Source organism: Pseudoalteromonas sp. SR41-8, assembly GCF_014163915.1.
Classification (GTDB): Bacteria; Pseudomonadota; Gammaproteobacteria; order Enterobacterales; family Alteromonadaceae; genus Pseudoalteromonas; species Pseudoalteromonas rhizosphaerae.
In genome coordinates this window covers 1-115,343 of sequence record NZ_JACJEE010000011.1, presented here as the reverse complement: position 1 = coordinate 115,343, position 115,343 = coordinate 1, and the positions used below count along the sequence as shown (strand labels likewise).

Genomic DNA, 115,343 nt, shown 5'->3' with positions numbered 1-115,343 from the left:
GCCCGCTGAGCAGCAACGCGCACTGGTCAAACAGAATATGGAAAACACCGGTATTGCAACTCTTGAAACCGGAATGGCATGGTGGTGGCCAAACTGGCGGATAAAACGCGTTTATGGCTCAGTGAAAGGACTTGAGCACTTTGACAGGATCCAACAATCAGGTAAAGGTGTACTGTTACTCGTGCCACACATTCTTCATCTTGAAATGACAAGCCGCATTATGGGGCTCAATCACCAAGGTATTGGCTTCTATCGTCCACATAACAACCCGCTAATGGAATTTTTTATGACTCGTGGCCGCTTACGTTCCAATGAGTATTTAATTGGCAAGCGCGATGTCAAAGGGTTACTAAAAGCACTTAAGGCTAAAAAGGTTTGTTACTATTTACCAGATCAGGACTACGGTCGTAAACGTTGTGAATTTGCACCATTTTTTGCAGTCAAAGATACAGCAAGTACCACTGGTACATTACTTTTTGCAGCCAGCAAAAATTGCGAAACAGTTAGTTTAACCAGCCGTCGCGATGAACATGGCAAGTATCATTTAGAAATACTGCCAACACTAGATAATTTTCCAAGTGGTGATGATCATGCTGATGTAACACGCGTCAACCAACGTATCGAGCAAGCTGTAAGCGTTGCACCAACGCAATATATGTGGCTTCATAGACGTTTTAAAACACGCCCTGATATTGATGCACCTTCTTATTACAAGTGACAACAGCATTGTAATATGCTTTTATTAGTAAATACAAATACAAGAGTATGAGCCATGTGGTTTTGGGTTAAGCATTTATCATTAGCTGCTATTTTAATTGCCGCAGCAATTTATTTTTTATTAGGCCATGGTCCAGTCATGGACATGAAAGATACCAAAAATGCGGCTGCGCAAGGTTTATCACGTTTTTATTCATCATTACGCAACCAAGTAAATAAAAGCAATGAACGCGATAAATACGTACTTAAATTAGCTAATCCGGATATAAATATAGATGCGGCGCTGACCGAGCGCGCTAAAGTTGTTGAACCATCCTCACCAAATTGGACTGGTGAATTAATGCCGAGACGCTTTGAAAATGGCTCGACTTTAAAAAAAGTGTTAACTGATTACGCACGCGATGAAGATATCGTTCTGTATTGGTATTTAAGTAAAGACTATGTGATCAAAGAACACTTTAGAGTGGATAGCAATTTTAATTCAACACTTTATCAAGTTGGCCGGGCGATCAATGATGACTTTGAAAACGAAGTTTATACCTTCTTTTGTTTTAAACAGCGAGCAGCCGTGATAACCGAGCTGCCCTCTGAATATGTGCGCGAAAACTGTAAGCGCCTAAGAAGTTAAGCCCTTAACTCAAATATCTGCTGCCATGCTTGTGTAACAAATGCGATGTCTTTCGCAAATTCAGCTTTTGTTACACAACGTCCCTGCTGATCTAGGCTCAACACATGATAACGCGAGCGATAATCAATATAGGCTGTAATAAGCCCTTGCTTGATCTCATCACTAATACAACCAAGCCTTGCTGCATCGGTTAAAATCCTTACGTTGTCTGAGTAAGTAGTTAGTTGCTCCAAGCTATAAGCGTTATCAAGCACTAAATATTGAGTCAGAAACTCAATATCAGCAATGCCGCCAGTATCTTGTTTTAAATCAAACTCAATATCGTTGCCTTTCGCTAAATGTGTGCGCATTTTTTCACGCATGATGATCACATCTTCTTTAAGCTTTTGCGGGTCGCGCTGCTGGCACAAAATGCCTAAGCGAATTTGCGCAAAGCGCTGCTGTAATTCGGGTTGCCCAAAAATCATCCGAGAACGCACTAGCGCTTGATGTTCCCATGTCCAAGCTTGCGTTTGCTGATAGTGGTTAAAGCTCTCAAGATTGATTGCCATTAACCCTGAGGCACCTTCTGGGCGTAACCGCGTATCTAGTTCATATAAAATGCCCGACGCCGTACGAGTATTAAATAAATGCATTAGTCGCTGTGCTAATTTTAAATAAAACTGCCGTGAATCAATCGCTTTAGTGCCATTAGTTTGCTCTGAGCCATCACTATTATGTACAAAGACTAAATCGAGATCAGAATCATAACCCACTTCAAAACCACCGGTTTTACCATAAGCTATTACGGCAAAGCCCTTGTGCTCTTCATCAGTATTGGGCGGAATACCAAAACGCTGCGCCATTTGCTGCCAAGCAAGGTTCACCGCTTGCTCAACTATCGCTTCGGCTAATGCTGTTAAATGATCGCTTACTTTCATTACATCTAACACACCGGTTGCATCAGCGGCAGCAATACGTAGTTGATGGGTTTGTTTAAACTGACGCAGTGCTTCCATTTGCTGTTCTAAGTCTGCGCTATCAATTCGTAAAAAATACTGTCGTATTTCGTCTTTATATGCAGTCAGTGGTGTAGGCTTATACAGCACCGCAGGATCGATAAGCTCATCAAGTAAAATCGGGTAACGCGAAATATGCTCACCAATCCATTTACTATGGCAACACAACGAAACAAGCTGTTTTAACGCGCCTTGGTTTTCAAACAGCAACTCTAAATAGGCTGTTCGTGAAATAACCTTGCTTAATACTTGGCAGATCATACTAAATACGTCACCACTTGCTTGACTGTCTGATAGTTGCTTTAGCATTAATGGCATGAGTTTATCGAGAATATCACGGCCACGATGACCAATTTTAGTTTTCGTTAAGCGGGCTTTAAAATCTTCTAATGGTATTTGCCATGCATCATTTGGGTCGGTTAAAACACTAATATCGGTGTGTTCCCAAGCACTTATAAAAGCACTTTCGCAAGGATCAACAGGCTCACTTTCATAACCAATAACTTGTTCAAATTCACTGTGTATGCCAGCCATAATATCATTTATTTGCGCTAAAGATGCGCTGAAGTCACTCTGCTCTAACAGGTAATTTAATCGTTGTTGGCTCAAGGCATCATCTGGCAATGTTTGCGTTTGTTGATCTGCAAAAATCTGTAAATATTGCTCAACTCGCCTTAAAAACAAATAATTGTGGCGTAATAATTTTGCTTCATCTGCGCCAATAACTTGAATATTTACTAATTCAGCTAACGCTTTTTGTAATGATTGTGTTTGTAAATTGGCTTCACGCCCACCTCGTACCATTTGCAATGCTTGCACCACAAACTCGACCTCACGAATTCCACCAGCGCCTAGTTTTATATTGTTGGTTAAGCGCTTACGGCGTACTTCTTGAGCTATCATTTGCTTCATTTTACGCAGCGATTCAATCACTGAAAAATCGATATAGCGACGATACACAAAAGGCTTTAATAACTGATAAAATTCATCACAATAGCCCGTTTGAGGGCCAATTAAACGTCCTTTGAGCATGGCATAGCGTTCCCACTCACGGCCTTGATCTTGGTAGTAATCTTCCATGGCATTAAAACTCATCACCAAGGGGCCACTTTCACCAAAAGGTCGCAGCCGCATATCGACCCTAAATACTTGTCCATCAACCGTTGTTTGATTAAGTGCGGCAATCAGCTTTTGTGCCACTTTAGTGTAAAACACTTGCGCTTCTAAAGAGCGCCGCCCACCTTGAGTTTTTACACTACGTGGATAAGAAAAAATTAAATCGATATCTGACGAATAGTTAAGTTCTTGGCCACCTAACTTACCCATTCCTAATACCAACATCGCCAGAGGCTGTTGTTGCTCATCGAATGGTTGCCCATTAATCTGAGCAACCTGAGCAAATGCCCAGTTATTGGCACTATCAATTAGCTGATCGGCTAAAGCCGAGATATAGCCAATACTATCGGCTATATCATTGCTGTAACATAAATCTAAACACGCTACTTTTAGCCAATAGCGTTCCCGGTAACGGCGTAAAATTTTATGGCACTGCGCTTCATCAACCTCGGTAAGATTTAAGTCTTGAAATGGGTTAGGACTATCTCGCAAACTCATTTGAGTATCACTGAGCAACATCTCAATTAACTGCGGCTGAGATTGCAGGCAACGCCAGGCGAAGTCACTCAAACCTAACAAATTAATAATTAATTCATTAGCAGGAAGCTCTGGATATAGCTGAAAAAAACGTTCGCTGCCTAAGCCATGCAGTGCTGTTGGGAGTTGTTCGCCTGGTGTCATCAAATACTCTCTTTTATATCAGTCGTAACCGTACTAGAATAGTTAACATAATAATAACCACCCTAGGTTCTCAATGTCATATTTATCTTTATCTAACACTAGTTTACTCGCGATTGCTATCTGTTTTATGGTTATTTGTTTAGCTGTTATTTGTTTGCGGGTAGTGAGTCAACTCAAGGCTAAACAAGCATTAAAAGAAGAACTTGCTCAACATGACAATTTTGCTCTAGGAATTAGTTTTGCGTCAGAAATTAGTGTAGTGATCGCGACTGTAGCATTTTTATTTGATGAAATTAGTATCAGTGCAGCCCAATCAAACCCGCTTAAGATGATTGTACTGATAGTTCTGTTGTTTACTTTTATTAAAGTAGGCCACTTGATCCACCGCAAGTGGATCTTGCACCGCTTTAATGAAGAAGCCGCCATACTAAAACAAAATGTCTGTGCCGCTTTGGTAGATTCAGGCATGTTGATCGCTAACTGTATTATTACATTAGGGCTATACAGCTGGTCTCATACCCAAGGGTTTAGCAGCTTACTAATTGCCTTTGTCAGCTTCTTTTTACTGCAAACTATTTTTGCCTTAGACAGTAAATTCCGTGAATATCGCTTTGCTCGCGCCAATCAAGGGGCGTCATTACAAAGTAACTTTAATTTAGAAAACACCTCTATTGGCATTCGTTATGCCGGTAAATCCATTGGCCTTGCATTAGCTATCTATGCGGGTCTTGCCAGTGCCACTTTTCACAGTGGTAAAATGGTTGAGAATTTATTCACATTAGCTTTACATTGCGGAACTATGTGGTTATTACTGTATCTATTAACGACTATAATCAAGTTCATCTCTCTGCCAAACATTGATACTGAGCTTGAAATTGATCATCAGGATAATATTGGAATAGCTTGCATTGAATTTGCTGTTTTCAGCGCTATAGGCTATTTACTAATAAGTATGTTTTCAATTTAATATTGAAAATGACGTAATACGTGGGGCCTTATGCCGTTTGAAGTAAATAACTATCTACTGATCGATAACGACAGTGAATTCAGCCGGCAATTCACTGAACATTATTTTGCTCAGCCACACGGCACCAGTCCAAGTACCCTTGTTGTTGCTGGTGCAAATACCCGTCACTTGGTTAAATTAATGTTTGATCAGTTGATCAAAGATTATTGCTACTGCGACTTTAGTAATGAAATTAGCGTGTCAGAACTGGCGAGTTATTTACATGAACACCATGATATTGCCGGTGTACTATACAATCAAACGGATTATTTATTAGCTGATGATAAACAACGATTTATATTCAATTCTTTACATTCTGTACGGTTTTTAATTAAAGAGATTGATGATGGATACCTGTTTGAACCAGTCACAGACTTAGCACAAAACAATCACTTATCATGTCAAACCGAAATAGCCGAAACACCGCAAAATTTAGACGCATTATGTGAAAAGCTTAATAATTAGTTAAAATAAAACTTAACTAATTATCACTGACTCACAATAAGTATTTGCACCGAAGAGATGACTTACATACCATAACGATATTAGCTATTTTTGTTGAAGGTCATCATGAGAGTTCCTCATATTTATCAAGCAAGTCCTATTGTAATTGCCACTGCACTTCAGTTAGAAGATGATGCAGCAGGCCACATAGGTCGCGTATTACGGATGAAAGTCGGTGAGCATATCTCGTTGTTTAATGGCCAAGGCGGCGAATATCTTTGCGAACTCATTGAAGTAGGAAAAAAATCAGTCGTTGCAATGCCGCTTGAATTTAATGAAAAAGATGTTGAATCACCGCTGAGCATTCACCTAGGCCAAGGGATTTCTCGCGGTGACAAAATGGACTTTACCATTCAAAAGTCTGTTGAATTAGGGATCACTGAAATCACCCCTATTTTCAGTCAACGTTGTGGCGTTAAATTAAGCGCCGAGCGACTTGCAAAAAAACACCAGCAATGGCAAAAAATAGCGATTGCTGCAGCAGAGCAATCTGGTCGTAACCGAATCACCACGATTCATCCACCGATAGACATCAGCCAATGGCTTGCACAAAGCAGTGATGAAATTAAGCTTACCCTACACCCTCGTGCAGAGCACAGTATTAAAACAATCGAAGTACCTAGCGCTGGCGTGCGGTTTTTAGTTGGTCCTGAAGGTGGCTTCACTGATGATGAAATTGCCCAGACCAAACAACAAAATTTTGTTGATATCCGTATCGGTCCACGCGTGCTGCGCACTGAAACTGCCGCTTTGACAGTCTTAAGTGCACTACAGCTACAATTTGGCGATTTAGCTAATTGAAATTAGTAAAACCACCCTCATATCAATAGCAACAGATTCAGTAAGGCAACGAACATGGCAATTAAGTTAGGTATAATTTCAGATCCGATCAGCGGATTCAACATCAAAAAAGACACCGGTTTTGCAATGATGATGCAAGCCCAAAGCCGTGGCTATGAAATTTACTACATGGAAATGAATGATCTTTCATTGCGTAAAGGCAAAGCGTATGCCACAGCCGCAAAAGCAACCGTGTTCGACGATACAAACCATTGGTATGAGCTGGAAGAAAAAGCCAGTATCGCACTTGCTGATTTAGATGTTATTTTAATGCGTAAAGATCCACCGTTTGATACTGAGTACATTTACGCAACCTATATTTTAGAACGCGCTGAACTTGAAGGCACGCTTATTATTAATAAGCCACAAAGCCTGCGTGATGCGAACGAAAAGTTATTCACCGCATGGTTTAGTGAGCATACACCTGACACTTTAGTAACCCGTTGTAAGCACCAGATCCGCGCATTTTTGGCTGAACATAAAGACATCATTCTAAAACCTTTAGATGGTATGGGTGGCGCCTCTATTTTCCGTCTGACTGAAAATGATGCCAACATTGGGGTTATTTGCGAAACACTCACCGAACACGGTAGCCGTTTTGCCATGGCACAAAACTATATCCCAGAGATCAAACAAGGTGATAAACGCGTATTGGTGGTCGATGGCGAAGTGATCCCATATTGCCTAGCCCGCATTCCACAAAATGGTGAAACACGTGGTAATTTAGCTGTTGGCGGTCGTGGTGAAGCACGCCCAATCAGTGATTCAGATCGTAGAATTGCCGAAGCCGTTGCACCAACATTAAAAGCTAAAGGGCTTATTTTTGTAGGTCTTGATATCATTGGTGATAAGCTAACAGAAATTAATGTTACAGCACCTACTTGCGTAAAAGAAATCGAAGCTGCCTATGATATTTCAATTACTGGGCGCTTATTTGATGCCATAGAAAGAAAACTGAGCCATACTTAAATTTACTAACAATAAAGGGGTATCGTTATGCAATCATTAGAAAATCATTTTTTAATCGCAATGCCATCAATGCAAGACCCTTTTTTTAAACGTGCTGTCGCGTATATTTGTGAGCACAATGAAGACGGGGCTATGGGGCTGGTGATCAACCAGCCGATCAATATTACAGTCGGCGACTTGCTCGACAAAATAGAGATTGATAACGACAAATCCACCCACGCAGCAAGTGTTGCAGTATTTGCTGGAGGACCTGTAAAAACCGATCGTGGTTTTGTACTGCATTCTCCAAAAGCAGGTTATAGCGCAAGCCAAGAACTTAGCAGCGAAATCATGATAACCACATCCAAAGATGTGTTGGCAAGTTTAACCACAGCCCAAGCACCAGAACAGTTTATTATTACACTGGGCTATGCGGGTTGGGAGCAAGGCCAGCTCGAACAAGAGCTACTCGAAAATTCATGGCTAATTATAAAAGCCGATCCTGAGATTATTTTTAACACACCGATAGAGCAACGCTGGGAAAAAGCAGTCGCGACGCTCGGTTTTGATATTAGCCAACTAAGTTCGGAAGCTGGCCACGCATAAGCGTGGTCAACCACAATTTTAAAGCACAGAGATAGCATGACTAAAAAACAACTAAAGCCCAAAGGTGAACGCACCGTGATGGGCTTTGATTTTGGCACCACCAGCATTGGTGTTGCTATCGGCCAAGAACTAACAGGAACCGCATCGAGCCTAAGCGCTATCAAAGCCAAAGATGGTATTCCAAATTGGGATTTTATTAAAAAGCATGTCGATGAGTGGCAACCTGATTTACTGGTGGTTGGATTACCGCTTAATATGGATGGCACAAATCAAGAAGTCACCTTTAAAGCTAAAAAGTTTGCCAACCGCTTACATAATCACTATGGACTGCCTGTAGAGACCCAAGACGAACGTTTAACCACAGCAGATGCAAAAGCACGATTATTTGAGCAAGGCGGTTACCGTAGCTTAGGTAAAGGAAATGTGGATAATATGTCGGCTGTTATTATTTTGGAAAGCTTCTTTGAACAAGCTTACGGGTAAGCGGTAGGTTTATAATAAGCTGCTCACTCAGTTCAGGAATAAATCCAGCTTGGCGATAGGCTTTTTCTATCGCACCTTGTTCTCGTAATATCTTTAAGCCTTTTTGCAACGCTTTAAAAGCCTGAGCGCCATCAGGATGGCGTTTTGATATTACAAAATGACGACTATCATCTAATAATATCAGCACATTAGGTACCGCTTGCAAAACAATATCTTCAAGTACATATTGGTTACCCATCTGTGGCATCAGTGGCATTAACATAAAATCAATCCATTGCATCGATACCATACGCACTTGACTGAGCCATTCATCCTCTGCAACTAGATCTTTTAATGGTAATTGCGATAAAGTTTTCCAATCTGTACGCCAACGCGGCGTAGACACACTAGTTAGTTGATTAAAATCTGACAGGTGCTGCAGCTGAAATACTTTTTTATTGTTTGGAGAAGTAAAAATCCCCGCAAAATACTCGCCTTTACGGATCAGCTCATCGCTGATATACACTTTATCTGCTAGTGATTTGGCATCTTCATACCAATAACTATCAAAGCTGATCAGTAGCTCACCTTTTTCTAACAGTTTGGTATTACGAAAATTAATTTTACCAATTTGATAACTGAAAGTTTTATTAAAGCCCCCCAAGTACAAGGCTTGTTGGGCAATGATCATATCAACTACATCGCGACGTATAAATCGACCACTAAAATCAGTAATATCCTGCGGTGCTCTACCGGCTAAAAAATGTGTGTAATCATAATGCACGTCATCTCGGATAAAAATAGCAATCGATTGATCTGTCGCCATCGCAAAAAATGAGTTACTAACAACATAAAAACTAACTGTTACAAGTAACCATTTTATGCGTTTTTTCATACTACTGACCTTTAGGTTCTAACCCGTCAATTGTTACTCCCTGTAAAAAACCAGCCCCTTGCTGTTCATTATTTCGAAGCTTAATCATCAAACGTAAATCGTTAGGTGAGTCAGCGTGATGCAAAGCATCTGCATAGTTGATACGTTGCTGTTTATAGAGCTCAAATAACGCTTGATCAAAGGTTTGCATACCCATATCTTTCGCTTTAGCCATGGCTTCTTTAATGCCGCCAATGTCGCCTTTTTTGATAAGCTCGCCGATAATCGGGGTATTCAATAAAATTTCGATAGCAGCTACTCGACCATTGCCATCGGCTGTAGGCACTAGTTGTTGTGCTATGATAGCTCGTAAGTTTAAGGATAGATCATATTTTAGCTTATCGTGCTTTTCTTTAGGCACTAAATGCATAATACGGTCAATTGCTTGGTTAGCGTTATTGGCATGTAATGTAGCAACACATAAATGACCGGTTTCAGCAAAACTAAGTGCGTATTCCATGGTCTCTTGCGAACGTATTTCACCAATTAAAATGACATCGGGGGCTTGGCGTAATGAGCTTTTTAACGCCGCCTCAAAACTTTCCGTATCTAAGCCAACTTCACGCTGAGTAATAATACTTTTGCGATGTTCATGGACAAACTCAATAGGGTCTTCAATGGTCAAGATATGCCCACGTTGATTACGATTACGGTAACCTAATAATGCAGCCAACGACGTTGATTTACCGGTGCCAGTACCACCAACAAACAGCACTAAACCACGTTTAGCCATGATCACATCAGTCAATGTCGACGGTAGACCAAGCTCAGCAACATCAGGAATTTGCGTAACAATACGGCGAATAACCATACCCGCGCAATCTCGTTGCCAAAATGCCGAGATCCTAAAGCGCCCTTCATCGGTAGCTATGGCAAAGTTGCACTCTTTAGTATTATGAAACTCTGCTTTTTGTTTTTCACTCATCGCTGATTCAACTAATTGCAGCGACTCTTCGTCTGATATTTTTTCGTCGCCAAGTGCAATTAGCTCGCCATTAATCTTTGCGCTGACTGGCAATTGGCTCGATACGAATAAATCCGAACCTTGCTTTTCAATCATCAAATGTAAAAAGTAATCAAGAGAATGTGTCATTACTGCTCCTTACTCGGGCCTAGCCGCCGAAATTATTTTTATCTTGTGCTTTAGCACGCGCTTCAGCATTGGTAACAACACCGTGATTCACTAAATTGATTAAACACTGATCCATGGTTTGCATACCATGCGATGCGCCAGTTTGAATCGACGAATACATTTGCGCAATTTTATCTTCGCGGATAAGGTTACGGATCGCAGGCACTGCAATCATGATTTCATGTGCTGCGACTCGCCCGCCACCAATTTTTTTCAACAAGGTTTGTGAAATAACTGCGCGCAATGACTCCGAAAGCATTGAGCGGATCATACTTTTTTCTTCACCAGGAAACACATCGATAATACGGTCAATGGTTTTCGGGGCTGACGTAGTATGCAATGTACCAAATACTAAATGGCCGGTTTCAGCAGCAGTCATGGCAAGGCGAATAGTTTCTAAATCACGTAGCTCACCAACCAAAATTACGTCTGGATCTTCACGTAAAGCACTGCGCAATGCATTAGAAAAACTATGCGTATCGCGATGCACTTCACGTTGATTAATCAACGACAGTTTATTGTCGTGCACAAACTCGATGGGATCTTCGATGGTTAAAATATGATGATGCTTGTGTTGATTTATATGATCCACCATCGCAGCCAATGTGGTCGATTTACCAGAGCCTGTAGGTCCTGTTACCAACACTAAACCACGCGGCGTATCTGAGATTGTTTTAAATATATCTGGCGCACCTAAATCATCAAGCGTCAGCACTTCACTGGGAATGGTACGAAATACAGCTGCGGGGCCTCGATTTGAGTTGAAGGCATTAACACGAAAACGTGCTAAGTTTGGCACTTCAAACGAAAAATCCACTTCAAGGTTTTGTTCATAGTCCTTGCGTTGATTATCGTTCATAATATCGTAAACTAGGCTGTTAACATCTTTGTTTTCCAGCGCTGGTATATTAATACGTCGCACATCACCATCAACACGGATCATTGGCGCAACCCCTGATGATAAGTGTAAATCTGATGCTTTGTGCTGCACACTAAAGGCCAACAATTCGGTAATATCCATTTATGACTCCACAACTAACTGATAATTATATGGTTACAATAGCAGAACGACTTAAGTCCGCCTATGCTAGAATTGCCTTAGCGGCAAAAAAATATCATCGTAATGAGCACGATGTCTGCTTGTTGGCAGTATCAAAAACCAAACCTGCTGATTTCATTCTAGCGGCTTATCAACAAGGTCACCGAGAATTTGGTGAATCATACGTTCAAGAAGCTGTTGATAAAATAACCCAATTAGCAAATTATAGCGATATTGTTTGGCATTTCATTGGCCCTATTCAATCAAATAAAACCGCCCTTGTTGCCAGCCACTTTGATTGGGTGCAAAGTATTGAACGTGAAAAAATAGCGCAACGTTTAAACGATCAAAGGCCCGCAGATAAAGCCCCTTTAAAAGTACTGATCCAAGTAAATATCAGCTTAGAGGACTCAAAATCAGGCTGCCACCCCGATAAACTTGCAAGCCTCGCTGAATTTATTCACCATTGCCCGCATTTAGAATTGCGTGGTGTCATGGCAATCCCAGCAAAAACTGACGATCCACAGCAACAAATACAATATTTTGAGCAATTACGTGCTTGCTTTGATAGACTTAAAGCCCAATATCCTCAAATAGACACCCTGTCGATGGGGATGAGTGGTGATGTCGAAGCTGCGATTGCAGCAGGCTCAACCATGGTACGCATCGGCACGGATATTTTTGGCCAACGAAGCTAAGGTGATAACTAAGATATGTCAGATAAAACAATTGCATTCATAGGCACAGGTAATATGAGCTACGCCATTATTGGCGGCATGGTAAAAAAAGGATTTGCTGCATCGAGTATTATTGCAACAAATCGTAACCAAGAAAAACTCGCTAAGGTAGCAGCGGATTTCGGGGTTAAAACCACCGCAGATAATAACCAAGCACTGCGCGATGCCGATGTTATTGTGTTGTCTGTAAAGCCGCAAATGATGGGTGATTTATGTCAATCATTTCAAGATTCGGGTATCGACTTTAGCGATAAGCTATTTATTTCTGTCGCCGCAGGCTTAACGGTTAAGCGGTTACGTGAAATGCTCGGACAAGACGTTAAGATGGTACGTTGTATGCCAAATACCCCGTCTTTATTAGGGCGCGGTGTATCAGGTTTATTTGGTGCTGGCGAAACCGAGCAAGAACACACTTTTGTGCAACAAGTATTTGAATGTACAGGTATTGCGGTATGGGTTGAGCAAGAGTCACAAATTAACGATGTTATTGCTGTTACGGGGTCATCACCGGCTTACTTTTTCTTATTTATGGAAGCCATAGAAGAAAAAGCCAAAGCACTTGGCTTTAGCGGTGAAGACGCACGTCGCTTAGTACAGCAAACAGCATTAGGTGCAGCTGAAATGGCACTATCTCAGCCTGAGATTAGTATTTCACAATTGCGTGCTAATGTGACATCAAAAGGTGGCACCACGCATGCAGCCGTTGAACATTTAAAAGCACACGGTCTGACTAACACTGTCGCCGATGCAATGGATGCCTGTATTGCTCGCGCAGAGCAAATGGAACAAGAACTTTAAAAGCACTTTGCTGCTTTTAGCCCTATTTATGTTTAAGGTTTTTAATTAAGGTACGTTATGAACGCCATGCAATTTTTAATAAGCACACTATTCGATCTATTTTTAATGGTCGTATTAATGCGCTTTTGGCTACAAGCCGCCAAGGCTGATTTTTACAATCCGTTGAGTCAGTTTGTGGTCAAAGCTACTTCATTTGCTGTTAATCCACTGCGTAAAATTATTCCAGGGTTAGGTGGTCTAGACTTAGCTTCGTTATTACTGGCGTTCATTGTCGCTGCTGCAAAAACTACTGCGCTGATATTTTTAGTAGGCGCGACATGGGAAGTTGGATTTGTACTGTTAGATGCGCTAGAAACGGTGATTAAAGAAGGCTTAAACTTGTTGTTTTGGGTATTAGTTATTCGCGCGTTATTAAGCTGGGTAAGCCAAGGCAACAATCCAGTAGAAGCGGTATTTCAGCAGCTAACTGAACCAATGTTAAGACCTATTCGTAAAGTGTTACCGCCACTGGGCGGCTTAGATCTATCAATTTTAGTGTTGATTATCGCGCTGCAATTTGCCCAGTTTCTGTTTATGGATTTAGTCGGCTAACCTTATCATTAACACAGAGGCCTACTAGGCCTCTTTTTTTAAGAGTCATTTATGAAAAAGCTCGCAAGTATTTTATTTTTTGCACTGGCAGGCATTACCTTTAGTGCTCACAGTGAACAAATGCAAGGCGCACAATACAAAGAACTCGGTCCATGGCAAGTACATTACATTGCATTTCCGTCAACCTTTATTCAACCACAAATAGCTAAAACCTATGGCCTAGAACGTAGTGGTTATAAGGGCATTGTAAATATTTCAATCCTTAAAAAAGATACCGATGCCACAGCGCAAACCGCCATTCTTAAAGGCACTGCTAAAAACCTACTTGGTAATAAGCAAACCTTAGATTTCAAAGAAGTCATCGAAGGCGATGCAATTTATTACCTCGCGCAAGTTGATTTTACTAACGAAGAAATTCTGCGCTTTGAAATTGAAATACAACAAGGTAATCAATTTCAAAAGCTGCAGTTCCAGCAAAAATTTTACGTAGATTAATTCATGAAAAAAACTTTAGTGTTAGCCACTGGCAATCCGGGTAAGGTCAACGAATTGGCGCAAATGCTAAACCCGCTTGAAATAAACGTTGTGCCACAAAGCGATTTTAATGTGCCAGAAGTAGCAGAAACAGGCACCACCTTTGTTGAAAACGCTATTATCAAAGCTCGCCATGCTGCAAAAATAACTGGGCTACCAGCTATTGCTGACGACTCAGGATTGGAGGTTGATGGCCTTAACGGCGCCCCTGGCGTTTACTCAGCTCGCTATGCCGGTGAAGGCGCTAGCGATCAAGATAATATTGATAAATTATTAAGCGAACTTGCTGACAACCCAAACCGCAGTGCGCGCTTTTGGTGTGTGCTGGTATTAATGCGTCATGCTGATGACCCTACCCCACTGATTTGCAGTGCGAGCTGGGAAGGTCAAATTACCTTAGCCCAAAACGGCCAAGGTGGTTTTGGTTACGACCCTATTTTTTATGTGCCAGAACTTGAATGCACCAGTGCGCAACTGACTAAACAGCAAAAAAATGCAGTTAGCCATCGTGGTCAGGCGTTACAACGTTTATTGTCTGAGCTTAAGCTCAAAGGCGGCCTGTGAATTTACCACCATTAAGTTTATATGTGCACGTCCCTTGGTGTGTGCAAAAGTGCCCGTATTGTGATTTTAATAGTCACGGTCAAAAAGGTGAGCTCCCTGAAAAGGAATATGTGCAGCATTTAATTGATGATTTAAAAACCGATCTGCACTTAGTGCAAGGACGTAAAATTCATTCAATCTTTATCGGTGGTGGCACGCCTAGCTTATTAACCGGTGAGGCCTACGTTAATTTATTAACGGCGGTGGATTCATTAATTGGCCTAAGTGAAAACTGCGAGATCACCTTAGAAGCCAACCCCGGTACGGTTGAAACAGGCCGCTTTAAAGACTATGTGGCAGCTGGCATTAATCGTATTTCGATTGGTGTGCAAAGCATGCAAGACGACAAGCTCAAAGCGTTGGGGCGTATTCACGGTGCCGATGAAGCCATATATGCCGCAGAGCAAGCTCATGAAGCAGGTTTAAATAGCTTTAATCTTGATTTAATGCATGGCTTACCGGGGCAATCTGTTGCTGATGCGCTGAGCGACTTGAAAAAAGTCATCGCCCTTAATCCGCCACATATTTCGTGGTATCAGTTAACGATTGAGGCCAATACCCAATTTGCATCTAAACCGCCAACGTTACCGGCCGATGACACCTTATGGGATATTCAAGAGCAAGGCCAAGCCTTACTTACTGAGGCAGGTTATCAGCAATATGAAATTTCCGGCTATGCAAAACCTGGCTACCAATGTCAACACAACCTAAATTATTGGCGCTTTGGCGATTATTTAGGCATTGGTTGTGGTGCCCATGGTAAGGTAACCGATGCTAAAACAGGCATCATTACCCGCACTGAGAAAGTAAAACATCCTCGCGGTTATATGGATTTAGCTAAGCCCTATTTATTTAAACAGTGGCCAGTTGAACAGCACGACTTACCGTTTGAATTCTTTATGAATCGCTTACGGTTATTTGAAGCCTGCCCAATTAGTGACTTTACAGCCTTAACTCAGTTACCGCTGCAAAGCCAAGCTGATGCGCTGCAACAAGCCATTGCCAAGGGTTTGCTTAAGCAAACGGATAGTCACTGGCAGGTAAGCCAAAAAGGTCATCGTTTTTTAAATGACCTGCTAGAATTGTTTGTGTAATAACGACCCAAACTTTACTAACAAATACACACTAATAATAATTAATAACCTTCAATGGTTTCTAACAACAAAAGGGAAAACATGCGTAAACTAACCTTTATCGCCGCCGCAGTGAGTATTGCACTGCTAGGTGGTTGCCAGCAAACACCAGAGCAACAAAGCACGCCAACTGTACAAGCACAACCTGTACAAAGCGAAATAGACAAAGCGAATGCGTTCTTCGAAGATACTTTTAACCGTGATGTGATGAGCAGCCCTGTTTATCAAACATACATGGGTATCAAACAAGACTACGACAAATGGGATGACGGTAGCGAAGCGCGCGTACTGAAAGATCATCAACAAACAAAAGATGATTTAGTGGTATTAAACGCTATTAACCGCGAACTCCTAGATGACACCACAAAAGTTAGTTATGACCTTAAAAAGCAAGACCTTGAAAACAGCATTGCTGATTTTAAATGGCGCTATCATAACTACCCAGTGAACCAAATGTTTGGTACTCACTCGATGATCCCGGCCTTTTTAATCAACCAACACCAGATTTCTGATGTTACCGATGCCAAAGCCTATATCTCGCGTTTAAATGGCGTAACCACGGTTATTGATCAACTGATCACCGATTTAGAAGTACGTGCTGATAAAGGCATTATCGCTCCTAAATTTGTATTCCCACATGTGATTGATTCAAGCAAAAATATCATTCACGGTGCGCCATTTGAACAAGGTGATGATTCCACCTTACTTGCCGACTTTAAACGTAAAGTTGCGAAGCTTGAAATTGCTCAAGCTGATAAAGACGCGTTAATCAGCGATGCTGAGAAAGCCCTTAAAGCGGCTGTAAAACCTTCTTACTCTAAGTTAATTAATTATTTAGCACAGCTTGAAAAACGTGCTGATGATCGTGATGGTGCTTGGAAATTTCCTGATGGCGAAGCGTTTTACAACAACGCATTAGCGCGCACTACTACTACTGATTTAACGGCTAAAGAAATCCACACCATCGGTTTAGCTGAAGTATCTCGTATTCATGACGAAATGCGCCAAATCAAAGAAAAAGTTGGCTTTAAAGGCGATTTAAAAGCCTTTATGCAGTTTATGAAAACCGATAAGCAATTTTACTTACCTAATACTGAAGCAGGTAAGCAGCAATACCTTGACGAAGCCACGGCACTTATTAACACCATGAAATCACGCTTAGATGAGCTATTCATTGTTAAGCCTAAAGCCGACATGATTGTTAAGCGTGTTGAAGCATTCCGTGAAAAAGCGGCTGGTAAAGCATTCTACCAACAGCCTGCACCAGATGGTTCACGCCCGGGTGTTTACTACGCTAACCTTTACGACATGGAAGCAATGCCAACGTATCAAATGGAAGCGCTGGCTTATCACGAGGGTATTCCAGGTCACCACATGCAAATTGCAATTTCGCAAGAGCTTGAAGGCGTGCCTAAGTTCCGTAAATTCGGTGGCTACACAGCCTATATCGAAGGTTGGGGCTTGTACTCAGAGTTATTACCAAAAGAAATGGGCATGTATGCAGACCCTTATTCTGACTTTGGCCGTCTATCGATGGAACTATGGCGTGCATGTCGCTTAGTGGTTGATACTGGTATCCACGAAATGAAGTGGACTCGCCAACAGGGTATTGATTACTACGTAAATAACACGCCAAACGCGACGTCTGACGGCGTTAAAATGGTTGAACGTCACATTGTAATGCCTTCGCAAGCAACTGCTTACAAAGTAGGTATGCTGAAGATTTTAGAACTTCGTGAAGCTGCCAAGGTTAAACTAGGCGATAAGTTTGATATTCGCCAATTCCACGATGTAGTACTTAAAAATGGCGCAGTGCCACTAAACGTACTTGAAAACTTTGTTGATGAATGGGTTGCAAGCAAACTAGCAGCTTAAGCATCCTTACTTTATAACATATACAAAGGCCGTATCTACGGCCTTTTTTATTGCCTGAAAGATAGATAAACACTTGACCAACAAGTGCTTTACGCTAGGATAAAGCAATTGATATACACGTAACGTATAGGATTAACAATGGATACATGTATCAGTCAACTAAATCAACAGATGCAGCAGCATCAGTTGCAAGCCATTGTTGATAGCTTTGCCAGTTTATCTTCAATACAACAAGCCATGCAGTTACAGCACTTATATAGCAGTGCGCAACGCATGAGTGTAAAATATACTTATCTGCAAAATATCGCCACACGCATATTAACTCAACACTCTCTACCAACAGCCATCATCAGTCAGCTAAATAATACCGAACAATTAAGTTTTTTTACCCCTGGTCTCAAGTTCAATCATGGTTTTACACAACAAAACCAACAGCAGCAAAATGTATTGCACCGCTTATTTAGCGAGTGTAGTGAGGCTAATTTACCGTTTAATTATGTACGTTCACTGATGCTATTTGAAAGTAACGAAAACTTGCTGCAAGCATTAGCGCAAGTTAATGATATCGGGCTGACCCCAGTTGCTAGTTACATTGCAAACAACCCAGCTCAACACAGCTTACCAAAGCATGAATTTTCGGCCTTGCTGGCATTAATGGAAGTTGAGTTTAAACAAAATCAGGGCAATATAAACACTACCGCATTCTTAAAAGCCTTACTCACGTTATCTCAAACAAGCCCAGAAAAGCCACTCAGTGACTATAAAATACTGCTCAGTGGCGCTTACTTACGCTGTAAAACAGAACAAGTTGAGCGCTACCTTGTACAACATAAATAATATTAATCAGATAAATAATATTCAACGCTGGTTACAACTCGCACTTTTTTGATCTGCGGAGTGTTTGAATCTCGGTCGATTATACTAAACTGCCCTTGTCTTGCGGTGCGAATTTTACCTAGTTTTGACTGTGAGTCCTTGGCAAATTTTAATGCCACTTCGCGAGCTTTTTCGGTGGCTTCTTGCACCATTGCTGGTTTTATATCGTTTAGCCCAGAGAACAAATATTCAATGCGGGTTTCATAGTTATCTTGCACAATCGCAATACCTTGTTTGGCTAGCTGGCCCACCTTAGTTAAGGCGTTTTGCACTTTATCAGGCTGCTGCGAATACACGGTAATATTTGCGCGGGCAATATAGCGAAACTGTTGATTATCAGCGCCATATTCGCGCGCTTGTTTATCAACAATTGATTGCCTACCTTGGCTGATCTCTTGTTCATCAAAGCCATGCAGTTTTAAAAAAGCGATCACTGCGGCATTTTTCTGCTCAACTCGTTCAACTAACTTTTCGAGGTTATTGTCCGCATCACTAAATTGTACCGGCCAGATCACTGTATCAGCAGTTACTTCACGCTCTGCTAATCCTTTAACCTCAACCGTGCGTTCCATATTTTTTACATCAAGCGCTGCTGATTTTAAAATCCATCCGCAGCCAAGTATAGCGACACTCAATACAGCTGCGCCAAGCAACTGGTAATATCCATTTGGCTTATTCATTTAGGTTCCTTTGATAATTATCAATGTTAAGTTGGTTTGATGCTCGAAAAATCAACTTAAACAGGTTACATTGAGCATATACCCAAACCACCTCAAGATGCGAGCGTCGTTAGCAAAAAGATTCTATTGCATCGTCGTGCTAAAAAACAAATAACCCGCAAGGAAAGACCATGAGTGTAAAACGCATTAGTCAGTTTTTCAATCCGACTTCGGTTGCCGTGATTGGTGCATCGAATAACGTTTCCCGAGCAGGATTTGTAGTAATGCGCAACTTATTACAAGGCGGATTTAACGGCCCTATCATGCCAGTAAGCCCGACTAATAGCGCCGTACATGGCGTGTTGGCCTACCCGTCTATTGCGGCGCTACCGAAAATACCGGACCTTGCGGTTATTTGTACGAACAAACACACTCTACTTAATATCATTGCAGAGCTTGGAGAGTTTGGCTGTAAAAATGCGATTGTGATCGCAGCCGGACTCAATCATGAACAAAAAACAGCACTGCAAGAAGCCGCTAAACAAGCCAAAGTATCGTTACTTGGCCCTAATTGTTTGGGTTTGTTGATCCCTCATATTGGCCTCAATGCGAGTTTTTCTCACACTATCGCAAGCCCTGGTAAATTAGCGTTTATTTCACAGTCCGCAGCTGTGTGCTCCACTATTTTAGATTGGGCAAAACATAAAGAAATTGGCTTTTCATACTTTGTCTCTGTGGGAGATTGTTTAGATATCGACTTTGCTGAACTACTCGACTTTTTAGGTCGCGATGCAAAAACGAAGGCTATTTTGCTGTACATCGATAACATTGAGAATATCCGCAGCTTTATTTCAGCTGCTCGTGCCGCTGCGTTTAGTAAACCGGTGATCGCCATTAAAACCGGTAAAACAGCGGCTGGAGCACTTGCTGCCGAAATTCACACTGGCGGCAAGCAAAGTTCAGATGCGGTGTATGACGCCCTCTTCCAACGCGCAGGTATGTTACGGGTAAATGATTTAACTGAACTGTTTGCTGCTACACAAACACTGGCCATGCATCCTAAATTATTAAAGGTGGAACAACTCACCATTTTAACCAATGGCGGCGGCCCCGGCGTAATGGCCGTTGATAGCTTATTACAAAGTTCTGGTAAGCTGACACAATTAAGTGAAGAAACCCGTGCGGCGCTCAATAAAGTGATCCCACAATCGGATATGACCTCTAATCCGGTGGACATTTTTGGTGACTCAGTTCCGGCACGCTACCAACAAGCACTGGAAATTTTATTGCATGCTAAGGAAGTAAAAAATCTACTGATCATTCACACGCCATCGGCCCTTGCGCCAAGTGAAGACTATGCATTAATTATCGCTGAAACGTTGAATAAACTACCGAAAATGGCGCGTCCTTATGTGATCACAAATTTTATGGGCGAAGATGCCGCCTATGCCGCCCGTCGTGTATGTAGCAACTACGGCATTCCTACTTATCGCACCCCAGAGGGCGCAGTTCGTGCCTTTATGCACTTAGTAAGTTATCGCCGTAATCAAAAACATTTAACCCAAACTCCAGAGTCAAACACAGATGACGCTAAAATCAATAAACACGCAGCAAAAGCGCTCGTGAATGAGTTTTTAGCAGAGCAGCAAAGCTATCTATCCACCCATCAAGCCAGCCAAATACTCGCTCACTATGGCGTTGAATGTATTCAAACCGAGGTCGCATACACGCCGACAGAAGCAAAAGAGCAAGCCATAGAGCTAGGCTTTCCTGTGGCACTGAAACTGATCAGCCCTAGCATTCCATCTAAATCAGAAGTCGGTGGTGTAGTACTTAATCTCAATGACGCACAAGAAGTTGAGCAAACCGCTTTTGCAATGTTATTAAGAATAAGAAACACCTACCCTGATGCGATTATTGAAGGTTTTTCGCTACAAAAAATGGCTCCCAGAGCGGGGGCCAATGAACTACGCATTGCCGTAAAAACTGAGTCTAATTTTGGTCCTGTAATACTTCTAGGAGAAGCCGGCACAGGTCTAGAGTTTGCTCAAGCAGCGGTTGCTTTACCACCTTTGAATATGAACTTAGCAAAATATTTAATTGCTGCGGCGCATGATAAAGGCGTGCTTAAAGATCGCATTTTGCCTGAGAAAGTTGATAAGTATCGCCTGTGTGCATTGCTTACGCGAATTTCACAACTGGTAATTGATCAACCCGATATAACTTCGCTTGAGTTAAATCCTATTTTAGCCAGTAATGGCCAGTTTTTGGTGCTTGATGCCACCATGACCCTGAGTCACTACCAAGTACAATCACATCGTAAACGCTTATCTATTCGCCCTTACCCAATTGAGCTGGTTAAACAAGTGACGCTTAAAAATAATACCCTTGCGACACTCAGACCAATAAAGCCAGAAGATGAACAAGCGCACCAAGAGTTTGATCAATCTCTCAGCAAAGAAGATCGCTACAAGCGCTTTTTTGGTGAGCTGCCGCAATTTAACCACGATCAACTCGCTAAAATGACGCAAATTGACTACGATCGTGAAATGGCGTTTATTATCACTCAAGACAACGCCACGCTTGGCGTCTCTCGGGTGTTAATGGACCCAGATAAAGTGCATGCCGAATTTGCTATAGTAGTACGCTCAAACTGCCAAGGCCTTGGCTTAGGTGGCTTATTAATGCGCGCCGCTATTGAGTATTGTCAAAGCCAAGGCGTACAATTTATTGAGGGTATCACCCTGCCGGAAAATACCGGAATGATTGAATTAGCCCGAAAACTAGGCTTTAAGATCAGCCGCGACTTTGAAGAAGGCAGTATAAACATGGTACTGAAGTTATAAGGGACTATAGTTGAAAGTAACGAGCTGGAAACACTGGCCTAATATCGACTTAAATGCTGACTTACTAGCAAAGTCAGTTATTAGATACCAAGATATTCATGATCATTGCTTTATAAAACTGAGCTGTAATAGTAATAGTGTATGTAGCGCATTTGGCATTAAACGGCACTTCAAACATAACCCATTAGGAACAGTTGAAAAAAACAGCTACCCCCATAGTTTATCAGCTTTGTTAGATGATAAAAAAAGCCCTAAAGAATTAAACGATTGTCCGCAACTACTCATAAATATTGAAGCACATAAACGTGTTAGCGAGCACTTTAGCAATGAGAACAAACTGTGTTTTGCAACGGTTTACTCTCCGCTTTATCATTTAAATTCAATGCTTGCGGGTACATTAACTGCAGCCGAGTTAGAGCGCGCACCTTACAAAAAGATGTTATCTTTATTAAGTGATATAACAGCACAATATATTGAAGCTTTACTATTAATTAAAAATGTTAGAATTTACTACTGCAGCTTTCATGCTTGTGGTGCATTTTGCAGTTATCAGCAATTTAAAACACTTGTAGCGCCTTATGATGAACAATGCATAGCGCAGTTAACACATCAAAACCACCTTCTTCACTATCATTGCAGTTCTTCCATTTATTTTGATTACCTAGATAGTAACAGGTTCTCTTTACTATCAATTGATGACTGCCACGATGTGGTATCTATAAAAGCTTTGCTCACTAGCTTCCCTGATATTACATTTGTAGGGCTATTGGATAAATTATTATTACCGCGCCCACTTAAAACGGAAGAAATTGAACAATTTTTATTATACTGCCGCCGCAACTTAGACCTTAATAGAGTCATTATTGCCCCAAGCTGCACTCTACCTGTAAGCATTAAAAACAATACATTATTAATAACATGTTCTATTGTGAAAGAACTGTGATTTTTATTTATATCTACGGAAAATAATCAATTGAGCATAATACATACAGAGTTAATAAAAGGCATTGAGTTATACCAAAAAAACCAATACCAATTAGCGCAGGCAAAATTTAAATATGTACTGAGCAAAGACCACTCATCTTTGATTGCACATCGTTATTTGACCGAAATAGCACTGATAGAGGGCACAGCAAAAAATCACATAGCGCCATTAATAGCTTGCATGGCAGCACACCCAGCTTCAAGTGAGCTTAGTTATACCTTAGGTATGTGCTACCAACAAGCACGTGAGCTTCCCTTAGCGGTTGCACAATATCGCCATGCATTAGAGATGTTTTTAGACACTCCACCCATCCATAGCTACAAACAACAACCAAAAGTTGAATTCGATACCAAAATACATGAGGCCTTGCTATGGAAAACCCTTGCCCTTTTACGCCAAGAAAACATTAAATCCTTTGCCACAGCAGGTAGCTTATTGGGCATCATACGCGAAGGTGCAATTCTCCCTTTTGATAAAGATATTGATATTGGAGTTGATTGGGGGCAAATGGAGCAGGCTATTACACTTTTAAAAAGCCAAGGCTGGCATGAACATATGCGCTCTTATGACTTAATTAACCCACGATGCTTTGCTCACCCAGATGGAGTGACCTTGGACATTTGTGGCTTTGGTGTTGATACCGCCAACCAACAAACTATTTGTGGGCTTTGGATGAGTGATATTCCCTTTGAGTGGAATAGAATTACACAATATCCAACCTTAAATTTAGTAGAAAAAACAACTCCCTTTGGCAACGTATGGCATCTAGCACAACCTGAACTGATATTAAGTGCGCTTTATGGAGATTGGCAAACACCCGACCCTCTTTTTGATACTATTTTATGCGCAAAAAATATTCGCTCATTCTCGTTATTAACACAGTGCTTTGTGTATTCAAGGCTTTATAAGTTATGCTTAATGAGTGAATGGGGGAAATTAAAACACATATTAAACCAACTTACTTTTTTTGATAATAACGACGAATTAATAAAAAAATTAACCGATAAAGCCGAAAGTATGCCTACATGACTCTAAACTCACAAATACATAGCTTAAATTCAGATAATAAAAGCAGTCATAATACGCGCTGTTTGGCTCTTGGTGTATTTGACTTATTTCATATTGGTCATTTAAATTATTTAAAATTTGCTAAAGCACAAGGAAGCGAACTGTTTGTTGCGGTTGCGTCAGATGACTTATGCTTTGAAAATAAAAATACGTTTCCGATCATTAATCAGCATGAAAGAATGGCGATTATAAGCGCACTGGCGATCGTGGATCACGTTGCCTTAGTGCCAAGTCCAATAGTAAAGACTCAGAGCACTTGTAAATGGATACAAGCATGGGGAGTAAATAAGGTGGTTGTTGGCGGGCAATGGCAAAATAGTGAGCGCTGGAATGAAGCCGCTGATGCATTACAAGCGTACGATATTGATGTCATGTTTGCACCACAAACACCTAATATTTCGAGCTCGGGTATTAAGAAAAAAATAATCACATCTTATTCCGATAGTTTGTAATGCACGTTTTAATTCTACATTACAAGTTTTTACCGCTTATATGCACACTCAATACGACAATGTACAATCTGACATAACCATATTTATAGCCTTTGAATAGTCGCTATAAGCTAAACTCTAAACCAGTATTATTTTTAAAAGAACACGGATTTAATTTGAATAATTTACGTAAACGCACAGCGCTATTTTTTGAAGGTAATGGGGAGTACCGTAAGACTGGTCATTACATCGATATATTTCTAATATCGCTGATAATGATTAATGTGATTGCAATTGTGCTTGAATCCGTGGTCAGTTTGGCTCAGCAATATAAGTATGAATTTTTAATACTTGAGCTTGTCTCGGTTAGTATTTTTGCCATCGAGTATTTACTTCGCCTTTGGTCATGCGTAGAACGTGCCGAGTACAAAAGTCTAGACTGTGGTAATTTTCAACGCCGTTTAAAATATTTACTCTCTCCTTTAGCCTTAATTGATCTCATGGCAATCCTGCCCACGCTCTTAATGATGTTTATCACCTTTGATTTACGTTTTTTAAGAGTGCTCAGACTCCTACGTGTTTTTAAGCTCACTCGTTACTCACGAGCAATGCAGCTACTTTTACAATCATTTCGTGATGAAAGCAGTTCGCTTTTGGCCGCATTCTTTATAATGGCAGTGGTGCTAATTTTAGCTTCCTGCGGAATTTATTTAATTGAACACGATATACAACCGGATAAATTTGGCTCCATTCCTGCGGCAATGTGGTGGGCAATGGCAACGCTGACCACTGTAGGTTATGGTGACGTTGTGCCAGTAACACCGCTAGGGCGTTTTTTTGGCGGCGTGATCACGTTACTGAGTATGGGAATGGTAGCAATACCCACCGGCTTATTAGCTTCGAGTTTCTCTGAACAGCTACGTAAGCGTAGGATCATGTTTAGTGATGCGGTGCATGAATGTCTGCATGATGGCGAGCTAGATGGCAAACTAGATGATGCGCAACTGGAGCATCTAGAGAATTTGCGCTGTAAGCTTGGTTTAAGTAAGCAAGAAGCAAACAAAGCAATTAAGTCTCAACTTAGTGCACGCACTAAAAACCTTTATTGTCGTCACTGCGGTGAACGCCAAGACTAGATATAGCTTCTAGTTAAAATTTCAACTGTTTAGGGCATCAACACCGCGATTGGTTTAATTGTAGTGTTGAATCTCAAAAACGTTATGACTCAGCAAATAAAACCCAAGCTATAAAAAAGAAGAAAGCAAAGAAGACCATACCTTTTATATAGCCAGTATTTCGAACTTTAAGCCAAAATTCTCTTTGAGTTTTTTGCTCCGTATGACTGAGCAAATAATCACAATGCGGGCACCTGTTTCCTAAGTACATAATCAAATTACAATTAGGACATCTCGCTGATGGCTTAAATTCGGACATATCCATAATAGTAGGCTTCTCAGGCTTCATAACTTCCTTGATTCATAATAGTTATTTTTTTGCTAAAACAAGTTAAGCTTAAAAATTCAAAAAAGTAACCATTTATAAACTCGGCACTGATATTTTCACCATTTAATAAAACTCTAGCTAGCATTAGTCTTCATTCAACAACGACTGCCAGTCTTTATTTAATAATGCGCTTACATCATCACCTGGGATTGGTTTACTGAATAAATAGCCCTGAAATAAATTACAGCCTAAGTTGCGCAAAAAGGTAAGCTGCTGCTTAGTTTCAACGCCTTCTGCGACGCATTCTTTACCTAAGCTTTTCGCCAATGCAAGCGTTGACTGAATAATCGCTTCATCGTCACTATCTATACCAATATCAGTTACAAAACTGCGATCAATTTTCAGTACATCGATCGGAAAGCGCTTTAAATAAGTGAGTGAAGCATAACCTGTACCAAAGTCATCCATATATAAGCGACAACCTAGTTGCTTCAACTTTGACATGCTATTTAACGCTTGCGGTGAATCATGCATCAGCACTGATTCTGTAATTTCAAACACCACAGAGCTGGCTGATACATCAGCATTAATTAGCGCACTGCGAATTTCATCAACTAAATTTTTATACTCAAAATCCAGTGCAGACAGGTTAATAGACACATACAAGTCAGGCTTTTGTAACTGCCACTGTTTAAGTTCAATCAACGCTCTAGCTAAGGTTTGCAACATAATTTTTGTGATCAAACCTATACTCTCAGCAGCAAGCGCAAACTCTTGCGTTTCATAGCTGTTATTTTCTGGCCAACGCAGCAATACTTCCAGCCCTTCGGCCTGATGAGTTTTAGCATTAACAATCACTTGGTAATGATTACAAAACGCATGATTTTGGTAGGCTTGAGTTAATTGTGATTCTAAATGCAGAGAGCGTTGTACATGCTGATTCATTTCTTGTTTATAAAATTGATAACAACCTTCCAAGCTCTTTTTCGAATGATACAGTGCAATATCAGCCGCTTTAATTAAACTTTTAGCACTGAGTGCATCATCAGGCGAAATCGCCACGCCAATACTTAAACTGACACTAATCGCTTGGTTGTTAATAATGATGTTGTCATTCAAGCTGGCCATCAACTTAACGCACAGTAAAACAACCTCTTCGATTTGTTGAATGCCCTCGACTAACAACATAAATTCATCACCGCTAAAACGGGCAACACTATCTTTGGCCTGTACACGCGATTTGATCCGCAATGCCACCGCCTTTATTATCTCATCGGCAGCTTCATGCCCTAGCGAGTCATTAAAATACTTAAAACGTTTGATATTAATATTGAGTAACGCTACTTTTGAATTTTGGCCTTTTGCCTGTTCAAGTGCGTGTTCAACCCGGTCATTAAATAAAGTACGATTTGGTAACCCCGTTAAACTGTCGTAATTTGCTAATAAAAACAATTCATTTTCAGCTAACTTTTGCGCATTAATATCAGTGAGGATAACCACATAGCTTTCTAAGCGTTGTTCAGTATCTGCCACAGCACTGACTTTAATTAATACATGGCGAGATTCACCATTAGCTAAATAAACGGTATCTTCTGCAGAAAAATGTTCACCAGCTTGCAATTCCTTCATTACACGTAAATAGTTAACCCTTACAACACGACTTAACCCTAAGTGTAATGAGCAGCTAGAACGATAATCAACAGGAAAGTTAAATGCGCTCTGCAGTGCTTTGTTGGTAGCTAAAATACGTAAACTTTTATCCAGAATAAAGACCCAATCGCGGGTTTGCTCAAATGCTGCGCCAAATAAACGGGCATGTTCTTCAAACACTAATTCACGAGTCATATTAGTATAAGTGCCGGCCACTTTCTCGGGTGTACTTCCTTGCCAAGCAACCACTTTGCCAAAGTCTTTATACCAGCGCCAATAGCCTAATTTATGGCGTAAACGATAGGTGCAGTTAAAATAGCCTTTCTCGGTGGATAAAAATTCTAACCATTCGATACGAAAATGTTGTTTATCTTTAGGATGTATTTTTGCTAAATAATCATCCAAATTAACCGATTCAACATCATAACCCAGCTCATTTTTAAGTCGTGGTTGATAAATGATTGGACTTGAAGATTGCCAATCCCAAACCCCTGAACGACTGCCCTCTAATGCTAACTTTAAGCGCGCTTCACTTTCTTGGCTTTCTCTATGGGCTGCTAATAATAATTGCTGAATTCGATTACGACGCATAATCCAAGCCGCAACTAATCCAAAAAACACCAGTGCGTAAAGCACTATAAACTGAGGCGCGCGCCATAGCGGGTATTTTACCACAATGTCCAATACTGCCGGTTGTGTGTAGTCGCCAGTAAGCGGATCTTTAGCCCAAATTTTTAGTTGGTATTTGCCGGGGTTAAGTTTTGGAAATAGCACTCGGTTATTATTACGGGTATAAGACTTTTGCCCATCAGAGAGTTGATACTCATAAATAATACGTTCTTGGTAGTTAAATGCCATTGCCGAAAAAGCCACTTCAAGACCTATATCGTCGTGCTCTAAGGTGATTGTTTTTATTGGTTGCTTAAGATCCGTAGATAATTCACGAGACATCAAATCAATGCTGGTTATATTTACATGATCAATTAAACCATGCCTAGGTTGATTATCATTTGGGTAAAAATAACTAAATCCCTTTAACGTACCATAGACTATTTGGCCGGTTTTTAAACGCGTAAATGCACCACTATTAAACTCGGTAGAGACCAGTCCTTCTGATGTCGTAAATTGCTGAAAATGTTTGTTTTCTGGATTTAATCGCCAGATCCCTTTATGACTACTCATCCAGATCATTCCAGCATCATCTAACACCATATCGTACAATAAGGTGCCGAGCTTATTTTTATCTAAATCTATGGTATACAACAGCTTGTAATTCGATGCATCAAGACCAATTAAGCCAAAATTCGATAACGTGATCCACAGCACATTATTATTATCAACAATATAAGACATTACATTAACGGCTACATTTTCGTGTTGCTGTGGCACGGTATAGATTTTTGTTAAAGCAAATGAGTTTGGATCAACCTGATAAAGCACCCCTGCATTATAAAATAACGGGGAGTCAGGTTTGGTAGATAAAGGCGGTAAGAAACCATAAGCTAAAAACGGTTCAAACTTTTCAAATTCACCACCTAAAGGAGTGATCTTTTGGCTGTCGATATTATAAACAAACATGCCATGATCAGAATGAACATAAAATAATTCACCATTTGGCATCAATACTGAGCCATGTATCCACCCTGTGATCAGGTGTTGCTGGCTTGGGTCGGCTGTTGTTGCAGGAAAAATTTCATAGCTATGCGGATCAAAACTAAAAATCCCGCGATTAGTACGCAGCCACAATTTATCTTTATAAGGAGAAATAGCGTAGATATTAAATTCAGTGGTAAACAAATCAGCTTGATAATCTTTTAAAAACACTTGCCCTTGATTAGTTTTTAAATCAACCGCAGTTAAACCATTATGAGTTGCTAGCCAGAGTTTATCTTCATACTCGGTTATGCCCCAAATAGAAGGGTGCGATAAACCATCACCGGAGAGCATGCTGGCATTAACATTTTCAAAATGATAATTATCATAAGGTAAATAAAATGCCCCATCACTTTTAGTAGCTGTCCACATAGCGCCGTTACTATCTTTGACAATATCGATAACACTTGGATCTGCCAGTGAGTATTTACTTTCTTTTACTCTATTATTTTTAGTCAGCTCACCGCTATTCAAATCGAGACTAAATAAACCTTTATCGGTGCCTAAATCAAGCACCCCATGGTCATTTATTATTTTCCAAATATTAAGATCGTTCAATATGGTTTTATTTTTAAAAGGCACATCTGGGCGCTCAAACATACTCGGTAAATCACTAATATCAACTTGATATAAACCACGTACGGCCCCCACTAACAGTTGCTCATTTTCGCCTATTGCAAACGACTTTATATAATTTTGATACACATGGTCTGGCTCGGTGCTTAAATGCTCTAATTTTCGGTATTGCCCAGTTGCTATATGATAGACATATGCGCCAGTACTGGCGGCAATGAAGATATAACCTTTGTAATGTAATAAATCGCGGATCACGGTATTACGAGTGCGCTCTGGTAATTCAAAAATAGTCTCAATTTGGCCCGTCGCTAAATCAAGGCGAGCAAAGTCCCAACCACGGCCAATCCATAATGACTTATTATCGGTGGCAACCATACTAAATACAGACTGACTTAAGACTTGTTCTTCACTGGTGGGTTTTGATAAAAATTGTTGATAACTATCGGTACTTGGATCATAGCGAAACAGCCCTGCAACTAACGATGCAATCCAAATATAACCATCCGGGTCTTGATATATAAGGTCAATAATTGCTTCATCTAATTCCCCGTTTGGCCCTGCAATATGTACTACCTGATAGCCATCGTAACGATTTAAGCCTCCTTCAGTCGCCAACCAAAGATAGCCGCTTTTATCTATCAACATGGTATTGACATAGCTTTGTGATAAACCTTCACTTGGCGATAAGCGTTTTACCTGCGCCATAGTAGCTTGGCTAGCAACAACAAAGGCGGCTAACAAAAAGAACACACTAGCCTTAAACCATTGACCCATCTAAATTTCCACGTGGTTGTTTTAACAAATTATTTTTACTAGCACTGCATAGCTACGATATTTCGTTGCTGATAGACAGTAAAGAGTGTATCTAAAGGTGGTGGCAATGTTAACACAAAGTTAAAGCCAATTGATTGATAAAAATCAGCTAAATAGTTATAAGCAAATGTATAAACGAGTGAATTTTGATTAGACAAGGTATGAATTAGTAGTTTTTTTGCAATTCCTTGACCGCGCCAAGCAGGTGCAACCAGCAAGGTAGACAAAAACAAATAATCACTGCGATTTTGAATTCTGCATGCCGCGACAATAACTAAGTCATTATAAACAACCCACACTTGATCTTGTCTGGTTGCCCGACCTCGGGCTTTATATTGATCGTAAAACTTATTCACTAAAGGGGTTTTAATTGGCTCTAGGCATTCAAAACGCAATGCCGTCATTAACTTTGCATCGTCGCTAAATATTGTTCAAATTGCTGCTTCAAAAACATCTGCTCTGCCACTGGCCGACTATGAATTGTATTGTATATTTGCTCACGAGTACTCTTACCACGCTTTATTTGATAAGCCCAAAACGATGCCTCGTAATCCAATTGAATTTGATATTTTTGTTCACGAGGTAGTAAGCATAAGTTAAACGACATAAATTACCAGTTATTACTAATCATATTAATGCCCAGAGTATAACAAACATTTGCCTAAAAGAGTCACGGCTAAACTTGCGCTTTTTAGCTTTTAAACGTAGATTGGTGGCGTTTTTAGTCCTAATATGGAAACGCTGTGATTAAGTGCTTTTTTTATCTCATATTGCTCTGTTATTCACTAACGCCACTGAGCACTATAGCGAACACGCAACATATGCTGTTTAATCGCCCAGCCGATACCCCACAGGCTCGCTATGTGATTGAGCTGATGACCCTTGCATATAAGGAACTTGGCTATGATGTACATATTATTGACTTTAATCACCAAAGCGCTTTATCTGCAGCGAACAATGGCACGCTTGATGGCCAATTAGGGCGAGTGGCCAGTATCAGTCAACAATATCAAAACTTGCATCCGGTTAACTTTGCGCTATTTGAGTTTAACCTTGTGCTATTAAAAAACTGCCAACAATGTACATTTGAGCAGCTAGACAATATCGCCATTCAAGTTGGTTATCCTGCAGCGCAGAGTTACCTTAACGAACACCCTTTTATTGGTGACATTATTAAGGTGAAAAGCGTCACTGCTCAACTTAATTTACTCACTCAAGGTAAAGTACAAGGTGTGATTTTACTCGACTTTTTATTGTCTACTAAACACCCTCAGTTTAATGTTAAGCAATTTCAAACTGAAATACTGGCACCAATAAAAAGCTATCACTTTTTGCATTCACGCCATAGCGCATTAATTCCTAAGCTTGAAAAAGAACTGCATAAACTCAATGAAAATGGCACAGTTCGTTTACTCAGGGCTAAACATAATCTTGATTAAAAACCAAAATCCCCCTGCTCCGATGGTGCTGACTTAGCGATAAGTGCTTGGCGCTTTTGCAAGTAACGTTTATAACGCTGTTGACACAAACTAATGACTTGCTTTTTTTCTACGTTTGAAAATGAATTCCAACCAAAGCGCTCCTCCCGACTTCGATAGCAGCCTTTGCAATAGCCTCGGTTATTTACCTCGCAAATGCCTTTGCAAGGACTTGGAATTTCAAAAATTTCAATTTGTTGCATAACAAACATCGGCCAATAAACACAACTTTAGTATAGCCCGTTTTTTAAACGAAAAAAAACCGTAACTTAATTACGGTTTTTTTGAAGATGTTTTACATTAGTTATTGGCCGCTTTCGCTACTATTAAACTCAACCTTACGATGAAATGGCTTAGCGTACATAGCTAACACCAGAGGTTTTAATTCATCTGGAACACGCGCCATACGCATCTCAAATGCCTGAGCATCGGCTTTATTAATCACCGCCTGTTTACAGCCACCAGCGATATAATTTCCTGGGTGTAAAAAGAACGAATCAATAATTTGCTCATCGATGGTTTTTGCCAGCTGCTCTGGTGATTCACACCCGTCTTCAATTGGTTGCCCAAATGCTAAATGAACATGCCCTTTGGCGGTACTAAAACCTTCAACAATACTGGCAATATCTTCACCCGCTGACTTTACATATTTACCATGATGCTGCTTATGATAAAGCTCTCTGGCTTTAGCTGTTGCACAAGGTTCATATTGATATGAAATTGATACTGGTACAATTTTTAGCTCACGTACATACTCAGCAAACTCTTTCTTTTGCTTACGACCATTAAGCTGCAACATTTTAAGTAGCGCAGGATCTGTTTGATCAAAGCCATCTTTAGCGCGGCCTTCTTTTTGTGCAATCCAAATTGAATCACCACCAGCAAGCGAATCGTAAATATAAGCTGAAAGCTGCGATAGTGCTCTAAGCATTTCTTTTGGCGCTTTAACTGAGCGCTTAACAATAAAGCTTTTATTTAAACGCATCAGTTCGGTGATATAAGGGATTTGCAGTAAGTTATCACCGATGGCGATACGGACTGTCTTCATTTTGTGACTGAATAAGCCCCAATTAATTAAAGCAGGATCAAGTACGATATCGCGATGATTTGAGATAAACAAATACGCTTGCTTTGGATCGAGTTGATCCAAACCAGAAAAGGTCACCTCAGTTGTGGTGCGTTTTACCAGCTGTGCTAAATACTTAGCAACGATTTGTTGAACTTGCTCAACACTGTTGATAGCGCCCCACTTTTTACGTAACTGATACTTTACCAATGTTCTAGATAAAAAGGGTACGGCTGATAAAAAACGCGGTAAGTTATATTTTGCAACTACATCAATAAACGCATTATCATCAATCAAGCGTGCAACCGAAGCGGCTACTTCATCATCATTGTAAGGTCTTATATCTGCGTACTTGTCCACTGGTTCACTCATTACTGCATCTTTAAAGTTAAAAAAACGGTGCGCTCGTGCGCACCGTTTATATTCTATAGGCGATTATAACTCAGACAACCTAAAATGCGAACTAAGTCATTAATTTGGTCCATTGTTTATATTTTATAACAGCTAAAAATCTTTTTAATAACATTCAATTATGCAATGCTCTTACCAGTGCTGCGGTATTTACTAAACGCTCCTTTAAGAACTAAACGCGCCATTAACAGTGCTAAAATAGTACCACAGAGAAGGGTTAACCAATGTGGTAGCACTTGATGTTCATCACCTAATAATGGTGTAACAACAAAGCCAAATTCAGCCACTAAATAATCGGTTAAAAAACCAAATATCAAAGCGACACCTATTACACCAACTAAATAAGCAACCACTGCACGCTTACCAAGCTCATTGGCAACCACGCCAAGCGTCGCGACATTAGTGGCAGGACCTGCCAACATAAAGACTAAAACAGCGCCAGGTGCTACGCCACTTAATAACAAACCAGCTGCAATCGGCGTTGATGCGGTCGCACAAATATACATGGGAATACTAATCACGATCACCACCAGCATAGCCAAAATACCACTGCCCCATTGGGTTAAAAATGATTCTGGTACATAAGTTTGCACTAAGGCTGCAAAGAACAAACCAATCATTAACCACTTCATAGTGTCTGATAGCAATTTGTTACAGCTAAAACTCACTGCCTGTTTCATCTTTTGCCATTGGCTGGCTGGTGCTGCACTTGATGTATCGCAACAACTTGCCTTCTCTTCAACCGCTGCTGGTTTCGTTGAACAGCAACTAACCTTCTCTTCGACCACTGCTGATTTCGTTGAGCAACAACTTATCTTCTCTTCAACCGCTGCTGGTTTCGTTAAACAACAACTAACCTTCTCTTCGACCGCTGCTGGTTTCGTTGAACAGCAACTAACCTTCTCTTCGACCACTGCTGATTTCGTTGAGCAACAACTTATTGTCGTTGCTCGCTTTTGCTCATTATTAACTTCACTGGTGTGATCTGTAGTTTGCGTTTTTTCAGCATCACGCCCCACTAAGACACCAGCGACAATAGCACTGCAAATCGCCGCTATTGGACGAATTATAGCCATAAAAGGACCTAGTAACACATACGATACCGACACCGAATCAACCCCTGTTTCTGGCGTCGATACTAAAAACGCAGTGGTAGCACTTTTTGAAGCGCCTGCACGTCTTAAACCAATTGCAGCAGGTATTACACCGCACGAACATAATGGCATTGGTGCGCCAATTAAAGCAGCTTTAACAGTCGTCCAAAAACCTTCTTTTCCCAAGTGTTTATTTAAGAAATCAGCCGGTAAGTACACATTTAATAACCCAGCTATTAATAAACCGAGCATTAACCAAGGTGCAGATAATAAAAATAACTGCCAAAAATTATTGATTAAGTCCATCAATGTCCTCCAAAGTGGTTAATATCGAACAGTTATCTGCGGGCTCTTTGCCTCCGCAGCACTTATCAGCTAACACGGATAATGATTGATGAAAACGTGTTAATTCAGCAATACGCTCTGCGACTAAGTCACGCTTTTGTATTGTTAAGTTTTTAACTTCATGGCAAGAATGCTGATGTTTTTTAAATTTAATTTGTAATAGTTCTTTGATCTCAGCCAAGCTAAAGCCAACATTTTTAGCGCGCAAAATAAACATCATTTGCTTAAGATCGGTTTGGCTATAATCTCGATAACCTGCTTGCGTTCGCGCTGAAGGCGTTAACAAAGCATGCTTTTCATAGTACCTTAGGGTATCTGTAGAGACACCTAATTGACTGGCAAATTCGCCTATTTTCATCACCGTCTCCAATTAACATATTATCAACTGATGCTGAGTATAAACCTTAGAGTACACACCAAGGTCAAGCATTTATAAATTTTTATTATAAGGAAAGCTCATGAATATTACTCTTCTCGATACTGCTACGCTTGCAGGCACATCCCTTGAACCTTTTCAAAAACTTGGCAACTTCACTAGTTATTCACTAACCAGTCCAGCACAAGTATTAGCGCATAGTGCAGGCGCTGATGTCTTGATCACCAATAAAGTGGTACTTAATCGCGAAACACTGGCAAAACTCCCTGAATTAAAGCTCATATGTGTAGCCGCAACTGGCACTAACAATGTTGATTTAGTCGCCGCTAAAGAGTTTGGCATTGCCGTTACCAATGTGGCCGGGTATTCAACACCTTCGGTTGTACAACATACCTTTGCACTGTTCACCAATTTACTGGGTAATACTCACCGCTACATTGCTGATTGCCAACAAGGGTTATGGCAACAAAGCGAGATGTTCTGCCGCCTTGATTACCGTTTTAATGATATAGGAGGTAAAACTCTGGCAATTATCGGTTATGGTTCGCTTGGTAAAGCTGTTGCGGATGTTGCACGTGCTTTTGGTGCCAATGTAATTATCAGTGAGCGTAAAAACCAAGTAACTAGAGAGGGCCGAACAGAATTTTACCAAGCAATAAAAACAGCTGATGTTATTAGTGTACACTGCCCTTTAACCGATGAAAGTCGTGATCTGATTGGTGCTGCTGAACTTGCTATGATGAAACCCAATGCCATTTTAATTAACACCGCGCGCGGTGGTATCGTTAATGAAGCTGATTTAGCCAACGCACTGAGCAATAACCAAATTGCAGGAGCGGGATTTGACGTATTAAGTAAAGAACCAGCTGCGAAGGATAATCCATTGGCCGCTTATCGTGGTGATAATTTAATACTGACTCCACATATTGCATGGGCCAGTGAAGAGTCAATCATTCGCTTAGTAAAGCAAGTCAGCTTAAATATTAGCGCATTTAGCCAAGGTGAAAGTTTAAATAGACTGGTCTAATCAACTAACTTTTAGTTAGTCACGCTATAAAAGGTGGTTAAATATAATTCACCACCTTACAAAAAAATCTAATTCATTGATTTTAAATAACATAAAATATTGGCTAGTTCTTTGCTAGCTAATAGATAAATTAAAATCAATATTTAGTATCCAGGATAAAATAATGAAAAAAGTACTTTTAATTGCCGCGCTTGCAGCCCCTCTTCTTACTGGTTGTGTAATTGCAGTATCCGATGGTGAAGCACAAACACACTGGGCTGGTAATAGTTCAAGCTGGGAAGAACATCATCAATTTAATCGTGAAAGCATCTCAGGGCTCACTTTAGATACCAGCTATCAAAATGTATTAAATAAATTAAAAACTCCCGACTTTACAGAATTATTAAAAAAAGACGGTGATGTATACCAAGTACTATTTTATGCCACCCACAGTATTCACTCTGACGGAAAAATGACAAAAGATGAATGTACTCCACTGGTCTTTAAAAACGAGAAACTGATTGGTGTGGGTGATAGTATTTATAATTCACTTAGCGCCATTTAGACACAAAACTAAAGCAGTAAAGAGTGGAGCATATTCACTCTTTATTTGCTGTAGTAACTGACTTTACTAACTTGCGTCAATAACTCGAGCGATAATTTTATCGCGGCCACTATCTTTAGCTTGATATAAACCTAAATCGGCTTCTTCAAGTAATATATGCTCAGAATAAACTTGACCAAACTCAGTTGTAGCAACCCCAATACTTATCGTAATGTGAGCGGCATTGAGTGATGCTTTATGCGGGATAGCTAGCGTATTAACAGCATCTCTGAGTTTATTAGCAAATTTTAATGCCTCGTGTTGGTTGGTATCGGGTAACACTGCGGCAAATTCTTCTCCACCGTAGCGCGCAACAAAGTCAGTGCCACGCTCACACGCTGCAACTAATGCATGTGCAACACGTTTAAGGCAGTCATCCCCGGCACGGTGACCGTAACAATCGTTATAACGCTTAAAATGGTCTATATCTATTAATAGCACCGATAACGGTGTACCAGCTCGACGGCTGCGACGCCATTCTCGCGATAAGCTTTCATCTAAATAACGCCGATTAGGTATTTCTGTCAGCCCATCAATTGAGGCGAGCATTTCTAACAAATCATTTTTTTGCTTGATCAATAATTGATTACGCACTCGTGCACGTACTATTGCGGGACTAAATGGCTTAGCAATATAGTCCATTGCGCCTAATTCAAACCCTTTCGCTTCATCATCATGGCTTGTATTAGCTGAAATAAAGATGACTGGAATAGCGTGCGTAGTTGAATTTTCTTTTAACTGAATTAACACCTCATAGCCATTAATGCCGGGCATTACTATATCGAGGATAATTAAGTCAACCGCCGTTGATTTAACAAATGTAAGGGCTTTTTCACCACTTTCAACTAAAAATATTTCGTGATCATTCGCTAATGTTTTTTCCAACACTAATCGATTTAATGGGTCGTCATCAACGATCAGTATTTTGGCTTTCTTCAACATTTACTGAGCCTTGTATTTGAATGTATCTATTTACTTGTACTAATTCGAACTCTAACTGACTCAGGGATATTTGCCCTACGTCTGGTGTCTTACGTAGTCTACTTTCTAACTGCTGAGCGGTAGCACTTAGGCGATTAAAGCCAAGGTTTCCTGACACACCTTTAATACTATGCACTAATCGTTCCAACGCTTTTGTTTGCATCGGCACTTTTAATTGCTGCAGATGGCTTACACACAACTTAGCAAGTTTACCCAACATTACCTGTAGTAAATCATTATGGCCCGAGAATTGTTCTAATGCAAAAGAATGATTATAAAAAACAGCGCCGGTAATTCTCAGCTCATTTATCGCCGCTAATAACGTCGCTGCAACTACTGGTTTTGTTAAATGTTTATTCATACCTACGGCAAGTGAGCGTTGCTCGTCAGCTGCTTCACAATGCGCAGTTAGCGCAAAAATAGGTAATTGCTGTTGATCATAACGTTGTCGCAATAAAGCGGTTGCTTGTAACCCATCGACTTCTGGCATTTGAATATCCATTAAGATCAGATCAGGCATGACTTGTGCAACCAAATCTATCCCTGCCATCGCCGAAGTTGCTGTCATTACATTAATATGTGCTTGACTTAAAATATTACTAATAATATCTAAATTAAGCTGATTATCATCAATAACTAACACTAGTAAGCCCGCAACGTTGAGTTTACTCTCTGCCGTTGTCAGATTTACATCAGGGCGTTTAGATATCGGCTCAACTTGCTGTATTCGTTGTACTAATGCAGAACTTTTCACGCTGCACATTTGCATACCTTTAAGAGTAGGCAGCGGAGTATTTGGAGCATTTTTAACAACATAAAGCTGCGTGTTATTACTCATCAATGCTGTTTTTATATTGTCTCGCGTTATTACTCTCGGTAGATCAACGTCATTAATGATGATCCGCTGATAATCTGCTAATACAGCGTGGTCTGTTAATTCAGCTAACTCAAAAAATTCTAGCTGTTTTAATGGCGCTAATGCGGTAGGTAAATTAATTCCCCGCTCAGAATGAATCACTAAAGTATTGTGCCAGACGATAGGATCGATTTGAGCGGCAACATTAAAGGTTATAGTAAAGAAAAACTCACTGCCTTGGCCTTTATTGCTGACAACTTTAATTTCAGCTCCCATTAATGCCACTTCGTGTTTGACTATAGCAAGCCCTAAACCAACGCCTTGGTGGGTACGAGTGAGTGATTCGTCGCCTTGCGTAAATGCGTCAAATAATCGACTCTGATCAGCTTTATCAATACCGATCCCGGTGTCGATCACTTTAAAACACAGGGTTTGTTGTGTTGGCGTCAATTCAACGGCTGTTATTTTCAAAGTGATACTGCCATGTTCAGTAAATTTCACGGCATTGGTTAGTAAATTACCGAGCACTTGCTGTAAGCGAATGTAATCGCCGACTAACTGCGGAGCAATTAGCGGATCAATATCGATATTAAAAGCCAACTCTTTTTGCTGGCAGAGCCCTATTAATACACTCTCGCAGCTGTCAACAAGTGCAACTACAGCAAAATCAACTAAATCTAATTGCACTTGGTTATTTTCGATTCGCGCAAAATCAAGCATTCGATTAAGCATGGTTAATAAACTTTGCGCAGCATTTTTTGCTTGAACTGCATGCTGTTGCTGCTGCGCTGTTAAGCCTTGCTGAGTTACCATATCAATAAGGCCTGTCACAGCATGCAGTGGCGTGCGTATTTCATGGCTTAAGTTAGCAATAAATCGGCTTTTGGCCTCGGTTGCCCGCTCGGCATCTTGTTTGGCCTGAGTCAATGCACTGACATCTTGAATATGAATAACATAATAGTAAGGTGCTTGTTGCTCATCCCATACTAAAGAGACACTCAGCTGCCACCAGCAATTTAGCTCTTCTTGTCCTAAAGTAAGATGGTAAACTTTCTTTTTCTCACTCAGCAATAAAGCTAAAAGCGTTGCTATTTCTTGCCACTGTTGCCGTGGAAATAAATCCACTAATAATAAATCCTGCTCAGTTTTATCAATCTTAAAAATCTTTCGCGCAGTTCGATTAAGTTGTAATACGGTCTGTTCAAGTGAAAGTAAAATCACCCCATTAGCTGCATACTCTATGGCGCTGCGAAACTTAGACTCTGACGCTTTTAATGCCAAAAGAGCTTGTTGTTGGGCGGTTATATCCCGGCCAATTCCCATTGAACCTAGTAACTGATTTTGATCGTTATAAAATGGCGCGATGGTTAATTGAAAGGTTTGTAGCTGGGTTTCAAGTCGTTGCTCAGCTTTCATTTTGGTTGTTAAAACTTGTTGCTCTAATTCACTGATCTGGCCATTATCATCACTAATATCACATAACTGCTGACCAACTAACTGCCCTTGCTCAATACCTATGTATTGTTCATAAGCACGATTACATCCTAAGAATGAGCCATCAATGTTTTTAAAATAAATAAGATCTGGCACACTATTGAGCATAGTATTCAATAATGCTAAATGGCGTTCTTTAGCCTCATAACTGCGTGCGAGTTCACGGGTCTTTATTTTTACTTGATCATCAAGTTCACTATTTGCCTGCTGCAATGAGTTTACCAACTGCTGATTTTTGTTAAGTACCCACTTGATTCGGCTAAACCACGGCTGCCAGTTTGCTGGTATATGATAATTTGAATAATCTTTATAATGCTCCTCATTTTGCTCAAGATACGCCATTAAATATGTCATGGGTTTCACAAAAATACGCTGGCTTAACCATAACAAGGTACTGAACATCATCACTAAAAACATACTCAAAAAAGTAAGTTCAATTAATACATCAGTTACAATCGGTGAGGCTAATTCATCATGTGATGCAAAATAACCCGCATAAATTGGTAGCTGCTTTTGCGCTTGTAAAAGAGTGAGATTACCCTGATTATCTAATTCTGCTAATGACGCTTTAGCTGAAGGCCAATACTCCGCTAATGGCGTGTCTTCTTCAATATCGTAAAGTGAGCTGATAATGACGTGCTGCGCACTATTTAAAAATATATATTCGCCACTGCGCGGCGATATTTTTTTTAGCCATTGCGATACTGCCGATAAGTCATAAATCAAAATAATATAATCTTCACTGCCCTGCTCACGCGCACGCCCTATTGATAAGTAGTTTTTACCAGCCACCTCTACTATCGCACTTGATGTCAGTGAATTGTCAGCCAGTGCTGGGCGCAACTGGCCATCCAATACTTGAGTTAACATTAGGCTATCTTCGTCACGACGACGTTTTATATAAACAAAGCCTTGCTCATTAACATAAGCAACTGCCGATAAGGATTGAATTAACGATAATGCGGTATTAAAAGCAGGTCCCAAGGCGATCACTTGCTGCCATTGAGCTATCGCATTAGGAGTGGTCGAAAACTTACCTTGCCCGACAATTTCACCGCCTCCATCAGGGATTTTTCGGTAATAATAATTCTCTTGCTGATTAATATCTTCAAGCCATTGCGGCTCAAATTGATACGACAAAGGTTGCTCGTATAAAGAGAACAGTGTGTTGATCAAGCCATCAGCACCATTCATAGCATGCTCAACTTGCGCTGCTATATTAGCAAAATCCGCTTCACGTTTAGCAACAGCGCGATCTAATTTAATATTATATAAGTGTAAACATAATAGAAAAGCCACCAGCAGCGGCACAATAAGTGCCACAGCCAGTGAACGATAGTAATGTTTTAAAGGTAGAAAATTCAATCTACAATCCGATGCTTGGCGCTAAATTTGTCAACAAGGTTAGCGAGCCAAGTGGGACTGCGCAAGTTATAAATTTTCTTCCGCAAACGATGCTAAACGGCTTCTCACCACACCATTTAAGTTAACCGTGGCGCTGCCTTCAAAATCTTTAAAGCGCTCCACAATATAAGTTAAACCAGAAGTAACTGGAGTTAAGTAGTTACTATCTATTTGCGCAAGGTTACCAGAGCAAATTAACTTAGTACCTTCACCACAACGGGTAATAATAGTTTTCAGCTGTGAGGCGGTAAGGTTTTGGCTTTCATCTAAAATGACCACGGCATTTTGAATGCTGCGACCACGCATAAAGTTAACTGATTTAAACTGTATGTTGGCCTTTTCCATAATATAGTTACGGCTTGAAATAGGATTTTCGTCACCTTTGTGTAATACCTCTAAGGTATCGGTGATCGCAGCTAACCATGGTGCCATTTTTTCCTCTTCGGTACCTGGTAAAAAACCGATCGACTCAGCAATTTCAGGAGTATTTCGGGTGACAATTACCTTATCGTAAATACCTTTTTCAACCACCATTTCCAAAGCACAGGCAAGCGCTAGTAATGTTTTTCCGCATCCTGCAGGACCTGTTAAAATAACTAATTCAATACCGGTATCGAGTAACGCATCCATTGCCATGCCTTGATAAATATTTTTTGGCTTTACTCCCCATGCCGACTGATGCATTAAACGCTCAACACCGATATCTTTGAGCATAATATGCTGCTCATCATAAGATTTGACTCGTGCGGCAAACTGACCGCTGTCATCAAGTAAATATTCATTGCAAAATACATCGGGGATCAAACTTTTTGCCACTTTATGAAACGCATCACGACCATGTTGTTGTGTTTCACATTCGCCCACATGCTGCCAAAAATCGCCAGCAATTTTTTTATAACCACTGGAGAGCAAAGCAATATCATCAATCAGCTGATCGGTACGATAATCTTCAACAAATTTAAGCCCTGCGCCTTTGGCCTTTAAACGCATATTAATATCTTTGGTAACTAACACCACTTTGCTATTAGGATGTTGTTTTTGTAGGTGCACGGCACAATTGATAATACGGTGGTCATTTTCGTTGCCAGGTAAACCTGAGATAGAATCGGCAAATAAATGATCATTAACAATAATAAGTGTGCCAGCCGAAGACGCTTTGGCCTTTTTATTACTAGGTAGAGCGACGCCTTTAAGCATTTGTTCTGGTGTGGCATCTTTGAGTACTTCATCCAAACCACGAATGGCCACACGGGCATCACGGCTGACATCATGCTTACGATCTTTTATATGATCCAGTTCCTCTAAAACTGTCATGGGAATTACAACATCGTGTTCTTGGAATGATAAATACGCGAGGGGTTCGTGAAGCAATACATTGGTATCTAGCACATACATTTTACTATCAAGGTTCGAAGCTTTTTCCATAGCACTTTCCTTACGTTTTATGATTTTTATGCTATACACAACTAATCAAGTAAAACGGGTGAACGCTCACCCTGAAAAACTTAATTGCTAGGTATATTCTAAGTTTAGCTTAGATGTCATAAAAGTCTGTTTTATGACAAACCTTTTTTTGTTTTGAATTAATCCTTATTGCAGCAGCTTTAATAGGAATAATTCACAGTTATTAAATTAATTAAAAGTCAGCTGGTTCGTGCCTTGCAGTGGTGTTAGGTAACAGGTAACATAGCCGCCTTTTTCTTCATAGACGAGACATACATGAATTTTTCCTTAGGTCAGCGTTGGATCAGTGATACAGAGTCAGATTTAGGATTAGGCACAGTGGTTGCCCTTGAGGGCCGTCAGGTCAGCATTTTATTTCCCGCCAGTGGCGAAAACCGTGTTTACTCAATGCTAGAAGCACCGGTTACCCGTGTGGCATTTAATCCTGGTGATGTGATCAAAAGCGTTGAAGAATGGGAACTTGAAGTCGAGTCAATTGAACCTATCGGTGATTTACTTTGTTATCACGGCACTCGTATTGATAACGGTGAAAAAGCACAATTAAAAGAAACGTTTTTAGATCACTTCATCAAATTTAATAAACCACAAGACCGCTTATTTGCCGGTCAAGTTGACCGTTTTGATCGCTATACATTGCGCTATCAAACATGGCAACACCAGTTTGAACGCCAACAATCACCTATTAAGGGGTTGATTGGCCAGCGCGCAAGCTTAATTCCGCATCAGCTTTATATTGCACAAGAGGTCGGTAAACGGTTTGCTCCTCGAGTATTATTGTCTGATGAAGTAGGCCTTGGTAAAACCATTGAAGCAGGGATGATTTTACATCAACAAATTATCAGTGGTCGCGCAAGCCGAGTGCTCATCGTAGTGCCGGAGAACTTGCAGCATCAGTGGTTAGTTGAAATGCTGCGTCGCTTTAATTTACACTTTTCAATTTTTGATGAAGAGCGTTGCGATGAAGCATTTGCCGACTCACCAAATGTATTCGACACTGAACAGTTAGTACTAACTAGCCTTGAGTTTTTAACCAAGAAAAAACGCTGGTTTGAACAAGCAACAATGGCTGATTGGGATTTACTGATTGTTGATGAAGCGCATCATTTAAGTATTACCAACGGTAAACCAAGCACTGAATATCAACGTATGGCTGAGCTTAGCCAAGATATTCCAGGGCTGATACTATTAACAGCAACACCGGATCAACTTGGTCACCGCAGCCACTTTGCGCGCCTACAGTTACTCGATCCTGATCGCTTTTATGACTACGATGCCTTTGTTGCTGAAGAAAGTAACTATAAGCATGTGGCAGAGGCTGCTAATCAATTATTACAACAGCAAGCCCTTGATGACAACGCCAAAGCCACGCTAATTGAGCTGTTAAAAGAAACCGACATCAGTAAGGTGCTTGAACAAGCGCAAAATGGCGATGCAGCGGCCCGTAAAGAGATTTTGGCGATGTTATTAGATCGCCATGGCACAGGCCGTATTTTGTTTAGAAATAGCCGTAGCGGCATTGACGGCTACCCTAGTCGCAAACTACACGCCTACCCGATGGCGATGCCGAAACAATATAAAACGGCAATTTCAGTATTGGGCAATATGAGCGGCATTAAAAATGCAGAGCTTAGCGCGCAACGCGCCCTATTCCCTGAAAAAATATTCCAAGAGTTTGAAGGCGAAAGCGCTAGCTGGGGACAATTTGATCCTCGCGTAGAATGGTTGATCGACACCCTAAAAACCCTTAAACGGGAAAAAGTCCTGCTTATTTGTGCTAAAGCCGAAACCGCTATCAGCCTTGAGCAAATCCTGCGTGAACGCGAAGCGATTAAAGCCTCAGTGTTCCATGAAGGCATGACAATTATTGAGCGAGATCGCGCCGCTGCATTCTTTGCTGATGAATACGACAATGCACAAATATTATTGTGCTCTGAAATTGGTTCAGAAGGTCGTAACTTCCAATTTGCTCATCACTTAGTGTTATTTGATTTACCACTGAACCCAGATTTACTTGAGCAACGTATTGGTCGCCTTGACCGTATTGGCCAAACTCAAGACATCAACATACATGTACCGTACTTTGAAAACAGCGCACAAGAAGTATTACTGCGTTGGTATAACGAAGGCTTAGATGCCTTTGAAACCACCTCAAGCACCGGGCAACTTTTGTATAAAGAGTTTAAAGATGAGCTACTTGAGTTTATTGCCGCCCATAACTGTGATGAAGACGAGCTAGAGCCATTACTAGAGCAAGTAGCCGGTCAAAACGCAGTCCTGCGTAAACAAATGGAAAGCGGGCGTGACCGTTTGCTTGAGTTACACTCATCAGGCCAAGGTGCAGCAGACTCGCTGGTTGTTGATATTGAAAAACTAGACAACCAGTTTGAACTACCAAGTTATATGATCAACGTGTTTGATACCTTTGGCGTTAGCCAAGAAGACAAAGGTGAAAATACTATTATCTTAAAGCCAACTGAGCATATGCTAAATCCGTCATTCCCAAGTTTAAAAGATGACGGCATGACAGTCACATTTGACCGTGACACAGCACTGGCACAAGAAGATGTGCATTTCATCAGCTGGGATCACCCTATGGTGCAAGGCACCTTAGACATGATCTGTGATGATGACTTTGGTACTGCGTCAGTCGCATTACTTAAAAACAAAAAATTACCACCAGGCACCTTTTTTGTTGAGCTAATTTACGTAGCAGCAGCCATGGCACCAAAAGCGCTGCAAGTTGGCCGCTTTTTACCGCCGACGCCGATTCGTATTTTGCTCGACAAAGCCAGTAATAACCTAGGCGATAATGTAGGTTTTGATGGCTTTAATCAGCAGCTTTCTGCGGTAGGCCGTCAAACAGCCAGTAAACTTGCTGGAGCACTACAAAGTGCGATTCACCCAATGCTTAAAACAGCACAAGAAATGGCGCAAACTAAGTTAGAAGTCATTCGCACTGCGGCGCTTGAGCAAATGCAACAATCGCTCAGTGAAGAGCAGGCGCGTTTAGCTGCTTTAAAACAGATAAACCCAAATATTCGTGAAGAAGAGCTTACCTTCTACGACAAGCAACGCACTGAACTAACAACTTATATTGGCAAAGCCCAGCTGCAACTAGATGCCATTCGCTTAATTGTGGTATCACATTGATTTGAGGGCTGAGCTTTAAGTTATAAGCTGTAAGTTTTAAGTTTAAAAAAGCGCGGTGTATTAAGTTACAGCGCGCTTTTTTATTACATGTTACGCTGAAAACCCACGCCTACAAGATATTGCCTATTCGTAGCAGCGATTTTATATCACGACAGAGGTTGTTTCGAGGCTGAATGTTATCCCGTACTTACACTTTGCATTTGCGCGGGGTAAACCCGCGCCTACAAAATACTGCCCATTCGTAGCAGCGATTTTATATCACGACAGAGGTTGTTTCGAGGCTGAATGTTATCCCGTACTTACACTTTGCATTTGCGCGGGATAAACCCGCGCCTACAAGATATTACAAATTTGTAGCAGCGATTTTATATCGCGACAGGAGTTGTTTCGCGGCTAATTTTACCCCGAGCTTACACCTTTCATTTGCGCGGGGTAAACCACCCACGCCTACATATTGGTAGCAGCGAGTTTACCTCGCGATAAAGCCCATTATTTACCACTGAGGGCACAAAGGCGCTTCGCGCTACACAGAGAAACCAAAGTAAAAAATCACTTATTTCTTCTCTGTGTTCTCGGTGGTGAATTCATCACTGAACGAACTTTAATCTAATTGCGCGGGGTAAACCCGCGCCTACGAGATATTGCACATCCCGTAGCAGCGATTTTATATCGCGATTTTTCGAGGTACAACATGGGGAAACCAAATTACTCAGGTCTGCCTTTATTGCGCTTACCTAATAAATACGCGTCGCGAAACTTCATAAAATGCTGTTCAAGCTTAGTTGCTGCATCAACCTCCCCAGCTAGTGCTAAAACCATAATGGCCACTTCAGCGGTGCCAAGTTGGTGTGCGTGAGGGGCTACACGTAAGCGATAATCTGACAGTTTTTCTGCGGTAATTGAGAGGACTGGCAGCTCGTCTAAATACGGGCTTTTGCGGATCATTTTTTTCGCTTCACGCCATGTGCCATCTAAAAAGATAAACAAGGGACGTTTATTAGGCTGGTGTTGTACATCAGTAATAACGCGTGCGGTATCTTCAACATCTGTAGCAGGAAAGATCACCATAGGTTGATATTGCGGGTCATTTAATAAGGCTAATAGTTTATCGTCAGGATCAGTTCTGTCCCAACGAAAAGCATGATTATCAGGAATAATTTCAGCAATTAATCGCCCTGTATTAGAGGGTTTAAAACTCTCGTTGTGATACATAAGTAAGCATACCGCCGCATGACTATCAGCCTGCTCTACACCATCACAAATACAGTAATGTTTCGCGATTAAGCATCGTTCACAGCGATCCATTTTACCGCCACGGGCATTAAACTCACGACGAGACTCACTAATTTGTTGAGCGCGTAAAACCAGTACTGAATTACTTGAGGTATTAGTCACTACGATTACCTATAAATTGATCGGCGCGTATTGTAGCTAAAATCAAAATGAATTGATATCTGCTATCAAAACGTTGCACCTCTGTTTTAAGCGTCAAGTAAAAGTACTTACTAACTAAATATTATGGCAGTTAAACAATTAAAGGGCTCCAATCAAAAATAAACTGTTATCAATAAATTACTGGTTACTCATGCTCAATGAAGCATTGATTCCAGCAAATATAATATCAAGCGATCCATCAACATCATCAACTGTTAATTGAGCTGTACTATCACAACTCATCGACATAGAAAAACCATGTAAATAATCAGCAAGTAAATTTAGTGAAGCCTTTTCTGCTGATACTTCCAGATTTAAATCCTTTGTAATTATTTTAAATCTATCAATAAAAACGTTAGCTGGGCTTGTAGAATTCATAGACAACAATGTTTGCAGCAAACCATCATATTTACTTAAAAGTGCAACATAGCTTTTTGAGAGCTTTCGTAACTCTACCTCCCACTCTAAATCATTCTTAGGTATATACATCTCAAAAATTAGAGATGTTGTTAGCTCTTCTAACAGCACGTTTTTATTTTTAAAATAATAATATATTGCCATTGCATCTACATGAAGCTCTGCCGACAAAGATCGAATACTCGGTATCTTACCGCTAGTTAACATCAGTTTTTTAGCCGTTTTTATTATTTCCTCACCGCTTAATACCTTTGATTCTTTTTGCGGCCGGCCTCTTTTTTTAACCGTCATAACCCTGCCTAATTTATTGAAGTTTACAAAAATATTCTACAGTGTAGAATATTTGATATTAATATAGAGTCAACATAAGAGACAACTATGGCTAATTTAGCATTTATAGCAACAAGTTTGGATGGCTACATTGCAGATAAAAATAATGAAATTGATTGGTTATATTCAATCCCCAACCCTAATAATTTAGATATGGGATTTGTTAAGCATATGCAAAGTATTGATGCCTTAGTTATGGGCCGCAACACATTTGAATTAGTGTTAACGCTAGAATGTGAATGGCCATATTCAAAGCCTGTATTTGTTTTAAGTAATACACTAAGCAGTGTGCCAGCAAGCTGTGAAGGTAAATTTTCTATAGTAAAAGGTGATTTACGAGAGTTAACTACAAAACTTCAAGATGATGGCTATAAAAATTTATATATAGATGGCGGTGTGACAATTCAAAACTTCCTAAAAGATGATCTGATAGACGAAATGATAATTACCACAATTCCTGTTTTATTAGGTGCTGGTATTTCGTTATTTGGTCAGCTGAAAGATACTCTCGAATTTCGATGCATAAAGTCTGAAGTATTACCTCATGGTATTAGTCAAAGTCATTTTAAAAGACACAGAATATAATTTAAAACAGTTAAAATTCCTTTCCTCCTCCCCTCTCAAGTTAATATTTTAATTTACGATTGAGTAAGTCTGTAGGGAGAAACCCCCTCATACAAACTTACTCAATTTTGATTAGCTGGTATTCAGCCTCAAAGCAAAAATGTCACATTACAGAATAAAGGTAGCAACTTTTTCGTTTAAGTCAGTTGCGCGATCTTTAAGCATTTTGGCTTGACTTAAATGAGTCATCGCCGACGAAGTGATTTCATCAGTGACATCTTTTATCGCGACCGTGTTTCTGGTTATCTCATTTGTTACTTGAGTTTGCTCCTCGGCTGCAACGGCAATTTGTCCCGCCATATCGGAGATCTCATTCACTGCTTGAGTAATCTCTTCTAAAGCTTGTGCTGCGGCGTTGACATCGTGAACACTATTATTAGCTAAACTTTTACTGCTATCCATCAAGCTAACCGCTTTTTTAGTGGTATTTTGCAACGTTTCAATCGTGGTATAAATCTCTGCAGTAGAGTTTTGAGTTCGATGTGATAACACCCGAACTTCGTCTGCGACAACTGCAAAACCACGGCCTTGCTCGCCGGCACGCGCCGCTTCAATCGCAGCATTTAATGCTAGTAAATTAGTTTGCTCTGCAATCTCCTGAATCGTCGTTAAAATACTTGAGATTGCTTGTGCATGCAGGCTCAGCTCACTGATCACTACTGTGGTTTCATCAATTTCTGATGCCAATGAGTTAATCGTGGTTCTGGTTTTATCAACTAAGCTTTTCCCCTGAATACTGCTTTGCGCCGACTGCTGGGATGCGGCAGCGGTATTTTCAGCGTTAGCTGCAATTTCATGAGTAGCACTGGACATCTCTGTAACTGCGGTAGCAACCATTGTAACTTCTTGCTGTTGGCGCTGTAGTTCATTAACGCTTGATTGATTGGTTAACAGACTTTTCTCTGCATCTGAGTCTAGATCAGTCGCTAGTTGACGAATATGACTGATCAGCTGATGTTGACTACTTACAAAACTATTAAAGCTATCAGCTAACATGCCGACTTCGTCTTGGCTGTCGACTGTAATACGCTGAGTTAAATCACCATTGCCTGCAGCAATACGAGATAACGCTTGCGACACGCGACTTAGTGGCCCTAGTAGCAAACTTAACAACCAAGAAATAGATAATACACTAATGATCAGTGCTAACGTTGCCAGTCCTAACTGGGTGACCATCAAGCTTACTAATGGTGCCTCTAACGTTTGTTTGTCGAGTACAAAAACTAGCTGCCAATCTGTATTTTGGATTTTTTCCCCCCAAAGTAGCTTATCCCGAGCTTCAGTTTCAAAATAAACAGGCGTAAGTTGGCCTGTTTGGCTACTTGATTCGATTAGTCGGCTGCTTAATTTAGTCTCAATATTGGTAATTTTACCCATCAATTTACTTGAGTCTTTATAGGCGATCACAGTACCGTCTTCATGCATCATGATGGCATAACCGTTTGCCGGTAGAGACATATTGCTAACGCTATCGACAATACTCGCAATTGACACATCACCGCCAACCACACCATTGCGCACTGGATGAGCTATGGTAACGACCAATAGATTAAAGGCCACATCCAAATAAGGCTTGGTAATTATGCTGCTACGAGCTTGTTGTGACTGCTGATACCAAGGACGTGTTCTAGGATCATAACCTGAGCGGTCAATACTGGGATCAGAGTCCACCATCAGCCCGTCGCGGTTACCAAAATAGGTTAATTGAAAATCGCCAGATATCTGTGCTTGCTGCAATGCATTAAGCGTATCACCTTCGACTTTAGTGGCGACAGAAGCGATCACTCGCTGACGATCGGTTAACCATGCTTCGATACGCGCGGCTTGCTGTTTACCTGCTTGCCTCACACTATCAACACTGTTTTGCAGTAACAACGCTTTTTGCGTGGAGTAGCTATACCATGACAATAATACAACAACAATTACGAGGGCGAGAACAACCGATAATAATATTTTTTTCTTTAGTGAATATGAATTCATATTGAGTGCTAATACTGACTTTAATTAAATTGAAATACGGATATAAATACAGCTTGGGGTTAGCTTAATTTAGAGTATGAATTGAGAGACAATTCTCAATCTTGTTCTATTTTCGCATACAAGATTTAAATAATAAATTAAAATCAAAGATTTAAGAGAATATAAAAAGAAGCATTATTAATTCAATGTAAAACTTAAATTAATAACCTAACGAGTGTAAATAAATAGCACGGTATAAATACTGCACGTATATTATTATTTAAAATAATTGTAACGCCTAGTCATTATATTAAATTAAGCAAAAGTAATAAGCCGTGACGACGGAGCAGTCACCCTGTATGAAATCCATATTATAGCTCTACTTTTCTGATCATCATCTGTGAAAGGGTTTAACAGGGTTTTTCTAGTCAACGGTTTATCTTCTTCATTAATTTTTAGTAGTAACGCTTTTCCATCAATCTCAGCGCTTGTAATACTAGTATCAAAGTAGATTGGTTGTCTTGCTTTTTGCCACTTATGACTTAAAACTTGTAACTTCCCTAAACGCAAAAAGCCCCGCATTTTCATGCAGGGCTTTTAATAATTTTGTAAAACTGTGATTAACTCATTGCAGCTTGTAACTTTTTCATTGCTGTTTTTTCAAGTTGACGAACACGCTCTGCAGATACGCTGTATTTTTCAGCCAGTTCTTGCAGTGTTGCTTTATCGTCTGATAACCAACGAGCACTAACAATGTCTTGTGAACGTTCATCTAGGGTTTTTAACGCACTAAATAAACGTGTATGAGATTGCTCTTGATATTGTTGCTGTTCAACTTCTTCAGCTAAATCATTACTGCCATCAGTTAAGTATTGCACAGGCGAATAGGTACTAGTTGGTGCGTCATCGCTGTCGTCACCGGTTAAATCAAAGCCCATGTCTTGGCCGCTCATGCGCGATTCCATTTCACGAACTTCTTTTTCACTCACACCTAGCTCACTCGCTACGGTAGCAACTTCAGCTTGGTTAAACCAACCTAAACGTTTTTTGTTTTTACGAAGATTAAAAAACAATTTGCGTTGCGCTTTAGTGGTCGCAACTTTAACAATGCGCCAGTTTTTAAGTACAAATTCGTGTATTTCGGCTTTGATCCAATGCACTGCAAATGAAACCAAACGTACGCCCACTGATGGGTCAAAACGTTTTACTGCTTTCATCAGGCCGATATTGCCTTCTTGGATCAAATCAGCTTGCGGTAGACCGTAACCTGAGTAACCTTTAGCTATATGTGCAACAAAACGAAGGTGAGACATGATGAGTTGCTTTGCAGCGTTAAGATCGCCATCTTCCTGTAAGCGAGTCGCTAACTCTTTTTCTTGCTCAGCACCTAGCATAGGTATAGTGCTTACCGCTTGAAGGTAACCGTCCATACTTGCGCTTTGCTGTCCAACTGTGAGTGCCATTGCGTATAAATCTTTACTCATTTTTCACCTCAGTGATAAACATTTGAAACCATCTTAGCACTCTTTCACTTAGAGTGCTAACTTCAATGTAAAACTTTTTTTCGATTGAAGCAAGTGGTTTTTTCAGTGTTTTTTATTCTACTTTAAACGCCTGAATAAGCGATGAATTCTAGCTTTGCGGTGAGTTGGTTATGATAAAGCCATTCACCACAACCAACTTAATCAATGATTATAAAAAATAATTGTTACACTTTATCGGGTTCGATTTCTTTTATATATCGATTAACAGATAAGTAGGAGCCAACAAACCCTAAGCTGGTTGCAAGCAGCACTAACGCACCAAACTCGCCTAAGCTTAAGCCGATTAAATTAAAGTTAGTTTGATACACTCCAGCGACTTGGGTGACTGCAGATCCAAGCCACCACATCATGAGGGCCACACATATAAAAGCAAACAAACCACCAACAATGCCATACCAAATGCCGGTCCATAAAAATGGCGCATGAATAAAGGTATTGGTTGCACCGACTAGCTTCATCACTTGGATCTCTTCTTTCTTATCCATAATTGATAAGCGAATAGTGTTGCCTATGATCAAAGTTACCGAAGTCAGTAATAACAACGCGATGGTGATCACGCTTTCTTTTAACAGGCTTAATAATGCATTTAAACGTTCAAGCCAGGCAATATCTAATTTACCAAAATCGACTTCACGCTCTGCTTCAAGCTTTTTTAATAATGCTTGCGCGGCGTTTGGTTGACGATGGCGAGAAGTCGGCGTGACGATAACAACATCTGGCAGAGGATTGCTATCTAAATATTCAAGTGCTTGGCCAAACCCTGATACTTCTTTAAATTCAATGAGCGCATTTTGTTTAGAAATAAAAGTGACATTATCAATTTCAGGGTAGAGTGCTAAGCGTTTAACAAGCGTTTGTGTTTCTTGTTCACTCATAGATTCTTTTACAAATAATGAAATCTCTGCAGCTTCTTCAAAGCCACTGCTGACCTGCTGCACATTTTTAACCACTAAGTACAAGGTCGCTGGTAAGGTTAAACTTAAACCCAACACCGCAATGGTCATCATTGACGCCATCGGTGTGCGCCACATTTCGCCTAGGCTATATACACCTTGGCGAAATATATTCAGCACAAAGAAATATCCGGCTGCAAAAACTGATTTTTTTACTCGTTCATTTTGGCTTTTTCGGCCTTTGAATAACAAACTCATAGTGTTGCCTCTGCCAATGGATCTTGACTCATGCGACCATCTTTTAAGGTTAAGCTACGGTATTTCATTCGCGAGATCAGCCCTAAATCATGGGTGGCAATTAAGACTGTAGTGCCATGATTATTAAATTCTTCAAACAAACGCAAGATATCCATGGAAAGCTCAGGATCTAGGTTACCTGTTGGTTCATCTGCAAGTAATAATGGCGGAGAGTTTACAATTGCCCGGGCAATCCCAACTCGCTGTTGTTCACCACCAGAGAGTGTTGAAGGGTGGCATTTTACTTTATCTAGCAAGCCAACTTTATCAAGTGCGCCATGCACACGCTTTTCAATTTGCTTATGATGCGTACCTTCGATAATTAGCGGCAAGGCAACATTATCAAAAATAGTGTGGCGCTCTAATAAACGGTGGTTTTGAAATATGATACCAATATCACGGCGGACATAAGGAATTTGCCGCGATTTTACTGCATTTAAATCAACGCCATTAATAAAAACATGACCCGCCGACGGGCGTTCCATTAAACTAATGAGTTTAAGTAAGGTACTTTTACCAGCACCACTGTGACCAGTTAAAAAAGCCAATTCACCCGGTTTAACATGAAAATTAACTTTTTCCAGTGCTCGGTGACCACCGGGATATGTTTTGCTGACTTGCTGAAAATTTATCATTTTAGTTATCAATCATCCACAGCTGAAAAGGGAGCAAGCTCCCCTTTGAAATTTAAACTTCGTCCTCATCTTGGCTAAATAGCGCATCAATGAAGTCATTACTATTAAATGCACGTAAATCATCAATGCCTTCACCAACACCAATATAGCGGATCGGAATATTAAATTTATCGGCGACGGCAAAAATAACCCCACCTTTGGCTGTACCATCTAACTTAGACAATGTAATACCGGTAAGGCCAACACACTGATTAAATAAGTTCACTTGGCTAATTGCATTTTGCCCTGTGCCAGCATCGATGGTTAGCATCACTTCATGCGGTGCATCGGGATCAATTTTCTTCATCACTCGGGCTATTTTTTCAAGCTCTTGCATCAAGTTGTCTTTATTTTGCAAGCGACCAGCTGTATCTGCAATTAACACATCAACGTTACGCGCTTTGGCAGCTTGAAATGCATCAAATATCACTGAGGCACTATCAGCACCGGTGTGCTGTGCAATTACTGGGATTTTATTACGCTCACCCCATACTTGTAATTGCTCAACCGCAGCTGCACGGAAAGTATCACCTGCAGCTAACATGACTGATTTACCTTGATCCTGAAATTGCTTAGCAAGTTTACCAATGGTCGTTGTTTTACCAACTCCATTAACACCCACCATTAAAATAACAAATGGTTTTTTATCAGCAGGAATTTCTAATGGCTGTTCTGCCGTTTTAAGCATCGCCGCCATTTCTTGCTTCATTAGCTCATATAATGCATCACCATCTTTTAACTGTTTGCGGTTAGCCGCATCAGTCAAACGATCGATCAGCTTCATGGTGGTATCAACACCTAAGTCGGCTGTTAATAGCTGAGTTTCAAGATCTTCAAATAATTCATCATCAATTTTCTTACCAGTGAAAATCGATGCAAAGCCAGAACCTAAGTTTACTTTGGTTTTTAATAAGCCTTTTTTAAGACGAGCAAAAAAACCTTCTTTCTTAGGTTTTTCAGCTGTTTTTGCTTCCTCGATAGCAAGCTCTGCCGTTAATCGCTCTTGCTCTAAACGCTCAGCTTCCGCCTCTTCTGCAGCAATACGTTGTTGCTCTACACGTTCGGCTTCAGCTTGCTCTGCGGCAATACGTTGTTGCTCTACACGCTCAGCTTCGGCCTGCTCTGTGGCAATGCGTTGTTGCTCTGCACGTTCAGCTTCGGCTTGCTCGGCAGCAATACGCTCTCGCTCTACACGTTCAGCTTCGGCTTGCTCTGCAGCAATACGCTCGCGTTCAACACGTTCAGCTTCGGCTTGCTCGGCAGCAATACGCTCTTGCTCTACACGTTCAGCTTCGGCTTGCTCTACACGTTCAGCTTCGGCTTGCTCTGCAGCAATACGCTCTCGCTCTACACGTTCAGCTTCGGCTTGCTCGGCAGCAATACGCTCTTGCTCTACACGTTCAGCTTCGGCTTGCTCCGCGGCAATACGCTCTTGCTCTAAACGCTCAGCTTCGGCTTGCTCTGCTGCGATACGCACTTGTTCTACACGTTCAGCTTCAGCTTGCTCGGCAGCAATACGCTCTTGCTCTAAACGCTCAGCTTCAGCCTGCTCAGTAACAATACGCTCTTGCTCTAAACGCTCAGCTTCGGCTTGTTCTGCTGCAATACGTTCTTGCTCTAAAAGCATTGCTTCTTCTTGCTGTACTAAACGAGCGGCTTCATCGCGGCGTTGTTGTTCTGCTTGTTCTGTTGCTGCTAATTCAGCATCTGTGATAGCTTGGCGTTCAGCATCACGTGCCTCAGCTTGCTCTACAGCAATACGCTGTTGTTCTAAGCGCTCTGCTTCAGCTTGCTCTGCAGCAATGCGCTGTTGCTCTAAGCGCTCAGTTTCAGCTTGCTCTGCAGCAATGCGCTGTTGCTCTAAGCGCTCAGTTTCAGCTTGCTCTGCAGCAATGCGCAGTTGTTCTAAGCGCTCTGCTTCAGCTTGCTCTGCAACAATGCGCTGTTGTTCTAAGCGCTCTGCTTCTGCCTGCTCTGCAGCAATGCGCTGTTGTTCTAAACGCTCAGCTTCAGCTTGCTCTGCAGCAATGCGCTGTTGCTCTGCGCGCTCAGCTTCCGCCTCTTCTGCAGCAATTCGTTGTTGCTCTAAACGCTCAGCTTCAGCTTGCTCTGCGGCAATACGCTGTTGTTCTAAGCGCTCAACTTCCGCTTGTTGGTTATCGGCCTCTTGGGCGGTCTGCTCTACTTGTTGGTTTTTATCTGACTTACCAAAACCAAACCAAGACAGGAATTTATTTTTTTTTGCCATACTTGCTAATAACCACTTATAAAAATCTGATAAACTAACGGTAATACTTTGTGTATTCGCTGCATTGCTTTAAAACAAAGCCGCTAATAACCACAACATATTGTCTAAGATGCTCATAGTAACACTTTTAGCGCAGTTGAAAAATGACACGCTACTATATGATTGCAATATTATCTGAGCTGGATTCTAGATACCATTTTTTAGTGAGCTAAATGAGAAATAAATCACCACAAAAACAAGTGAGTAATAAAGCCAGCGATGGTGCTATTAGGATCATCAGCGGGCAATTTCGTGGCCGTAAATTACCAGTAAAAGATGTACAAGGTCTTCGTCCAACCACAGATCGTATCAAAGAAACGGTATTTAACTGGTTAATGCAAGATACTCGCGATACTAGAGTACTCGATTGTTTTGCAGGTTCCGGTGGATTAGGTTTTGAAGCACTCTCTCGTTTTGCTCTCAGTGCACGCTTTTTAGAGATGGATAAACTAGCAGCCAACCAATTACAAACTAATATTGACACGTTAAAACTCACTAATGCTGAAGTAATTTGCACCGACAGTTTGCTTTATTTAAGTAACAATACTCAGCAACAACAGTTTAACTTAGTGTTTATTGATCCACCTTTTCGCCAAGGTTTAGCCCAAAAATGCTGTGATTTACTCACTGAAAATGACTGGTTAAGTAAAAACGCCCTCATTTATGTTGAAGTTGAAAGCGAGATGAGTGCGTTACAAACACCCAGCAATTGGCTGTTATTGAAAGAAAAAGCGGCGGGACAAGTATTTTGCCGCCTCTATGAACTACAGTAAAATTAGTAACATAGAAATATTTTTTGTTTCCACTTGGAGCAGACAATATTTATCCTTTACATGTGGTGCGGCTTCGGATTACAATACTGCACCATTTTTGAACCACTTGATCATTGTTTGATCAACTTGAGCAACGCTCATTATTTAGGTAGGTGAATTTTTAATGCCAGTAATTAAAGTAAGAGAGAACGAACCGTTTGACGTAGCACTTCGTCGCTTCAAGCGTTCATGTGAAAAAGCAGGTATCCTTTCAGAAGTTCGTCGTCGCGAGCACTATGAAAAGCCAACAGCTGAGCGTAAGCGTAAAAAAGCTGCAGCGGTTAAGCGTCACATGAAGAAGCTTTCTCGCGATAACGCACGTCGCGTTAAATTATATTGATCAGTATTGGTCTTGTATAAATGAGCCTTTTAATAAAGCTAAAAGATGCGCAAAAAGATGCGATGCGAGCGAAAGACAAATCTCGTCTTAACCCAATTCGTATGGTGCTTGCTGCAATCAAGCAGCGTGAAATTGACGAGCAAATAACACTTGATGATGACGGTATTACCGCAGTATTAGTGAAGCTTGTTAAACAACGCCGTGATTCTTACACTCAGTATACTGATGCTGGCCGTGAAGATTTAGCCGAAATTGAAGCCAATGAGATTACAGCTCTTGAAGAATTCTTACCTCAACAATTGAGTGAAGAAGAAATCATAGCTCTTATTGATGCGGCTATTGCTGATACTAACGCAGCAGGTATGCAAGATATGGGTAAAGTAATGGGTATAATCAAAAGCAAAGCTGAAGGTCGCGCCGATTTAGGTAAGATCTCTGGTTTAATTAAGCAACGATTAACTGCCTAATACTCCCACATACAGATGTATGATTTAAGCAAACCGAGCCATGTGCTCGGTTTCTTCGTTTTTCGCTTTAATAAAAATAGCATTTGTGTTCAAATCTAAATTGTAGAACTAAATTATCTGATATTTCGTTCACCTTATTTTCTATTTATCTCAGGACTACACTTTACTAATGGCTGGAAAGATCCCACGTAATTTTATAGATGATTTACTTGCCAGAACCGATATTGTTGAGCTAATTGACTCCAAAGTTGGCTTAAAAAAAGCGGGCAAAGATTACCAAGCCTGTTGCCCTTTTCATAACGAAAAATCCCCATCATTTACTGTATCTCAAGACAAACAGTTTTATCATTGCTTTGGTTGTGGTGCGAACGGCAACGCTATTTCATTTGTTATGGAATACGACAAGCTTGAATTTGTTGATGCCATTGAAGAACTTGCAAGCATCCTAAATCTCGATGTTCCCCGAGAGCAAGGCACCAGTAATGGTCCAGAGCGTACCGCAGAACAAAAACGCTCAGATTACGATTTAATGCTCCATAGTGCGCGTTTTTATCAACACCAGTTAAAACATCATGCTAATTCAGCAACCGTAATAGACTATGTAAAAGGCCGAGGCCTAAGTGGCGAAACAGTTAAAAAGTTTATGATTGGTTATGCCCCCAGTGAATGGGAAGGCCTTTGCCAACAACTTGGCCGCAATAAAGAACAAAAAGAGCAATTAGTTGAGCTAAAGCTGGCCTCAGAGAAAACCCCTGGCCGCCAATTTGACTTCTTTCGTGATCGCTTAATGTTCCCTATTCGCGATAAACGTGGTCGTGTTATTGCCTTTGGTGGCCGTGTGATGCAAGCGGATCAAGGGCCTAAATATTTAAACTCGCCAGAAACCCGTATCTTCCATAAAGGCTTTGAACTATATGGATTATATGAAGCAAAACAAGCGCATAAAAAACTTGAACATGTGCTCATAGTTGAAGGCTATATGGATGTAGTAGCACTGAGCGAGCAAGGTATTGAATATGCAGTAGCTGCGCTTGGTACCGCCACCACCGCTGAGCACATGCATACATTGTTTAGAACCACAGACCGAGTAATTTGTTGTTATGATGGTGACCGCGCTGGCCGAGATGCCGCTTGGCGTGCACTCGAAAATGCCCTGCCCTATTTAAATGATGGCAAAGCGCTACTGTTTGTATTTTTACCAGACGGTGAAGATCCCGATTCATTAGTACAAAAAGAAGGCAAAGAAGCGTTTGAACTACGTTTATCTCAAGCCGATGATTTTACCAAAGTGCTGTTTAATAAACTCAGCCAAGAGATTGATTTAACTAACGATGCAGGTAAAGCTAAGCTTCTTAGTGCTGTGCTTCCGTTGATTGAAAAAATCCCTAGTCAGTTTTATCAAGAAAACTTATTAGAGCACTTAGGTCGATTAATAGGCCGCACTAAAGAGCAGTTAAACAATCGCTTAAAAACACCTAAACAGCAGCATGCGATTGAGCGAAAATTTAAAATTACGCCAATGCGTCGCGCAATTGGGTTACTAATTCAGCATCCTAAGTTAGCCAATACAGTGCCCTATTTAGCTGATTTAGCACAAATGAATATTGCTGGTATCGCCTTACTTATTAAGCTACAACATTGCGCCTTACAAAATAGTGACATTACTACAGCGCAATTAATTGAATCATTTCGAGAAACACCCGAGTATGAAGCGCTCATTAAGCTCGCTACTTGGCGTCATGAGATCAATGACGACCGTTTAGAGGACGAATTTAAAAATACTTTCAGATTTATTGAAGATCAGTGTTTAAATTATCGACTCGAGACCTTATTAATAAAAGACAAGACCCAAGGGCTTACGAGTGAAGAAAGGCTAGAATGTTTAGCCCTTACTCAAGCGTTAAAAGGGTCGAAAAGACACTAACAGCTAGTCAAAAATGAATTATGCTGTTATACTGTGCTATTCACTGCGTCAAATAATACTTAGCTTGGCTTAATAAATAAGCGAGCTGGCGCCTGTTGTATCAACTTATCAGAGTGGAAGAAACAATCTCTATGGATCCAACTCCTCAGTCACAATTAAAACTTCTGATTCAAAAAGGTAAAGAGCAAGGTTATTTAACTTTTGCAGAAGTTAATGATCACCTTCCACAAGATATTATCGATTCAGATCAAGTAGAAGATATCATTAGTATGATCAATGATATGGGTATCAAGGTTAGCGAAAACGCGCCTGATGCCGATGAATTGATGATGCAAGAAACAACAACAGATGAAGACGCAGCAGAAGCTGCAGCCGCTGCGCTTGCTACTGTAGATAAAGAAATCGGCCGTACAACGGATCCGGTTCGTATGTACATGCGTGAAATGGGTACTGTTGAACTGCTTACCCGTGAAGGCGAAATCGTTATCGCTAAGCGTATTGAAGAAGGGATCAACCAAGTACAAATCTCGGTTGCAGAATACCCTGAAGCAATTACATACCTGCTTGAGCAATGGGATAAGTTTGAAGCAGAAGAAATGCGCTTAAGCGACATTATCTCTGGTTTTTTCGATCCTAATGAAGATGCTGCGCCAATCTCTGCTACCCATATCGGTTCTGAATTAAGCGAAAAAGAACTTGATGATGAAGATGACGATGATACTGATAGCGATGATGAAGACGAAGAAGAAGTAGATACTGGCCCAGATCCTGAAGAGGCTCGTGTACACTTTGAAAACCTTCGTAATCTTTACAATAAAGCACGCGACACGTTTGATAGTAAAGGCCGTTCACATCCAGAATCGCAAGCTGCGATTTTTGAGATTGGTGAGCTGTTTAAAACCTTTAAACTAGTGCCGAAACAGTTTGATCGTATGGTTAACAACATGCGTGAAATGATGGACAGAGTTCGTGTTCAAGAACGTATCGTCATGAAACAAGCTGTACAAATCGCTAAGCTACCGAAGAAAACTTTTGTTAAGCACTTTGCTAATAATGAAACTGATGCTGCATGGATTGATCTTGAGATTGCTGCGAATGAAAAACATTCTGCAAAATTAGAAGAAATCAAACCAGAAATCATCCGCTGTATTAATAAACTATGTGTAATCGAAGAAAGCACAGGTTTAAGCATTGAGCGTATTAAAGACATCAACCGTCGTATGAGCATTGGTGAAGCAAAAGCGCGCCGTGCGAAGAAAGAGATGGTTGAAGCGAACTTACGTCTTGTAATCTCAATTGCTAAAAAATATACCAACCGTGGTTTACAATTCTTGGATTTAATCCAAGAAGGTAACATTGGTTTGATGAAAGCTGTTGATAAGTTTGAATATCGCCGTGGTTATAAGTTCTCAACTTATGCTACGTGGTGGATCCGTCAAGCAATCACACGCTCTATCGCCGACCAAGCGCGTACAATCCGTATTCCGGTGCATATGATTGAAACGATTAATAAACTTAATCGTATTTCTCGTCAAATGCTGCAAGAAATGGGTCGTGAGCCAAATCCAGAAGAATTAGCAGAACGCATGATGATGCCTGAGGATAAAATCCGTAAGGTACTTAAGATTGCTAAAGAGCCAATTTCTATGGAAACGCCAATCGGTGATGATGAAGATTCGCACTTAGGCGACTTTATCGAAGACACTACTATTGATTCGCCAATCGACTCGGCAACAATGGAATCTCTTCGCGGTGCTACCAACGATGTGCTTGCAGGCCTAACAGCCAGAGAAGCAAAAGTATTGCGTATGCGTTTTGGTATCGATATGAATACCGACCATACCTTAGAAGAAGTAGGTAAACAGTTTGATGTAACGCGTGAGCGTATTCGTCAAATCGAAGCGAAGGCACTACGTAAATTACGCCACCCTTCACGCTCTGACTTATTGAAAAGCTTCTTAGATGCTAAGTAATTAGCAAATACAGATTTAAATTTAAAAGGCCGCTGTAGCGGCCTTTTTTCTATTTACAGGAAATAATTATGGCTTGGATCCAAATCCGTATTAATGCTAATGCTGCAACCGCAGATGCAGTAAGTGATCTATTAATGGCAGCAGGCAGTGCGTCTGTTACCTTTATTGATGCTAAAGACACCCCTATTTACGAACCAAAAATCGGCACTGTGGTGTTTTGGGCTGAAACGACTGTGATTGGTTTATTCGAAGCTAACCACGATATGAATGCGGTGATAGCTCTATTACAGCGCCACGACGAGTTAAAAGACACCTTAGTGTACAAAATAGAGCAACTTGAAGACAAAGACTGGGAACGCGAATGGATGGATAACTTCCACCCAATTCAGTTTGGTGAAAAACTATGGATCTGCCCAAGCTGGCGTGATATTCCCGATCCTGATGCCGTCAATGTACTGCTTGACCCTGGCCTTGCTTTTGGCACTGGCACCCATGCCACCACCGCTTTGTGCTTAAAATGGCTAGAAAGCCAAGATTTGACCGGTAAAACTGTGGTCGACTTTGGTTGTGGCTCTGGAATTCTAGGTATCGCAGCTATCAAACTTGGCGCTGAGCGCATGATCGGCATCGATATAGACCCTCAAGCGCTTGAAGCCAGCCTTGATAATGCACAGCGAAACGGCGTTGCAGATAAACTCGAAGTATACTTGCCAGAAAATCAGCCTGAGTTTAGCGCCGATATCGTGGTGGCCAATATTTTAGCTGCGCCACTGCGTGAATTACACAGCGTGATTTTAGGCTTGTTAAAACCAGGTGGTAAAATTGCTATGTCGGGAATTTTAGAAGAACAAGCGCAGTCGGTAGCAGATGTTTATGCCCCTTTTTTAGCGCTTGATGATATCGCTGTTGAAGGTGAATGGACACGTGTAAGTGGTATGAAAAAAGCTTAACTTGCTGGGTTCGGCAATTTAGAGTATTAACGCAAAACCTTCATGTAAAGCCTGTAATTAACAGGCTTTACCTATTATTTACACGCCAAAAAACTGAATGATTTCTTATCACAAATTAGTTCTGTATAAAATTCACACAAATAGAGCCGTTCGTCAAACTGTTATCAAATGTCAATATGCAAAAGTCAAAAAAAAGTCACTTTTGTTCAATTTATAGCCTTTGATTTTTGACAAAAAAACCGTAAACTTAGCGCCCCTTGAAAAGAGGCCTATTGAATACAGTGCGTATCGGAACATATCAATTAGAAAACAATGTAATTGTGGCGCCAATGGCGGGAATTACAGATAGACCATTTAGACAACTTTGTCGCCGCTTAGGTGCGGGGCTAGCTGTGTCTGAAATGCTATCGTCAAATCCTTTGGTATGGAAAACCGAGAAATCGATGAACCGTATGGATCACAGTGGTGAATCGGGAATACGCGCGGTGCAAATCGCAGGAGCTGATCCTGAGCTTATGGCGCAGGCTGCACAATTCAATGTAAGTAATGGTGCACAGATCATAGATATTAATATGGGGTGCCCAGCTAAGAAAGTGAACAAGAAACTCGCAGGCTCCGCCCTTTTGCAGTTTCCTGGTTTAGTGGAAGAGATTATAGATGCGGTGGTTAGCGCTGTTGATGTACCTGTAACACTGAAAATCCGCACAGGATGGGATCAGGATAACCGTAACGGTGTTGAGATTGCGAGAATAGCTGAACGTTATGGCATAGCTTCATTGGCCGTACATGGGCGTACACGCGCATGTATGTACAAAGGTGAAGCTGAATACGCCACAATTAGGGATATAAAACGTTCAGTGTCGATACCTGTGGTTGCTAATGGTGATATTACATCTCCTGAAAAAGCAAAACAGGTTTTGGACTATACGGGTGCAGATGCCATTATGATTGGTCGAGCCGCCCAAGGTCGCCCTTGGATATTTAGGGAGATAGACCACTATTTGCGAACCGGTGAACATTTACCTGTGCCTCCAATTACGGAAGTACGTGGTATTTTGATGGAACACTTAGTGAACCTTCATGCGTTTTACGGCGAACCAATGGGAGCGCGCATCGCTCGCAAACATGTATCTTGGTATTTGCAAACCCATGACAGTGACGGTCAGTTTAGGCGAGTATTTAATGCTCTCGATAATCCACAGGCACAAATCGAGACATTAGAGCAATACTTTAAAACACTAGCAGCTAACTAAGAAAGAAAGAGATATAAACAATGTTCGAACAAAACGTGACTTCTCCATTTATCACTAACCCTCATGTTCAGTCACACGAGAAACCGCAGCCATTACGCGATGCAGTGAAGAAAGCTGTTCATCACTATTTAAAACAGCTTAACGGTCAAGATGTGCAAGACGTTTACGACCTTGTTCTTTCAGAGCTAGAAGCACCATTACTTGAAGAAGTAATGACTTACACACGTGGCAACCAAACACGTGCGGCAATCTTACTAGGTATCAACCGCGGTACTTTACGTAAGAAACTAAAGAAATACGGCATGAACTAATACCGAGTTGTGATTTATCACAACATTCGTTTGAAAAAGCACCTTCGGGTGCTTTTTTTATATCTTTAAAAATCCTCAAAAAAGCGTCTAATTGCAAAATCCTCACTCTGTATACCCAAATGACTTGTGTATAAATATCGTTTTTTAAGCGATATTCAGTTAAAATAGCGCCTTTCTAAGCTAGCTCAAACACTGAGGTAATCAAACTACAATGGATACACATCGTCCAATTCGTCGCGCACTACTAAGTGTGTCAGATAAAACCGGTATTGTTGAATTTGCTCGCGCTCTTGAATCACAAGGCGTAGACATCTTATCAACTGGCGGTACTTGTAAATTACTTGCTGATAACGGCATTAAAGTCACTGAAGTATCTGACCACACAGGTCACCCTGAGATCATGGATGGTCGCGTAAAAACTCTTCACCCAAAAATTCATGGCGGCATTTTAGCGCGTCGTGGTCAAGATGAAGATGTAATGGACGCTCATAACATCTCAGCTATCGATATCGTTGTAGTTAACTTATACCCCTTTGCGAATACAGTCGCTCAAGAAAACTGCAGCCTTGAAGATGCCATTGAGAACATTGATATCGGCGGCCCAACGATGGTGCGTGCTGCGGCCAAAAACCACAAAGACGTGACTATTGTAGTAAACGCCAAAGATTACGACCGCGTGATCAGCGAAATGCAAAGCAACAATGGTTCAACTACATACAAAACACGTTTTGATCTTGCCATTGCAGCTTACGAGCACACCGCGCAGTACGATGGCATGATTGCTAACTACTTCGGTAAGATGGTTGCTGATTACACTGATGAAGCAGCTGAGGAAACTAAATTCCCACGCACTATCAATATGCAGTTTACTAAAAAACAAGACATGCGCTACGGTGAAAATTCACACCAAGATGCGGCTTTTTATGTTGAAAACGACGTTCAAGAAGCATCTGTTGCAACTGCCATACAACTGCAAGGTAAAGCACTTTCTTTCAATAATATTGCTGATACAGATGCAGCTCTTGAATGTGTGAAAGAATTTGATGTACCAGCCTGTGTTATTGTTAAACATGCTAACCCTTGTGGCGTTTCAATCGGTGACAACATCCTTGAAGCCTATGATCGCGCATTCAAAACCGATCCTACGTCAGCATTTGGTGGCATCATTGCCTTTAACCAAGAGCTTGATGCTGATACCGCTGAAGCAATTGTGTCTCGTCAATTCGTTGAAGTGATCATTGCGCCTAAAGTATCAGAAGCTGCGGCACAAATTATTTCGGCTAAGCAAAATGTACGCTTACTAGAGTGTGGCCAATGGTCAGGCAAAGCGACAGGTCATGACATCAAACGCGTTAATGGCGGTGTACTCATCCAAGACCGTGATTTAGGTATGGTAACGCAAGGCGACTTAACGGTTGTGTCTAAGCGCCAGCCTACTGAGCAAGAACTTAAAGACTTATTATTCTGCTGGAAAGTGGCTAAATTTGTTAAATCAAACGCCATTGTTTATGCCCGTGACGGTATGACCATTGGTGTAGGTGCAGGCCAAATGAGCCGCGTTTACTCAGCTAAAATTGCCGGAATTAAAGCCGCTGATGAAAACCTTGAAGTTAAAGGTTCAGTAATGGCATCTGATGCGTTCTTCCCATTCCGTGATGGTATTGATGCAGCTGCAGAGGCTGGTATTACAGCTGTGATCCAACCAGGTGGTTCAATGCGCGATGAAGAAGTTATCGCTGCCGCTGACGAAGCTGGTATGGCAATGGTGTTTACTGGCATGCGTCACTTCCGCCATTAATCACACAAAGAGCTAACTGCATCAGTTAGCTCTTTTTGTTTGCACCAAATTCACGTATTCTGCTTATTCTATAACCTATTCTAAAAATATAATGTGAAGGAACAGACGATGAAATTTGCACTAAAATCTCTACTTGTTGCCACCCTTGCGATGACATCAACTATGGCTATTAGCCATGAGCATGGCCATGATTCAGCATTAAATAATGCAGTTAAATCAAGCGAGCGCAGCAGTGATCGCGATCAATACCGCCACCCTGTCGAAACATTAGAGTTTTTTGGTTTTAAACCAACTATGACTGTTGTTGAGATTGCGCCTGGCGGCGGCTGGTACAGTGAAATTTTAGCGCCAGCACTGAAAGAGCAAGGCACTTATTATGCCGCGCATTTCCCTGCTGACTCATCGGTGGGTTATTACCAACGAGCTCTAGCTGGCTTTAAAAAGAAAATTGCTGAAGATGAGCGATTCAATAAAGTAAAGCTGACTGAATTCGCTCCTTCAACACATTTAGACATTGCCCCGGCGAGCAGCGCAGACATGGTGTTAACCTTCCGCAACGTACATAATTGGTATATGAGCAAAGATAAAGATGCCGCAGCTAATGCCTTTAAGTCTTTTTACAAAGCACTTAAACCAGGTGGTACTTTAGGTGTGGTTGAACATCGCCTACCTGAAGCGCAAGCTGATGAAATGCAAAAGTCATCAGGTTATATGAAACAAAGCGTGGTAATCGAACTTGCTAAACAAGCAGGCTTTGAACTGGCAGCAAGCAGTGACATAAATGCAAACTCTCTTGATACAGCCGATCACCCTAAAGGGGTATGGACCCTTCCACCAAGCCTTAGACTTGGCGAGCAAGATGCCGCTAAATATAAAGCAATTGGTGAAAGCGACCGCATGACGCTGAAATTTAAAAAACCGCTTTAAATAGGATATTCGCCATGAATGTATTAGTCATTGGCAGCGGCGGCCGCGAACACGCACTTGCGTTCAAAGCCGCTCAAAATACAAAAGTAAACACTGTTTATGTTGCACCAGGTAATGCCGGTACAGCGCTTGAACCCAAGCTTGAGAATGTTGCCATTAACGTTGAAGATCTCGATGGCCTACTTAGCTTTGCACAAAACAATAATGTTGAGCTAACCATTGTTGGACCTGAAGTACCATTAGTACTTGGCGTGGTAGATAAATTCCGTGAGCACGGTTTAGCTATCTTTGGCCCAACAGCAGGCGCTGCGCAACTAGAAGGCTCTAAGTCATTCACTAAAGACTTTTTAGCTCGTCATGCTATCCCAACTGCGGATTATCAAACGTTTGAACAAATCGACCCTGCGCTTGCTTATTTAAAAGAAAAAGGCGCGCCGATTGTAATCAAAGCTGATGGTCTTGCCGCAGGTAAAGGCGTTATTGTTGCCATGACCGAAGTTGAGGCTGAAGATGCTATTCGCGATATGCTAGCCGGTAACGCTTTTGGTGACGCTGGCAGCCGCGTGGTAATCGAAGAGTTCTTAGAAGGTGAAGAAGCATCATTTATCGTGATGGTTGATGGTAAAAACGTATTACCTTTTGCTACCAGCCAAGATCACAAACGCGCTTATAATGGCGATCAAGGTCCGAACACTGGCGGTATGGGTGCATACTCACCAGCGCCGGTGGTAACTGATGAAATCCACCTGCGTATTATGAACGAAGTGATCTACCCAACAGTAGAAGGTATGGCAAGCGAAGGCCATCCTTACACTGGCTTCCTCTATGCTGGTTTGATGATCGATGACTCTGGGACCCCTAAAGTAATCGAATACAACTGTCGTTTTGGTGATCCTGAAACACAACCTATGATGCTTCGTTTACAGTCTGACTTAGTTGAACTGATTGAAGCAGCTAATCGTGTTGAACTTGATAAAACGACGATTGAGTTTGACTCACGCGCAGCAGTGGGTGTGGTACTTGCAGCTCAAGGCTACCCTGATAACTACCCAAAAGGTGATGCAATCAGTGGTCTAAAAGTAACCTACCCAGAAGGCGAAAAAGTCTTCCATGCGGGTACTAAGCAAGACGGCGATAACGTAGTGACTGCCGGTGGCCGAGTATTATGTGCAACGGCACTAGGTAACACAGTGACCGAAGCGCAGCAACGTGCCTACCAACTAGTTGATGAAATTAGCTGGCAAGGTATGGAATACCGTACAGATATTGCTTATCGCGCTATCGCTCGGGAAAAATAGCGCATTGGTATAACCAGTTACTATTTAATAAAAGCGCAGTTTATCTGCGCTTTTTAGTGCTACACTAATTTCAAGGACTAAAAAAAGAACGCTGACAATTGAAAAATAACCATCTTCGCTATCGCTTTATTGCCGTTTTAATACTACTTTTCTTGTTCTATGTAATTGCTAATTTCGCAAGTCATTTAGTCACGCCCACTAGATATACAATCGACAAAACAACTCCCATATATTTATCCCAAAGTTATCTCATTGATGATACAAAAAATCTGCATACTCAGCAGATTTTAGACAACCTAAATAGCTTTACAGCAAAACCTTTTGAGCATATCGATTGGAACTTCACGCCACGTAATTACTGGTTACTAGTAGATCTAGATAATCGTAGCCAACAAAATGAAAAAATTGTCGCTCATTTTGATAATCCAATGGTTGATCATTTAACTGTCTATCACCTAGATAGTCACAATAATATTATAACGACCACTCGACTTGGTGATTTGGAATCTGAACTCTCTCTTTTTCAATACAGCGTGCCGCATATTCGGCTAACAATTACTGCGCAGAGTAAACAAAAGCTACTACTGAAAGTTGATACAACCGGCATAAGTAAAACCCCTGTCAATTTATATGGCGAAGCAGAGTTTCAGGATTTAACCCGCTCACAAACCGCTATTTGGGGAATATTTGTGGGTGTACTTATTATGGCGGCACTTTATAACTTAGTGCTGTTTTTTGGTATTAAAGATCGCGTGTACTTAATCTATATTGGTTACATTATTAGTGCCATCATTTTAATGGGGGGTGTACTTGGTTTTGGTTTTTATCTTTGGCCACTAAGTTGGCAGCTATTTTTTCAAAAATATATTGTTGTTAGCAACTATGCAATTGCTTTATTTACCTTAGCATTCTGCACTATGTTTTTGCGTTACCATAAAGAGCAATGCTGGCGTTATAAACTCAGTATATATTTAATGCTTTTAATGTTTTGTCTAGGTATAAGTTGTTTTTTCATAGCTGAAAATATTGCTGCACCGATATTTTTTGCTGTGTTGGTATTGTTGTACATCGTCTGTATTATTATGATTTACAGAAAATTACGTAGTGGCTTCCGATGGGCTAAGTTCTATGTTGTTTCATGGATACCTCTTATTATTGGTGCAGCCATTCAACCGCTTGAATTAACTGGCGTATTACCTTATAGCTTTGCTATACGCCACGCATTTTTAGTTGCAATACTATGTGAGGTGGTATTAATGGCTATGGCACTTGCGGATAGAGTGCGCTATCAACGAGAAAAGGCGCTGTATCACGCCACTCATACAGAGCAAACCAAACTATTAAATAGTGCCATGCTAAAACAAGCCTATATGAGTTTACAACTCAAGCAGCGCAGAGCAAGCTTATGCTTAATTAGAATTACTGATTTTCATTCACTCAGTCATATTTTAAATCAAACTCAAAGTAGTCAACTTGTTGTTGCTATTGCTAAATCTCTTGAGCTGCAACTGAGTAAAGAGCGTGAGTTTATCAATTTAGAGAGCAATCTAGATACCTGTCCGCGGATAGCCGATTTGAGCAACGGTGTGCTGGCATTCATTTCAATTAAAACTCAAAGTGCACAATCACTGCATGATAAGTTAACCAAAATTCGTAAAAGCTTACCTAAACATCATCCGGTGCAAGGGTTTGATTTACAATTAAGCTACGCAATGGGATATTGTATTCTCGACGGTGAAAGTGGCTTTGATACATGGTTGCAAAATGGCTATTTTTCACTAACCGAAGCGCCACAAACAAGCTATCCAAATAATCAGTCAAAATTAATACCTGTCACTATGAACATTAGCTTAGCGGCTGCATTTCAAAATGCCTTAAAAACGAACCAGTTAACTATTTATCATCAGCCGCAAATAGATTTACGCACCGGCCAAACGATTGGCAGTGAAGCCTTATTGCGCTGGCCTAATGCACCTTATGAGCAAATCAATATAGAGGCTTTAATCCTATTAGCCGAACGTACTGGTCTTATCAATAAACTCACACTGTGGGTGCTAGAGCAAGCCTGCCAAGATATCGCTAAGTTTAATCACGCAGGTTTTTTTAAGCATAAAGTAAGCGTTAATTTAAGTGCTAAAAACTTAATGATCCATAATTTAATTGAAAAAATTGAAAACACCTTACTCAAACACAATGTTCCTGCCAAACAACTTAAGTTTGAACTTACTGAGTCAGCTTTAATTGCAAACCAACAGCAAATGATTCACTTAGTTGAACAATTAACCCGCCTTGGTATTGAAGTGATTTTAGATGATTTTGGTACTGGCTATTCGTCACTAAATTGTTTTGTTAGCTACAACTTTTCAACCTTAAAAATAGATAAATCATTTATTATAGGTCTCCCTACTCACAGTGCTAATAGAGTAATTGTTAAGGCTGCGATAGAAATGGCTCATAGCCTAGGTTTAAAAGTCACTGCCGAGGGAGTTGAAGATGTAACAACACAACAACTTTTAAAGGCCATGGAGGCAGACTACGGGCAAGGGTACTATTACTCCAAAGCCATAGCTGTGGATGACTATTTGTTGTGGTTAGCTGAAAATAAACAAGCGAATTAAGTAAAATTGCCACATGTTTAAGGATTACTGATAGAATCCTCTTTTTCACATCTTTAGGGGCGTAAAGATGCAAGGCACTATCAAAAAATTAAAATCATCGCTAACACAACCGATTCAGTATCATTTGCCTGTGGGTGATGAGTTGGTCGATCTTAATGCCTATATTGGCAAGCAGCTTACACTGACTTTTAATGGCGCTATTGTATGTTCTAGCTGCGGTAAAAAAACCAAAAAAAGTTACTCGCAAGGTCATTGTTTTGTATGTATGCGTAAGCTTGCTAGCTGCGATATGTGTATTATGAAACCTGAAACATGTCACTTTGACCAAGGTACTTGCCGTGAACCACAGTGGGGCGAAGAAAACTGTATGATCCCTCATTATGTCTATCTTGCGAACACGTCAGGGCTGAAAGTGGGGATCACCCGTCATACACAAATTCCAACCCGCTGGATTGACCAAGGTGCAACGCAAGCACTGCCAATATTCAAAGTACAAACGCGCTTACAATCTGGATTAGTTGAAGTTGCCTTAGCACAATTTATTGCCGATAAAACCAATTGGCGTAATATGCTCAAAGGACAAAGCGATGTCCTTGATTTAAAAGCTGCTGCGGCAGAACTTATTCCACAAATTGCCGATAAACTAAATGAGCTTGCAGAGCTCTTTGGTGCTACTGCGATAGAACAACTTGATGAAGAAGTGGTTGATTTAGAGTTCCCTGTTACCGCCTACCCAACTAAAATTAGCTCTTTTAATTTTGATAAAGAGCCAGTTGTGAGTGGTATTTTAAACGGTATTAAAGGCCAGTACTTGATCTTTGATACTGGCGTTATCAACATTCGTAAATTTACCTCTTACGATATCACCGTAGGTTGATTTTGCAGCTGATAAAACTCTAACCATTGCCGCTGCGTTAACGGGCGGCAATAGTAATAGCCTTGGATCACATCGCAGCCTAGCTCCAATAAGTAACTATACTGAGCAAGCTTTTCAACCCCTTCAGCGATAACTTTTAAATTAAGACTATTCGCCATTGCCACTATCGCGGCAACAATCTCACTATTACCGTATTCATCGGGTACTTTAGCAATAAAGCTGGCATCTATTTTTAGTGTATCTATGGGTAATTTTGTAAGGTAACTCAGTGCCGAATAGCCGGTACCAAAATCATCTAGCGCAATCTGTACGCCCATTTTTTTAAGTTGCCACAATTCTCTTTTCGCCTGACTAAATGAGCTAATAAAACTACTTTCTGTTAACTCTATTTCAAGACAATTTCCCGATAAATTATAGCGCTGGAGCATTTTCTCAACGCTACTTGATAAACTCCCCTGACTAAGATGGCAAGCTGAGATATTAATTGCCAACCGACCAGCCGTTATTCCTTGTTGTTGCCATAACGCCAATTGCATGCCAGCGTTATTGAGCACCCAGAGATCCAGCTTTACAATTAGACCTAGTTCTTCCGCCAATGGGATAAACTGTGCAGGCGATATTATGCCAAGCGCGGGATCTTGCCAACGTAAGAGTGCTTCAACACCTTTGATAGCTTTACTTCTTAAACACTGTTTAGGCTGAAAATACAGTTCAAACTCATCATTTTCGAGCGCATATTGAAACCGGCTCATCATCGCAAAGCGCTCTAAAGAGCGTGCATTCATCGATGGCTTAAATAACTGAAATGAGTTTCTACCCACTTCTTTAGAGCGATACATGGCAATATCAGCGTGTTTTAGTAAAGTTTCACTATCGAGACCATCATCAGGATAGACCGCAGCACCGATTGATGCCGTCGCGCCTACCTCAAGCCCTTCGAGCTGAAAAGGAGTGTTTAAGTTATTTAAAATTTGATCGGCTAAACTAATCACTGCGCTAATATCATCAATCTCGCATAGCACCACAAATTCGTCGCCACCTAATCGCGCTAAAGTATCACCTTCACACAATACGTTTTGCAGCCGTATTGCCACCATTTTTAATAACTCATCCCCCGCACTATGCCCTAAGCTATCATTGATTTCTTTAAACCGATCTAGGTCAATAAACATCACTGCTAACATGTCGTTATTTCGATGTGCAGCAGCTAATGCCATGGTTAATCTGTCATTAAATAAGCGTCTATTAGGTAAGCCTGTTAGCTCATCAAAATAAGCTAACTGAACAATTTTGTCTTCTGCAGTTTTACGTTCAGTGATATCGCTAAAAATCGCCGCATACACTAGCTCATCATCATTTGGCTCGCGGATAGCAATAATAGTTAGCCATTCAACATACAAATCACCATTTTTTTTACGATTGCATATTTCCCCTTGCCACACACCAGTTTGGGTAATTGATTGCCACATTTTTATGTAGAAATTTTTACCGTGCTTTCCGGAGCTTAGAATTCTAGGGTGTTTGCCGACCACTTCATATTCTTGATAGCCGGTAAGCGCGGTAAAAGCAGGATTAACCTGCATGATCACACCATTTTGTTGGGTGATCATAATACCATCTAGCGAGGCATCGATTATTTTATTCGCGAGATACAAATTACGCTGTGAATGCTGAAGGTCTATATCACGTTGTTCAAGTACTTTTTCAAGCTCACTGTAATAGGCGCTTTCTATTTCATTAACAAGATGCTCAATGGCGAGCACTCCCTTAATCTCCAAATCATCAGTGACCACTAAATGACGCACATTGTTGGTAGACATTAATCGATACGCATCGAATAAACTGCTTTTTGAGCTTACCCGATACAAGGGCCAACTTGCAAAACTCCAACATGACGCATTACTATCGGGTTCGACGATCAAATGCAGTAAATCTCGCTGGGTGATAATGCCATGTTCGTCTTGCTGCTGGTTATACACTAAAATAACTTGGGCGGTTCGCTCGCGCATCATTTCAACGCCTTCACTGAGCATCAAATAACTAGGTACCACTAACACATTTTTATGATATTGCTCTTTGATTGGTCTAAATTGTAAATAGTGATCAAGCCCTTGATTACGTACAATATCACTGATACTAATAACGCCGCATGGTAGATCATTGTTATCAATAACTAATAAATGGCGAACATTGTGTTGATAAAAAATAAGCGCGGCATCACACAATAATTGCTGACAGGAGATTTTCAATACCGGACTGCTCATTACGCTTTGAATTTCAATATGTTTAAGGTTGCTGTCAGTAAAGTCTAGTTTAATGCAATCGGCTTCTGTCCAAATACCAACGATTGCTTGCTGTCGTTTTACAAAAATTGCGCTTATATTATGAACCTGCATCAACCGTACAGCATCAACTAAAGAGGTATCGGTGGAACAACATACTAATTTCCTAGAAAAAATATCTGATACCTGTTGAGGGTGGCGAGTTTGTTTCATAATATTCGTCCTTAGTATAATACGAACTATAATTATATTATTATATTGCTCGCGCTATTTGATACAGGACAATAAATGCATGCATACTTACTTCCCTTACTTGATATGTAGTGACAACGAGCTAGAAATTATTAATGAACAACGAGATTTAAATGACTATCTACACAGTTTAACCGCTGAACAACAGCAACACTGTGTGATATTGAATAAACAAGGCGAATATTTTGATTTAGCATTTAACCTTGCAACACCGCTGACTAACATAGAGTTAGCTCGCAGAGTAACGCAGCACTTAGCACAAGAAGGACACTGCTGCTTAACTAAAATAACGAGCCTAACAGCTCCACAAGCATTTGATCTATTAGGAATAAAATAGCACGTTTAGTTGCATCAGCCGTTTTATCCATGAGTTTAGTCGCGTGTGGTGGCAGCGATAACAATAAAGAACAGCAAACCCCACTAGCGACTTCTACACCGGTAACCTAGTATTTACAGTTTATTTATTACAAATAAAGAAAAAGGTTACTACCATGAACACGCCTTTAATATTGATTTAACGCATATCGTTTACAGTGATAAAAATGATATTATAAACATCTCGTTATACTCAGCTCAGTAAGGCAGATAGCAATGAGTACACCTAATTTATCAAGACGCATGCGCAGGCTTCGCCACAGTGATGCAATGCGACAGCTAGTACGCGAATTTGATTTTAATATTGGCGATCTTATCCATCCTATTTTTATCGAAGAGTCGTTAACTGAAAGTCTAGAAATATCCACTATGCCTGGTATACAGCGCATTCCTGAACATGCATTAGCCCAAGAGATTACTGAACTGCATAGATTAGGAATTCAGTATGTTATGCCTTTTGGCATATCGCATCATAAAGACAGTGTTGGCAGTGATACATGGCACGATGATGGTTTACTGGCACGTATGATTAAAACAATCAAACAAACATGCCCCGAGATGATGGTAATACCCGACATTTGTTTTTGTGAATATACAGATCATGGACACTGTGGCGTTGTTGAAGATAATCAAGTTTGTAACGACCAAACTGTTGCTAACCTTGTAAAGCAGAGTGTATGCGCAGCAAAAGCAGGTGCCGATATGCTAGCCCCATCTGCGATGATGGATGGTCAAGTTAAAGCTATTCGAGCAGGCCTTGACAATGCAGGGTTTGAACATGTTGCCATTTTAGCTCACGCCATTAAATTTGCTTCATCTTTCTATGGTCCATTTAGAGCTGCTGTTGATTGTGAATTAAGTGGTGATCGCAAAGGCTATCAAATGGATTACGCAAATATTCGTCAAGCGCTTCAAGAAGCCCTTCTTGATGAACAAGAAGGCGCTGATATTCTAATGGTGAAACCAGGCACGCCCTATCTTGATGTCCTTAGCAGCTTGAGAGAGAAAACAAACTTACCTTTAGCTGCCTACCAAGTTGGTGGTGAGTATGCCGCTATTAAATTTGCAGCATTAGCAGGTGCCCTTGATGAAAAGAAAGTGGTATTTGAAACACTGACCGGCTTCAAACGTGCAGGCGCTGATTTAATAGTGAGTTATTATACAAAACAAGTTGCACAGTGGTTAAAAGAATAACCGTGGTAATTTTTAGGGCATGTAACATTTTAGAACACGCTAACCCTATATTGGCTTAGTTTAAACCTACGTAAATATCTTAACGTGTTACATGCGCAAAAATTAAAAAACAAAACTTGATCTCGTAAATCATAATTTGTCTTGTTTTATAGAGTGAGGATAAGTAATGTTTGCTGTGTTTTTACAAATATTGCTCATAGATAACCGATAAAAAGAGTCAATAATCACCACAACTTTGCAGAATCAAGGAAGTACACCATTAAAACTGAGTAATGGTAAGCAGATCATAGCAAATGGGCAACTTGACTTTATCGATATAAACCAAGTTGATGCAACGCAAACCAACGTAGGCAAGTTACCCGAGAGTATGAATAAACTTCCTTCTGTTTAATCATTTTCAACAGCAAATTACCTCGTTTATCGCAACGCCTTAGCGCGTTACAACAACCTCACCACGAAGATAGTAATTATTTTTATCGTAAGCATCCGAATTCGTTTGTTCATCATATTGAGTGACCGTAAAGCTGGCTGCATGTATCTGTGGCATCGGCTTTGCTGACTCATATTGTGTAACGTAATAAACAATCTCACCACTTCTGTAGTAGTTGCGCTCAAACACCTCAAAATTAACAGGTTCAGCGCCTATCAATATATGGCTATCTTCCCCATTTAAGTAAAAAATATGCTGATTATCGCTGGCAAAATTTTCATCTAATCGTGAAAACCTGGCGGTATCAATATCAACATCCGCTAAAATAGCGAGACCTTGATAAAAGATATGTTGCCCGTCTTTCCCATAACTATCATCAATAGGGACAAATGACTGCGCATCTATGTTATGCATGGGTTCATCGTGATGGTAAATGACCTGATTTCCCTCATGCCCTGAGATATTCCAAAAACTATAATAATCATATGCTGAATAAGTGCTAGGATCTGCGCCCTCAACAATACGCTCGCCTTTAATCACCTGAGTATCGTTAAGCCAATAAAGATCACTGCCAATTATCTTAGCGTGCAAGTTTTCAAGGTTAACACCACTCACAGCTTGACCGCTGTAGTAAAGATGCTGTTTATCTTTAGCGTACAGTTGAGCATCATAGGTATTTAAATCAGCTTGACTGTAACTGATAAAGCTTTCAGCATCAGCGTGTTCCATTAACTTAGCATTATAGTAAACACGCTGTTCGACCACACAGTAGCCACCATTGGCAATACCTTGAAGCAGATTCTTAACCATACTGGTATAGCCAAATATCGTAAATAAAAATCCGATAACAACGGCACTTATCAGCGCCATCTTGTAACTGTTAATGCCAAAATAACTACCACCAAATAAACCAATCAACAAAAATAACGGTACCGGATAGCTTAAAAATAATAAGGCTGTTAATACCGCTTGCTTGTTATTCGTCGCGCCAGGGGCACCGAACATCATCGGCGACATCATCATCATGCTTCCCCAAAAGCACAGTGCCAACGTGACTAAGATATTAATTACTAGAGACATTATCTTCCTTGTTTAATTAGTGGTATTGGTATCATACAACAACCAATATTTTTACTTAATTGTAGAATGAAAATAAAGCTACTCTTCTGCTTCTGCAAACACTCTAATATGTTCTACAGCGCTTCGCCCTAGCGCAGATAAATTATATCCTCCTTCTAAAAAAGAGATAATCCCTTTACAGCCAGTACTTTTTACCATGTCACACAGCTGTTGTGTCAACCAGGCATAATCAGCCTCAACAAATTTGAGGCTTGCCATATCATCTTCAAAATGCGCATCAAACCCTGCGCTGATAAACAATAACTCTGGCTTAAACTCTGTTAATTTAGGTAACCACTGTTGGTTATACAACGTTTTTAAATCATTGCCATCGCTGGCTATGGGCAACGGTGAATTAACCAATGTATCGTTATTTTCAACGGCGGTATTAGGGTAAAAAGGATGCTGAAATAATGAGCAAAGCAACACATTGTCATCATCGATAAAAATGTCTTGCGTGCCATTACCGTGGTGAACATCAAAATCGACAATCGCAATGCGCTTAATCCCTTTACTTTGCGCGTACTTCACCGAAATTGCTAAGTTATTAAACACACAAAAGCCGGCAGAGGTTCTACGGTTTGCATGATGACCTGGTGGCCGTACGGAGCAAAATGCGGCATCTAAATTATCAGCCAGTATTTCATCAACGGCTAATAACCCTGCCCCTACCGCCCGCTCAATTGCCAAAAATGACTCTGGGCATAACCAAGTGTCGCCATCAAGTGATACTAAACCTTGTTCAGGGAGGGTGTTTTCCACCAGCGATACAAGGGCCTCATCATGGGCTAATAAGTAATGTTCACGTAATGCTTTAGGCGCTTGCTTTTGCTGCACAGCAATATCCAAGCCACTGGCCAAGAGACGATCGGTAATTGCATCTAAGCGCTCAGGACACTCTGGATGATCCGCGATCATTTTGTGTTTACGGCAAAAAGGATGAGAAATAATCGCAGTACGCATAAATGCTCCAAATGAGTTAACGACTGTAACTATAACAAAGCCACCCTTTGGTGGCTTTGCGACTTTGGTTTACTATTTAGCTTGCAAATGAAGATTTCTAAAATCAAAACTGAAATCAGTCACCGCTGTTGATACTGCACGCATTGTCGCTTCATTAACACGATTGTTAGTGCTCATATCAAAGCTAATATACGCATCAGCTTCGAGTAACTTTTCATCCCACTTGACGATAAATGTGTTGCCCGTGTAATGCTCAAGCTGCCCTTTTAAACGTTTGGTATGCGTGAAATCAATACGTAGCTTACCGTCCAGCTCTTCAATAATAACATCACCATACCAATCATCATGCAAAGTGCCGGTGTAGCTAATATTTGGTAACTGTGGTTGATAGTCTGCAGGAGCGTCCGGCTTAGCATTAGCATACGCTTTTTGCTTACCTTCAAAATGCTTTTTAGCCAACTCTGCTACCCAATCTTTATCTTCAAGTTCAAGGGCGTCTTCAAGCACTTCATGAGTAATAGCAGAGAGCGCACCGAATGCTTGCTGATTAGATAAAATAACAATCCCGAGGTTTTTCTCAGGCAATAACGTCACCTGCGATACCATTCCTAAAATACCACCACCATGGCCTAATTTTTTAATACCGTGGTAGTCTTCAATGCTCCAACCTAAACCATAACCTCTAAATTGCTGATGATAAGCCTCATAAGCGCTTTTTGACGCCAGAGATGTAATATGTGGATGCCACATTTGCTCTTGTTGTTTTTCACTAAACAACTGCTCGCCATTTGGCATTTTACCATGGGCTAATTGTGTACGTAGCCATTGGCTCATATCATTAACACTGGATGCAATCGCGCCGGCACCACGAAAATCCTCTAAGTAATTAACGAAAAATGGATGTAATTGACCATCCATAGGAATATGACCCGTTGCCCAGTTCTTATTACTTTTTGGAATACGCGAAAAACCAGCGCGAGAGTTATCCATGTGCAAAGGCTGGAGAATATTCTTTTCAATATAATCATTCCAGCTCATACCTGAGACCCGCGCGACCACCTCGCCAGCGGTCACAAACATCAAGTTGTTATAAGCGTATGTGCTGCGAAAGCTACTAGCTGGTTTTAAATATTTAAGGCCTGCGAGAATTTCTTCGATTGATTTATCGGTGTCAGGCCAAATCATTAAATCACCTTGGCCTAGCCCTAAACCACTACGGTGACTTAATAAATCACGGATCGTCATTTCGCGGGTTACATAAGGGTCGTATAAACGAAATTCAGGAAGGTGATCAATTACCTTGTCATCCCAACTGAGCTTTTCTTCATCAACTAATTTTGCCAATGCTGCAACTGTAAATGCTTTAGTATTTGATGCAATACCAAATAAGGTGTCTTTATTCACCTTGCTACCAGTATCTAAGTTACTAACACCAAAGCCTTTAGCAAAAATAACCTTATCGTTTTCAACAATCGCCACGGCCATACCCGGCACATCAAAGCGCGCCATTGAATTTTCAATCACTTGATTAATGTGCTTGGTATCAATATCGGCGTAGCTATTAAATGCACAGCCTGCTAATAAGGTGGCCGCAATCGCTAGTTTAGTTAATTTCATAACAATCCTTGGAGTTATCATTTTAGTTTTTATTTTTGATGTACAGCAAACTCAATGGCTGCACGCGCACTGTCACTATCTTGGCAGGTTGGCCGAGACTTTATGGCATCACTGTACGCATTTGGCACACCAGCTTCAAGCGCACCACGATGAACGTGCTGCATATACCAATCGTAAGGCAGTATCTGCGCATCAGTGGTGTTGGCAATATAACAATGCGCCGCTACTTTTTGCCCATCAAGTAATGTTACTTGAATATCCACGCAGTCATAACGAGGCCCTTCGATGGCGTCTAAAATCGTTTTTTCTGCGTCATTGAGTTGATATACCACGCCATATACTTGCGCGTTCTTATCATTTGATGGGCGTACATTGCCTTTTCCTGAGCCATCAGTACTTACCATATCAAAGGTTAACTCGTAACCGGCTAGTATTGCCGTACCAATACGAGTAGCGTTTGGTAAACGCGCCAACAAACGACTCGACGACATATTTGAACCAAACGAAAAATTATATACAGCCATATTCACCTACTACAGATTTCTGTTAAAACAATACTTACACTACAATTCTTATTGCTAGAGCGATCAAAATCACGCCAATACCACGGTCAAACCAATAGCCACTTTTTTGAAAAAAACCGCGAACACTAGGCTTTGATAGCACCAAGGATAAAAACGAAAACCACGCCCACGTTGCCAATGCCATATACAGCCCATAACCTGCTTGCACAATTAATGGCGTTGATTGACTGATCACTAAAGTAAACAACGACATAAAAAATAACGTGGCTTTTGGGTTTAACGCATTGGTTAAAAAGCCGCGACGAAATGCAATCCAACTGGATTCAACACCTTGAGATTGAATAACAGTTTCTTGCTGCGCTGGCGCCGGTCTAGCACTTCTAAGCGCTTGCACACCAATGTAGGCCAAGTATGCACCCGCTAAATATTTTAATGCCATAAATACATTTGGCGATTGCGTTAATAAAACCGCAACCCCGAGTAAGCAATAACTAACATGTAATAAAATAGCCAGGCCTACCCCAAAGCTGGTCCACAATGCATTACGACGCCCCTGCTGAACACTTTGTTTAAGCACAATGGCAAAATCTGGGCCGGGGCTTGCTACAGCAAAAAAGTGCGCCAGTGCAATCAATAAAAACTCATCTAAATAAGCCACGATTACCCCGCTTTTTTATCATCAAGCGCTAACAGCAACGGATTAGCAGTACTATTAACTAAGGCTTTTATTTCTTTTTGCGCCTTTTTGAATTGGCTGCGTAAGTGCGGCTTTAAATGCTTTTTAGAATCTTTATAGCCTTTAAAGTGGCAAATAAGGGCATGCATAAATAAGGTTTGCGGTTCACTAAGTGCAGCTTGCCTGTTCGCATAGGGGTTGTAACACGAGCCACAGCCCCCTTTAAACTGATACACCGTATTGCTCATCATTACCCCAAAACCTAAAAAACATGCCACGGCATCGGCGGCTTGTGGTAAAAACTCTTTACCGCCTGGTGGTAACACGCCCACATGGTGGATCATAATTGTCGCTAAAGTACCGGCAAAGCTGGCCACTAAATCTTGTGGCTGATTAATTTGATTTGGATTAAATGACACATTAACCGTATGGCTTGGCGGCACAATTAATTGGCTATTATCACCACGTAACTGATTACTAAAAGCAAAATGAGGAAATACTTGCGGCTGCAATTGCTGTGGAGCCACCAACGTAATTGGCCAAGCTTGCAGCCCCGCATAGCCAACCACTCGCTCAAACACTTTACTGGCCATTTCTTCAATGCTTGAAACCGCATCGGGAAAGCATTGGTGGTTTGGCAAAACTAATTGCGAGTTATTAATGAAATAATCGCTGTCAAAATTTTCCACCGCCCACACAAAAGTATCAATCAGCCATTGCTGCTCTTGTTCATCTAATAAAGGTTTGCTTTTAAATAACGCTAACATAGTTTGCTCTTTTGCTTATTCTTGCTCTTGTGCCCATGCCCATGCTTGGGTGTTATACAATGGCACAGTGGATAACGCATGATGATGACTGCCGGTTGACTCTTTAGTTGAATACGACAGATATAACAGAGTTCGCGTTTGCGCATCATAAATTCGACGCACTTTTAATGATTTAAATAAAATACTTTTTGATGATTTAAATACCACCTCACCCGACTTACTACGGTCAATCGCTTGTAATTGGTCGGCAGTAATTGGTCCTGTTTGGCGACACGAAATAGACATATCAGAAGGATCAGCAAAATCTAAGTTCGCTTCGATATGGCTAATATGACAGGTTACGCCTTTTACTAACGGGTCTTGCTGCGAGTTAACTTTAATATCTTTAGTGGTAAATAATCCCAAACTAACTGATGCAACATCATCAGAGCAGCCCGCTAAGGTGATCAATAAACCTGTCAATACGCCTATCATTATAGGTTTCATATATTACTTGCTCCATGTAGGGGTAAACGATTCGTGGCTTACATTTAATATTCAGCTATGTTTCAATACTAACTTAAATTAATCACAACAACGAGCACGACACCATGAAAAAAGTATTTGTTTTACTGTGCTTACTGTTAGTAAGTCAGAGTGCGTTAGCTGGTTACTCACTGAGTCTTTATACTGGTAAAAGCTTTAATCAATCATTAGAAACTAAAAACGGTTTAGCAATAGAGCTCAAAGATAGTAACCATCTTGCTTTTAGTATTGATAGAACAATTGACTCAGCTCGTTATGGTTTTTACTTTTCAAACACCGAAAGTGACTTTCAATCCTCCCCTGATAAAAACGTTGAAATGCAGTATTTTATGTTTCAAAGTGCTGTTGAAGTCCCTTTAAGCAACCACATTAATAGTTATGTCGGCGCACAAATTGGTGCAAATTACATAAGTCCTAACTTCGCCAGCTCTGATACTTTCTTTGCCAGCGGCCTGTATGGCGGTTTAGAATACTTATTTAGCGATCAAGCTCGCATCTTATTTGAAACTCGCTGGCTTGCAACGATCGTCAATAATGCCAGTAACGTTTCATGTGCATTACCAACAGACGAAAACAAGCAATGCTTGTGGCATTTTGATGGTGATGTACTCAATCAGTTTCAAACCAGCTTAGGTTTCACATATCGTTTTTAGGGGAGCAAATAGATAACATGCCACATATCATCATTGAACATTCTGAAGATTTACCGGTATTACCGCAGGTATTGGTTGAAAAAATTCATCAAGCAACGTTTAACAGTGGCTTGTTTGAATTAGCAACGATCAAAACTCGCGCTATAGCCTATACACATTATCAATTGGGCGATGGTAAGGAAGGTTTTATCCATATTGGCGCACACATTATGCAAGGGCGTACAATTAAACAAAAGCAACAACTCAGCGAGCAGTTGTTAGACTGTTTAAAAATATACTGCCGAGAATCAGACAGCTTAAGTGTTAACGTTCACGATATGGAACACGAAATTTACCGAAAGTGTTAAACAGCCTCTAGGGTAAATATTCAGCTTTAATACGCTTAATATCAATTTGTGGTGATTTATACGAGGTATACACTAACCAGCCTATATTTTCGATATAGGTCAAACCTGAGCTGCGGCTAAATGCACGCTCAGGTAAACGCATCAAATCATGCTGACTTTGCGTAGAAAAATCATAATAACTCAAACGGTAATCGTCCCGTTCTACATTGAAGTAATATACTCTTGATAACGCCTGAGTTGCTCCCTCAACATAGTACCAAGATGAATGATTAGACAAATTAATAGATTCAACAAGTAATTGCGCATGGCCACTATCAGGCTGTTTTATCCATAATTGTTTGGCTGCAATATCTGCAAAAATTAACGCTCCATGCTTATCCTCATACGCATACATTGTTGATTGCTCAATCGCTTTACCTAAATTATCGCCTTTGAGATTAAACCGGTATAACTCATTATTATTTGAGGTCAATATACTCTTACTATCCGGCGCCCAGCTTGGTTTGCCATGATAATTAAGGCCTGTATTTATTTGGCTGCTACTTTGTGAATTAAAATCATAAATTCGAAGGCTATTCACTTCATTTTTAGATACGACAAATGCTATATAACGTCCATCAGGTGACCAAACAGGACTATAAATAGTGGCATTTAACTGAGTTAGTTTCTTGCGTTGCGTGCCATCCTTATTGGCAATCCACAACTCTGTCGTGCCTGATTCATTTGACACAAATACCAATTTATTTTTAGTAGCACTGTAATCAGGAAAACGCGTATTAAAATGTGTAGATAAAACAGGAAATGGAGAGCTCGCCACCACATTATTTGTTTCAACTCGCATCAGCGTAGAGTCGATATCCCATTGGTGAAAATACAAACTGCCGTCTTGGCTATATTCTGGATAACTTAATCCGTCAATGTGCGCATCAACTAAGCGCCCAGTTGCTAATTCATAAAAATAACCATGCCGCTTACCTTGATCAACCCCAGAAAAAACCAACAAATCTTTACTCGGGTGCCAATCCACACCACGAATATCAACAAATCCCGAGGTCAATTGCTTAGCATTGCCAGTAGCAATTTCAACTAAAAATAGCTCTTCGTAGCCGGAGGCTAAATTTCGCGATACCACGAGCTGTTTACCATCCGGCGAAAATACCACTGATTCATCGTTAAAATCACAGTTCCCAGAGCAAGGCACTCGTGTTATTGCTAACTCATTTGATTGAAGATCAACAATATTTAGCTGTGTTTGTGCGTGATCATTTTTATCATCACTGATAAATACCAGCTGATTACCTGCGGCGTTAATATCAAGATCGGTGCTTCGGCCTTGACCGCATGTTGCCAACACCCTTGTTACTGCTGTCGTTAAATTTTGTTTAACTATTTCACACTGCCTTTGCTCATCTCGCCGATAATAAAATATATTATTTAAATCATGACTAAATACAGCACGTCCCTCAAGAAATGAGCTCTCAGTTAAGGCTATAGCCGCTTGTTCAGGTGAAAATAAATCTCGAAGATAAAGGTTTGCTTGCTGTCCAGGGCGACGCCAAGAATAAACAATAAAATGGCTGTCGTTTGAAATTGCCGGAAATAACTCCCGACCTGGGCTCGTGGTAATGGTTTCAACATGTTCAGATAAAGATGTGAACTTTAACGGCTCAAGACTCGGAATTTGCCGCTTAAAATAAAAAAACGCAAGACATACCATAACGGTAGCCACCATGACTGCAATTTTAACACTACTAAAAAGTACTTGTTTACTCTTTTTTATTTGCGTTAACTGCGGCTTTACTTCTGATTTTAGCTTTTGAGTATCTAAAAATACTGGTTGCTGTGCCAAGCGATAGCCTGTTTTGCGAACTGTAGCAATATAAGCATGAGCAGGGTCTAGTTCTTTAAAGGTTTTACGCAAATGCCAGATTGCATTGGTCAGCGCTTTTTCACCGACAAATTGATTACCATCCCAGACACCATCGATTAGATCTTCACGAGTAACAAGTTCTGGATAACGCATAACAAGAAAACACAGCAACTCGACAAATTTAGGTTGCAATACACATTCACTCTCACCACATAACAGCTTATTTTCAATTGTATTAACTTCGCACTGCCCTAAGGAAAATGACTGGTTAGTTTTCATAAATAACGTATTTACACCTTATATTTAGAAGTCTAGAAGGTTAACCTTTTATTGGCACAAAAAGCAAAATAACGCGATAGACAGCATAATTACAATTTACCAACCATTCGATTGAATAAACTCAACCATATGATAATAAAGGAATAGATATAAAATAGATGTAAAATAGGGATATAAACGAGATACCTTTCATTGTGTTTTTGTTCACGATTATTTAAAACAACTCACGAATATACCCAAATCACCTCAAGATGCAGAATTCAGCGTTTTACAGGAGCTTAATATCAAGGCGTTACTTTGCAACAATGACAGTCCCTTTTAACAAGAGAGTAAGTGTCTGTGAAACGCCCAAAGGGTTGGTTTAAAAGCGGATTTATACTTCGTTATTGATTTTAACAATAGAGCCAATCAATGCCTTGCCTAAATCGCTTTTAATTCTAACTGAAACTCACATCTGAGCTGGTTTGGGTATAAACCCATTCGCTAATGCATTAGTTGCTGTACTTTGAACTGCCCTTCAAAGATTACTAATACATTAGTTTTATCAAGATTCAATATGTAAGGGAAATCTGTGAGCAGTATATTAACAAAAAAATGCGCATTAGCACTGGCGATCACAGCAAGCTTTTCAGGCCAATTAATTGCAAATGATAAACAAATTGAACATCAATTAACGCCAAATAAAACAACGATAAAAGAAGAGAAACAAGAAGCCCCTGAAAAAATAGTGGTGACTGGCTCTCGCTTAAAGCGTGATAGTTTTTCTGTTGCCACACCACTAGTGACTATGGATCGCGCGGCGATTCAAGACACTGGTTTAGGTAACTTATCTGATGTTCTTGTTGATAACATGCCTGCACTTAGCCAAAGTATAGGCAACAATACAAGTCAATCGAGTATTTCTGGCACTGGCCTTTCAACCGTTCAATTACGTGACTTAGGCGCTAATCGTACCCTTACTCTTATTGATGGTCGCCGTGTAGTGTCAAATAGCTACGGCGGTAACTATGTAAGCTTAAATACCATTCCAAGTGGCATGGTTGAACGTGTTGAAATAATCAGTGGTGGCGCATCTGCAACTTATGGAGCCGATGCAGTCGCTGGGGTCGTCAATATAATTACCCAATCAAAAAAAGAAGGCTTTGATTTTCAGGCTCGTGGTGGCCAAACCAATGAAGGTGGCGGCAAAGAGTTTACTCTTGATTTAAACTACGGCGATTCATTTGCTAATAATAAAGGGTATGTGTTTTTTAGTGCTAACTGGGACCGCGATTTTGGCATTAGTTACTATGATCGCGATCGTGCAAAAATAGAAGCCGCACATAGCTATAATAACACTCTTATGTGCAATCAAATGATGACCGAAAGTGGCTCTAAATGTATGCGTGACATTACTCAAGCTGATTGGGTAAGTAAAAGTGATGGCACCTTAGGCGGCGTTTTTCTAGAAAACAATAACAACGAAACGCAATTTTGGTATGACGGTCAAACACTGCGTGATGACTGGAAAGGCAATGAAGAAATATACGGTATTAACTCAAATCAGTACGTAATGCTGGATGTACCAAGTGATAACCTGTCAACAGCTGTAAAAATCGATTTTGATATCAGCGACGACATCATGAGTTACTTCCAACTGCAATATAGTAAAAGTGGCTCGTTCAACAGTAAGTCACCTGAAGATGAATATGAGGGTGCATTCGTACCGCGTTATGATGCTGTAACAGGCGATCCAATCGCAGATATCGCACCGGGCTACATTCCAATTAATAACCCGTATGTGCCACAACAAATCTTAGACGCAAATCCATACAAAGACCGCATTTATTGGGATCGTCGCTTTGGCGAAGTCGGTAATATCAGTACTGATAATGACCGTACCACTATCCGGACATGGGCAGGCCTACAAGGTACTATGTTTAATCACCAATGGGATTGGGATGTATCAGCCGGATATGGGCAATTTAAACAGCATCAAATCCGTAATAATGAACTGAATGTAATAAATTTAAATCAAGCATTACAAGCGGAGAAACTTGCTGATGGCTCTATTCAATGTATAGATGAAGCAGCCCGTGCAGCAGGCTGTGTACCAATCAACCTATTTGGTGAAGGTTCAATTACTCCAGATATGGCCGACTGGATCCGTAGCAACCCGATTATTGATACAAAGATTCAGCAATATACAGTGATGGGTTACATCACAGGTGATTTATTTGAATTACCAGCAGGGAGTGTTTCTGCGGTATTTGGTGGCGAATATCGTAAAGATAGCCAAAGCTTAGATACCAGTGAGGACATGAAAGTTGGCGGTATTACGTTTAACGTTGTTCCTTCGTTTTATGGTGAAGTTGAAGTCTATGAAGCCTTTGCAGAATTGGCGATTCCACTACTAAAAGATGCCCCTCTTGCAAAAAGCTTATCCGCTGAAACCTCGTTACGCTTAGCTAATTACAGCATGGAAAACGTCAATACTGTAGCCAGCTATAAACTAGGTTTACTATGGCAGCCAGTTGATGGCTACATGGTACGCGCAAATTATGCTCGCGCACAGCGCGCTCCAACGATTACCGAATTGATGTCTCCACCGCGTGGCGATTTCGACTCATATGATGATATTTGTGATGGCTTAACGGCGACCTCAACTAAGCCAGGTCATGATAATTGTCGTTTAGAGCCAACTCTTGCTAAACAGCTAGCTGAGGATCCTAACTTTAAATTCGACAGCGAAGATAACAATTATTCTCCAGGTACAGGTAACCCTAACCTTAAAGAAGAAACGGCCGATACCTATACCTTTGGTGTAACACTATCACCGGAGTTTTTCCGTGGTTTTAATCTCGCCATCGATTACTACGATATTGCCATTATTGATGCGATTGATGAGATCAGTAACGAAAATATTATGAATGAATGTTACGATTCTGAAGCAGCTTGGGGTAGCAATAATGAGTTCTGTAATGATATCACCCGAAATAACGAAGGTAACATTATCAAAATTCTACAGCGTGAATATAATTTAGATGAGCTGACAGCCCGTGGTTATGATGTAGTCGCGACTTATGATTTTGATATTGGTAGTTATGGCGAAGTATCTTTAAAGCTTGACTACAATCACGTTATTGAAAACTCACAAACCTATGAAGGTTTAGATGGCAATAACGTAGTTACTCATTATGCTGGATATGGTCGCAGTAAAGACAAAGCCGCGATGTCAATTGCATGGAGTTTGGATGACTTGCGTATTCGTTGGCGTACCAACTTCTTGGGCTCTTTTAAAGCCGATCAACAAGATGAAAAAGATTACCTAACGGCCGTGTTAGAAAACAATGAAAACTGTGCCGCTGCAAGTGCAGACTGTATTTCCAACCCAGAGCCTCTTGCTTATCAAGACTACGGCTCATATATAAAGCATAGTTTATCAGCTTCTTACACTATGGCCTTAACTTCAAACAGCGACTTACGCGTGTTTGGTGGAATTAATAATATATTTGATAATAAAGGCGCATTCTACCCAAGTGGCAACGGTAATTATTACAGTGGATATGGCGGTGGTACTGGTCGTTATATGTACTTAGGTGCGCAATATAGTTTTTAAATGATAGCGTCTAAAATTTATTGCTAACGAAGTGTTAATGATTCGTTAGTTTTATAACTACTAGGTTGTTGTCAAAGGTACGTATCGCAAGAACGTACCTTTTTTATTTAAACCTAGAACCAGTTTTGCATTTCTATTAATCTTGACTCGGTGCGTGCGTATTCAAATGCCAGCTTTTTACCTTGATATAAATCAGCAATGCCAACCTCGCTACTCAGTATCAATAACTTGCCACGGTCGTAAAATTCATCCACTAAAGCAATAAAGCGTCGCGCTTCATCGTCTAGTGTATGTTCTTGTAAATCTTGTTTTTCACGCTGATAGCTATCTTCAATACCATGCACTATTTGCTTACCTGTTGCCGCAGCGCCCATTACTGGCACATTACAGATATACACACGCTGATAGTACTTTGCTAAATGAATATAATCAGCGGTACTACGCGGGCCTGAGCACAACGCCATAAAATCAAACATAATGGCATTATTGCTGAGCCTTAAACACGCCAGTTTACGCCCGTAAATAGAAATATCAGTTGCTGTTTGTAAGTTATCTGCAAAAGCCAAAAAATCAGCATCCAGTTCAGAGTTAGCCGAGCTGTTAAAATAATGAGTTGCGTGCTTACCAAAACGAAATCGGTGGTCAACAGAGCCTGTGACATTAATAATATGACAATGCGCTTTAATTAACGCTATGGTGGGTAAAAAGCGCGCTCGCTGCAAGCCGTTATAATAAAGCTGCTCAGGTTGACAATTTGACGTAGCAACCAAAATGATGCCTTTGGCAAACAAGGCTTTAAATAGGCCGGCCATGATCATAGCATCGCCAATATCAGAGACAAAAAACTCATCAAAACAAATTAATTTAAGCGTTTCTGACCACTCATTTGCTATTTTATCCAGCGGGTTTTTAACCCCTTGCAACTGTCCTAGACGAGTATGTACTTGAGCAATAAAATGATGGAAGTGTAAACGTGTTTTTTGTTTAATTGCTACAGTCTCAAAAAACACATCCATTAGCATCGATTTACCCCGTCCAACAGGTCCATACAAATAAATGCCTTGCAAAGATACCGATTTTTGCCACCAATGATGCGGTTTATCAATGGCAATTGCGAGATTGTCTAGTGCATTCACCGCTGCTAATTGGGCATCATCAAATTGCAATTTACCGGTGGCTATTTGCTGTTGATAATATGCTAATATTTGTCCACTGTGTACTGTCATGCGTTATCACGATCCGTTATACTCGCCGCCATTGTAGTCGACTAGAAGTGTGAACCCAATGAAATTCCCTTGCCGCCTAGATAAATTTATTAGCCATCTAGCAGAAACGCCACGCACCAAAGCGAGAGCAGGAATAAAGCGTAAAGATGCCAGCGTAAATGGCGAGGTGATCAGCGCTTATGATCATCCAATCACAGCGACAGATAACGTATTATGGCAAGGTAAGCCGCTAGTTTTTCTAGGTAAACGCTATTATATGCTGAATAAACCGGTCGGTTATGTATGCGCCAACAGTGACGAGTTACACCCAACGGTATTTGATTTACTCGATGAACCTAACATGAGTGATTTTCATGTTGCAGGTCGGCTTGATCTCGATACAACTGGGCTTGTGATCATTACCAATGATGGCGATTGGTCACATAAAATCACCTCCCCAAAACATAACAAATTTAAGACTTACCTGATTGAAACACAAGAACCTCTAACGGATGATACGCTGGAAAAACTTCGCCAAGGAGTGCAATTACACAACGAAAAAGAACTAACCAGACCCGCAATTGCAGAGCAACTTGCCACATATCGTATGCGTCTGTCGATCTGCGAAGGTAAATATCATCAGGTTAAACGCATGCTCGCTGCAGTAGGCAATAAGGTCGTTGAATTACATAGAGAAAAAGTAGCAAATATCGAGCTTGATGAGGCTCTTGCTAGCGGAGAATATCGACTCTTAAGCGCAGCAGAAATCACGCTTTAATTTACCCGTAATGGAAACTTGAGTAAAAGTCACGTCTAATTCCCATATTATTGTTAATTAAAGCTAACATCTGGCCGACAAACATGGTAGAAAATCATGGTCATAAAAATAATAAGGGGCGCGATGTGCTGTCAGGTTTAGCATTAAGAACTAAAATAATTTTGTTCGCTGGAGCGATGTTTGTAGCACTCAATGCTATTGCATTACTGGGCTTACAATCTCTTCGCCACGCAAGTGAAAGCGATAATATTGCCCGTATCAATCAACTCATGAAAAGCACGACAAATATTGTCGAGCAATTTGAGTTACTTGCTAAAAATGGGCAACTAACCGAGCAACAGGCGCGTGAATTTGCCACGCAAATGTTGCGTGAAAACAAATACCACGACAGTGAATATGTGTACGTAGTGAATGATAAACTCGACTTTATTGCTACACCTCACGATCCGCAGCTACACAACACCAGTTTTAATGATTTCAAAGATGCCAGCGGTAACAGTATTGGTCGTATGGTTGAACAATTAGTCGGTAATCAAACCAACAAAATTATTACCTATCATTGGGATTCTGTCCGTGATGGTGAAACCGTTGACCTAACCTCTGTGGTGCAAAAAACCCCTTACTTTGGTTGGTATGTTGGTACCGGGATCAGCGAAAAAGAAGTTGATGAGCGTTACTGGAATACCGCTAAGTGGTTACTAGGCTTGTCACTACTTATTGCCCTTGCTTTAACTGCTGCAATTGCTCGCTTTGGTATTTCTTTAAGCAACGCGTTAGGCGGTGAAGTCACTGAGGTAATTGGTATTGTTAAGCAAGTTTCTCGTGGCAACTTAAATTCGCATATTCGTACTGACGCCCAACCTGAAAGCATTATTGCTGCCATGCACTATATGCAACAAGGGCTACGGGGTGTAGTTGGCAGTATTAAAGATGTTACTGATAGTCTAAAAAATCAGAGTTTAGATAACGAATCCCGCTCAACTGAGCTTGATAAACTGACCCGCAGCCTAAACGAAGAAACCCATATGGTCGCATCAGCTATCACTGAGCTAACAGCCTCTGCGCAAACAGTGGTTGAGCATGCCGAGCAAGCCGCCTTTTCAGTACAAGAAGCCGAAAGCCAAGGACAAAATGCCAGTCATTTAACTGCTGAGGCAGCAAATACCATAGCTCTTTTAGAGCAACAAATTGACAGCGCTGGTAATAACATCCAACTCCTTGATGATGAAGTAAATAATATTGCAAATGTGCTTACTGTTATTCAAAGTATTGCCGAGCAAACTAACCTGTTAGCACTCAATGCAGCCATTGAAGCTGCCCGTGCCGGTGAACAAGGAAGAGGCTTTGCGGTCGTTGCGGATGAAGTACGTCAACTAGCGCAGCGCACGCAAACTAGCACAGAAGAAATTCGTACTATGATCGGTAAATTACAATCCGCCACTAAAGATGCAAAAACTTCAGTTAACTTAAGTATTGCCACCAGTGAACAAACCGTAGCGAAATCTAAAGATGCCAGTGAAGAGTTGCAGCGTGTTGCTGCATCTTTGAGTGCCATAGCACAAATGAGCCATCAAATAGCCATTGCAGCTAAAGAGCAGCTCGATGCAGGGGAAGACACAGCAAGACGCATTGTGACCATCTCTGACACCGCCTCACAGACCGCAGACCTATCGCATCAAGCCCATGCCGCAACGGACTTGATAAAAGGGCTGACTAGCGATTTAGAAGCTGAAACCGGCAAGTTTAGATCCTAGTAATTGGTTACCTAAAACTAAAAAGCCCGCGTTAATTACGCGGGCTTTTTAATTGAATTGATTAAGTTAAGATTTAATTTGTACTAAATCAAAATCAGCCATACTTGGTACTATCATTTGTAATCGTGATTCGGTGACATCAAGCGAGTTTAAACATTCACAGTATTCTGAGGCTTTTAACTCTAACTGTTGAGCTTTTTTCTGCAATGACTTATCGATTTCTTTTGAAATAATATCCATGCGCTGTCCCATGTCATTGATACGATCTTCAATATTACCTTCGCGGGACTTAAATGCATCACCTAGAGAAACTAAAATAGCGCCGAGAGAGCCATGCACGGCAGAGTGAATTTTTTGACTGATCTCTTCGGTAAAAAAATCATCAATTTTGGATAGTGATTGTGGGGCAATAAAAAAGAAATCATCGCCGCGTTTAAATTTATCCATTAAAGCGCGCTCAACATATTGCAGTTGCGTTTTTAGCACTTCCGACTCTTTGTCCGACATACCTTCAACAACTTGCTCTATCGCACTTAAGCCAAGATTAACACCGTCAGTTGCCAACTCTACCAACTCAGGCACCGTATCGCGAATACCCGCGCTAAACTGTTTTAACACTAGGGTTTCATCTGACGTTAGATCAATCCAATAGCCACGGATAAAGAGTTGATTATCATTATTTATTTGTACGCGGGTTTGGCCCTTATCAACAATACGAATGACATCATCAGTGATGATCAAACCATGCCTTAGCTCTACTTCGCACACGGCTTTAGCGCTGACATTAAGACTTGATAGTGCTATGGACATCGCCAATATCGAACGAGATAAAAACGCCATAAACACCTCAAAAAGACTAAAAATGGAAGGCGGCTAGGTTAACAAAAAACCAGTTTTATGCAAGAGAAACTAGGCCCTAGCTTCTAGGGCCTTATAGATAACATTTAAATTGGTGATCCTGGTGGGATTGGTAATGCAGTAAAATTTGTAGGCCAATTGCCGGTAGCCAGAAACTGTTTAATTTGATCGGCTAAGTATTGCTTAAACGCACTTTCACCAACATCAGCACTGCTAAGTAAAGACTCTTGCTGATACGCCTTACTCAGTTTTACTAAGTAATAACGCAACTGAGCTTGCACCTCTGGAGCAACTTTATCACTGGCGACTAAATCAGCAAACTGCTTTGCTGTTAATAACTGCACCCGCTGAGTGATTTTGCCTGCCATGCCTTTTTTACTCTGAATCAAAAACACCTGCTGATAAACCTTTGCAAGCAGTTCATCTAAGCTAAAAAATGCATCACTGCGCGCTTGTTGCTGTGCTAAACGATTTAATCGTTGGCTATTTAGCAATAACGCTAAACTATGTTGTGCAGCCACTTCGGGTAGCGCCATTGCATCTAAGGTTAAGCCAGTGCGGCCAACAATGCTTTCTCGGCTTTTAGATTCGCCATAGGCCTTGGGTGGAATTAGCGCTAACACTGATTCTGGTAATACTAAATTGTCAGCATTTAGGGTAGTTAAGATGGCCTTTAAAGCGAGCTGTTGAGTTGCCTTTGCAACAACTTGTGCACCTTTTACCATACCTTGACCACGTACTTCGTAATCATAATCAACACCTGCAATCAGTTTTACAGCAGACTCGACCTGATAACGATGGAATAAATACAGCGGCACCAGCATCTCTTCTAGCTGAGATAGTGAGGTTCCTTCTTTGATATTGTTAATACCAAATTTAGCGAGTGCTTGTTGTCTTACGTCAAGCACTCTTAATAGCTCTTCACTTGGCGAACTGCCGTTATCCCATAAATGTGCTGTTGGATGCGCGCCACCTTGCGCTCGTGCATCACTATCAGAAATAAACTCCAGCCCTTTAGCTTGGTTATCCGCTAAAATTGCACTTAGTTCTGCATCTTCATCAAGGTTACGAAAATCACTGTAACCGTACTTTATAACTTGCGTATCCCACTGCCCCATACCTTGTGCATAACCTCGGCTCACATCGAGTTCACCTTGGTCATTAAAGCCCACTAGTGGGTGCGGATAATCCATCACCGAAGCACGATCAGCCACTGACGCAGAGAAATTATGCGCTATACCAAGTGTGTGACCAATTTCGTGAGCACTGAGCTGGCGAATACGATCAAGTGCCATTGCTTGTAACGTTTTTGCCACTTCATTACCTTCTAAATAAGGCGCTGCAAGTGCTTCAGCTATTAAAATATCTTGGCGCACACGCAGTGAGCCTAATGTAACGTGACCTTTTAAAATCTCACCTGTACGCGGATCGATCACCGAGCTGCCATAAGACCAACCGCGCGTTGCACGATGCACCCACTGGATCACGTTATAACGCACATCCATAGGATCGGCGTTATCTGGTAACACTTTAACAATAAATGCATTTTTATAACCCGCTTGAGAAAACGCATCATCCCACCATTTTGCGCCATCGAGTAACGCTGTTTTTACCGGCTCTGGTACGCCAGGATCTAAATAATAAATAATCGGCTCAACGGGTTCGCTAATAGGTAAGCTTGGGTCTTTTTTCGCTAGACGATGACGCGGAATATAACGTACCAACATTGATTCACTTAATGGCGCGGCATAATCTTTATGTTCAATACTCCAATAACCTGATTGCGGATGAAACGCACGTGGCGTGTAATTATCATCAGGTAACTGTATTAAAGAGTGATGCATATGCACGGTTAATGCGTAAGGGTCAGCACTGACCTGACGAATATACTCACCCGGTTGAGTGCCATTAAATGTCAGTACAGCTTCAAGTTCAGTATTTTTCATAAACGCTTTTGAGCGATCCATATTTACTGCACTGCGACTTTCATCAAGGCTAAAATTGCCTTGTTTACGTGCAGCAAGCGTTCGACCCACACCATGTACATCGCTCAGTAAATAGGGCGTATAATCAATCAAGACAGCTTGCGGGCTTTGTGCAACCACTTTAAAACCCGCTAAAATACTTGATGCAAAGGCTTCTTGAATACTTTTTTGTTCGGCTTTATTGCTGGTATTTGCACGGTAGTAGGTATTAATAGCCCGTAACATCACTTTATTGCCAAAGCGCTCAAACTGTACTAGATGCGTATTGCCTAACTGGCCGCGATCAAGGCCAATATCGTTAGAGCCGACACCATAAGGCAAGCTTTGCTGTAATAAAAATTGCTGCTTGAGTTTATCAACTTTTAAATAAATTTTACCGTTTTGAGTGTCGTAATAAAAAGAGAAGTAGCCCGGAAAATGATTCATTTGTTCAGTAAAATCATTAATAGACTTAATTGCTGCGTGCGCTTGGGTTATCATAGTTAGCAACACAGTAAAGAGTATGTAACGTATCAATGGTATTTTTTGCATAATCTTATCTTTGTTATTCGCGTTTTAAATACGGTTAAGGTGTGTCCAGTATAGGATGTTGCACCTAAAATACAGTTATTTAAGACGAAATTCAGCGCTTGCTGTGATGATCCCTCTCACCCTATGATTATCATGGCCCATAACGTTATCAGGAAAATAGAATGCGTAGACTACCTCCGGTATTACTTGAAGACGGTTGCCCTAGAGAGTTAATCTCATTGATCAGAACGATTTTAGCGGCCTGTAAAGAAATTTCATTCCGCGTCGGCCAAGGTGCCCTGTCCGGTGTACTAGGTTCAACGCTTGATGAAAACATTCAAGGCGAAACACAAAAGAAACTCGATGTTCTGACCAACCAACTACTTAAAGATATTTTACTGGAGTCAGGCTACGTAAAAGCGATAGCCTCAGAAGAAGAAGACTACACAGTAGCTGGTAACCCGAATGCAGAATATATCGTTGCGTTTGACCCACTTGATGGCTCATCAAATACCGATATCAATTCACTGGTTGGTACTATTTTCTCAGTAATGAAAGCGCCTGAAGGCTCAGATCCTGCAGATCAAAGTATCTTTATGCAACCGGGTAAAAGCCAAGTCGCTGCGGGATATGTATTATATGGCCCATCTACAGTGCTTGCATTAACGACTGGCAAAGGTACTCGTTTCTTCACGCTAGATAAAACACACGGCAGCTTCTTATTAACTCAAGATTTTGCCCAAGTACCAGAAGAGACCAACGAATACGCCATCAATGCGTCAAATCAACGCCATTGGCAGCCTGCGATGCAAAACTACATAAATGACTTAATGGCTGGCGAAACAGGCCCACGAGCGCGTAACTTTAACATGCGCTGGATTGCCGCCATGGTCGGTGATGTTCATCGCGTGTTATGTCGCGGTGGTATTTTTACCTACCCAACCGACACTAAAGATCCAAACAAACCAAATAAGCTACGCCTACTTTACGAAGCAAACCCAATGGCTATGCTGATCGAGCAAGCCGGCGGCATCGCCTCAACTGGCACAGAACGCATTATGGATATTCAACCCGACGCTATCCACCAACGCGTAGCGGTGATTTTAGGTTCGAAAAACGAAGTAGAAACCTGCTTGGGATATCATAAGTAATAGACTTTAGGATAGAGGAGCTAGGTAAAAGGCTCTAGGAAAGTGATTTCCTCAGATAACAATCACATCGTAGGCGCGGCTTTATGCCGCGTTTTTTATTTTCAGCCATATCAAGGCGAAGTTAGCCGCAATATCCCTAGCACCTAGCCCCTACTAACTTGCTAATAATTCAACCAACTTCGCAACTTTACTCTTATCAAGCTCGCCCATTTGTTCGCTGTTGCTGAGGGCATAGATAACCCCTTCGACGCCGCTGTAGTCGATGTCGGTTCTAGATTCTATAACATTCGCCCACAACTCCAGATCGTCTAAATCAATCTCATCTGCTTGGCAGCGAGTGAGCACATCCAAAACAGTTGCGAGCGTCAATATGTAAATTGGGCCTTGGTTATCTATTGTTGATGCAACAATAATACTTATTGCCTCGTCTTTGTATTTACCAAAAGTGACAAATTCTGCTAACGCTTGTGCTCTGTTCATTTTTAATTATCTGTTATCCTGTAACTGACTATTTCATTAAAGATTAAAATATATCTAATGACTATTTTAGCCTGCTCGCAATGCCAAGCGACTCTTAACTGCAATGTTGATGATATCAATGCCTGTTGGTGCAATGAGCTGCCTGCTATTTTACCGCTTGATAGCACAACCACCAGCTGTTTATGCAGAGATTGTACGTTGACTAAAATCAATCTATTTTTAAATGCCCTCTATCAGCAACCACTTAAAAATCAGCTTAGTTTTGCAGCCTCTTTCTCTAGCCATAATCCCCTAATAGAAAATCTCGATTATACAATGCAGAACAACTATATGGTGTTCTCACGCTGGTTCTTTTTAAAACGTGGTACATGTTGTAAAAACAATTGTAAAAACTGCCCATTCAAAAACACAAAATTAACAAGTGATGCAAAATAGCAAAAAAACCATAAAGAGAAAAAAATTCATACAAATATTAATATTCAATAAAAACTCTTTAAAGCACTAAAAAACGTTTTTTGATGAATATTTTATCTATATAATTGCATATTAATTTCCGTACCCTTTCAGCCATCTTGTTTATCTTTTTATAACATGCTTTCTTATTAGAAAATGACAACCAGATAAACAAAAAACAGGATAATCAATGAAACAGTTCAAGCCTAATATTGTCGCTTGCGCAATAGCCGCCCAATTTTTTACTGCCGGTCATGCTGTTGCAGCGGAGCAACAAGTTGCAACAGAAAAAGCAATTGAAACAATTCAAATTACCGCGACTCGTCGTGCGGGCTCAGTGCAAGAAGCACCACTTAATATTACCGCCCTTGATGGTGATGTGATCAAAGATCAAAACATTGGTGATCTTGAAGATGTGGCACGCTGGGTGCCAGGTTTAACTATTTCTGATCAAGGTGGCCGTGAAGGTTCACCAATTATTGTCCGTGGCTTAAATACCAATACTTCTGATCGTATTTCTGATGGTGGTACAGTAGCGACTTACGTGGGTGAAATTCCACTAAATATTGATTTACGCTTAACAGACGTAGACCGTGTTGAAGTGCTTATTGGTCCACAAGGTACATTATACGGAGCGGGAACATTAGGTGGTGCAATTCGTTACTTATTAAAACAACCTCAGCTCGATATTACCGAAGGGCAAGTCACTGGTGATGTGTTTAGCTTAAACGAAAGTGACGGCACTGGCGGTGAGTTTGGTTTAGTATTTAATACGCCGTTAATTGACGATGTATTGGCAATCCGCGCTAGCGTCAATTACTACACCAACCCAGGTTATATCGATTATAACTTCGTAGTACAAAACCCAGGCGTATCAAACCCAAATCCTGATTTTACCAACCCACAGGATGTTAGTGCTAACTTGCGCAGTGTCAGTGATGTAAATGATGAGCAAATTACCACAGGTCGTGTGTCCTTGCGTTGGCAAGCCAACGAAGCAGTAGAAGCAACGCTAAACTATTTTTATCAAAAACAAGAAAATGGCGGTAATTCTACATCGCAATATAATTCATTAAGTGACAGCAGTGCCTTACAAGGTATGGTGGGTCAATACGAAAATGCCGCCCGCATACTTGAGCCTGGTGAAGAAGAAAACGACTTATTAAGCTTGGAAATTAAAGCGGATCTAGGCTTTGCTGAACTTGTATCAGCATCTGGTTGGTCAAGCTATGAGCAATCTGGGCAACGCGACCAAACAGACTTGCTTTACGACATATGGACTGGTTATGCAGAATTTCCAGCGTTTGTTGCGCAAACCTTGGATACATCAAAACGTGATAGTTTCACTCAAGAAATTCGTTTAGTGTCTAACTCTGATAGCGCTTTTAACTGGATTGTCGGTGGTTACTACAACAAGCTTGAAACTCACTCAGATGATCGCGAATACACACCCGGTTTAACTGAGTTTGGGGGCGATGATATTCCTAATCTACAACAAGATCTCGAGTATATTTTAGTCAGTGACTCTGAAACCACTGAAAAAGCGCTATTTGGTGAAGTAGGTTATGCGTTTACCGATCAATTCAATGTAACCCTTGGTGCGCGTTTTTACGAATATGATGTATCAACCACGGCGGGTTCTGCAACACCGTTATTTTCGCTTAACTTTGACTCTCTTGACGATTTAGCGATGGAGAACGTAAGCGCTAGCGACAACGGTAATCTATTTAAATTTAATGCCAGCTACACCTTTGATTCAGGAGTGCTTGCTTATTTTACCGTAAGTGAAGGCTTTAGAATCGGCGGTGGTAACGGTATTGCACCTTGCCCAGATGTATTGCCAGATCAACAAATTGTTTGTGCATACCCAGATGAAGAAGATTATAAACCAGATACAACAGTAAACTATGAACTGGGTTTTAAATCGAGCTGGTTTAAAAATCGTCTACACTTTAACGCGGCATTATTTAATGTTGATTGGAAAGATGCGCAAGTTGGTACTGCAACTGTGAATGGTCAAGAGCTGATCACCTCTAATGCAGGTGCTGCCAATTCAAAAGGCGTGGAAATTTCTTCTCGCGCTATAATTGCTGATAACTGGACGGCCTACGCAACTTACGCCTATGCAAAAGCTGAGCTAACCGAGGATGCACCAGGTTTATTAGGTACATTAGATAAAAAATATACACAGTATCAAGCATACTACGATGGTACTGATGGAGACCGCCTACCAGGCGCACCTGAGCATCAGCTTTCATTCGGCCTGCGTTATGAACAAGATGTACTAGACGATAAACTACTGAGCATTAACTACGGTATGACCGCGCAAAGTGACGTGATCACTAAAGTTGGTTTAAAAGCCGATGGTGAAACACTTGCAGGTTATGCGCTTAGTAATTTATCTGCCAAGCTAACGGGTGATATGTGGTCCGCCACTATTTATGTTGATAATTTATTCGATAAGTATGCCTTTACTTCGGTACGCCGTGATAAATCATGGGCAGGTATGGCAAAATATGAAGAGCTAAATAAAGAGCTCCCTGAACTACAACGTGTGTATGGTCACTACACTACAGCGCCGCGCACTATCGGCATGAAGTTTACGTATAACTTTGAACTGTAATAACGGTTATCTATAAATTAAAAAAGCCTTGGTGTTTTACGCCAAGGCTTTTATGCTTATTGCCATGTTGACATCGATACAAAAAAACCTACAACAACAAATTGAGCACGCTATTAATCATAGCAAGCTTAATGACGCGCACTTATTACTGATCAATAATATTAAAAACACACCAGATGATCACTTTAGCTATTTTTTGCTAGCGCAAGTAAATGTTGCAGCAAATGATATTAGCAAGGCACATAAACTCTTAAGCAAAGCGATTAGTATTGCGCCCCTACCTTTATATTTTGCTCACTCAGCCAAATTTGCCGTACTGCGCGGGCAGCTGTTAGATGCGCAGCAATATATAACTGAAGCAATAAAACATCCATATTATGAAGTTATTGAATGCGATTTAATTGCTAATGTACTGACTCGTTTAGGCCATTATCCACTGGCGCTCGAGTGGCAATTTCGGGCCTATCAACATGCTCCTGAAAATCCACAAATCTGTTATAACTTAGCAGTGGCATATAAAATAATGGGGCAATTTAGTGATGCAATACTGCTACTACAAATGCTTGTTAAACAGTATCCGCAGCATTTTCAAGCTCACTACTCGCTAGCTGAACTTAACAATAACAAGCAGGCCAAGCAGCATTTACAACAGCTGTTAACTTTAACCGAATACGCTAAAACGCCGATGCAGCAACAATTTCTGCACCATGCGATTGCACTCAATTACGAGCACTGCGCTGATTATAAGCAAGCCTTTGCCCACTTTACTACAAGTAAGCAAGCGATCTGTCAGCATGTAAAATATGATGCGCAAGCTCACAAAGCATTTAGCCAGCAACTGATAACCTTAAGTCACAGTTATACGCCGTCCTTAAGCGACAACGATTTTACTCCGATATTTATTGTTGGTATGCCGCGCTCAGGGACTACTTTGCTAGAAAAAATAATGAATCAATCAGATTTGGTGCAAGGTGTTGGTGAACTCAATGATATTGCCCAGGTTTGCCAAGGTAATAATGCTCAGGCATTAAATAGCGTGGTGCTCAATGACGCATATAAAAATGCTGCGTTAATGGCGAAGTTGAGTCAGTATAAACAGCGTATTAGTCAACTAGTAGCAGCACAGCTACGCAGCTGCGACAAACAGCCATTTAATTTTTACTATATCGATTTAATTTTAGCGGCTTTCCCGAAGGCTAAAATCATTTGCATGCAACGAGGCCGAAAAGCTAGCTGTATAGCTAATTACCGCCAACTGTACAGCCCAGCCAGTGCGTTTCATCACTATAGCTATAACCTGCAAGACATCGATAGTTTTTATCAAGATTACAGCTCTTTGATAAATCATTTTGCAGCAAAACACCCGGATAATGTGATGATTATGCAATACGAAACATTAGTATCAGAGCCAATCACAAGCACGCAGCTGCTCTATGATTTTTGTGATTTACCTTGGCAAGTTAAGTGTCTGGATTTTCATAAGCAACATAGCCCGTCGGCAACAGCAAGCAAAGTACAAGTACGCCAGCCTCTCAATAATAAAGCCATTGATTACTGGCAGCACTACGGATTTGCGTTTAACGCGAAGGACAAGGACCCGTTTCGATAGGTAGTTCGTCTCGGCCGCCCCACTCACTCCATGAGCCGTCATAAACATGCAGATTTTCATATCCGCACTCATCGGCAAATAACGCCAAGATGCATGCAGTAACGCCGGAGCCACAACTAAATTGCAAGGTAGTTTGCAGATCTGCTTGATCGCCAAGTACAGCCTCGAAAGCAGCTTTAATATCAGCGAATGGTTTTGCTTCGCCATCATCCAATAATTCAACAAAAGGTAAAGCGCGGCTATTTGGAATATGGCCGCTGCGCATCCCAGCTCTCGGCTCTGCCATTTCACCTAAATAACGCTGATAACCTCGTGCATCAAGTAGTACGGTATGTTCATCATCTATGCCCTGAAAGACTGCAGCAGCATCAATAAAGTAACCAACTCGCGGTTTGGCAACAAAGTTACCTTTATGATAATGGCGGCTATATTCAATTTGAGTTAAATAACCCAACGACTGCCACTTAGCAAGGCCACCACCGAGTACTTTGACATTATCAAAGCCCATGGCTTTAAACATCCACCAACCTCTTGCAGCACTAAATAAGCCTTGGTCTTCGTAGATGATAACTAAGGAATCTTTATCAACCCCCATTAACTGCATCTGCTGAGTAAATTGCTCCGCACTGCACATGGTATGCGGTAGCGGATTGTCTTGATCGGCTAATTGCTTTTTAAAGTCAAAACGCTGCGCATTAGGTAACTTAGCTTCTGGTTTATACTCTCCCAGCTTACCTGGACGCACCATACCGGCATCAAAAATAATCAGCTTGGGGTCGTTTAAGTGCTCGTTCAACCACTGGCAAGTTACGATGTTTTTCATTGTTATCCTTTACTTCATTAATTTGCTGAGAAAAAACATCCAATCCTAACAAACGTTTTTCAACAGCATCAGTATGTTCTTTTGAGCAATCTTGCCACCTTCCTTGGACACTGTAAACATGCTTTAAATAATTGAAAAATTGATTTCTAAGTTGAGCATTGAATTGCCAACCTTGGTTCATTTGCGATATTTTTTCACTTAACTCCTCATTATTGCGCGCATGTAAAACCAATTCATCAATGTTATAGCAAGCCTGCCCAAGCGTAATAACACGGCGCCCTAACAATAACGCCTCTAGTCCGACGGTAGAATTAATCGTGATCACGGCCTGTGCATTTTCTATTAAATCAGCCGTCACATTGCCGTTGGCAAATACTGCCTGAGGGTGCTTTTTATATAAATGAGAATAATGTTTATGCCAAGAGGGGTGTTCTTTAAATACCACTTTTAACTCTGGATCATTTAGTTTTTCAATCGCTGTCATTACTTCTGTAAATAACATCTCCATTGAATTAATCCAGGGCGAATAACAAACGATTTGCGTATCATGGGGAACCTGAAAAGGCACGAAAATATACCTTGGCGGTAACTTACTCTGTAAAAATGCTTTACGTTTTTTGTGATTTGATCGAGGCATTAACGCTAAAGCGCTTAAATCAGATGCATATGATGATTCAAAATTAAGGTAAAAATTTCGATCACGCTTAATTGCAGATGCAAAGTTAACACCTTTAGGATCTAAACAGCTAGTATTTGGCAGCAAGCCATTTTCATAATAAAAAACGTTAATTTCTAGCTTTTTCGCCGCTTTTACTACTGTGATATTAGGCAGTTTATGACCATTCCAAATAACCAGATGTGTTGGTTTTTCCCGAGTAAGTAACGCCAAATACTTAGCGTAGCGACAACGCTCGACAAAATTGAGTAGAAGGTAATAAGGTAAGATTAACAAGTAACTATGCCAAATAGCATGCTTTGCTTGTTTACGCTTTATCTGAGTAGCTATTATATCGTCAAAAGACGCTTTAAATGCCTCCGGTAAGTACTTTAATGCACGCAGTATTGGCTTACCAAAAATATGTAAACTAGCACTTAAATTTAGTTGAGTGATTAACTTTTTATAGTAGCGAGCATGTACATTGCGACGAGATACGAATAAAAAGTGCATAGGGTGCTTATACCAATTTTAATATTTGATATAAATACTAAGCCGTAATAATGACTTATTTATGAATGAAGCGTTACAATACTTTATTAGCTACTTAAAAGACGCAGATCACATAGATTTATTTTACTGTAGTAAAATTGTATTATAGGCGGTAAAACTTAATAAATAAGATGGCGTTATCTAATTCTTCTGCCACATATTGAATTACCAATTAAAAGTCTAAAAGCGACCCATTATGCCTAAACATTACCTGCTTTATGTAGAACAACCTTACAGCTTTGCTATTTTACGCCCAATTCAAGATGCAATTAGAGCAAATGGAGATAAAGCCTGCTGGTTTATTACAAAAAGAAGTGGAATTGCCAACGGCTTGTTAGAAGGAGAGCAACAACTTAAAAATATTGAAGATGTCAAAAACTTTAATCCCTGCGCAGTGTTCGTACCTGGAAATGTAGTCCCAGATTTTTTCCCCGGTGTGAAAGTGCAAGTTTTTCATGGCTTAGAATATAAAAAGAAAGGTCATTTTGCGATTCGAGGTTTTTTTGATTTGTACTGTACTCACGGTCCTCTTACAACGGAACCATTTACACGCTTAGCAGAAAAACACCGTTATTTTAGAGTGATAGAAACTGGCTGGCCGAAACTTGATCCTTATTTTAATTACGAAAAAAGACAAAATGAGAAGCCCGTTATCTTATATGCGCCAACATTTTCGCCAAATTTATCTTCTCTCGAGATTTTATTTGAGCAAATAAAATCACTTGCAAGTAGTGGTGATTACGATATAAAACTGAAGTTTCATCCAAAAACTAAACCTCAGTGGCAAAAGCTTTATCTGACTCTGGCTGAAATGGAACATTTTGAAATTTGCCAAAACGATAACTTAATCCCATTAATTCAACACGCTGATGTGGTTATTTCAGATACATCAAGTGCCGTCGATGAATCATTATTATTAGGCAAACCCGTTATCACCTTTAACAATAGCCAACCTCAAGATGCTTTAATTAATATCACAGCTGCAGAGCAATTAACTAACGCGCTAGAGCAAGCATTATCTTTCAGCGATGAGCAGCAACTGAAAATTAACCAGTATATAACTCAAGTACATCCTTTTACTGATGGAAACAGCGCTCAACGCATACTAGCAGCAACTGCACAGATTATTGAGACCGGAGTTATGCAAAAGCCGCTTAATCTACTGCGCAGATACAAAATCCGTAAAGCGCTAAACTATATGAAATTAAAGTAATTAAATCGAAGGTGGGCAAGCCCCACCTTACAACATTTATTGCGATAATGGATTACGTACCACTTCAATAATTTCAGTGGTTGAAATTGATGGGGTTCGAATAAGGTATTTAACATCACACAAGCTTTTAAATTCATCAAAACGTCCAGCCCAATCATCCCCCATTACTAATAAGTCAGCATTATGTTCAGTAATGTACTCACCTTTAAGCTCTAATTATTGCTCAATAAACATCTCATCAACGCAATGAACTGATTATTCTCACTCTATCTGCTTCACTGTAAACTGGATTACGACCTTTTTTGACATATTAAGAGCACCTGAAAGCACACCTGCAATTAAGTAATCAGCCAGTGCTTTCGCTCGCTCTAATATATTGATATTGCCAACATGGAAAATATCAAACGTCCCAAAAGTTATTATTCGCCTCATTTATTCTCTTCTAAATAGTTAGCAATGCGCTCAGCAGATAAGCCATCCATTTTACCAGCGAGCAACTTAATAAGCCTCGCCCTATTTTCTTTGAAAACGTCACTCTCGTAACTAGATTGATTAATCATATTGGCGAGATCTTGATAATGCTTAGCAGGGTAACAAATTTCATTAAAATAATGAATATCATCATCCAAACGCCCTTTCAAACGAAATGAAAAAATACCACGGTAACTCCAGCGTAATTTATAGAAGTCACACCATATAACGGGTTTATCTAGTGCAGCAAATTCAAAAATAGCTGACGATGCGTCTGAAAGCATAATATCGGCAACCGCAATAAATGGTGTTAAATCAAATTGATTTTCATCCGCAATATAAACATTTGTGTGTTTTTTCCAATTAGCTAATTTAAAGCGTTGTTTTTTATAACGTGGTTTTGTAAGCGTAAAAAAGTGTGGTTTTATAATTATATTATAATCTGCAAAGTCATCCGCAAAATGGTCGCTCATACACTCAATTGAACTTGGATAAAATGTAGGCGCATATAGCAATGTTCTTTTATTAGGATCCAGACCGAGCTTTTCCAGTGATATTTTTTCAACACTGTAGTCAAATAGAGGATCTAACTTCGCATAACCTGAGTCAATAAAAGTACCGTTAGGATAAAGGCTTTGTAATCGATTTTTCCGATGTACCCCTTCAACAAACCTTACAGTCATTCCTGCATTTGATACATCGTAGTAGCACTGTTTGGGGCCAATTCCGTGTTGCATCAGTGCTGTTTTTTTATTTAACTTTTCGCTTTGTGGAAATGCATTACCAAATATAATCCAATCAACTTCACTTTTTTGGTAAAAAGCAAAAGCCTGACTGGTATCATTTAGCCAAACTGCTGATAGCCGATTGTCTGCAATAAACTTATTGCAAACAGAAATTAGTTTCGCATCCTGCGATTTATAAAAAATCAATACACATTTATGCCCTTTTTTGGTCAGCTTTTTTATAACTGGTAAGTATTGAGGGATATAATAAATATGCAAAACATCAAAATACACGAACATAATTTACATTAATTTAACCAAAAACAAATGCCATTGTACAGAAACCATAATTTTATTTCAGCCTAAACTATCATAACAACGACTATTTTTGCTTAAATCTTAATAATCTCGGTTCTCAGTGGTGCCATTTTCGCGAGTATTTTATTTTGCACTGTATGACTAATATTTTGTTCATTCATGGCATTAATTAACAAATCAACCACATGATTAAAGTCACCCTCCGTGATGTGCATGCCAGTATGAATATCAACCATACTATCACGCGTATATTCACAGGGCCCATCAGTTAGTACACACAAATGATTAATAAAGCCTTCACGGAAATGGCTAATATTTGCATGCTCAAAGTAATGAATAATTTGTTCGTCATTACCGATTTGATTAATGAAACTATCAACCAGTCTTTGTAGCCCTGCTTGACCACCAAGTTGCTGATACAACGTTAGATTTGAAGCCGATGAACAACCTGCTAAGCTGGCTATTAACACTATCGTTGTTAGTATTTTTCCCATTACCAATATCCTGTTACCGATAAGTACCAACCGGTTTGGTCTTTTGCCCCAGCAATACTACCTAAATCAAGGTATGCTGCAGTGACACTTACGTATTTATTTGGTATCCAAGCAACAAACACATCTTGCCAATCTTGCTCACCCAATCCGAGATTATTTGATTTTTGACGATACTCTATTCCAACAGCAACTTCTCGACTAAGAAAAATGGCAGTACTACCTTCAAATAATAGTTTTTCATTGCTATTCGCCCCACCGTATCCGAGTAAGCCAAGCTGATTTGCTTCACTATAACGCGTGGTAACATTCCAAAACCAGTTATAACCTGCAATGGCCCCTAAATGTAGCTTGCTTGCAGCAAGGTAAATATCCGTACCGGAGGTATCCTTAGCCCCTACTAACATAGCGACTGCGCCATCATCAAGTGATTTATGTTGTACTCCCAAGGTAACTTGAGGCCAGTCACTATAAACAATATCACCATAGAGCCTAATCTTAACACCGCTGATTTCTTGTTCTATCTCGGTATTTAGCGCCGGCACAGCAAAGTTTTGCTGTGCATAGCTAAGCTCAACGCGATTAAATAAGTTAACTTGTGCACCGCATACATCTAAGCTGTAATCGGTAACATCGGCCCGACTACAAAAGCCATTAATAGAAAACTCATCCTCGCTGGCATAACCCGCAAGCTGCGCCCAAGGCACGATACCACCACCACCACTACCTTCTACTTGCGATACTCCTGGCGTTGCTAGCAGCTTGCCTTTTGAGGCAAAAGTATTAAATGCAGATAATGCGATAACAGTTAAACATAATAATTTAAGCTTTTTCATTATACTGCTCCAACCACTGCTCAAACACGTCTGCTTTGAGTGGACGACTTAGATAATACCCTTGCACATGATCACACTGCATTTTTTGTAGCAGCTCTAGCGACTCTAATGTTTCAACCCCTTCGGCTACAACAGAGAAGCCAAGCTGATGACCTAAGGTAATCGTAGATTCAACAATAAACTGATCTTTTTCAGATTCATCTAGTTTAAGAATGAAACACTTATCTAACTTCAGCTCGTCAATAGGTAACATTTTCAGGCGCCCTAGCGATGTTTGCCCAACCCCATAATCATCAAGAGAAATTTTGACACCGATTGCTTTCAAGTTTTCCAACGCTTGAATACCTTTTTCTTCATTTTCAATCATATCGCGCTCTGTTAATTCAATCGTGATAAGCGCAGGTGCAACTGAAAACTGTTTTAATGTACGAATTAAATTAGAGTGAAAGCCGGGATAAGCGATATCTTGGGCTGAAACATTAATTGCAGCTTGCATATAAATGCCTTGCTGTTGCCAAAGTCCGACCTGTGCTATTACTGTTTTTACCACCCAACCGGTAAGGTCAACAATTAATCCCGATTGTTCAGCTAGGTCAATAAATAGCTCCGGCGATACCCAACTACCATCCTTGCGTTGCCAACGAATAAGCGATTCCACTTTATTGATTTGTTGTGTAGCGATATGTAATTTAGGCTGATAGGTCATAAACAATTGACCATCGTCATCATTAATCGCTTGCTTGAGCTCATCGATCATAATGAGCCTATCAAGATGCGCTTCATCCTCTCCAGGCAGGTAATAATGAATATTTTCATGAGCACTTGCGGCACTATCCACAGCAATCAAGACCCGACGCATTAAATCATCCGCTTGTAACCCTTGCGAAGGATACTCCACCACACCAGCACTAAAACGTAAATTGATTTTAAGCTTTTGAATAGTATAACCAGCTTGTAACTGCGCCATTAACCCGACTATGCCACTTTTAAGATTACGCCCTGCACTACTAGGAAAAGCGGTTAAAAATTCATCACCACCAATACGTGCATGTAAACCACCAAACTCATCTGAAAACTCAGCAATACGTAAAGCCACAGCTTTTAAGCAGTCATCGCCAATACGAGCTCCTAGCTTATCGTTAATATGCCTAAGACCACGAATATCGATTGCCACTAAGGTGTATTCTTGGTTTTGTTCAAGATTTTCGCTCAACACTTCCAGCATTGCAGAACGATTATAAAAACCAGTTAAAGAATCATGCTTTGCGGCAAAGCTAATTTGTTGTTCACGCTCTTGGATATCATTACCCATGTTCTTAAAAGCATCAATTAATGTAGCTATTTCATTGCTTTGGTTTTTACTCATCGCATCAACACTGTAGTTTCCTCGCGCAAACTGCCGCGCTAAACTCGCCAACTGTGATAACGGCATGGTTAAGTTTTTGGCCAATAAACTACTGGTAATAACGCCGATAAAAATCGTTAAAGACGCAAGAATGACTAACGTGTAAAACAATCTCTCAAATTCACTGTAACTCTGCGTTAGATCAGCACTAAGCAATACATTAACGGGATGATCGTCAAGTGAAGGCAAATGTACATCGCGATTGCGATATACCAATTGTTCACCAAAAATACGTTTTGTGGTGGAATTATGAAAATACTCGTTTGGAATAAATGGGCTTGGACGCTCTAACAAAGAGCTTTTAACCAAATTATCGCTTTTAGCTATAAAGCTTACATCCATACCTGTTAAGTTTTTTAGTTCAACCGCAACCTCATCATCAATTTTAAAACCTACTAAACTGTAGGCGATAGTACGCGGGGCTTTAACTGGTAGTAAAATGACTTGATACAATTGTTCGTGTAGCACTACAAAACTAGATTGCTCGGTATTATTGAGCAACTCATTCATTAATTCTTGTAAGTTATTATTAAAATCTTGCTGTTTATTAGTAGAAATTAACTTTCCTGACAGATCTAGAAGCAGCATTAAATCAGCATTGATTCGCTGACTATGATTATACAATGCGCTACTAATGGTATTTGCATCTTTGGTAGCAACCGCTTGTTTAAAGCCAAAATCAGCAGTCAGTACTTTTGCAGCTGTGAGCAATAAACTTTCTTTTGACGCTAGGTACTGCTTATAGACATTTTCAGCCACATTAATATCTTGGGTGACCTTTTTTTCATTAAATTGACTCGTCGACCACCAAAAACTAAATAAGCTCACAACAGTAGTTAATAACACTAAGCCTACACATAAAACAGTTATGCGATTTTTTAAACTATTAGTCATTCCCACCCTTAAACTTACTACCAAAAGTATTACGTGGCTTAGGCTCAGTTGTTTGCAGTGTCACTTGTAAACTATGAGGTGAATTTACAGCTAACGTTAAAGGCTGTTTTGCTTCGAGTGCGTTCTTTTGTAAAGCATGCCAAATAGTTAGCTGTACTGGCAAATTTAGGCCACTTAGTTGCACATTCCCATGCTCATCACTTTGATAAACATCAGCGCTTTTCGCAACATAAATATACCCTAGCATAGAATCATGGATATTACAGCCAAGCACCACAACCCCTTGATTTTCAAATGTAATCGGAGCTTCTGGTTGTCCAGAATATAACTTTAACTGAAATGGTTTAGCTTCCGAGAAAGAATATACATGGTGGCGAATATTATCGCTATTAGGAAAGTTCACTTGCTGCCCTTGGTGAGCAATCAAAAGCGTTGGTGAAAACTGCTTATCTACTTGATCCATTATCAGTACAGGTAACTGTTGCGATAATGTTTTATTGCTTTCGCTAGCAATTTCTATCACTGCATTGGTGAGAGGCTGCCCATATTGATCAACGATGTTGAGCGTAACATCTTGCGCATAAACATCGCATGCAAGCACCATAGCGAAAACTGTCATGATGCTTTTTGTTGCCATTACTTGCAGTCTCATTTGGTCATCCCCTGTTGTGCGAACACTAACATATGAGTATCTCTAATTAATCTTAGGTTAAGTTAATTAGAGACTGACTCTAAATGCAAGAATAAAAGCCCAGTAACTATAAATAATAGCAAAACTCTAAGCTTTTAAAATGGTGCAAGTTGATTACTAGTAATTAAGCATTAGAAATTAAACCATATTGCCCGTCTAAAATGGCAATTACTTCACTACGCGGATCTGTTGGAATTAAAATATCACGACCCACAATTTTGCTAGCGATACCTACATAAGTATCAGAAACAGCTAACATAACCGACTCAGGTAAAATGTAATCTTTTGCTAGTTGCTCACGTTCAAGCATGCGATCTTTATTCAATAACACATCACTATCAGGCACATTATTAATTAACAATTGGCGGAACCCTTCTTTAGAGTTCTCAACAATTTTACCATCACGATACGCAGCACCATCCCAAATTCTTGATGAATCAGGCGTCCCAACTTCATCGATATAGATTAGTTTATCTGTACCATCAATATCTTCTACATAGCCAAACTCAAATTTTGTATCGACAAAGATTTGATCTAGTTTACCTAGCTCAGCACTAATTAAAGCAAAACCCTCAACAAGTAATTTCTCGTATTGAGCAACATCATCTTCGGACTTAAAATTAAACACACTCAAGTTATTAGTTATGTTTTCACGGGTAATATTGACATCATCCACCGCAGGAATATCTGCAACGCCAGTAATAATACCTTTTGTTGATGGCGTAATTAACACATCGTCTAACTTTTGATTAGCCGTTAAGCCTTCAGGTAATTCTAATCCACAGAAATTACGTACACCTTTACTGTAATCACGCCACATGCTGCCCGTAATGTACTGACGAGCAATTGCTTCTACTTTTACTGTACTGGCTTTACGTACAATCCACACATACGGATGCGGAATATCAACAATGTGATTCCCTGCAAGGCCTGCCTGATCAAATAACTTAAACCAATGAGCAGCAACTGTGTTTAATGCGACCCCTTTACCTGGCACGCCATTTAAACCATTTTCGCCCTGCCATATACAATCAAATGCAGAGATACGATCAGAAATAACCATAATAGCCAGTTCTGTACCCTTTGGCACTTGGTAACCTTTGTCACTGATCAAACGCGCGCTGTCTTCGTCTGTTAACCAATAAACTGAACGTACTTTGCCACTGTGAACTGGGCCCTTTGTGCGTATTGGTAAGTCATCGTTTACGTCTAAAACTTTATAGCTAGTCATGCTATCTCCGAGTATATGGCACGCCCTGTAAGGGCGATCGTATGGGTATGGGGTTATAAGCCGCTAATAATAATCGAGACCGGGGGAAATCACAATTAAAGCACTATGTGATTTAACGCAGTTTAGTTGGTATTTTATTATACACGTTATAAGATAACATCAAAATCCAGTAGTAATTTACGTGATGATTAATTTACAGCAGCTAAGTTTTAAATGGCAAAAACAACAAGTCAAACCCACTTTAGCAATTGCAACACTTAGCATTGCTAAAGGTGAACATGTGTTTTTACATGGCCCTAGCGGCTGTGGTAAATCCACTTTATTATCGTTACTTGCAGGTATTAACCGTCCTACATCAGGCCAATTGAGTATTTTAGGTTGTGAACTGGGTCGATTAAGTAAAAGTAAATGCGATAGGTTTCGAGCTGAGCATATTGGGTATATCTTTCAAAATTTTAATTTACTACCTTACTTATCACCGATTGATAATGTCACATTAGGTTGCCAATTTTCAAAATCACGGCAAAAAAAAGCATTAATCAATAGTCCAACCCTTAATCAAGAGGCTTCAAGGCTATTAAATGCACTGGGCTTAGACGAGCAATTACATCAACAAAATGTCGCTAGTTTGAGTATTGGCCAGCAACAGCGAGTCGCGGCGGCGCGCGCCTTTATTGGCAGCCCCGAATTGATAATTGCCGATGAGCCAACGTCTGCTCTTGATGCAAACAATCGCCAGTCTTTTATCAACTTACTTTTTACACAAGCAAACGAAGCGAATAGCACCTTACTTTTTGTTAGCCATGATACCAGCTTACAACCACTTTTTAATCGCAGCATTGATTTACTGTCGCTACAGGAGCAAGATAAATGATCCTCTTAAAACTTGCTATTAGTAGCTTATATAATCGCCGCGCTAGTGCATTCTTAACTCTGTTTACTATTGCTGTTAGTGTCATGTTATTGCTGAGTATTGAGCGAGTACGGGTTGATGCCAAAAGTAGTTTTAGTAATACCATTTCTGGTACTGATCTAATTGTTGGCGCTCGTACCGGAGATATACAGCTGTTATTGTCTTCGGTTTTTCGCATTGGTCATGCTAATAATGGCGTTAGCTGGCAAAGCTACCAATATATAAAACAGCAACGCGGCGTCAACTGGACCATTCCGCTATCACTAGGGGACAGCCATAAAGGCCAAGCGGTACTGGGCACTTCAGCTGATTATTTTCAACATTATAAATTTGCTAAAAAGCAGCAGCTTAGGTTTAGCCAAGGCCGCGCCTTCGCCCATTTAAATGAAGTCGTACTGGGCGCGCAGGTAGCAGCCAAGCTAGGCTATTCGCTGGGCGATAGTATCGTTATTTCACACGGTATGGGTAATACCAGCTTTCATCATCATGATGATAATCCCTTCACTGTGGTGGGCATTTTAGATGCGACAGGCACGCCAGTTGATAAAACCCTACATATTCCATTAGCGGCTATTGAACTTATCCACAGCGGTAACCACACCAGCCATGAACATGAACATGAACATGAAC

At 40.6% G+C, this 115,343-nt stretch carries 96 protein-coding genes and 1 pseudogene (1 of these 97 running past the window's edge); 53 read left to right on the top strand and 44 right to left on the bottom strand.

Translation table 11 applies throughout. The features are described from left to right. Nucleotides 1–718, top strand: the 3' portion of a protein-coding gene (lpxL, locus tag H5162_RS09715) for an LpxL/LpxP family Kdo(2)-lipid IV(A) lauroyl/palmitoleoyl acyltransferase (RefSeq protein ID WP_182778382.1). The gene continues 209 nt to the left of window position 1, outside the view; 718 of the gene's 927 nt are visible here — the last part of the coding sequence; its start codon lies off the left edge, out of view; the stop codon is at nt 716–718. A gap of 54 nt (nt 719–772) precedes the next feature. Beyond that, entirely contained in the window at nt 773–1,345 is a 573-nt protein-coding gene (locus H5162_RS09710; RefSeq protein ID WP_145234952.1) for a TcpQ domain-containing protein, read from the top strand. On the opposite strand, the gene glnE is transcribed toward H5162_RS09710, so the two are convergent. Next, on the bottom strand, nt 1,342–4,140 hold the full coding sequence (glnE, locus tag H5162_RS09705; RefSeq protein WP_182778380.1) for a bifunctional [glutamate--ammonia ligase]-adenylyl-L-tyrosine phosphorylase/[glutamate--ammonia-ligase] adenylyltransferase: 2,799 nt from the start codon (nt 4,138–4,140) through the stop codon (nt 1,342–1,344). The two genes, H5162_RS09710 and glnE, sit on opposite strands and share 4 nt — an antisense overlap. Nucleotides 4,141–4,213: 73 nt before the next feature. On the opposite strand from glnE, the gene H5162_RS09700 reads away from it, so the two are divergent. From H5162_RS09700 to ruvX, 6 genes are all read left to right on the top strand, one after another. After that, on the top strand, nt 4,214–5,107 hold the full coding sequence (locus H5162_RS09700) for a hypothetical protein (RefSeq protein ID WP_145234948.1): 894 nt from the start codon (nt 4,214–4,216) through the stop codon (nt 5,105–5,107). 30 nt (nt 5,108–5,137) lie between these two features. Then, nucleotides 5,138–5,611, top strand: a complete 474-nt coding sequence (locus H5162_RS09695; RefSeq protein ID WP_145234946.1) for a hypothetical protein — start codon at nt 5,138–5,140, stop codon at nt 5,609–5,611. Nucleotides 5,612–5,716: 105 nt separating this feature from the next. Continuing rightward, nucleotides 5,717–6,451, top strand: coding sequence for a 16S rRNA (uracil(1498)-N(3))-methyltransferase (gene rsmE, locus H5162_RS09690; RefSeq protein ID WP_145234944.1), 735 nt, complete (start codon nt 5,717–5,719; stop codon nt 6,449–6,451). A gap of 54 nt (nt 6,452–6,505) precedes the next feature. Further along, nucleotides 6,506–7,459 (top strand): glutathione synthase, encoded by a 954-nt coding sequence (gene gshB, locus H5162_RS09685; RefSeq protein WP_182778378.1) that lies wholly within the window; start codon nt 6,506–6,508, stop codon nt 7,457–7,459. A 27-nt stretch (nt 7,460–7,486) separates the two neighbouring features. Then, a complete protein-coding gene (locus H5162_RS09680) occupies nt 7,487–8,044 on the top strand; it encodes a YqgE/AlgH family protein (RefSeq protein ID WP_145234940.1) in 558 nt (185 codons plus the stop codon). A 36-nt stretch (nt 8,045–8,080) separates the two neighbouring features. Then, entirely contained in the window at nt 8,081–8,527 is a 447-nt protein-coding gene (ruvX, locus tag H5162_RS09675; RefSeq protein WP_145234938.1) for a Holliday junction resolvase RuvX, read from the top strand. On the opposite strand, the gene H5162_RS09670 is transcribed toward ruvX, so the two are convergent. From H5162_RS09670 to H5162_RS09660, 3 genes are read right to left on the bottom strand one after another with little or no spacing between them, the layout of a single operon-like run. After that, entirely contained in the window at nt 8,490–9,401 is a 912-nt protein-coding gene (locus H5162_RS09670; RefSeq protein ID WP_145234935.1) for a hypothetical protein, read from the bottom strand. The genes ruvX and H5162_RS09670 overlap by 38 nt on opposite strands. A 1-nt stretch (nt 9,402) precedes the next feature. Continuing rightward, complete coding sequence (locus H5162_RS09665) at nt 9,403–10,533, bottom strand: PilT/PilU family type 4a pilus ATPase (RefSeq protein WP_145234933.1); 1,131 nt, start codon at nt 10,531–10,533, stop codon at nt 9,403–9,405. 19 nt (nt 10,534–10,552) lie between these two features. Then, nucleotides 10,553–11,593 (bottom strand): type IV pilus twitching motility protein PilT, encoded by a 1,041-nt coding sequence (locus H5162_RS09660; protein WP_145234931.1) that lies wholly within the window; start codon nt 11,591–11,593, stop codon nt 10,553–10,555. 2 nt (nt 11,594–11,595) lie between these two features. On the opposite strand from H5162_RS09660, the gene H5162_RS09655 reads away from it, so the two are divergent. The 8 genes from H5162_RS09655 to H5162_RS09620 all read left to right on the top strand — a co-directional run bounded on the left by H5162_RS09655 (nt 11,596) and on the right by H5162_RS09620 (nt 18,719). Next, complete coding sequence (locus H5162_RS09655) at nt 11,596–12,309, top strand: YggS family pyridoxal phosphate-dependent enzyme (RefSeq protein ID WP_145234929.1); 714 nt, start codon at nt 11,596–11,598, stop codon at nt 12,307–12,309. A 15-nt stretch (nt 12,310–12,324) separates the two neighbouring features. Then, on the top strand, nt 12,325–13,146 hold the full coding sequence (proC, locus tag H5162_RS09650) for a pyrroline-5-carboxylate reductase (RefSeq protein WP_182731342.1): 822 nt from the start codon (nt 12,325–12,327) through the stop codon (nt 13,144–13,146). A gap of 57 nt (nt 13,147–13,203) precedes the next feature. Further along, nucleotides 13,204–13,737 (top strand): YggT family protein, encoded by a 534-nt coding sequence (locus tag H5162_RS09645; RefSeq protein ID WP_145234925.1) that lies wholly within the window; start codon nt 13,204–13,206, stop codon nt 13,735–13,737. Nucleotides 13,738–13,788: 51 nt separating this feature from the next. Next, nucleotides 13,789–14,232: a DUF4426 domain-containing protein gene (locus H5162_RS09640; RefSeq protein ID WP_145234922.1), complete on the top strand. Its 444-nt coding sequence runs from the start codon at nt 13,789–13,791 to the stop codon at nt 14,230–14,232. Nucleotides 14,233–14,235: 3 nt separating this feature from the next. Then, nucleotides 14,236–14,835: an XTP/dITP diphosphatase gene (locus H5162_RS09635; RefSeq protein ID WP_145234920.1), complete on the top strand. Its 600-nt coding sequence runs from the start codon at nt 14,236–14,238 to the stop codon at nt 14,833–14,835. After that, nucleotides 14,832–15,968, top strand: a complete 1,137-nt coding sequence (hemW, locus tag H5162_RS09630) for a radical SAM family heme chaperone HemW (protein WP_182731341.1) — start codon at nt 14,832–14,834, stop codon at nt 15,966–15,968. Before H5162_RS09635 ends, hemW begins: the two co-directional genes overlap by 4 nt. An 81-nt stretch (nt 15,969–16,049) precedes the next feature. Further along, nucleotides 16,050–17,882, top strand: coding sequence for a DUF885 family protein (locus tag H5162_RS09625; RefSeq protein ID WP_182731340.1), 1,833 nt, complete (start codon nt 16,050–16,052; stop codon nt 17,880–17,882). A gap of 138 nt (nt 17,883–18,020) precedes the next feature. Continuing rightward, on the top strand, nt 18,021–18,719 hold the full coding sequence (locus H5162_RS09620) for a hypothetical protein (RefSeq protein WP_182778376.1): 699 nt from the start codon (nt 18,021–18,023) through the stop codon (nt 18,717–18,719). A gap of 2 nt (nt 18,720–18,721) precedes the next feature. Here the strand turns inward: H5162_RS09620 and H5162_RS09615 are convergent, their stop codons facing one another. Further along, complete coding sequence (locus tag H5162_RS09615) at nt 18,722–19,438, bottom strand: SIMPL domain-containing protein (protein WP_182731338.1); 717 nt, start codon at nt 19,436–19,438, stop codon at nt 18,722–18,724. A gap of 170 nt (nt 19,439–19,608) precedes the next feature. Between H5162_RS09615 and H5162_RS09610 the strand changes: the two genes are divergently transcribed. From H5162_RS09610 to H5162_RS09590, 5 genes are all read left to right on the top strand, one after another. Next, nucleotides 19,609–22,263: a bifunctional acetate--CoA ligase family protein/GNAT family N-acetyltransferase gene (locus H5162_RS09610; protein ID WP_182778374.1), complete on the top strand. Its 2,655-nt coding sequence runs from the start codon at nt 19,609–19,611 to the stop codon at nt 22,261–22,263. 10 nt (nt 22,264–22,273) lie between these two features. Further along, nucleotides 22,274–23,206: a uroporphyrinogen decarboxylase family protein gene (locus H5162_RS09605; RefSeq protein WP_182734557.1), complete on the top strand. Its 933-nt coding sequence runs from the start codon at nt 22,274–22,276 to the stop codon at nt 23,204–23,206. A 30-nt stretch (nt 23,207–23,236) separates the two neighbouring features. Continuing rightward, nucleotides 23,237–24,277 carry a M48 family metallopeptidase gene (locus H5162_RS09600; protein ID WP_145234906.1) on the top strand — a complete coding sequence of 347 codons (1,041 nt, stop codon included), beginning with the start codon at nt 23,237–23,239 and terminating at the stop codon, nt 24,275–24,277. After that, nucleotides 24,274–24,768, top strand: coding sequence for an adenylyltransferase/cytidyltransferase family protein (locus H5162_RS09595; protein WP_182734555.1), 495 nt, complete (start codon nt 24,274–24,276; stop codon nt 24,766–24,768). Before H5162_RS09600 ends, H5162_RS09595 begins: the two co-directional genes overlap by 4 nt. Nucleotides 24,769–24,923: 155 nt before the next feature. Then, nucleotides 24,924–25,883 (top strand): ion transporter, encoded by a 960-nt coding sequence (locus H5162_RS09590; protein WP_145234904.1) that lies wholly within the window; start codon nt 24,924–24,926, stop codon nt 25,881–25,883. 451 nt (nt 25,884–26,334) lie between these two features. Here H5162_RS09590 and H5162_RS09585 read toward each other — a convergent pair whose 3' ends face one another. The 3 genes from H5162_RS09585 to H5162_RS09575 are packed head-to-tail and all read right to left on the bottom strand — an operon-like array spanning nt 26,335 to nt 31,489. After that, nucleotides 26,335–30,843, bottom strand: coding sequence for an EAL domain-containing protein (locus H5162_RS09585; protein WP_145234903.1), 4,509 nt, complete (start codon nt 30,841–30,843; stop codon nt 26,335–26,337). A 38-nt stretch (nt 30,844–30,881) separates the two neighbouring features. After that, nucleotides 30,882–31,286 (bottom strand): GNAT family N-acetyltransferase, encoded by a 405-nt coding sequence (locus H5162_RS09580; RefSeq protein ID WP_182731333.1) that lies wholly within the window; start codon nt 31,284–31,286, stop codon nt 30,882–30,884. After that, nucleotides 31,286–31,489 carry a DUF3283 family protein gene (locus tag H5162_RS09575; RefSeq protein ID WP_064667173.1) on the bottom strand — a complete coding sequence of 68 codons (204 nt, stop codon included), beginning with the start codon at nt 31,487–31,489 and terminating at the stop codon, nt 31,286–31,288. The genes H5162_RS09580 and H5162_RS09575 overlap by 1 nt, the downstream gene beginning before the upstream one ends. Nucleotides 31,490–31,703: 214 nt before the next feature. Between H5162_RS09575 and H5162_RS09570 the strand changes: the two genes are divergently transcribed. Further along, nucleotides 31,704–32,321, top strand: a complete 618-nt coding sequence (locus H5162_RS09570; RefSeq protein ID WP_145234901.1) for a transporter substrate-binding domain-containing protein — start codon at nt 31,704–31,706, stop codon at nt 32,319–32,321. On the opposite strand, the gene H5162_RS09565 is transcribed toward H5162_RS09570, so the two are convergent. From H5162_RS09565 to zntR, 4 genes are all read right to left on the bottom strand, one after another. Continuing rightward, the gene (locus H5162_RS09565; RefSeq protein WP_145234900.1) at nt 32,318–32,563 is read right to left on the bottom strand and encodes a DUF1289 domain-containing protein; all 246 of its coding nucleotides are present in this window, start codon (nt 32,561–32,563) and stop codon (nt 32,318–32,320) included. The genes H5162_RS09570 and H5162_RS09565 overlap by 4 nt on opposite strands. A gap of 101 nt (nt 32,564–32,664) precedes the next feature. After that, nucleotides 32,665–33,798 carry a 1-acyl-sn-glycerol-3-phosphate acyltransferase gene (locus tag H5162_RS09560; RefSeq protein WP_145234899.1) on the bottom strand — a complete coding sequence of 378 codons (1,134 nt, stop codon included), beginning with the start codon at nt 33,796–33,798 and terminating at the stop codon, nt 32,665–32,667. Nucleotides 33,799–33,956: 158 nt separating this feature from the next. Then, a complete protein-coding gene (locus H5162_RS09555; protein WP_182778372.1) occupies nt 33,957–35,237 on the bottom strand; it encodes an SO_0444 family Cu/Zn efflux transporter in 1,281 nt (426 codons plus the stop codon). Further along, nucleotides 35,221–35,634 (bottom strand): Zn(2+)-responsive transcriptional regulator, encoded by a 414-nt coding sequence (zntR, locus tag H5162_RS09550; protein ID WP_145234897.1) that lies wholly within the window; start codon nt 35,632–35,634, stop codon nt 35,221–35,223. Before zntR ends, H5162_RS09555 begins: the two co-directional genes overlap by 17 nt. A 100-nt stretch (nt 35,635–35,734) precedes the next feature. On the opposite strand from zntR, the gene H5162_RS09545 reads away from it, so the two are divergent. Continuing rightward, nucleotides 35,735–36,679 (top strand): D-2-hydroxyacid dehydrogenase, encoded by a 945-nt coding sequence (locus tag H5162_RS09545; protein ID WP_182778370.1) that lies wholly within the window; start codon nt 35,735–35,737, stop codon nt 36,677–36,679. Nucleotides 36,680–36,842: 163 nt separating this feature from the next. Further along, the gene (locus H5162_RS09540; protein ID WP_145234895.1) at nt 36,843–37,223 is read left to right on the top strand and encodes a DUF3192 domain-containing protein; all 381 of its coding nucleotides are present in this window, start codon (nt 36,843–36,845) and stop codon (nt 37,221–37,223) included. A 66-nt stretch (nt 37,224–37,289) separates the two neighbouring features. On the opposite strand, the gene H5162_RS09535 is transcribed toward H5162_RS09540, so the two are convergent. From H5162_RS09535 to H5162_RS09525, 3 genes are all read right to left on the bottom strand, one after another. After that, nucleotides 37,290–38,204, bottom strand: a complete 915-nt coding sequence (locus tag H5162_RS09535) for a diguanylate cyclase (protein ID WP_182731329.1) — start codon at nt 38,202–38,204, stop codon at nt 37,290–37,292. Next, complete coding sequence (locus H5162_RS09530; protein WP_182778368.1) at nt 38,173–41,958, bottom strand: PAS domain-containing hybrid sensor histidine kinase/response regulator; 3,786 nt, start codon at nt 41,956–41,958, stop codon at nt 38,173–38,175. Before H5162_RS09530 ends, H5162_RS09535 begins: the two co-directional genes overlap by 32 nt. A 66-nt stretch (nt 41,959–42,024) precedes the next feature. Next, a complete protein-coding gene (locus tag H5162_RS09525; protein ID WP_182731327.1) occupies nt 42,025–43,422 on the bottom strand; it encodes a PhoH family protein in 1,398 nt (465 codons plus the stop codon). Between the two features lie 294 nt (nt 43,423–43,716). On the opposite strand from H5162_RS09525, the gene rapA reads away from it, so the two are divergent. Then, a complete protein-coding gene (rapA, locus tag H5162_RS09520) occupies nt 43,717–46,611 on the top strand; it encodes an RNA polymerase-associated protein RapA (RefSeq protein ID WP_182778366.1) in 2,895 nt (964 codons plus the stop codon). 705 nt (nt 46,612–47,316) lie between these two features. Here the strand turns inward: rapA and H5162_RS09515 are convergent. Next, nucleotides 47,317–48,006, bottom strand: a complete 690-nt coding sequence (locus tag H5162_RS09515; protein ID WP_182731325.1) for a tRNA-uridine aminocarboxypropyltransferase — start codon at nt 48,004–48,006, stop codon at nt 47,317–47,319. Between the two features lie 177 nt (nt 48,007–48,183). Beyond that, entirely contained in the window at nt 48,184–48,753 is a 570-nt protein-coding gene (locus H5162_RS09510) for a TetR/AcrR family transcriptional regulator (RefSeq protein WP_145234818.1), read from the bottom strand. An 87-nt stretch (nt 48,754–48,840) separates the two neighbouring features. On the opposite strand from H5162_RS09510, the gene H5162_RS09505 reads away from it, so the two are divergent. Further along, a complete protein-coding gene (locus H5162_RS09505; protein ID WP_182778365.1) occupies nt 48,841–49,377 on the top strand; it encodes a dihydrofolate reductase family protein in 537 nt (178 codons plus the stop codon). A 147-nt stretch (nt 49,378–49,524) separates the two neighbouring features. On the opposite strand, the gene H5162_RS09500 is transcribed toward H5162_RS09505, so the two are convergent. The 5 genes from H5162_RS09500 to ftsY form a co-directional block, all read right to left on the bottom strand. Next, nucleotides 49,525–51,396: a methyl-accepting chemotaxis protein gene (locus tag H5162_RS09500; protein WP_182734547.1), complete on the bottom strand. Its 1,872-nt coding sequence runs from the start codon at nt 51,394–51,396 to the stop codon at nt 49,525–49,527. 599 nt (nt 51,397–51,995) lie between these two features. Continuing rightward, nucleotides 51,996–52,859, bottom strand: coding sequence for an RNA polymerase sigma factor RpoH (gene rpoH / locus H5162_RS09495; RefSeq protein ID WP_145234811.1), 864 nt, complete (start codon nt 52,857–52,859; stop codon nt 51,996–51,998). Nucleotides 52,860–53,083: 224 nt separating this feature from the next. Further along, nucleotides 53,084–54,070, bottom strand: coding sequence for a permease-like cell division protein FtsX (gene ftsX, locus H5162_RS09490; RefSeq protein WP_145234809.1), 987 nt, complete (start codon nt 54,068–54,070; stop codon nt 53,084–53,086). After that, nucleotides 54,067–54,744: a cell division ATP-binding protein FtsE gene (gene ftsE / locus H5162_RS09485; protein ID WP_064665448.1), complete on the bottom strand. Its 678-nt coding sequence runs from the start codon at nt 54,742–54,744 to the stop codon at nt 54,067–54,069. Before ftsE ends, ftsX begins: the two co-directional genes overlap by 4 nt. Nucleotides 54,745–54,796: 52 nt before the next feature. Beyond that, nucleotides 54,797–57,031, bottom strand: coding sequence for a signal recognition particle-docking protein FtsY (gene ftsY, locus H5162_RS09480; RefSeq protein WP_182778363.1), 2,235 nt, complete (start codon nt 57,029–57,031; stop codon nt 54,797–54,799). Between the two features lie 212 nt (nt 57,032–57,243). Here ftsY and rsmD point away from each other — a divergent pair, with 212 nt between their 5' ends. The 13 genes from rsmD (at nt 57,244) to H5162_RS09415 (ending at nt 72,618) form a co-directional block, all read left to right on the top strand. After that, nucleotides 57,244–57,843 carry a 16S rRNA (guanine(966)-N(2))-methyltransferase RsmD gene (gene rsmD / locus H5162_RS09475; protein ID WP_182778361.1) on the top strand — a complete coding sequence of 200 codons (600 nt, stop codon included), beginning with the start codon at nt 57,244–57,246 and terminating at the stop codon, nt 57,841–57,843. A gap of 163 nt (nt 57,844–58,006) precedes the next feature. Continuing rightward, nucleotides 58,007–58,222 (top strand): 30S ribosomal protein S21, encoded by a 216-nt coding sequence (gene rpsU, locus H5162_RS09470; RefSeq protein WP_002957797.1) that lies wholly within the window; start codon nt 58,007–58,009, stop codon nt 58,220–58,222. Nucleotides 58,223–58,242: 20 nt separating this feature from the next. Beyond that, the gene (locus H5162_RS09465; protein WP_145234803.1) at nt 58,243–58,689 is read left to right on the top strand and encodes a GatB/YqeY domain-containing protein; all 447 of its coding nucleotides are present in this window, start codon (nt 58,243–58,245) and stop codon (nt 58,687–58,689) included. A gap of 169 nt (nt 58,690–58,858) precedes the next feature. Continuing rightward, a complete protein-coding gene (gene dnaG, locus H5162_RS09460) occupies nt 58,859–60,613 on the top strand; it encodes a DNA primase (protein WP_182734542.1) in 1,755 nt (584 codons plus the stop codon). A gap of 131 nt (nt 60,614–60,744) precedes the next feature. Next, nucleotides 60,745–62,586, top strand: coding sequence for an RNA polymerase sigma factor RpoD (gene rpoD / locus H5162_RS09455; protein ID WP_182778359.1), 1,842 nt, complete (start codon nt 60,745–60,747; stop codon nt 62,584–62,586). A gap of 68 nt (nt 62,587–62,654) precedes the next feature. Next, complete coding sequence (gene prmA / locus H5162_RS09450; protein ID WP_182778357.1) at nt 62,655–63,536, top strand: 50S ribosomal protein L11 methyltransferase; 882 nt, start codon at nt 62,655–62,657, stop codon at nt 63,534–63,536. Nucleotides 63,537–63,817: 281 nt separating this feature from the next. Continuing rightward, on the top strand, nt 63,818–64,789 hold the full coding sequence (gene dusB / locus H5162_RS09445; RefSeq protein ID WP_182731350.1) for a tRNA dihydrouridine synthase DusB: 972 nt from the start codon (nt 63,818–63,820) through the stop codon (nt 64,787–64,789). Between the two features lie 20 nt (nt 64,790–64,809). Beyond that, nucleotides 64,810–65,100 (top strand): DNA-binding transcriptional regulator Fis, encoded by a 291-nt coding sequence (fis, locus tag H5162_RS09440; RefSeq protein ID WP_002957804.1) that lies wholly within the window; start codon nt 64,810–64,812, stop codon nt 65,098–65,100. A 211-nt stretch (nt 65,101–65,311) separates the two neighbouring features. Continuing rightward, the gene (gene purH, locus H5162_RS09435) at nt 65,312–66,898 is read left to right on the top strand and encodes a bifunctional phosphoribosylaminoimidazolecarboxamide formyltransferase/IMP cyclohydrolase (protein WP_182717208.1); all 1,587 of its coding nucleotides are present in this window, start codon (nt 65,312–65,314) and stop codon (nt 66,896–66,898) included. Nucleotides 66,899–67,006: 108 nt separating this feature from the next. Then, nucleotides 67,007–67,825, top strand: a complete 819-nt coding sequence (locus H5162_RS09430; RefSeq protein ID WP_145234789.1) for a class I SAM-dependent methyltransferase — start codon at nt 67,007–67,009, stop codon at nt 67,823–67,825. Between the two features lie 14 nt (nt 67,826–67,839). Further along, nucleotides 67,840–69,123 carry a phosphoribosylamine--glycine ligase gene (gene purD, locus H5162_RS09425; RefSeq protein ID WP_182734541.1) on the top strand — a complete coding sequence of 428 codons (1,284 nt, stop codon included), beginning with the start codon at nt 67,840–67,842 and terminating at the stop codon, nt 69,121–69,123. A 98-nt stretch (nt 69,124–69,221) separates the two neighbouring features. Then, entirely contained in the window at nt 69,222–71,741 is a 2,520-nt protein-coding gene (locus tag H5162_RS09420) for an EAL domain-containing protein (protein ID WP_145234785.1), read from the top strand. A gap of 67 nt (nt 71,742–71,808) precedes the next feature. Continuing rightward, on the top strand, nt 71,809–72,618 hold the full coding sequence (locus H5162_RS09415) for a DUF2797 domain-containing protein (RefSeq protein WP_145234783.1): 810 nt from the start codon (nt 71,809–71,811) through the stop codon (nt 72,616–72,618). Here H5162_RS09415 and H5162_RS09410 read toward each other — a convergent pair. Beyond that, nucleotides 72,597–75,113, bottom strand: a complete 2,517-nt coding sequence (locus tag H5162_RS09410) for an EAL domain-containing protein (protein WP_182778355.1) — start codon at nt 75,111–75,113, stop codon at nt 72,597–72,599. The genes H5162_RS09415 and H5162_RS09410 overlap by 22 nt on opposite strands. Before the next feature lie 79 nt (nt 75,114–75,192). On the opposite strand from H5162_RS09410, the gene H5162_RS09405 reads away from it, so the two are divergent. Continuing rightward, nucleotides 75,193–75,489, top strand: a complete 297-nt coding sequence (locus H5162_RS09405) for a DUF4144 family protein (RefSeq protein WP_145234779.1) — start codon at nt 75,193–75,195, stop codon at nt 75,487–75,489. A gap of 254 nt (nt 75,490–75,743) precedes the next feature. After that, entirely contained in the window at nt 75,744–76,721 is a 978-nt protein-coding gene (gene hemB, locus H5162_RS09400) for a porphobilinogen synthase (RefSeq protein WP_182759620.1), read from the top strand. A gap of 430 nt (nt 76,722–77,151) precedes the next feature. Here hemB and H5162_RS09390 read toward each other — a convergent pair whose 3' ends face one another. The 7 genes from H5162_RS09390 to H5162_RS09360 all read right to left on the bottom strand — a co-directional run bounded on the left by H5162_RS09390 (nt 77,152) and on the right by H5162_RS09360 (nt 83,303). Continuing rightward, nucleotides 77,152–78,231 carry a DKNYY domain-containing protein gene (locus tag H5162_RS09390; protein ID WP_182778353.1) on the bottom strand — a complete coding sequence of 360 codons (1,080 nt, stop codon included), beginning with the start codon at nt 78,229–78,231 and terminating at the stop codon, nt 77,152–77,154. A 78-nt stretch (nt 78,232–78,309) separates the two neighbouring features. After that, a complete protein-coding gene (locus tag H5162_RS09385) occupies nt 78,310–79,233 on the bottom strand; it encodes a histone deacetylase family protein (protein ID WP_182778351.1) in 924 nt (307 codons plus the stop codon). A gap of 72 nt (nt 79,234–79,305) precedes the next feature. Then, complete coding sequence (locus H5162_RS09380) at nt 79,306–80,850, bottom strand: serine hydrolase (protein ID WP_182778349.1); 1,545 nt, start codon at nt 80,848–80,850, stop codon at nt 79,306–79,308. A 29-nt stretch (nt 80,851–80,879) separates the two neighbouring features. Next, nucleotides 80,880–81,374, bottom strand: coding sequence for a gamma-glutamylcyclotransferase family protein (locus tag H5162_RS09375; protein WP_182778347.1), 495 nt, complete (start codon nt 81,372–81,374; stop codon nt 80,880–80,882). Between the two features lie 34 nt (nt 81,375–81,408). Continuing rightward, entirely contained in the window at nt 81,409–82,032 is a 624-nt protein-coding gene (locus tag H5162_RS09370; RefSeq protein ID WP_182778345.1) for a LysE family transporter, read from the bottom strand. Nucleotides 82,033–82,034: 2 nt separating this feature from the next. Further along, on the bottom strand, nt 82,035–82,817 hold the full coding sequence (locus tag H5162_RS09365; RefSeq protein ID WP_145234763.1) for a hypothetical protein: 783 nt from the start codon (nt 82,815–82,817) through the stop codon (nt 82,035–82,037). A 15-nt stretch (nt 82,818–82,832) separates the two neighbouring features. Then, nucleotides 82,833–83,303 carry a CreA family protein gene (locus H5162_RS09360; RefSeq protein WP_182717226.1) on the bottom strand — a complete coding sequence of 157 codons (471 nt, stop codon included), beginning with the start codon at nt 83,301–83,303 and terminating at the stop codon, nt 82,833–82,835. Nucleotides 83,304–83,407: 104 nt separating this feature from the next. Here H5162_RS09360 and H5162_RS09355 point away from each other — a divergent pair, with 104 nt between their 5' ends. Continuing rightward, complete coding sequence (locus tag H5162_RS09355; RefSeq protein WP_182734536.1) at nt 83,408–83,995, top strand: outer membrane beta-barrel protein; 588 nt, start codon at nt 83,408–83,410, stop codon at nt 83,993–83,995. Between the two features lie 17 nt (nt 83,996–84,012). Continuing rightward, the gene (locus H5162_RS09350) at nt 84,013–84,342 is read left to right on the top strand and encodes a 5-carboxymethyl-2-hydroxymuconate Delta-isomerase (RefSeq protein WP_145234757.1); all 330 of its coding nucleotides are present in this window, start codon (nt 84,013–84,015) and stop codon (nt 84,340–84,342) included. A 7-nt stretch (nt 84,343–84,349) separates the two neighbouring features. Here the strand turns inward: H5162_RS09350 and H5162_RS09345 are convergent, their stop codons facing one another. After that, on the bottom strand, nt 84,350–86,491 hold the full coding sequence (locus H5162_RS09345) for a winged helix-turn-helix domain-containing protein (RefSeq protein ID WP_182778343.1): 2,142 nt from the start codon (nt 86,489–86,491) through the stop codon (nt 84,350–84,352). A 571-nt stretch (nt 86,492–87,062) separates the two neighbouring features. On the opposite strand from H5162_RS09345, the gene H5162_RS09340 reads away from it, so the two are divergent. Further along, nucleotides 87,063–90,089, top strand: coding sequence for a TonB-dependent receptor domain-containing protein (locus H5162_RS09340; protein WP_182778341.1), 3,027 nt, complete (start codon nt 87,063–87,065; stop codon nt 90,087–90,089). 113 nt (nt 90,090–90,202) lie between these two features. Here the strand turns inward: H5162_RS09340 and zapE are convergent, their stop codons facing one another. Further along, nucleotides 90,203–91,315, bottom strand: coding sequence for a cell division protein ZapE (gene zapE, locus H5162_RS09335; protein WP_182734533.1), 1,113 nt, complete (start codon nt 91,313–91,315; stop codon nt 90,203–90,205). Between the two features lie 58 nt (nt 91,316–91,373). Here zapE and rsuA point away from each other — a divergent pair, with 58 nt between their 5' ends. After that, nucleotides 91,374–92,072, top strand: a complete 699-nt coding sequence (rsuA, locus tag H5162_RS09330; RefSeq protein WP_182778339.1) for a 16S rRNA pseudouridine(516) synthase RsuA — start codon at nt 91,374–91,376, stop codon at nt 92,070–92,072. Nucleotides 92,073–92,155: 83 nt separating this feature from the next. After that, nucleotides 92,156–93,826, top strand: a complete 1,671-nt coding sequence (locus H5162_RS09325) for a methyl-accepting chemotaxis protein (RefSeq protein ID WP_182731312.1) — start codon at nt 92,156–92,158, stop codon at nt 93,824–93,826. Nucleotides 93,827–93,892: 66 nt separating this feature from the next. On the opposite strand, the gene H5162_RS09320 is transcribed toward H5162_RS09325, so the two are convergent. Beyond that, on the bottom strand, nt 93,893–94,666 hold the full coding sequence (locus tag H5162_RS09320; RefSeq protein WP_149983146.1) for a YggN family protein: 774 nt from the start codon (nt 94,664–94,666) through the stop codon (nt 93,893–93,895). A 104-nt stretch (nt 94,667–94,770) separates the two neighbouring features. Continuing rightward, complete coding sequence (locus tag H5162_RS09315; RefSeq protein ID WP_182778337.1) at nt 94,771–97,200, bottom strand: zinc-dependent metalloprotease; 2,430 nt, start codon at nt 97,198–97,200, stop codon at nt 94,771–94,773. Nucleotides 97,201–97,361: 161 nt separating this feature from the next. Between H5162_RS09315 and H5162_RS09310 the strand changes: the two genes are divergently transcribed. Then, nucleotides 97,362–98,330: a class 1 fructose-bisphosphatase gene (locus tag H5162_RS09310; RefSeq protein ID WP_145234740.1), complete on the top strand. Its 969-nt coding sequence runs from the start codon at nt 97,362–97,364 to the stop codon at nt 98,328–98,330. A gap of 153 nt (nt 98,331–98,483) precedes the next feature. Here H5162_RS09310 and H5162_RS09305 read toward each other — a convergent pair whose 3' ends face one another. Further along, nucleotides 98,484–98,810 carry a hypothetical protein gene (locus H5162_RS09305; protein WP_145234738.1) on the bottom strand — a complete coding sequence of 109 codons (327 nt, stop codon included), beginning with the start codon at nt 98,808–98,810 and terminating at the stop codon, nt 98,484–98,486. 57 nt (nt 98,811–98,867) lie between these two features. Here H5162_RS09305 and H5162_RS09300 point away from each other — a divergent pair, with 57 nt between their 5' ends. The 3 genes from H5162_RS09300 (at nt 98,868) to H5162_RS09290 (ending at nt 103,495) form a co-directional block, all read left to right on the top strand. Beyond that, nucleotides 98,868–99,245, top strand: coding sequence for a DUF5522 domain-containing protein (locus tag H5162_RS09300; RefSeq protein WP_145234736.1), 378 nt, complete (start codon nt 98,868–98,870; stop codon nt 99,243–99,245). 208 nt (nt 99,246–99,453) lie between these two features. Continuing rightward, nucleotides 99,454–101,886: a TonB-dependent receptor gene (locus tag H5162_RS09295; RefSeq protein WP_145234734.1), complete on the top strand. Its 2,433-nt coding sequence runs from the start codon at nt 99,454–99,456 to the stop codon at nt 101,884–101,886. Between the two features lie 64 nt (nt 101,887–101,950). Next, nucleotides 101,951–103,495 (top strand): tetratricopeptide repeat-containing sulfotransferase family protein, encoded by a 1,545-nt coding sequence (locus tag H5162_RS09290; protein ID WP_259398200.1) that lies wholly within the window; start codon nt 101,951–101,953, stop codon nt 103,493–103,495. On the opposite strand, the gene H5162_RS09285 is transcribed toward H5162_RS09290, so the two are convergent. After that, entirely contained in the window at nt 103,464–104,318 is an 855-nt protein-coding gene (locus H5162_RS09285; protein ID WP_182731307.1) for a sulfurtransferase, read from the bottom strand. The genes H5162_RS09290 and H5162_RS09285 overlap by 32 nt on opposite strands. Next, nucleotides 104,251–105,486 carry a capsular biosynthesis protein gene (locus tag H5162_RS09280; protein WP_182778335.1) on the bottom strand — a complete coding sequence of 412 codons (1,236 nt, stop codon included), beginning with the start codon at nt 105,484–105,486 and terminating at the stop codon, nt 104,251–104,253. The genes H5162_RS09285 and H5162_RS09280 overlap by 68 nt, the downstream gene beginning before the upstream one ends. 235 nt (nt 105,487–105,721) lie before the next feature. Here H5162_RS09280 and H5162_RS09275 point away from each other — a divergent pair, with 235 nt between their 5' ends. Continuing rightward, entirely contained in the window at nt 105,722–106,738 is a 1,017-nt protein-coding gene (locus tag H5162_RS09275; protein WP_182759632.1) for a CDP-glycerol glycerophosphotransferase family protein, read from the top strand. A gap of 36 nt (nt 106,739–106,774) precedes the next feature. Here H5162_RS09275 and H5162_RS09270 read toward each other — a convergent pair. The 7 genes and pseudogenes from H5162_RS09270 to H5162_RS09240 all read right to left on the bottom strand — a co-directional run bounded on the left by H5162_RS09270 (nt 106,775) and on the right by H5162_RS09240 (nt 113,800). After that, nucleotides 106,775–107,170, bottom strand: a pseudogene (locus tag H5162_RS09270) (adenylyltransferase/cytidyltransferase family protein). After that, nucleotides 107,167–108,141, bottom strand: a complete 975-nt coding sequence (locus H5162_RS09265) for a CDP-glycerol glycerophosphotransferase family protein (RefSeq protein ID WP_310736422.1) — start codon at nt 108,139–108,141, stop codon at nt 107,167–107,169. The pseudogene H5162_RS09270 and the gene H5162_RS09265 overlap by 4 nt, the downstream one beginning before the upstream one ends. A 185-nt stretch (nt 108,142–108,326) precedes the next feature. Beyond that, on the bottom strand, nt 108,327–108,746 hold the full coding sequence (locus tag H5162_RS09260; protein ID WP_145234724.1) for a group 1 truncated hemoglobin: 420 nt from the start codon (nt 108,744–108,746) through the stop codon (nt 108,327–108,329). Next, nucleotides 108,746–109,579, bottom strand: coding sequence for a DUF3034 family protein (locus H5162_RS09255; protein ID WP_145234722.1), 834 nt, complete (start codon nt 109,577–109,579; stop codon nt 108,746–108,748). The genes H5162_RS09260 and H5162_RS09255 overlap by 1 nt, the downstream gene beginning before the upstream one ends. Next, nucleotides 109,566–111,878 (bottom strand): EAL domain-containing protein, encoded by a 2,313-nt coding sequence (locus H5162_RS09250; protein ID WP_145234720.1) that lies wholly within the window; start codon nt 111,876–111,878, stop codon nt 109,566–109,568. The genes H5162_RS09255 and H5162_RS09250 overlap by 14 nt, the downstream gene beginning before the upstream one ends. Then, a complete protein-coding gene (locus H5162_RS09245) occupies nt 111,871–112,530 on the bottom strand; it encodes a methylamine utilization protein (protein WP_145234718.1) in 660 nt (219 codons plus the stop codon). The genes H5162_RS09250 and H5162_RS09245 overlap by 8 nt, the downstream gene beginning before the upstream one ends. A gap of 163 nt (nt 112,531–112,693) precedes the next feature. Then, nucleotides 112,694–113,800 carry a phosphoribosylaminoimidazolesuccinocarboxamide synthase gene (locus tag H5162_RS09240; protein WP_182734512.1) on the bottom strand — a complete coding sequence of 369 codons (1,107 nt, stop codon included), beginning with the start codon at nt 113,798–113,800 and terminating at the stop codon, nt 112,694–112,696. 184 nt (nt 113,801–113,984) lie between these two features. On the opposite strand from H5162_RS09240, the gene H5162_RS09235 reads away from it, so the two are divergent. Together H5162_RS09235 and H5162_RS09230 are read left to right on the top strand one after the other, a co-directional pair. Continuing rightward, nucleotides 113,985–114,674 carry an ABC transporter ATP-binding protein gene (locus H5162_RS09235; RefSeq protein WP_182778394.1) on the top strand — a complete coding sequence of 230 codons (690 nt, stop codon included), beginning with the start codon at nt 113,985–113,987 and terminating at the stop codon, nt 114,672–114,674. Further along, a partial coding sequence (locus H5162_RS09230) for an ABC transporter permease (protein ID WP_182734510.1) occupies nt 114,671–115,343 on the top strand: 673 nt, incomplete at its 3' end. The genes H5162_RS09235 and H5162_RS09230, both read left to right, overlap by 4 nt.

Bases quoted from the DNA above. Each gene is read 5' to 3' on its own strand.
- H5162_RS09710 (WP_145234952.1), top strand. From the start codon at position 773: ATGTGGTTTTGGGTTAAGCATTTATCATTAGCTGCTATTTTAATTGCC.
- glnE (WP_182778380.1), bottom strand. From the start codon at position 4,140: ATGACACCAGGCGAACAACTCCCAACAGCACTGCATGGCTTAGGCAGC.
- H5162_RS09700 (WP_145234948.1), top strand. From the start codon at position 4,214: ATGTCATATTTATCTTTATCTAACACTAGTTTACTCGCGATTGCTATC.
- H5162_RS09695 (WP_145234946.1), top strand. From the start codon at position 5,138: ATGCCGTTTGAAGTAAATAACTATCTACTGATCGATAACGACAGTGAA.
- rsmE (WP_145234944.1), top strand. From the start codon at position 5,717: ATGAGAGTTCCTCATATTTATCAAGCAAGTCCTATTGTAATTGCCACT.
- gshB (WP_182778378.1), top strand. From the start codon at position 6,506: ATGGCAATTAAGTTAGGTATAATTTCAGATCCGATCAGCGGATTCAAC.
- H5162_RS09680 (WP_145234940.1), top strand. From the start codon at position 7,487: ATGCAATCATTAGAAAATCATTTTTTAATCGCAATGCCATCAATGCAA.
- ruvX (WP_145234938.1), top strand. From the start codon at position 8,081: ATGACTAAAAAACAACTAAAGCCCAAAGGTGAACGCACCGTGATGGGC.
- H5162_RS09670 (WP_145234935.1), bottom strand. From the start codon at position 9,401: ATGAAAAAACGCATAAAATGGTTACTTGTAACAGTTAGTTTTTATGTT.
- H5162_RS09665 (WP_145234933.1), bottom strand. From the start codon at position 10,533: ATGACACATTCTCTTGATTACTTTTTACATTTGATGATTGAAAAGCAA.
- H5162_RS09660 (WP_145234931.1), bottom strand. From the start codon at position 11,593: ATGGATATTACCGAATTGTTGGCCTTTAGTGTGCAGCACAAAGCATCA.
- H5162_RS09655 (WP_145234929.1), top strand. From the start codon at position 11,596: ATGACTCCACAACTAACTGATAATTATATGGTTACAATAGCAGAACGA.
- proC (WP_182731342.1), top strand. From the start codon at position 12,325: ATGTCAGATAAAACAATTGCATTCATAGGCACAGGTAATATGAGCTAC.
- H5162_RS09645 (WP_145234925.1), top strand. From the start codon at position 13,204: ATGAACGCCATGCAATTTTTAATAAGCACACTATTCGATCTATTTTTA.
- H5162_RS09640 (WP_145234922.1), top strand. From the start codon at position 13,789: ATGAAAAAGCTCGCAAGTATTTTATTTTTTGCACTGGCAGGCATTACC.
- H5162_RS09635 (WP_145234920.1), top strand. From the start codon at position 14,236: ATGAAAAAAACTTTAGTGTTAGCCACTGGCAATCCGGGTAAGGTCAAC.
- H5162_RS09625 (WP_182731340.1), top strand. From the start codon at position 16,050: ATGCGTAAACTAACCTTTATCGCCGCCGCAGTGAGTATTGCACTGCTA.
- H5162_RS09620 (WP_182778376.1), top strand. From the start codon at position 18,021: ATGGATACATGTATCAGTCAACTAAATCAACAGATGCAGCAGCATCAG.
- H5162_RS09615 (WP_182731338.1), bottom strand. From the start codon at position 19,438: ATGAATAAGCCAAATGGATATTACCAGTTGCTTGGCGCAGCTGTATTG.
- H5162_RS09610 (WP_182778374.1), top strand. From the start codon at position 19,609: ATGAGTGTAAAACGCATTAGTCAGTTTTTCAATCCGACTTCGGTTGCC.
- H5162_RS09595 (WP_182734555.1), top strand. From the start codon at position 24,274: ATGACTCTAAACTCACAAATACATAGCTTAAATTCAGATAATAAAAGC.
- H5162_RS09585 (WP_145234903.1), bottom strand. From the start codon at position 30,843: ATGGGTCAATGGTTTAAGGCTAGTGTGTTCTTTTTGTTAGCCGCCTTT.
- H5162_RS09580 (WP_182731333.1), bottom strand. From the start codon at position 31,286: ATGACGGCATTGCGTTTTGAATGCCTAGAGCCAATTAAAACCCCTTTA.
- H5162_RS09575 (WP_064667173.1), bottom strand. From the start codon at position 31,489: ATGTCGTTTAACTTATGCTTACTACCTCGTGAACAAAAATATCAAATT.
- H5162_RS09570 (WP_145234901.1), top strand. From the start codon at position 31,704: ATGCTGTTTAATCGCCCAGCCGATACCCCACAGGCTCGCTATGTGATT.
- H5162_RS09565 (WP_145234900.1), bottom strand. From the start codon at position 32,563: ATGCAACAAATTGAAATTTTTGAAATTCCAAGTCCTTGCAAAGGCATT.
- H5162_RS09560 (WP_145234899.1), bottom strand. From the start codon at position 33,798: ATGAGTGAACCAGTGGACAAGTACGCAGATATAAGACCTTACAATGAT.
- H5162_RS09555 (WP_182778372.1), bottom strand. From the start codon at position 35,237: ATGGACTTAATCAATAATTTTTGGCAGTTATTTTTATTATCTGCACCT.
- zntR (WP_145234897.1), bottom strand. From the start codon at position 35,634: ATGAAAATAGGCGAATTTGCCAGTCAATTAGGTGTCTCTACAGATACC.
- H5162_RS09545 (WP_182778370.1), top strand. From the start codon at position 35,735: ATGAATATTACTCTTCTCGATACTGCTACGCTTGCAGGCACATCCCTT.
- H5162_RS09540 (WP_145234895.1), top strand. From the start codon at position 36,843: ATGAAAAAAGTACTTTTAATTGCCGCGCTTGCAGCCCCTCTTCTTACT.
- H5162_RS09535 (WP_182731329.1), bottom strand. From the start codon at position 38,204: ATGTTGAAGAAAGCCAAAATACTGATCGTTGATGACGACCCATTAAAT.
- H5162_RS09525 (WP_182731327.1), bottom strand. From the start codon at position 43,422: ATGGAAAAAGCTTCGAACCTTGATAGTAAAATGTATGTGCTAGATACC.
- rapA (WP_182778366.1), top strand. From the start codon at position 43,717: ATGAATTTTTCCTTAGGTCAGCGTTGGATCAGTGATACAGAGTCAGAT.
- H5162_RS09510 (WP_145234818.1), bottom strand. From the start codon at position 48,753: ATGACGGTTAAAAAAAGAGGCCGGCCGCAAAAAGAATCAAAGGTATTA.
- H5162_RS09505 (WP_182778365.1), top strand. From the start codon at position 48,841: ATGGCTAATTTAGCATTTATAGCAACAAGTTTGGATGGCTACATTGCA.
- H5162_RS09500 (WP_182734547.1), bottom strand. From the start codon at position 51,396: ATGAATTCATATTCACTAAAGAAAAAAATATTATTATCGGTTGTTCTC.
- rpoH (WP_145234811.1), bottom strand. From the start codon at position 52,859: ATGAGTAAAGATTTATACGCAATGGCACTCACAGTTGGACAGCAAAGC.
- ftsX (WP_145234809.1), bottom strand. From the start codon at position 54,070: ATGAGTTTGTTATTCAAAGGCCGAAAAAGCCAAAATGAACGAGTAAAA.
- ftsE (WP_064665448.1), bottom strand. From the start codon at position 54,744: ATGATAAATTTTCAGCAAGTCAGCAAAACATATCCCGGTGGTCACCGA.
- ftsY (WP_182778363.1), bottom strand. From the start codon at position 57,031: ATGGCAAAAAAAAATAAATTCCTGTCTTGGTTTGGTTTTGGTAAGTCA.
- rsmD (WP_182778361.1), top strand. From the start codon at position 57,244: ATGAGAAATAAATCACCACAAAAACAAGTGAGTAATAAAGCCAGCGAT.
- rpsU (WP_002957797.1), top strand. From the start codon at position 58,007: ATGCCAGTAATTAAAGTAAGAGAGAACGAACCGTTTGACGTAGCACTT.
- H5162_RS09465 (WP_145234803.1), top strand. From the start codon at position 58,243: ATGAGCCTTTTAATAAAGCTAAAAGATGCGCAAAAAGATGCGATGCGA.
- dnaG (WP_182734542.1), top strand. From the start codon at position 58,859: ATGGCTGGAAAGATCCCACGTAATTTTATAGATGATTTACTTGCCAGA.
- rpoD (WP_182778359.1), top strand. From the start codon at position 60,745: ATGGATCCAACTCCTCAGTCACAATTAAAACTTCTGATTCAAAAAGGT.
- prmA (WP_182778357.1), top strand. From the start codon at position 62,655: ATGGCTTGGATCCAAATCCGTATTAATGCTAATGCTGCAACCGCAGAT.
- fis (WP_002957804.1), top strand. From the start codon at position 64,810: ATGTTCGAACAAAACGTGACTTCTCCATTTATCACTAACCCTCATGTT.
- purH (WP_182717208.1), top strand. From the start codon at position 65,312: ATGGATACACATCGTCCAATTCGTCGCGCACTACTAAGTGTGTCAGAT.
- H5162_RS09430 (WP_145234789.1), top strand. From the start codon at position 67,007: ATGAAATTTGCACTAAAATCTCTACTTGTTGCCACCCTTGCGATGACA.
- purD (WP_182734541.1), top strand. From the start codon at position 67,840: ATGAATGTATTAGTCATTGGCAGCGGCGGCCGCGAACACGCACTTGCG.
- H5162_RS09415 (WP_145234783.1), top strand. From the start codon at position 71,809: ATGCAAGGCACTATCAAAAAATTAAAATCATCGCTAACACAACCGATT.
- H5162_RS09410 (WP_182778355.1), bottom strand. From the start codon at position 75,113: ATGAAACAAACTCGCCACCCTCAACAGGTATCAGATATTTTTTCTAGG.
- H5162_RS09405 (WP_145234779.1), top strand. From the start codon at position 75,193: ATGCATACTTACTTCCCTTACTTGATATGTAGTGACAACGAGCTAGAA.
- hemB (WP_182759620.1), top strand. From the start codon at position 75,744: ATGAGTACACCTAATTTATCAAGACGCATGCGCAGGCTTCGCCACAGT.
- H5162_RS09390 (WP_182778353.1), bottom strand. From the start codon at position 78,231: ATGTCTCTAGTAATTAATATCTTAGTCACGTTGGCACTGTGCTTTTGG.
- H5162_RS09385 (WP_182778351.1), bottom strand. From the start codon at position 79,233: ATGCGTACTGCGATTATTTCTCATCCTTTTTGCCGTAAACACAAAATG.
- H5162_RS09380 (WP_182778349.1), bottom strand. From the start codon at position 80,850: ATGAAATTAACTAAACTAGCGATTGCGGCCACCTTATTAGCAGGCTGT.
- H5162_RS09375 (WP_182778347.1), bottom strand. From the start codon at position 81,374: ATGGCTGTATATAATTTTTCGTTTGGTTCAAATATGTCGTCGAGTCGT.
- H5162_RS09365 (WP_145234763.1), bottom strand. From the start codon at position 82,817: ATGTTAGCGTTATTTAAAAGCAAACCTTTATTAGATGAACAAGAGCAG.
- H5162_RS09360 (WP_182717226.1), bottom strand. From the start codon at position 83,303: ATGAAACCTATAATGATAGGCGTATTGACAGGTTTATTGATCACCTTA.
- H5162_RS09355 (WP_182734536.1), top strand. From the start codon at position 83,408: ATGAAAAAAGTATTTGTTTTACTGTGCTTACTGTTAGTAAGTCAGAGT.
- H5162_RS09350 (WP_145234757.1), top strand. From the start codon at position 84,013: ATGCCACATATCATCATTGAACATTCTGAAGATTTACCGGTATTACCG.
- H5162_RS09345 (WP_182778343.1), bottom strand. From the start codon at position 86,491: ATGAAAACTAACCAGTCATTTTCCTTAGGGCAGTGCGAAGTTAATACA.
- zapE (WP_182734533.1), bottom strand. From the start codon at position 91,315: ATGACAGTACACAGTGGACAAATATTAGCATATTATCAACAGCAAATA.
- rsuA (WP_182778339.1), top strand. From the start codon at position 91,374: ATGAAATTCCCTTGCCGCCTAGATAAATTTATTAGCCATCTAGCAGAA.
- H5162_RS09325 (WP_182731312.1), top strand. From the start codon at position 92,156: ATGGTAGAAAATCATGGTCATAAAAATAATAAGGGGCGCGATGTGCTG.
- H5162_RS09320 (WP_149983146.1), bottom strand. From the start codon at position 94,666: ATGGCGTTTTTATCTCGTTCGATATTGGCGATGTCCATAGCACTATCA.
- H5162_RS09315 (WP_182778337.1), bottom strand. From the start codon at position 97,200: ATGCAAAAAATACCATTGATACGTTACATACTCTTTACTGTGTTGCTA.
- H5162_RS09310 (WP_145234740.1), top strand. From the start codon at position 97,362: ATGCGTAGACTACCTCCGGTATTACTTGAAGACGGTTGCCCTAGAGAG.
- H5162_RS09305 (WP_145234738.1), bottom strand. From the start codon at position 98,810: ATGAACAGAGCACAAGCGTTAGCAGAATTTGTCACTTTTGGTAAATAC.
- H5162_RS09300 (WP_145234736.1), top strand. From the start codon at position 98,868: ATGACTATTTTAGCCTGCTCGCAATGCCAAGCGACTCTTAACTGCAAT.
- H5162_RS09295 (WP_145234734.1), top strand. From the start codon at position 99,454: ATGAAACAGTTCAAGCCTAATATTGTCGCTTGCGCAATAGCCGCCCAA.
- H5162_RS09290 (WP_259398200.1), top strand. From the start codon at position 101,951: ATGTTGACATCGATACAAAAAAACCTACAACAACAAATTGAGCACGCT.
- H5162_RS09285 (WP_182731307.1), bottom strand. From the start codon at position 104,318: ATGAAAAACATCGTAACTTGCCAGTGGTTGAACGAGCACTTAAACGAC.
- H5162_RS09280 (WP_182778335.1), bottom strand. From the start codon at position 105,486: ATGCACTTTTTATTCGTATCTCGTCGCAATGTACATGCTCGCTACTAT.
- H5162_RS09275 (WP_182759632.1), top strand. From the start codon at position 105,722: ATGCCTAAACATTACCTGCTTTATGTAGAACAACCTTACAGCTTTGCT.
- H5162_RS09260 (WP_145234724.1), bottom strand. From the start codon at position 108,746: ATGGGAAAAATACTAACAACGATAGTGTTAATAGCCAGCTTAGCAGGT.
- H5162_RS09255 (WP_145234722.1), bottom strand. From the start codon at position 109,579: ATGAAAAAGCTTAAATTATTATGTTTAACTGTTATCGCATTATCTGCA.
- H5162_RS09250 (WP_145234720.1), bottom strand. From the start codon at position 111,878: ATGACTAATAGTTTAAAAAATCGCATAACTGTTTTATGTGTAGGCTTA.
- H5162_RS09245 (WP_145234718.1), bottom strand. From the start codon at position 112,530: ATGAGACTGCAAGTAATGGCAACAAAAAGCATCATGACAGTTTTCGCT.
- H5162_RS09240 (WP_182734512.1), bottom strand. From the start codon at position 113,800: ATGACTAGCTATAAAGTTTTAGACGTAAACGATGACTTACCAATACGC.
- H5162_RS09235 (WP_182778394.1), top strand. From the start codon at position 113,985: ATGATTAATTTACAGCAGCTAAGTTTTAAATGGCAAAAACAACAAGTC.